Below are 112,173 nucleotides of genomic sequence, written 5' to 3'. Positions count from 1 at the left end.
CTCGGCGTGTGTGGTCGCCTTCGGATAGTATTCGCCGACGCGCTCGTTGGTCTCTTTCAGGAAGGCCATGGCCTCGAGGTTCTCGCGCCCGCCATAGATGTTGGGCTCCCACTCCCCGTGGTTGCGCGAGTAGTCGAGGTAGAGCATCGAGGCCACCGCATCAACGCGCAGGCCGTCGATGTGGAAGCGGTCGAGCCAGTAGAGGCCGTTGGCGACGAGGTAGTTGCGGATCTCCGTCCGACCGTAGTCGTAGATCAGCGTGTTCCAGTCTTTATGGAAGCCGCGCCGCGGATCCGGGTGCTCGTAGAGCGCCGTGCCATCGAACCAGCCGAGGCCGTGGATGTCGGTCGGAAAGTGTCCCGGCACCCAGTCGAGCAGGACGCCGATGCCGGCCTGGTGCAGCGCATCGACGAGCTCGGCAAAATCCTCCGGCGAGCCGTAGCGCGAGGTCGGCGCATAGAGCCCGATCGGCTGGTAGCCCCAGGAGCCGTAGAACGGATGCTCGGATACAGGCAGGAACTCTACATGGGTGAAGCCCATGTCCTTGACGTAAGGCACGAGCTCCCTGGCCAGCGCCTTGTAGTCGAGGAAGCTATTGCCCTCGCCACGGCGCCAAGAACCCAGATGCACCTCGTAGATCGAGATCGGCTTCTCGGCATCCTGCCAGTCCTGGCTGTGCTGCCGGAATGCCTCGTCCTTCCAGTCGTGCTCGACGAGGCCCTCGACGATCGAGGCCGTGGACGGCGCCTGCTCCTGCTTGAAGCCGACCGGATCGGCCTTCAGCGGCATGATGCTGCCATCCGGGCCGACGACCTCGTATTTGTAGACCTCGCCGCGGCCGATACCGGGGACGAACAGCTCCCAGATGCCGGCTTCGTGCCGCTTGCGCATCACGTGGCGGCGGCCGTCCCAGGCGTTGAAGTTGCCGACGACGGAGACGCGCCGCGCCGAGGGCGCCAGCACGGCGAAGGCCGTCCCATGGACGCCGTCCATCGTCGACGGATGGGCGCCGAGACGTTCATACAGCCGGTAGTGCGTGCCCTGCGCGAAGTAGTAGAGATCCTGGTCGCCGAGGATGAAGCCGAAGCGGTAAGGGTCCTCCTCTTCCCAAGTGATGCCGTCATGGGTGAAGCGGAAGCGGTAAGGCTGACCCTTCTGCAGCCCCGGCACGAAGCCGGAGTGGAAGCCGTCATGGCCGACGGGCTCCAGTTCGCCGAGGACGTTCCCGCTTCCATCGATCACAGCGGCCGTCTGTGCTCCGGGCCGGAAACAGCGCACGATGCTGCCACCATCCGCCGCAAAGATGCCGAGAATGGAGAACGGATCGCCATGGGCGCCGCGGCCGATCTCCTCGACCTCATGCGGGTTCGGACGATGCTCGACGGCGGCGGACGCGCCGCCGTTGGTCGTGGCCGTATCGCTCATTTCAGGACCTGTCGCTTTTCGAGGAGAGCCACGATTCCGCGCAAGGGGATCGGCAGCCAGCTCGGCCGCATCGCAGCTTCGTATTTGAGTTCGTAGAACGCCTTCTGCAGCACGAAGAGATCGAGCAGCCGCGCGGTTCCATCATCGGTGTGATCGATGCCGGAGGCCGAACTCCAGGCTGACAGGAAGGAGCGGCTCGTCTCGTCGCGCCACGCCTCCGCCATGTCCTTGAGACGGGCAGCGGTCGTCTCGTCCGCCGGACCGGCCCTGTCGCGCGCGGTATAGGCGGCGTAGTCGAACGAGCGCAACATGCCGGCGACGTCGCGCAGCGGCGAGGACTTGCGGCGACGGTCCTCCAGGGATGCCCCCGGCTCACCCTCGAAGTCGAGAATGATGACGTCGTATCGCGAGACCAGCAGCTGGCCGAGATGATAGTCGCCGTGGATGCGGGTGAGAGCGCCGCCGACGCCGGTCGTCAGGACGTCGCCGAACCAGGCGAGGATCGCGGAGCGAGCCGCCAGCAGCCGGCCGACATCCTCGGCAACGGCCTCGGGCAAAGAGGCGCCCAGCCGCTCCAGGAGGTCGAGCGCGCTTTCAGCCTCACGCCGGGCCGCCGCGGCAAAGTCCGCCAGCGCCTCGTCGTCCATCGGCTGAGGATCGAAGTCCGGATCGCCGGTGAGCGTCGCCAGCGCCCGGTGCATCTCACCCGTGCGCTTGCCGATCACCGGACCGGTGTCGAGGCGGGTCAGCATCATGGAGCCGGACTCCGGCTCGATCGTGTGCCCCATCTCCTCAACCGGCGGCTGGATGGCATAGGCGTTGTCGCGCAGGAAGCGGGCGAGTTCCTCCGTCACCACCGCCCAGGCGTCGCCCTGGTTGTCGACGCGCTCGAACAGAGCGGCGACGGCCGCCTCGCTGCCGTCCTCGCGCTTCAGCACCATCGATGACAGGAGCGCCGGGGCTGCGGCAAAGTCGGTCTTCTCGGTGAGGAAGCGGGTGACCTCCAGCTCCGGCTGGATGCCGTCGCGCAGGCGCCGGTAGAGCTTCAGGATCGCCGTGCGACCCACCGCGATCGAAGTGTTGGACTGCTCCCCGGAGAGCGGCGCGATGTCGGCCTGATCCACTTCGGCGGCGGCAGCGAGCTTCTCCGAGGCGGCCGCCGACGGCTCGACACGGAGCGTGCCGGTCTCGCTCAAAGCGTAGTCGCCGCCCTTCGCCATGAGGCCGACCATCATCGTGACCAGCAAGGGATCGCGTGACCCGTCGAGGATCACGCCGACCTTCGGGCCCTGGCGGATCTTCATCAGCGTATAGGGCAGCGTCGGCGCGTCGCGATGGAGGTAATTCTCGCCCCACTTGGCGCTCAGCGGCAGGAAGTAGCGATGCTCGCCTTCGGAGGTCGCAATGCTCACCTCGTTGAAGGCATGGCCGCGCGAGCCGCCGGCGGGCGTGCCGAGAACGTCGAGCTTGGCCTGCCGCGGCCGGTCCGCCTTGGCGGCGAACCAGCGCTGTCCGCCCATCCAGCTCGACATGATCGTCTCGACTTCGCGGCGGTTGCGCTCGTTCAGCGTCGCCTTGAGATCGCCGGTGACGACAATGGTGGTGAAGTCCGGCAGGGCCACCGGCTCCGAGCTCTGCGGTCCGCCGGCATTGGTGGAAAGGTCGAACCAGAAGAAGCCGTAGGCTGGGAGCGTCAGAGTGTAGGTGCCGAGGCCGATCGCCGGGAACCGCGACTGTCCGAGCATCTCGACCGGCTGCACGCCGGCATAGGTCGACAGATCCAGTTCCACCGCCTGCGCCGATGAGGACAGGTTTGCAACGCAGAGGATGCGCTCGCCGCCGTGCTCGCGCACATAGCAGAGCACCTTGCGGTTCGACGGATACAGGAACGAGATCGTGCCACGGCCGAAGGCTTCCTTGGTGCGTCGCACCTGGATCAGCCTACGGCTCCAGTTCAGCTGGCTCGACGGATTGTTGGACTGCGCTTCGACATTCGTCGCCTGGTAGCCGTAGATCGGGTCTTGGATCACCGGCAGATAGAGCCGCTGCGGATCGGCACGCGAGAAGCCGCCATTGCGGTCAGCTGACCACTGCATCGGTGTGCGAACGCCGTCGCGATCGCCGAGATAGTAGTTGTCGCCCATGCCGATCTCGTCGCCATAGTAGAGCACCGGCGTGCCTGGCATCGACAGGAGCAGGGCGTAGAGCAGCTCGATCTTGCGGCGATCATTGCCCATCAGCGGCGCAAGGCGCCGGCGGATGCCGAGATTGATGCGCGCGCGCGTGTCCACGGCGTAGGTGGACCACAGGTAATCGCGCTCCTCCGCCGTCACCATTTCGAGCGTCAGCTCGTCGTGGTTGCGCAGGAAGATCGCCCACTGGCAATTATCGGGGATTTCCGGCGTCTGCCGCATGATGTCGGTGATCGGGAGCCGATCTTCCTGCGCCAGCGCCATGTACATGCGGGGCATCAGCGGGAAGTGGAACGCCATGTGGCACTCGTCGCCGTCGCCGAAATACGGGCGGGTGTCCTCCGGCCACTGGTTGGCTTCGGCGAGCAGCATGCGGCCGGGATAGTGCTTATCGAGGTCGGCGCGGATCGCCTTCAGGACATCGTGCGTTTCCGGCAGGTTCTCGTTGTTGGTGCCCTCGCGCTCGACGAGATAGGGGATCGCGTCGAGCCGCAGCCCGTCGACCCCCTTATCGAGCCAGAAGTGCATGACCGACAGCACCTCCTCCATGACCTTCGGATTGTCGAAGTTGAGGTCGGGCTGGTGCGAATAGAAGCGGTGCCAGAAATACTGCTGTGCGACCGGGTCCCACGTCCAGTTCGACACTTCGGTATCGAGGAAGATGATGCGGGTGAGATCGTAGCCCTTGTCGTCGTCGCGCCAGACGTAATAGTCGCGCTCCGGACTGTCCTTCGGCGCGTTGCGCGCCGCCTGGAACCAGGGATGCTGGTCCGAGGTGTGGTTGATCACCAGCTCGATGATGACGCGCATGCCGCGCTTGTGCGCCTCGTCGACGAAGCGCTCGAAGTCTTCCATCGTGCCGTAGGTGGGATTGACCGACCAGTAGTCCGAGATGTCGTAGCCGTCGTCGCGCAGCGGCGACGGGAAGAAGGGTTGCAGCCAGATGGCTGTGACGCCGAGCTCCTGGATGTAGTCGAGGCGGCTCAGGAGGCCGGCAAAGTCGCCAACGCCGTCGCCGTTGGAGTCGGCGAAGGTCTTGACGTGCACCTGGTAGATGATCGCGTCCTTGTACCAGTCATGCGCAGCCGGGTTCGGTCCGGCGCTCGCCTCGTTCGGCGTCAGGATGACGTGCTCGTTCATGGAATTGGCCTGCTCGCGGTTCAGCGGGAGATCTTCAGGACGGCGTAGGGGCGCTCGGACGGGTTCAGGTACCAGTGCTGGATCTTGCCGTACCAGTTGAAGCTCTGGCCGGAGACGAGATCCGTCACCTCGACGCCCGCATCGTCGGAAAGGCCCAGCTCCCACAGCGGGACCTCGAAATTGCCGCCCTGCCCCCAGTGCGGATCAAGCGAGACGATGAAGAGCAGGATGGAGCCGTCCGGCGCCGTCTTGCCGTAGTATAGGACGCGCTCGTTCCAGAAATTATAGAAGGACAGGTTGCGGAACGACTGCAGCGCCGGCTCGGTGCGCCTCAGATTGTTGAAGAAGGCGATATCGTCGCGGATATTGCCCGGCGCCTTCCAGTCGAAGGCCCGGATCTCGTATTTCTCGGAGTTGAGATACTCCTCCTTGCCCGGCACGGGACGCGCGTCACACAGTTCGAAGCCGGAATAAACGCCGTAGTTACCCGCGAGCGTGGCCGCGAGCGCAAGGCGGATGCGGAAGCCGGGCCGGCCGCTGACCTGCAGGAAGCGCGGATTGATGTCCGGCGTGTTCACGAAGAAGTTCGGCCGCATATACTCGACGCATTTCGACTGCGTCAGCTCGGTCATGTACTCCGTCAGCTCCCACTTCACGTTTCGCCAGGTGAAGTAGGAATAGGACTGGTTGTAGCCGACCTTGGCGAGCCGCTTCATCACCTTTGGCCGGGTGAAGGCCTCGGCGAGGAAGACGACGCCCGGATCGACCTTGCGCACCTCGGCGATCATCCATTCCCAGAACGGGAACGGCTTGGTGTGCGGATTGTCGACGCGGAAGATCCGGACGCCCTTGTCCAGCCAGAACAGCACGATGTCGCGCAGCTCGAACCAGAGCGAGGGAATGGCGTCGCGGTAGAAGTGGACGTTGACGATGTCCTCGTACTTCTTCGGCGGGTTCTCGGCGAACTTGATGGTGCCGTTCGGCCGCCAGTCAAACCACTCCGGATGCTCCTTGATCCAGGGATGGTCAGGCGAGCACTGGATGGCGAAGTCGATGGCGATCTCCAGCCCATGGTCCTTCGCCGCGTCGATCAGCCGGGCGAAATCCTCGAAGGTGCCGAGCTCGGGATGCAGCGCGTCGTGGCCGCCCTCGGCTGAGCCGATGGCATAGGGGCTGCCGGGATCGCCCTCGCCCGGTGTCAGCGTGTTGTTGCGGCCCTTGCGGTTGGTCTTGCCGATCGGGTGGATGGGCGGGAAATAGAGGACGTCGAAGCCCATCTCCTGAATGTCGGGCAGACGCTTGATGACGTCGTCGAAGGTGCCGTGGCGGTTGACGTCGCCGGATTGCGAGCGCGGCATCAGCTCGTACCAGGCGCTGAACGCCGCCGCGGTGCGGTCGACCCAGACCGGCACGTCGATCGGATAGCGCGTCAGGTTGGTGCGCAGGCCGGCGGCGGCGAGCAGCGCCACCGCCTCGGCGGACTGCATCGCCTCGTACTGCCCGTCGGCATCCGCCCTGGACTGCAGATCCTTCAGCCTCTGGTCGAACGCCGCGAGCTGCTTTTGCTCGTCAGCCGAGCCGCGGCCGGAGGCGAGCGCCTTCTCGACGAGCTGACGGCCTTCGGTCAGCTCGAGATCGGTCAGGACGCCGGCGTCGCGCTTCTTCTTCGCCTCGTCACGCCAGGTCGCATAGACGTCGCGCCAGGCCAGGATGGAGTAGCGATAGGGACCGGGCTTGTCGAAGGTGACCTCGGCGCCCCAGCGGTCGTTCTCGATGAATTCGAACGGCACCTCGGACCAGCTGTCCGATCCCGCTTCGCCATAGATCAGCGCGGCTGCGATCTTGTCGTGCCCATCCGAGAAGATGTCGGCGGTCACGAGCATCGGCTCGCCTTCGGCACGCTTGACCGCGAAGCGGCCCCCATCGATCTCCGGCTCCACGCCCTCGATGGCCAGGCGGCTTTCGGCCAGATGGCGCAGCTCAGCCTCGGACTGAGGGTCGCGCGCCGGCCGGAAAGAGGCGGTGGCGGGCTTCGTCGTCATGCGAGGTGTCGTGGCTGCATCGGACATGCATCGACCTTCCGGGTCCGGTTGACGGGCGGACGGGACGCCGAACGGCCGGCCGGCGGATCAGAATCCGTCCGCCTCGTCCGTCCGAACGATGCACCCTCCGAAGCCTAGAACCGCGCAAGCGTGCCTCAGGTTGCGCTGCAAACAGCCTTTTCCGGAAAAGCTGCGCTGCCATACCGACGACCCGCTCCGCTGAAGAGCCCGGCGGCAGACCGCCGCCGCGCCTTTTTCGGGCGATCAGCCCTGCCAGGCGCGAACGACCTGCCGCTGCTCGCCGAGGCTCGAGCCGCCGAGGGTGACGATGTCGCCATCCTTCAGGAAGCGCGGCGGATTGCGCGCCGCGCCGACGCCCGGCGGCGTGCCCGTGGTGATGACGTCGCCCGGCATCAGCCGCATGAACTGCGAGAGATAGGAGACGACGAAGCGCATGCCGAAGATCATCGTTGCCGTCGATCCTGTCTGCATCCGCTCGCCATTGACGTCGAGCCAGAGGTCGATCGCCTGAACGTCCTCGATCGCGTCCGGCGTCACCAGCCAGGGGCCGAGCGGCCCGAAGGTCGGTGCGCTCTTGCCCTTGGTCCACTGACCGCCGCGGTCCTTCTGCCAGTCGCGCTCGGAGACGTCGTTGCACAGGCAGAAGCCGGCAACGTGGTCGAGCGCGGCTTCCTCGGAGACGTAAAGGGCCTCCTCGCCGATGACGATGGCGACCTCGACCTCCCAGTCCGTCGACTTCGAGCCCTTTGGCACGATGATGTCGTCGCGCGGCCCAATGATCGACGACGGCGCCTTGTTGAAGATGATCGGCTCGGTCGGGATGGGGGCGCCGGTCTCGCGCGCATGGTCCTCGTAGTTGAGGCCGACGGCTATGAAGTTGCCGACGCGGCCGACGCAGGGGCCGATTCGGTGGCTGGGATCGGCCTTGGGCAGGCTTTTGGGATCGAGCGCGCGGATCTTGTCGAGCATGCTGCGGCTGAGCGTGTGGCCAGCGATGTCGTCGACCTCGCCGGAGAGATCGCGGAGCACGTGCTCCGCATCGATCAGGCCGGGCTTCTCCGCCCCGCTGTCGCCATAGCGTACCAGTCGCATTCGCTCTGCCTCCTGCCTGCCGTGCCGCACCAACGCGGCCCGACGACAGATAGATGCCGAATGGCGTCTGTCTCTATGCGCGGGTGAGGTTTCTCAGGCGGGGCCGCCGGGACCGGCTCCCCAGGCCTATTGCTGCGCCGCCTCCGTGCCCTGTGGGCGGCCGGCCGAAGCCAGCTGATCGCCCCGCTCCGGCAACCGCGGGCCCGTGTTCAAGCGGTCATAAACGCACTTGCCGTTGGCATAGGTCGCAGCGACGCTGCGGTCGTCGCCGAGCATCATCAGCGCGAACAGCTCTTCGGCCAGCGTCTCCGCCCGCTGCATCCGGCGCCGCAGCGCGGCCGTGGCGCGGCTGTCGAGCACCACGAGGTCGGCCTCGTAGCCCGGCGCCAGCTGGCCGATCGTCCCCGCCAGCCCGATCGCCTCGGCATTGCCCGCTGTCATCATGTGAAAGGCCTCGAAGGCCGTCAGTTTCTCACCCCGCAGCGCCAGCACCTTGTAGGCCTCCGCCGCCGTCTGCAGCATGGAATAGCTGGTGCCGCCGCCGATATCGGTAGCGAGCCCGACCCTCAGGCCGGCCTCGCGCGCCGCCGCCAAGTCGAACAGGCCGGAGCCGAGGAAGAGGTTCGAGGTCGGGCAGAAGATCGCGGAAGCCTGATGATCCGCCAGCGCCGCACGCTCGCGCTCTGTCAGGTGGATACAGTGTCCGAACAGAGCCTTACGACGCACCAGCCCATAGCGCTCGTAGACCGCCGTATAGTCATCGGACCACGGGAACAGCTCGCGGACATAGGCGATCTCCGCCTCGTTTTCCGAGAGGTGCGTCTGGATGGGGAGATCGGGAAACGCCGCGGCGAGCGCGCCGGCCGCTTCCAGCTGCGCCTCCGTCGAGGTCGGAGCGAAGCGCGGCGTGATAGCGACGGACAGCCGGCCGCGGCCGTGCCAGCGCTCGATCGCCGCCTTCGTTTGGTCATAGCCGGTTTGCGGCGTATCGAGCAGCGCCGGTGGCGCGCCGCGATCCATCATCACCTTGCCGCCGATCATCCTGAGGCCGCGTCGTTCGGCCTCAGTGAAATAGGCATGGACGCTTTCCGGATGCGACGTGCAGAAGGCGCTCGCCGTCGTCGTGCCATTGCGCAGGAGCTCGTCGAACAGGAAGCGCGCCGCAGCGGCCGAAACCGCCGGATCGCCGTAACGCGACTCCTCCGGGAACGTGTATTTCTGCAGCCATTCCAGCAGCTCGGTGCCATAGGAGGCGATCACCTGCGTCTGCGGCATGTGCAGATGCGGGTCGATGAAGCCGGGCAGGACGAGGTGCGGCCGGTGATCGACGAGTGTCACCTCCCGCGTCAGTTGCGGCAGCAGCACGCGCGCCTCGTCGACGGCCTTGATGATGCCGGCCTCGATCAGGACGATGCCATCCTCGATGAAGCGCAGCGCAGCCTCGCCGGCAAACGCCGGATCGGCCTCGAACCACAGAAGCCGGCCGCGGATCGCGAGATGGCGCCTCATCGTCCCGTCACCCCGTCGCCGGACTGGATCCAGCTCGCCAGAAGCTGGCGCTCCTCCGGCTCGAGCCCGGTGACATTGCCGGGCGGCATGGCATGGCTGCGCACCGCCTGCCGCTCGATCAGCGGCGCGTAGTGAACGATGTCGGCGGCGGTCTCGAGGACGACGCCTTTCGGCGCATGCGAGATGCCCGGCCACAGCGGCTCGCGCGCATGGCACATGGAGCAGCGCGACATCACGATCGACTCCGCCGCCTCGAAATGGGGCGATGTCGCAAGAGCGAGTTGCGGGTCCTGCGTCCACGCGGCGGCAGCGGCGTCGGACGCCTCGCCCGCCCGCCAGCCGGGCGAGCCGGACAGCGTCACGATGATCGCGAAGAGGACGGCCGCGACGCCCCAGCACCACCAGAGCTTGGCGCCGGTCTTGTGCATGGTGTTGAAGAAGTGGCGGATGACGGCGCCAAGCAGCAGCACCACCCCGGCGATCGCCCAGTTCCACTCCGTCGCGAAGGCGAGCGGATAGTGGTTGGAGAGCATCAGGAAGATGACCGGCAGCGTCAGGTAGTTGTTGTGCAGCGAGCGCTGCTTGGCTTCCTGCCCCAGCCGCGCCTCGGGCGTCCGGCCGGCCTTCAGGTCGGCGACGACGATCGTCTGGTTCGGGATGATCGTGAAGAAGACGTTGGCGCTCATGATCGTCGCGATCATTGCGCCGGTGTGCAGCATGGCACCGCGGCCGGAAAAGACTTGGGCAAAGCCGAAGCTCGCGGCGACGACATAGACGAAGAGCACGGCGAGCAGCGCCGTGTCGTTACGCTTCAGCGGCGACTTGCAGAGGGCGTCATAAACGAGCCAGCCGAGCGCAAGGCCCGCAATGCCGATGAGGCTGGCACCCCAGGCCGGCAGATCCGCCTTCTCGGGGTCGATCAGGAAGAGGTCCGCGCCGAGATAGTAGACGAGGAAGAGGAGCGCGGCGCCCGACAGCCACGCCGAGTAGCTCTCCCATTTGAACCAGGTGAGGTCCTCGGGCATGTGAGGCGGCGCCACCATGTATTTCTGCACATGGTAGAAGCCGCCGCCATGCACCTGCCAAGCCTCGCCGCCGACGCCCGCCGGCGGGGTGCCGTGGGGCTTGCGCAGGCCGAGGTCGAGGGCGATGAAATAGAATGACGAGCCGATCCAGGCGATCGCCGTCACGACATGCAGCCAGCGGACGCCGAACTGCAGCCAGTCTGCCAGATAGGTTGCCATGCGATGCCTTGCCGTTCCTTCTGCAAAGGACGAGCGACAGGCGACCGCGCGAGGAGCAGCGGTCCGTTAGATCTCGCCGACCCGGGCCAGCGCCCGAGCTATGACACTGCCGACCGCCGAAGACCGGCGGGCGGAAGGCGGCAGCGGCCAGTCACCCGGCCGCCACCGCCAGGTTGATCAGGACTTCACGCCCTCGACATACCAGTTCATCTTGAGGAGGTCGGCGTCCGGGATGACCTGTCCGGCGGCGATCTTCTCGGTGCCCGACTGATCGTTGATCGGGCCGGTGAAGACGCTGTAGGTGCCGGCCTTCGTCTCGTCGACGATCTTCTGCGCCGCCGCCTTCACGTCCTCCGGCATCTTCGGGTTGAAGGGCGACATCTCGACGAAGTCCTCCTTCATGCCGCCCCAGACGTCGCCGGGTTTCCAGGTGCCGTCGAGGACCGCCTGGACCGACTGGACGTAATGCGGCCCCCAGTGGTCGACGATCGCGGTCATATGGGCGTTGGGCGCAAAGCTCTGCATGTCCCAAGCCTGGCCGAAGGCGATGGCGCCGCGCTGCTCGGCAGCCTGCAGAGGCGCCGGCGAGTCAGTGTGCTGGGTGATGACGTCCGCACCCTGATCGAGAAGCGCCTTGGCGGCATCGGCCTCCTTGGCGGGGTCGTACCAGGAGTTCACCCAGACGACCTGGGTCTCGAACTTCGGGTTGATCTTGCGGGCCGCGAGCGTGAAGGCGTTGATGCCCATCACCACCTCGGGGATCGGGAAGGAGGCGACATAGCCGCCCTTACCCGTCTTCGACATCATCGCGGCGATGGTGCCGAGCACGGCGCGGCCTTCATAGAAGCGCGAATTGTAGATGCCCATGTTCGGGGCGGTCTGATAGCCCGTCGCGTGCTCGAACTTCACGTTGGGGAACTGCTTGGCGACCTTCAGCGTCGGGTTCATGAAGCCGAAGGAGGTCGCGAAGATGATGTCGTTGCCGGCCTGGGCCAGCTGGCGCAGCACGCGCTCGGCATCCGGACCTTCCGCGACGCTTTCGACGAAGCTCGTCTCGACCTTGTCGCCGAGCTTCTCCTCCAGGAACTTGCGGCCCTGATCATGGGCGAAGGAATAGCCGTAGTCGCCGACCGGGCCGACATAGATGAAGGCGGCCTTCACCTTGTCCTTGCCCTGCGCGCGGGCGGCGACCCCGAGACCGGAGAGGGCTGCGAGCGAAGCGGTGCCGGTCAGGAGCCGGCGCCGGGTGATCTGGAACATGAAATCCTCCTGGCTTGGTGGGGATGGTGGCGATGATCGTCAGGCAGTCGCGCGGAACGGCCTGCCGAGGCAGGCGGGCGCTGCAAGTCTGGCATTGCGCCGTCCGGCCGAGATGAGCGCCAGGACGACGATGGTGGCGAGATATGGGAGGCTGGACAGGAACTCCGGCGCAAAGAAGGAGAAGCCGGCGGCCTTGGCCTGCAGTTCGAGCGTGATGACGGCGCCGAAGAGATAGGCGCCGAGAACGAGGCGCCCGGTGCGCCACGACGCGAAGACCACGAGCGCGATGGCGATCCAGCCGCGGCCGGCCGTCAGCCGCTCCGCCCACATCGGCGTCAGCACCAGCGAGTAATAGGAACCGGCCAGCCCCGCCATGGCACCGCCGAAGAGGACGGCGAGGTAGCGCACCGTCAGCACGGGATAGCCGATCGAATGCGCCGCCATGTCCGACTCGCCGATCGCGCGCAGGATCAGACCGGCGCGCGAGTGCTTCAGGAACCACCAGACGCCGAGCGTCAGGAGGAGGCCGATATAGACGAGCGGCGAATGGCCGAAGACCAGCCGCCAGATGGGATCGGTGGCAAGACTCGGCGGAAACAAGAGGCCGAGCGTCTGCGTGGTGATGCCGACGTAAGGAGCGCCCGCCAGGGCCGAGACGCCCGTTCCGAAGATGGTCAGCGCCAGGCCCGTCGCCACCTGATTGGCAGTGAGGCTGAGGGTGAGATAGCCGAAGATCAGCGACGAGGCGGCCGCCGCCGCCATTGCGGCAATGCAGCCGAGCACGGGCGAACCGGTGGTGACCGCGACGGCGAAAGCCGTCACGGCACCGATCAGCATCATGCCCTCGACGCCGAGGTTCAGAACGCCGGACTTCTCGGCGACGAGTTCGCCGAGCGCTGCGATGAGCAGCGGCGTCGCCGCACCGGCCACCGACATCAGGATCGAGATCAGAAGTGTCGTCGTCATGCTGCGACGCCTTCGGCACGGGCTTCCTGCGCAAGCGTGTCGGGTGACGCCTGCGGCGGCACTCCGGCGGCGGTCGGTGCCGGCGCACCGGTCGGCTGGCGTCGCCGCACCAGGCGGTAGCGCACGAGGATGTCGGCCGCGAGCAGGAAGAACAGCATCATCGCCTGGAAGACGCCGATCGCCGCCGCCGGCAGGCCGATCGTTGTCTGCGCCGTGTCGCCGCCGACATAGGTGAGCGCCAGCACCATGGCGGCGAGGAGGATGCCGACTGGGTGGAGCCGCCCGAGAAAGGCGACGATGATTGCAGTATAGCCGTAGCCGGTCGGAAAGGCCGGCACCATCTGCGCGAAGGGTCCGGCCGCCTCCAGAACGCCGGCAAGACCGGCAAAGGCGCCGCCGGCCATCAGCGCCAGCCACGTGGTGGACGGCGCGCTGAAGCCGCCGTAGCGCGCCGCCTGCGGCGCCAGCCCGACCACACGGATCTGGAAGCCTGTGATGCTGCGGGCGATCAGCAGCCAGACCGTCAAGGCCAGCGCCAGCGCGATCGGAACGCCGATATGGATCAGCGTGCCGGGCACTGCCATCGGCAGCGTTTCCCAGTCGGTGAAGAGGCGGGTCTGCGGGAAGTTGAACCCCATCGGGTCCTTCCACGGTCCGCGCATCAGGTAATAGAGCAGCTGGATGGCAACGTAGTTGAGCATCAGGCTCGACAGGATCTCGTTGACGTTGAGCCGCGTCTTCAGGATCGCCGGAATGCTCGCCCAGGCCATGCCACCGAGAATGCCGCAGACGATCATCAGCGGCAGGATCCAGCCGCCTTCCATGTCGTAGGCGGCAAGCGCGATGCCGGTGCCGGCGAGGCCGCCGAGGATATACTGCCCCTCGGCGCCGATGTTCCAGACATTGGCGCGAAAGCCGATCGACAGGCCCGTCGCGATCAGCGCCAGCGGCGCCGCCTTCACGAGAAGGTCCTGCCACCGATAGGCGCTCAGAAGCGGCGAGACGAAGATCTCGCGGATGGCGCCAAAGCCGTCATAACCGAGAAGGGTGAAGGCGATGGCGCCCGTTACCAGCGTCGCCACGACGGCGATCAGCGGCGCCGCCAGCACCATGGCGCGGCTCGGCTCGCGCCGCGGCTCGAGAATTAGCGCCATCAAGCAGCCTCGGCGGTGGCAGGCTCGCCATGGACGCCGCCCATCAGAAGACCGATCTCCTCGACGGACACAGACCCGACGGGGAGCGAGCGCGACAGCCGTCCCTCGTTGATGACGGCAATGCGATCGGAGAGTTCCAGCAACTCGTCGAGGTCCTGGCTGACCACGAGGATGGCGCCGCCGGCGGCCGCAAGATCGACCATGGCCTGGCGGATGAAGGCGGCGGCGCCCGCATCGACACCCCAGGTCGGCTGCGAGACGACGAGCACGGCCGGTGTCTGCATGATCTCGCGGCCCATGATGTATTTCTGCAGGTTGCCGCCGGACAGGCTGCCGGCGAAGGCTGCCGGCCCGGTCGCCTTGACGGAGAAGCCGGAGATGACGGAGCGGGCGAAATCCCGCGCCGCGCCAAGACGGATCAGGCCGCCGACCGTCAGCTTCTTACGCCGCCGGGCAGAGAGGACGGCATTGTCGGTCAGGGACATGCCGGGCACGGCGGCATGGCCATTGCGCTCCTCCGGCACGGCGGCAAGGCCGCGCGAGCGCCGTGCGGAGACGCCGAGCGCCAGTGATGGCACGCCGTCGATGGCAATCGAGCCGGTGACGCCATGATGGCGCTCGCCGGAGAGAACCGAGAGCAGCTCGTTCTGGCCGTTGCCCGCGACCCCGGCAATGCCGAGGATTTCGCCAGCCCGCACCTCGAAGGAGATCTCCTTCAGGCTGGTGCCGAAGGGCGGCTCGCCCGGCGCCGACAGTCCGTCGACGGCGAGGCGCACCGGGCCGAATTCGCCGCCGCTCTTGCGTTTGACGTCCTTCAGGCTGCCGCCGATCATCATCTCCGCCATGGCACGGGTGCTATGCTCGCGCGGGTCGCAGGTCTCAACCACCTTGCCGGCACGCAGGATGGTGGCGCTTTCGCAGAGCGCCTTGATCTCGTGCAGCTTGTGGGAAATGTAGAGGATCGAGCAGCCCTCGCGCGCCAGCTGGCGCAGCGTTTCGAACAGCTGCTCCACCTCCTGCGGCGTCAGCACCGAAGTCGGCTCGTCCATGATCAGGAGCTTCGGGCGCTGCAGGAGCGCGCGGACGATTTCGATGCGCTGGCGCTCGCCGACCGACAGCGTATGGACGTCGCGATGCGGATCGAGCGCGAGATGATAGGTGTCGAGCACCTGCCGCACCTTCGCCTCCAGTTCGCGGCGCGGCGGCGGATTGTCCATGCCGAGCGCGATGTTCTCCAGCACCGTCATCGCCTCGAACAGCGAGAAATGCTGGAACACCATGCCGATACCGAGAGCCCGCGCCTCGCGGGGCGAGCCGATGGAGACGGGCGCGCCATCCCACAGGATGGTGCCCTCATCCGCCCGCTGCACGCCGTAGATGATCTTGACCAGCGTCGACTTGCCGGCCCCGTTCTCGCCGAGCAGCGCATGGATCTCGCCGGGCGCGACGGAGAATGAGACGGATTCATTGGCGGTGACGCCCGGGAAGCGCTTGGTGATGCCCTGCAGTTCAAGACGCGGCGGCATGGAGTGGCGGCTGATCCCGTTGTTGGTCGGCTTCACTATTGCACCGCGGAAGGCCGGCTGCAAAGGTTCCATGCAGCTTTTCCCCCTGATTGGAAAGCAGGCAGACGGCGAGTTCCGCCGCCGTCATGGCGGCGATCACCTCCGGCCGCTTGTCGCGCAGCGCTGAACCACCGATCGGCAACACCAATCGTCCGATGAGGTCCCCGTCACCCTCCTCCTTCAGATAGCGGCGGAAGCGCTCGCGCTTGGTGGCCGAGCCGATCATCCCGACATAGGCGGCGTCGCCGCGGCGCAGCGCCCGGGCGGCGAGAAGAAAGTCCAGCGCGTGATCATGCGTCATCACCACGAAACCGGTGCGGGGCCGCGCCTGGTCGATTTCAGCTTCCGGCAGCGCGCTGGCGATGGTCGTCACGGCTTGGGGCGCGACATCCAGACGATCCCGGCGGCTGTCGATCAGGGTGATGGCGAAGGGCAGCGGCGCCAATGCCGCCGTAAGCGCCTGGCCCGTGGGTCCGGCGCCGAAGATCATCACTGCCGGGCGGCTGTCACGCTCCGCGCGCTCCTGCGCCTCCACACGCGACAACAGCGCGGCATCGGCCATCTCGAGCTGCAGGGACACGCTGCCGCCGCAGCACTGGCCGATGGCAGGCCCGAGCGGAACCTTCATCATCGCCACGCGCTCGCCATCGTGCAGCATTCGTCGGGCACGCTCGATCGCGTTGAACTCCAGGCGACCGCCGCCGATCGTGCCAGTGACATCATCGGGTGTGACGATCATCCGCACACCGGCCTCGCGCGGCGTGGAGCCGCGGGCTTCAGCCACAGTGACGAGAATGGCCGGCTGATCCGCTGCGACCATTTCGGCAAGCTGCCCGGCCGGCGTGGTCATCGGACGCCGCGCACGGCCTGCACCGCCGCCAGCACGCGCTCGGGCGTTGCCGGCGCGTCGAGATCGGGGAAGGCCTTGCCGTCGCCGGCAGCACACACGGCGTCAGTCAGCGCCGAGAAGACCGAAATCGCCAGCATGAAGGGCGGCTCGCCCACCGCCTTGGAGCGGTAGATCGTCGGGGCGCGGTTCTCGCCCTTCTCCCACAGACGGACGGTGAGGTTGTCCGGCCGGTCGTTGGCCGTCGGGATCTTGTAGGTGGAGGGCGCGTGGGTCCTCAGCCGCCCGGCCTTGTCCCACCAGAGCTCTTCCGTCGTCAGCCAGCCCATGCCCTGGATGAAGCCGCCCTCGATCTGCCCAAGGTCGAGCGCCGGGTTCAGCGACCGGCCGACATCGTGGAGGATATCGGCGCGCAGGAGCCGGTATTCGCCGGTCAGCGTGTCGATCGCGACCTCGGCGCAGGCCGCCCCATAGGCGAAATAGTAGAAGGGTGTCCCGGACGCACTCTCGCGATCGTAGTGGATGCCGGGCGTCGCGTAATAGCCGGTCGAGGACAGCGACTTGCGGGCCAGATAGGCCTCGCCGACGAGATCGGCGAAGCGCTTTTCCGCATTGCCGATGAGGACGCGGTTCGGCTGGAAGACCACCTGGTCACGTGCAACGTGATACTGCTCGCACGCATAGTCGATCAGCCGTTCCTTGATCGCGCGCGCCGCGGCCTGCGCCGCCATACCGTTGAGATCGGAGCCTGACGACGCGGCCGTCGCCGAGGTGTTCGGCACCTTGGCGGTGGTGGTCGAGGTGATCTTTACGTGGTCAATGTCGATCTGGAACTCCTCGGCGACGACCTGCGCCACCTTGGTGAACAGCCCCTGCCCCATCTCGGTGCCGCCGTGGTTCAGCTGCACCGAGCCGTCCTTGTAGACATGGACCAGCGCGCCGGCCTGATTGAGATGGCTGGTGGTGAAGGAGATGCCGAACTTCACCGGCGTCAGCGCCAGCCCCTTCTTCAGGACTGGGTTGTCCGCGTTGAAGCGGCGCACCGCCTCGCGCCGAACACGGTAGTCGCAGGACGCCTCCAGCTCGCCGACGATGTCCTCGATCACCGAGTCCGTGACGGCCATGTGGTAGGGCGTCAGCGCCCCACCCGCGGCGGGATAGAAGTTGCGCTTGCGCACATCGAGCGGATCCAGCCCCGTGGCAAAGGCGATCCGGTCCATCGCACGCTCGATCCCGACCATGCCTTGCGGGCCGCCGAAGCCGCGGAAGGCCGTGTTGGAAACGGTGTTGGTCTTCAGCCGCCGGGAATGGATGCGCGCAGCCGGCAGCGCATAGGCATTGTCGGCATGGAACATGGCGCGGTCGGCAATCGCGCCGGACAGATCGCGCGAATAGCCGCAGCGCACGACATGAGCGAAGTCCGCCGCCGCAATCCGCCCTTCCCGGTCGAAGCCGACGCGATAGTCCAGCCGCATCTCGTGACGCTTGCCGGTCATCACCATGTCGTCGTCGCGGTCTGGCCGACACTTCGCCGGGCGGCCGGTCACATGCGCCGCCAGCGCCGCGACGCTTGCAAACAGCGCCGGCTGCGATTCCTTGCCGCCGAAGCCGCCGCCCATGCGCCGCACCTCGACGGTCACAGAGTGGTCGGCAACGCCCAGCATCTTCGCGACATTGTGCTGGACCTCGGACGGGTGCTGCGTCGAGGAGCGCACGAGCATGTCGCCGTCCTCCTGCGGCACGGCCGTCGCGATCTGCCCTTCGAGATAGAAATGGTCCTGTCCGCCGACCTCGACCCGCCCCTCCAGCACCATCTCGGCGGATTGAAGCGCTGCATCGACATCGCCGAGGCGCATCGTGTGGGCGTCGAGCAGATCCTCGCCGGCAGCATCCGCCGAGACCAACGCCTCGTCGATGGTGATTGCCGCGGGCAGGTCCTCGAAGGTGAAGACCGCATGTTTGGCCGCCGCGCGCGCGGCTTCGATCGTCTCGGCCGCCACCGCGAAGAGCGGTTGGCCGACATATTCCACCGTCTGCGTCGGGAAGATCGGGTCATCGCCGAAGACCGGCGAATAGTCGTTCTTGCCCGGGATATCGGCGGCGGTCAGCACCGCATGGACACCCGGCGCCTGCCGGACGCCCGTGTAGTCGGCCGAGAGGATACGGGCATGCGCCCGCGGCGACAGGGCGATATAAACCTGCAGCGTTCCCGGCAGCTCAGGCTCGTCGTCGATGTAGCGCGCTGCGCCGGAGACGTGCTTGGCCGCACTGTCATGGGCGAGCGCCCGGGCGACGCCGCCGCGGATCTCCCCCTCATGCGTCGGCGGACGCTCGTGGAGTGCCGAAGGCGCGACGCCGCCGGCGCCGCTGCGATCCTGGATGCGCGTGACGTCCATCAGCCGGGCCTCGTCACGCGACGTCAGAGAGATCGAGAACGCGGGTCCGCGTGCCTGCCGCGCCTGTTTCCATCTGGAAGCGGCGCAGGAGATTGCCCGCAACGGTCAGCCGGTAGGCCGCGCTGGCCCGCATGTCGGTGAGCGGCGTGAAGTCGTCACGCAGCGCAGCCGCCGCCCGCTCGGCCGCCGCGGCATCGAACGGTTGACCGACAAGCGCCGCCTCGGCCGCCTTCGCCCGCTGCGGCGTTCCCGCCATGCCGCCGAAGGCGAGCCGCGCCTCGCGCACCAAGCCGTCATCGCCGAGCGTCAACCGGAACGCACCCATGACGGCCGAGATGTCGGAATCAAAGCGCTTGGAGATCTTGTAGCAGGCGAAAAGCTGGTCAGCCCTGAGCTTCGGAACGGTAACGGAGGCGACCAGCTCGCCTTTGGCGCGGTCCTGCCGCCCATATTCGATGAAGAAGTCCTCCAGCGGCAGCTCGCGGCCTACGGTTCCGTGGCGCAGTTGCAGCTGCGCGCCGAGCGCGATCAAGGCCGGCAGCAGGTCGCCGATCGGCGAGCCGTTGGCGATGTTGCCGCCGACGGTCCCCGCATTCCGGATCTGGTAGCCGGCGAAGCGGCGCATCAGCTCGCCGAGATCGGGATGGAGGTCTTCGAGGATGCGGCGCGCCTCGCGATGCGTCACCGTCGCGCCAAGTGTCACCGTGAGATCGTCATTAGACCAGCCGTGCAGCTCGGGCACGCGCGTCACGTCGATCAGCACGGGCAGTTCGCGATGCAGCTTCGTCACCCACAGCCCCACATCCGTCGCGCCGGCGACGAGCACAGCGTCCGGATGAGCGGCAGCCAGGTCGGCGAGCGCGTCGAGGCTGGCCGGCGCGAACCAGCGCGCGCCCTCGCCCTCATAGGCGAAGGTTTCGGCACCTCGTAGCGATCGAAGCCGCTCCGCCAACACCGCATCATCCGCTGCCGTGTCCGGCGGCTCGAGCCGGGCGAGATCGACGCCGGCGTCGATGATCGGCCCATAGCCTGTGCAGCGGCAAAGATTGCCGGCGATGACGTCCTTGACCGACTGGCGATCCGTGAGTGCGCCGGTCAGCCAGCCGGAATAGAGCTGCATGACGAAGCCGGGCGTGCAGAAGCCGCACTGGCTGGCATGATGATCGACCATCGCCTGCTGCAGCGGGTGGAGGCCGTTCCGCCCGAGTTGCTCGATCGTTTCGATGGCGCGGCCATGCAGCGACGGCACGAACTGGATGCAGGCGTTGACGGCGCGCCGCCGCAGACCGCCAGCCTCGTCCGGCTCGATCAGCATGACGGTGCAGGCGCCACAGTCGCCCTCGGCGCAGCCTTCCTTGGTGCCGGTCAGCCGTTCGGTGCGGCGCAGATGGTTAAGCATGGTCGTGGTCGGGCTGACGCCCTCGATCCGGCGCTCCTGCCCGTTGATGATGGTGCGGATCGCCTCGGCCATGGCTCTACGATCCCCGATAGGTGGAATAGCCGAACGGCGAGAGCAGCAGCGGCACGTGATAATGCGCCGCTTCCGCCATGCCGAAGCGGATCACGACGTCATCGAGGAACAGCGGCTCGGCGAGCCTGCCTTGCGTGCGCCGCAGGTAGTCGCCGGCGGCGAAAACGAGTTCGTAGCGTCCGGGCCGAAAGTCATCGCCCGACAGGAGCGGCTGATCGCAGCGTCCATCGGCATTGGTGAGCGCGTCGAGGATCGACTGCCGCGTCTCGCCATCGAGGCGGAACAGCGAAACACCAATGCCCGCTGCCGGTCGGCCGAGGCTCGTATCAAGGACATGGGTCGTCAGCCGACCCGTCTGATGTTCCGCCATGCGGCGTGATTCCGTCATCTGCACAACCGGTTATGGATGATGCCCGTCTCCCTCATGGCCGTCCAGCCTCCCTGCCGAGGGGCAATCGGCGGCGTTTCAGATGGCACCAGTAGGAATAGCGACCTTAAGCATCAGCCTCGTTCTCGGGTAATTTCACGAGCTGCCTTGTAATGACCATAGTCCACGCCTAGATATTCGCTATCGATCTTGCATGTTGAATTTCGTTTCGCGCTCAACGCTCCGACTGATTTCTCTTTCAAAATCGAATACCCGCCGCCGCTGGGCTTCGCGCTTGGCGACGAAATTCTATCGTCGATTTGAAAGGAAATCGTCATGACCGTTGGAACCGTGAAGTTCTTCAATGCCACCAAGGGCTTCGGCTTTATCCAGCCGGAAGATGGCTCGACCGATGTCTTCGTTCATATCTCGGCTGTCGAGCGCTCTGGCATGAGCACGATCGTCGAAGGCCAGAAGCTGAACTTCAACATCGTGCAGGACCGCCGCTCCGGCAAGTCCGCCGCCGACAACCTCAGCGCCGCCTGATCAGGCTGCGCGCCCTCGGGCATACAGATATCGCTTCCGCTCGCTGACCACGGATGTACTGGCAGCAAGCGTCGAGGCGATCGAGCGCCGGCTTTCGAGCCGGATGCTCTGGGAAGGTCGGGCAGCAGCCCGGCCTTTTTTTGTTTGTGAAGAGCGCCGCATTTCCCGTCCGCTTCCTGGCGGAAGGCTTGCTGCCTCGTCGCGCTCTGGCCTAGCGTCGCGTCCATCATGATGTGATGCAAGGCTCTCGCATGGCTGCCTACCCTCGCGATCTCCTCGGCTACGGCCGCACGCCGCCGGATCCGAACTGGCCGGGCGGGGCAAAGATCTGCGTGCAGTTCGTCGTCAACTACGAGGAGGGCGGCGAGAACGCCATCCTTCACGGCGATGCGGCCTCGGAAGGCTTCCTGTCGGAGATCGTCGGCGCCGCGCCGTGGCCCGGCATGCGCCACATGAACATGGAATCGATCTATGAATATGGCGCGCGCGCCGGCTTCTGGCGGCTCTGGCGCCTATTCACCGAGCGGGACATGCCGGTCACCGTCTACGGCGTCGCCACCGCGCTGGAGCGCAGCCCGGAGGCCGTCGCCGCGATGCAGGAAGCCGGCTGGGAGATTGCCTCGCACGGGCTGAAATGGATCGAGTACAAGGACTACGCCGCCGAGGATGAGCGCGCCCACATGCGTGAGGCGATCGCCCTTCATACGGCGATCACGGGCGAGCGTCCGCTCGGCTGGTATACCGGCCGCTCCTCTCGCCACACGCTGGACCTCGTCGCGGAGGAAGGCGGCTTCCTCTACGCCTCCGACGCCTATGCCGACGACCTGCCCTACTGGCAGGAGACACCGCACGGGCCGCTGCTGGTTCTGCCCTATACGCTCGATTCCAACGACATGCGCTTTGCGACGCCGCAGGGCTTCAACTCCGGCGACCAGTTCTTCGCCTATCTGAAGGACGCCTTTGACCTCCTTCATGCCGAAGGCGAAGCCGGCGCGCCGAAGATGCTGAATATCGGCCTCCATTGCCGCCTCGTCGGGCGCCCTGGGCGCGCCGCGGCGCTCGCCCGCTTCCTCGACTACATCAAGGCCAAGGAGGGCGTCTGGATTGCGCGGCGCATCGACATCGCCCGGCACTGGCGCGAGCACTTCCCCTACCGGCCGCGCTTTCGGCCGAGCAGCCTGTCCCGCGAGGCGTTCCTGTCCGTCTTCGGCGGCGTCTTCGAGCACTCGCCCTATCTGGCCGATCGCGCCTATGAGCGCGGGCTCGGCGCTGTCCACGACACGGCAGATGGCCTCACCGCCGCGCTGGTGACGCGTTTCCGCGCGGCGAGCGCCGAGGAACGGCTGGCTGTCCTCAAGGCGCATCCCGACCTTGCCGGCCGCCTGGCGCTGGTCGGCGGGCTGACCGACCAGTCGAAGGCCGAGCAGGCCGGCGCCGGGCTCGATCGGTTGACCGCCGACGAGCTCGCCCGCTTCACCGATCTCAATACCCGCTATGTCGAGCGCTTCGGCTTTCCCTTCATCATCGCCGTAAAGGGTCTGACCAAGGACGACATTCTCGCCGCCTTTGAGCAGCGGATCGGCAATGACCGCGAGGCCGAGCTTGCGACGGCAGCGCACGAAGTGGAAAAGATTGCCAGGCTGCGCATCGCCGGCATTTTCGCCGATGAGAACCGGCAGCAGGATCACGGCCCATCCTCCGGAGAGACAGCATGAGCAGCGAGCGTTTCGTCACCGCGCCCCCCGCGCCTGAGGCCGAGGGCCTGCTGAAGCGCTTCGTCGACCTCGCCCATCCGCGTCTCGGCACCGAGGTCACCTTCGCGACCGACGACTTCTTCGCTGACAAGAGCCGGCTGATCCAACCGGAGGCGCCGGTCTTCTATCCCGACCGCTTCGACGATCACGGCAAGTGGATGGACGGCTGGGAGTCACGTCGCAAGCGCGTCCCCGGCCACGACTGGTGCGTCATTCGCCTCGGCCAACGCGGAACTGTCCACGCCGTCGACGTCGACACCGCCTTCTTCACCGGCAACTTCCCGCCGGAGGCCATGATCGAGGCAGCCGATACCGTCGAAGAGCCGGGTGAGGCCGACTGGCGCGAGCTCGTGCCTCTGATGCCGCTGAAGGGCGACAGCCACAACGTCGTCACCGTCGCCGAGCCGCGCACCTGCCGCTGGCTGCGCCTCCACATCTATCCCGACGGCGGCGTGGCACGGCTGCGCGTCTACGGCCTCGTTGCCAAGGACTGGTCCGAGGTTCCGCATGGCGAGGTCGTCGATCTCGTGGCGGTCGAGAATGGCGGCACCGCAATCGCCTGGAACGATGCCCATTACGGATCGCCCGCCAACATGCTGGCGCCGGGCCGCGCGCCGGTGATGGCGGACGGCTGGGAAACGGCGCGCCGCCGCCGCCCGGGCAATGACTGGTGCGTCCTCAAGCTCGGCACGGCCGGGACGATCAACAGCGTGCTGATCGACACGCATCACTTCAAGGGCAACTTCCCCGACCGCTTCACGCTGCGAGCCGCGCGCCTGTCGACCGACCCCCTGCCGGAGGACATTGGCGATGACAGCGCGGAATGGCCGATCCTGGTACCGGAGACGAAGCTCGCCGCCGACGCGGTCCTCGAGATCGGTGAGGTGAAAGCGCTCGGCCCGGTCACCCATGTGCGGCTCGACATCTTTCCGGATGGCGGCGTCAGCCGGCTGCGCCTCTACGGCACCAAGGCGCCGTGAGCTTGCCCGTCGCGCTCCTGACGGCGGATGCCTTCAGACCCTTCGGCGAGGTGATCGAGCCGGACAATGCCGCCGAGATCCGCCTGATCAACGGCGGCACCACGACGCGCTTCCACGACATCGCGCCGGTGGACGTGTCGTCGCAGGGCGGTCGCCCGCTGATCTCGATCTTCCGCGGCAAGCCTTTCGCCCTGCCGATCGAGATCACCATGCTGGAGCGCCATCCGCTCGGCAGCCAGGCCTTCATGCCACTGTCGAACCGGCCTTACCTGGTTGTCGTCGCGCCGGATGAGAGCGGTCGGCCCGGCAGGCCGCAGGCCTTCCTTGCCACCGACCGTCAGGGCGTCTCCTACAGTCGCGGCACCTGGCATCATCCGCTGCTGGCCCTGGAGGACGTGAGTGACTTTCTGGTGATCGACCGCGGCGGCACGGGCAGCAATCTCCAGGAGTGGATGCTGACGCAGCCTGTCACGATCACGGCACTGTCCAACGCCTGATCCGCCGCATATGGCGCGGCGAAAGCTGCTTGTCCGGGCGAGAGAGCCAACGTGGCGCGGGTCGTTAGCCTCGCCCCGAAATGGCGGGGAACAAGCGTCCAATCCCCGCCTTCTTTCCCCATCGGCCGCTCCGTCGGCCTCGACAACGGGGAATCTCGATGAAATCCATTCTCATGGCAGCTGCCGGACTGGCCCTCTTCTCCACCACGGCTCTGGCCCAGACCTCGTCGGATCAGGAATTCGTGGCGAAAGCCGCCTCGTCCGGCATGTACGAGATCCAGTCCAGCCAGATGATCATGCAGGATCCGTCGGCCACTGCCGACGTGAAGACGTTCGCTCAGCAGATCATCAGCGATCATGAAAAGGCCGCAGCCGATTTGAAGCAGGCTGCCATGAAGTCGGACATCGCCGTTCCGATGGAGCTGACGGCCGAGGATCAGCAGATGCTCGAGCAGCTGACAGCCGCCGACAACAAGGTGCCGACCTACCTCAACCAGCAGGTGAAGGCTCACCAGAAGGCGCTTGCCCTGCATCAGGGCTACGGCTCGGCCGGCAAGGACGCCAACCTCAAGACCTATGCGGATGCGACGACGCCTGTCCTGGAGATGCACGCGATGCACGTCCAGAAGCTCCTCGACACAGATGCGACGGCGACGAGCTCGACCTCCGGCGGCACCACGGCTCCGGCGAACTGACCCGGCATCGGGTCTGATATAAGGACAGTCAGCGGGTGGTCGGCATCGTCGGCCACCCATTATCATGTGCGGCGGCCGCTCTGCCGGAAGCCGCTGATAGCGTTACCGAGCGCTTGATTTCAGCTCGGCAGCCGGGCTCGGCCGTCAGCCAGGAAGCTCAGGCTTAGCGCCAGCAGCACCAGGCCGACGGCAACAGGCGCGGCGGACGGCGCGAAGACCTCCATCGCCAGACCCGTGATGATCGACCCCGAGGCGCTGCCGCCGGCATAGGCCAGCGAGAACAGCGCTGTCCCCGCAACGAGGAGGCCGCCGGACGCACGCTCTCCCAGCAGCGTCAGCGCAGCCGTCATCACGGCAAAGCTGGCTGCGCCAATGACGGCAAAGACCAGAAGGATCGCCGCGTCGGACCGGACCAAGGGCAGCAGCAGGAAGCCGCCTGCGGCCATGACGCCGGCGCCGATCCCGACCTTCAGCCGCGGTAGCGTATCGAGAAGATAGCCCACGACAGGCTGGGCGAAGGCGGTCGGCAGCGCCAGCACGGTGACGCTCAGCGCCGCGAAGGACTCCGAATGGCCGATCCGCACGAAGTAGATCGGCATACCGGAAATCGCCGCGATGTCGGCAAAGCCGAAGGCGAGAACCATCACCGGCAGCACCGGCCAACGCCGCAGCACCTCGAACAGCGCACCTGCCGGCACGCTCTCCGGCCTGGTGCGGGCGCGGCGGGCGAGCAGGGCCGTCGTGAAAGCGACCACGGCGACGTAGATGGCGGTCATGGCGAAGGCAAAGCCATGCGCCGTGCCGACGAGCGGGATCGCGACGGGCCCGGCGGCAAAGCCAAGGCACATGCCGGCGCCGTAGATGCCCGACACGCGTCCGCGAATGTGGTCGGGACAGGCCGCATGCAGCCAGGCCTCGCTGAGGATGAACACCGTGCCAGCGCACAGGCCGAGCAGAAGGCGCGCTGCGAACCAGACCAGCAGGCTGTCAGCCAGGCTGAATGCGGCCAAGGCCAGCGAGCAGCCGCCGAGCGCCGCGACGATCAGGGCATCACCGCGGAGGCGCGTCGTGAGATGGCGGATGAGCAGCGTCGCGGCGGCGAGCCCGGCAGCGAACACGGCCGCGTTGAGCCCGATCAGCGACGCCGAGACACCGAGACGCTCGAGCGACAGGGAGATCAGCGGATAGGTCAGCCCCTGCGCGACGGCGAAGGCCGAAATGCCGAGGACGACGGCCACGATCGCGGCACGATCCAGCGTGGCCTCGCCGGCGAGACCCTCCGCACCGGCCGCGTCAGCCACAGCGTCGTGTCGCATCGCCACGCTCGCCCCGCCACCGCGCCTGGCCCGCGAGGCGGCCAAGGGCGTCTAAGCACTTTGTGATCATCACACCACCGCCGGTGCGCTCGACGAGCCTCGCCAGCAACTGGGCGATGATGAGCTCGTGCGGCGAAGGCTCGCAGGCCGCCTTCTTATCGAGCTCACGCGGCGGCTGCGATGGACGGCAGGCCCCCCGCCTCGGACAGGAAGGCGAGGATGTCGGCGAGACCGCGCTGGCGCGACAGGTCGGCGAAGACCGTCGGCAGCGTGCCGCGCCCGCGGGCCGCATCCGTCGCCATGCGGTCTAGGTTGGCGCCGACATGCGGCGCAAGATCGGTCTTGTTGACGATCAGGAGGTCGGAGCGGGTGATCGCCGGGCCGCCCTTTCGCGGGATGTCGTCGCCCTGGCACACCGAGATCACATAGATCGAAAGGTCGACGAGATCGGGCGAGAAGGTCGCGGCAAGATTGTCGCCGCCGGACTCCACCAGCACGAGATCGAGGTGAGCGTGGCGGGTGCGCAGCTCGCGGATGGCGGCGAGGTTGATCGAGGCATCCTCGCGGATCGCCGTATGCGGGCAGCCGCCCGTCTCGACGCCGATGATGCGGTCGGCCGGCAGCGCCTGCAGCCGCACCAGCGCCTCGGCATCCTCGCGGGTATAGATGTCGTTGGTCACAACGCCGATCGACCAGGTCTCGCGCGCCGCTTTGCAGAGCTTCTCGACGAGTGTCGTCTTGCCGGAACCGACGGGGCCGCCGATGCCGACGCGCAAGGGGCCATGGGGGGAGATCATGAGCGGAACAGCCTCGGCTGAAGGGTCTCGTGCCGCATCGCGGCGATGTCAGAGGTTAAGCCGGCACTGCCGAGATCGTCCAGCGTCGAGTGTGCCGCGCCTTCGGCTGCCGCGATCAGCACCGGCTCCAGCGCTTTGAGCGCCCGCACGCCGTCACTCTGGCCAAGTGGGACGAGGCGCACGGCAACGCTGACGAGGTTGGCGGCAAAGCCGTTCGCATAGGCAAGCAGCGCGTCACCGGGCGCTATGCCGTTGAGGGCGGAGAGCCGAGCAACCGCGACGGGATAGGCGATGGCGGGCGCCGGCAGCAGCGGATCGTCCGGTTCGGACGCACCTTCCGGCGAGTTCTCCGCGCCGTCCGTCAGCCACGGCGCCGAGGCCGCAGCGAAAGCCGCACCAAGCGCCAGCGTCTCGGCACGCCGCTCGGCCGTGCCGGCCAGCGCGACCGCAAGTTCAGCGACGGCTTCCAGGTGCTCACCGTCATTGCTGCGCGCCGCCGCATAGGCCTCGCGGAACAGGACGAGGTCGTTCCAGCCGCTGGCGCTGTCCACCAGCGTGGCGATCCAATTGACCAGCGTCGCGCGATCGCCGACCTGGCCCTCGCGGATGGCGGTTTCCAGGCCGTGCGACCAGGCAAAGCCACCGACGGGGAAGGCCGGCGAAAGCCAGGTGAGGAGATTGAGGAGTTGGGCCGGCGATTGCCCTTCCCCGCCGCCGCCGCCCCCGCTGGCGATGTCCATCTTCGGCGCTACCAGGTCAGCGATGGCCGTGCCCATGCGTATGCGAATGGCCATGGTCGTCGACCAGAGCGTCCGACTGCGTCGCGTCATCATGGCCGTGATGATGGCCAGCCGAGCCATGCGCCTCGTGTCCGCCATGGCTTCCGGCGTAGGCGCCGCCTTCAGGATGGAACGGCGCCTCGACCTCCTCCAGGCTCGCGCCGAGTCCGGCAAGCATCTCCGCGATCACCGGATCGCGCCGGATCAGGATTCGGTCGGCCGCAATCTCGGCGGCCAGATGCCGGTTGCCGATGTGCCAGGACAGGACAAGGAGATGCCGGGCATCGTGCCCTGCGACGGCAAGCAGCGGCTCGGGCTTGGCGAGGACTTCGACGAAACGGCCATCCTCCAGCGCCAGCCGGTCGCCTTGGCGCAGCAGCACGGCCTCAGGCAGATCGAGCATGAAGGCGATGCCGTTGTCGCTGACCATTGCCATGCGCCGGCGGTGCCGCGCCGTCTCGTCCAGCGTGATCGTGTCGTCGGCAGTCGCCTGCTGCGGACCGGACACAACTTCAGTCGCACGTATCATTCGTTATCCCAGGCTCCTGCGGACATTCCACAGATAGATCGTCTGCTATCTGCAGTCACGGTGCCCTGACAGGTCCTGGCATTGCGAGAGGAAAAGCCGGATCGGCTGATCGGGTCCGGCTTCAAGCGCCTACCACTCGACGGCGATGTACTTGGTCTCGCAGAATTCGAGGATGCCATGATGGGCGCCCTCGCGGCCGAGCCCGCTCTGCTTGACGCCACCGAACGGTGCGGCGGGATCGGAGGCGAGGCCGCGATTGAGGCCAATCATGCCGGCTTCGATCCGCTCGGAGACGCGCAGGCCGCGAGCGAGATCGCGCGTGTAGACATAGGCGATCAGCCCGTACTCCGTATCGTTTGCGGCGGTGACGACCTCGTCCTCGGTATCGAAGGCGGTGATCGCCGCAATCGGCCCGAAGATCTCCTCGTTGCGCATCCGGGCATCGGGACCGACATGGCTGATGACGGTCGGCGGGAAATAGAAGCCGTCGCGCTCGATCACCTGGCCGCCCGTCAGCACCGTCGCGCCGCGCGACACGGCGTCGGTGACCAGCGCCGCATTGCGATCGACGGCGCCGCGGTTGATCAGCGGCCCGCACTCGACGCCCTCCTCGTAGCCCGGCCCGACCTTCAGCGCGCCCATGCGCGCGGCAAGCCGCTCGGAGAAGGCATCGATGATGCCGCGCTGGACGTAGAAGCGGTTCGCCGCCGTACAGGCCTCACCGCCATTGCGCATCTTGGCGATCATGGCGCCCTCGATCGCCGCATCGAGATCGGCATCGTCAAAGACGATGAAGGGCGCGTTGCCACCGAGTTCCATGGAGCAGGAGACGATCGTATCGGCGGCTTCGCGCAGGAGCTTGCGGCCGACTTCGGTGGAGCCGGTGAAGGAGAGCTTGCGCACCCGTCGATCGTGCAGCATCGCCGAAACCAGCGGACCGGCCCGATCGGTCGTCAGCACGTTGACGACGCCGTCCGGCACGCCGGCCTCGGCATAGAGGGCGGCGAGCGCATAGGCCGTCAGCGGCGTCTCGGTCGCGGGCTTCAGGACGCAGGTGCAGCCGGCGGCGAGCGCCGGGGCGATCTTGCGCGTCGCCATGGCGGCCGGGAAGTTCCACGGCGTCACCAGTACCGCAACCCCGATCGGCTGGTGCTGGACGACGATCCGGTTGGCGCCGGAGGGGGCGCGGGAGATATCGCCGTTCAGCCGCACCGCCTCCTCGGAGAACCAGCGGAAGAACTCGGCGGCGTAGGTCACCTCGCCTCGGGCATCAGTAAGCGACTTGCCGTTCTCGAGGCTGATCAGAGCAGCCAGCTGCTCGCGCTGTTCGATCATCAGCTCGAAGCAGCGGCGCAGGATCTCCGAGCGCTTGCGCGGCGCCGTCGCGGCCCAGGCCGGGCCTGCCTCATAAGCCGCGGCCACAGCATCCAACGCGTCATCCTCGCCGGCATCGGCAACGCCGGCGATGACGGCCCCGGTGGATGGGTCGAGCACATCGATGCGCTTTCCCGTGGAGCCTTCCCGCCAGCGTCCGCCGATCAGGAGGTCGGTCGGTATGGAGGAAAGGTCGAGTGCCGCCGCAAAGCCGGTCGTGTGGAGTGTCATCGTCTCAGCCTCTCTTTTCGCCGGCATTCGCCAGAAGGCGGGCCCGGTCGCCATCGAACGCTGCCTGGACCAGCCTCGTCATGGAGGACAGGTCGAGCGGTCGAGGATTGTTCTTCACCAGCCGGGCGCTCGCCATCGCGCCCTCTGCGATGCCGCCGATCTGGTCCTGCGACACGCCGAGATCGGCGATGCTACGCGGGATGCCGATCGCGGCAAAGAGCTCGGCGACCGCGTCGGTCGCAGCGCTCGCGCGCTCGGCCACAGACCGCCTCGCACGCTCCAGTCCGAGAGCCTCGCCGATATCGGCGAGCTCGGCCTCGCAATGGCTTTGGTTGAACGCCATGACATAGGGCATCATCGCGGCGACGCCGGCACCGTGCGGCGTGTGCGTCAGCGCCCCGATCGGGTACTGCACCGCATGGGCCGCCGCTGTGCCCGCCGTGCCGAAGGCGAGCCCTGCGGCGGTGGAGCCCAGCATCATCGTCTCGCGGGCCTCTCGGTCGCTCCCGTCCTCGACCGCGCGCTTCAGACTGGAGCCGATCATCCTGATCGCCATCAACGCGTAGGCATCGCTCAGCTCGTTCTTGCCGAGGAAGACGTGCTCATGTGCGATCGTGCCGGTCGGCTCGCGGCGCAGCGTCGTGAAGGCTTCGATCGCATGGGTCAGCGCGTCGGCGCCGGAGATCGCCGTCAGACCGGGCGGGCAGGACCATGTCAGCTCCGGATCGCAGATCGCCGTGTGGCTGATGAGATGCGGGCTGGCGATGCCTATCTTCATCGCGCGGTCCGGATCGGCGATCACCGCGACCGGCGTCACCTCCGAGCCGGTGCCGGCCGTCGTCGGCAGCGCGATCAGCGGCAGCACCGGACCGGGCACCTTGAACTCGCCGTAGTAGTCCGAGGCCCGCCCGTCATGGGCAAGCAGCAGCGCCGCGACCTTCGCGGCATCAAGGCAGCTGCCGCCGCCGATGCCGATCACCAGATCGGCGCCGAAGGCCCGTCCCGCCTCGACGGCGGCGTCGATGCAGGCAAGCGGCAGCTCGGGAATCGTGCCGTCAAAGACCGTCGTCGCGACACCCGCGCCGCGCAGAGCATCGACCAGCTGCACGAAGTCGGCCTCGGCCGACAGACGCGCGTCGGTGACGATCAGCGCGTGCTGGCCAAGCGCCCTGGCGTAGCCCGGCAGGGCGCGGCGCTGGCCTGTGCCGAAGACGAGGTTGCGCGGCTGGCGCAGGAGTCCGAACAGGGACATGCGGCGTCCTCAAATAGCGGGCAGCTCCCGCAACGTGCAGGCGGTTATCGAAGAGCGGAGGGCGGCGCCTGCTTCAGGTGACGCCGCCGTCGGCGACGATGGTGCGCCCGGTGATCCAGCCGGCTTCGGCTGAAGCAAGGAAGGCGACGATCCCGGCGATGTCGTCCGGCTGACCGATGCGGCCGAGCGGCGTCATGCTGAGGATCTGCTCGCCGCGCTCCTGAAGGATCGTGCGCGTCATGTCGGTCTCGATGACGCCCGGCGCGACCGCATTGACGGTGATACCGCGGCCCCCGAGCTCCTTGGCAAAGCCGTGCGTCAGCGTCACCACGGCAGCCTTCGAGGCCGAGTACACCGTGCTCGACGGGATCGGCCGGAAAGCCAGCGCCGAGGCGACATTGATGATGCGCCCGCCCGGCGAGGGCAGATGCGGCAGCGCCGCCTGCGTGACCAGCACGGTGCCGAGAACATTGGCGTCGAAGATCGCGCGGACATAGGCCGTGTCCATCTCGCCGAGCTTGCGATAGGTGCCGACGCCGGCGCAATTGACGACGACGTCGAGCCCGCCGAACGTCTCGACCGTCGTTGCCACCAGCCTGTCGACCGCCGCGGCGTCGGCGATGTCGGCTTGCACCGCGATGCAGCGGCCGCTGCCATCCGACAGCTCGCCCGCCAGCCGCTCGGCCGCATCGCGATCCGACCGGTACACGACGACCACACGGTGGCCATCGGCCGCAAATCGCCTGACGATGCCCGCGCCGATGCCGCGCGAGCCGCCGGTGACGAGGACCACCTTGCCCTCTGACGTGCCTGCCGCGCTCATTGTGCCGAGCCCTCCTCGCCGGGCATCGGATAATCGTCGGCGTTAAGCACCCATCCCTGCTTCTGCGAGAAATCCAGCCGCGGCGGCGCGAAGATGTCGACGAGCTGGTTCAGGTGCTCGTCCATGCCGCGCGAGGTGTGGATCGCCGGCGGCGGGATGACGGTGATCGAGGGCGTTCCGCAGAGTTCGTGCTCGTCCGCCCGCCACGCGTTGAGATCGGCCGTCCATGGCCAGCGCAGGTGGTGCGTGAAGGCGCCGGCGAGCACCAGTGAGCACTGCTCGAAATCGTCGTGATAGTGCGGCGACAGCTTGGTGATGTCGCGCGGCTGCCGCTCGACGGGGAGCATGTTCACCATGAGCGTGGTGCAGCGGAAGATGCGGCCGAAGCGGCCCGGCTCGTCCGGCACATCCAGCGAGTAGAAGCGGATTCGGTGGCCGCCCCGTGGTTCTGGCCAAGGCTGAAAGGGCGGGATGTTCGGATGCGGGGTCGCATAGGCGTCGGCATTGGCCGACGCGGCTGTGAGATCCTCCGACTGGCTGGTGAACATCCGCACCAGCCGCCCGCCCTTCGGCAGCGTGACCGTGCTGTCGCCCGGCGGCACGAAGGCGATGGAGTGGCCGGGAACCTCCTGCGTCTGACCCTCCCAGGTAATCGTCGCCGGCGCGTCCCGATCGGGCAGCAGGACGACATATTCGTCGACCTGGCCGGACCGGCTGAACGTGCCACCGGCCTCCGCCTGCGTGTGAGCAATGACGAAAGCCTGCCCGCGCCCGATCCAGGTCTTGCCGTTCGCATCGTCGGCCTGCGGCGGCATGTCGTAGAAGCGGACGTAGTCGGCGGCGGCAAAGCTTGTGGCGGCGGGGGTGGGCGTCGGCCGGGCAGCGGTGGAAAGCGAGGATCGCGGATCGTCGGCTGAGTACATGATCGTCGTCCTTGAGGATGTCGTCGAGGCGCGCGACGTTGCGGTTTCAATGCGCCTTGGCGTTGGGACCGAAGCCGGCGAAGATGCCGTTCGGGAAGAGCAGCAGCACGAGCAGGAGGACGCTCAGCGCAGCGACGTTCTTGAAGCCGGCGCCGAGGACAACGATGGCGAGGGCCTGCAAGACGCCCAGCAGCAAGCCGCCGGCCAGCGCCCCGCCGGCGCGGCCGAAGCCGCCGATGATCGCGGCGATGAAGCCGTTGACGCCGAAGGGCGTGCCGACATTGTAGGCGGTGTACTGCGTCGGCGTGACGAGGATGCCGGCGATGGCGCCGAGCGCCGCACTGAGGCCGAAGGCCAGCAGCATCATCCGCGCCACCGGAATGCCGAGGAGCTGGGCGGCCTCGCGGTTCTGCGAGCAGGCCCGCAGCGCCCGCCCCGACCGGGTGCGGGTGAAGAAGAGCCAGAGCGCCAGCACCAGCAAGGCGCCGCAGCCGAGGATCCAGAACAGCTGGTAGCCGATCGCGACGTCGCCGAGCTTCAACGGCCCACCGCTGGTGAACTCCTCATAGGTGCGCGGGCGGTCGCCGAGGGTGAGCAGCGTAATGCGCTCCACCATGATCTGCGCGGCCAGCGTCGCAAGGATGATGGCAAAGAGCGTCGCGCCGCGGTTCATCATCGGGCGCACGATGGCGACCTCCATGAGGAGGCCTGACAGGGCGACCAGCGGGATCGTCAGGACGACCGCGAGGATCAGCGGGATGCCCAGCGATGTCAGGAGCGCCTGGCACACCATGCCGCCAAGCATCACGAAGACGCCCTGGGCGAAGTTCACGATGCCGCTGGCATTGTAGATGACGCAGAAGCCGATGCCGACGAGGCCGTAGATCAGGCCGACACTGATGCCATTGACGATGCTCTGGGTGAATTCGATCGCATTAGGCATCGAGCGTCTCCGTACCACCGAGATAGGCCGCGATGACGTCGGGATGCGCCTTGATTTCGTCGGGCGTTCCTTCCGCGATCTTGCGGCCGAAATCGAGCACGACGATCCGCTGTGCGATCTGCATGACGAGGCTCATGTCGTGCTCGATGAGAATGACGGTCGTCCCGCCGGCATGGATGCGCCGGATGACCTCGGCGAGTGCGGCAGTCTCCTGCATGTTGAGACCGGCGGCGGGCTCGTCGAGCAGCAGCAGGCGCGGCTTGGCGGCCAACGCCCGCGCGACCTCCAGCAGCCGCTGGCGGCCATAGGGCAGGCTGTCGGCCGGCATGTCGGCCTGCTTCTCCAGCCCGACGAAGCGCAGGAGTTCGCGGGCGGTGGCGCGCACCTCCTCCTCCTGGCGGCGCATCGACGGCGGACGCAGCAGGGCGGAAAAGACGCCGCCCTCCGTCACCCGGTGGCTGCCGATCTCGACATTCTCCAAGACGGTCAGCTGCTTGAAGAGCTGCACGAGCTGGTAGGTGCGGATCAGGCCGGAACTTGCGACTCGGTGCGGCGAGGCACCGGTGATGTCGCGCCCGTCGAAGTGGATCGAGCCGGTCGTCGGCGGGAAGAAGCCGGAGATGACGTTGAACAGCGTCGTCTTGCCGGCGCCATTCGGGCCGATGACGGCCAGGAGCTCGCCCTCCTTCACGTCGAAGGAGATGGCGTCGTTGGCCAGCAGGCCACCGAAGCGCTTGGTCTCGTTCTGGACAGACAGAAGCGCCACGGTCACGCCTCCTCGAGCTTGCGGCTCTTGCCGCGCGCAAAGAGACTGGAGAGGCCGGCAAGGCCACGCGGCGCGAAGATCAGGATGAAGATGAGAATCGCGGTGTAGGCGATGTCCTGCATCTCCTGCAGTCCGCGTAGCGCTTCGGGCAGGATGGACACGATGATCGCCCCGATCATCGGGCCCCATGTCGTGCCGATGCCGCCGAGATAGAGCATCGCGAAGCTCTGCACGACCATCGTCACCCCGAAGACCTCCGGGCTGATGAAGCCGACGAAATGGGCAAACAGCGAGCCGGCGGCGGAAGCGTAGAGCGCGGCGATGACGAAGGCGATCAGCTTGCAGCGGGCGATATCGATGCCGAGCGCCCGCGCGGCGGCCTCGCTGCCGGCGATCGCGGCCAGCGCCCGCCCGAAGCGCGACTGACGCAGGCGATTGCTGATGAAGATGCCGAAGAGTGCGAGGACCAAGAGCGCGACGAGCTGCTGCTCGACGGTGCCGAGCTCGTAGCCGAGGAGGCTCAGCGGCGGCACGCCGGAATAGCCCATGTAGCCCTGCGTCAGGCTCGTCCATTCGATGCTGATCTCGTAGACGATAAGGCCGAGCGCGAAGGTCGCCATGGCGAGGTAGTGGCCGCGCAGGCGCAGAGTCGGGTAGCCGACCAGCAGCGCCGCGATGCCCGAAATCACCATGGTGACGATGAGCGCCGGCAACGGCCCCCAGCCGTAATCCGCGCAGAGAATGGCGCTGCCATAGCCGCCGATGGCGGCGAACGCGCTCTGCCCGAACGAGGCCTGCCCCGTATAGCCCATGAAGAAGTTCAGGCCGGTGCAGAAGATCGTGTAGATGAAGGCAAAGCCGAGCACGGTCACGGCGTAGGAGCCGGACAGGAGACCTATACCTGTCAGCACGATCGCAGCGGCGATCGGCAGCAGCGTTCGCCACGGGATCATCCCGGCCGGCTCAGTGGAGATAGTAGCGTGCGAGGTCATGATAGGATGCGATCTCGTCTGTCTTGAGTTCAGCGACGATCCGGCCGAGCGAGATGACGTAGACGCGCTGCGCGAGCTTGAGCGCGAGCGGCGCCTTTTGTTCCACGAGGAGGATGCCGATGCCGCGCCGGTTGAGCTCGCCGAGCGTGCTGAGGATCTCCCCCGCAACCCGCGGAGCGAGCCCGAGCGAGGGCTCGTCGAGCATCAGGAGCTGGGGCTTGGCCATCAGCGCCCGGCCGATCGCCAGCATCTGCTGCTCGCCGCCGGAGAGCGAGCCGGCGGTCTGATCCAGCCGCTCGCGCAGGCGCGGGAACAGCTCGAACACCGCCTTCATCTGCGCGTCGACCTCGCCGGGCTGGAGATAACCGCCGATGACGAGGTTCTCGCGCACGCTCATCTGCGGGAACAGCCCCCGGCCTTCCTGCACCATGACGATGCCGCGGCGCGCCAGCTTGTGGGTTGGCAGGCCGCTGACATCCTCGCCGCGGAAGTAGATGCGGCCGCGACCCGCCACCAGCCGCGTCAGCGCCCGCAGCAGCGTGCTCTTGCCCGCACCATTGGGCCCGAGAACCGTGACGATCTCCCCCTCCGCGACGACGAGACTGGTCGGCTGCAGCGCCTGCACATGTCCGTAGCGGGCCGAGACGTCCTCGGCCCTGAGGAGGGGATCGGCCTCCGCAGCCGTGTTGCGACCCGTCATTGCGCCAGGACCAACTCACCGCCAGCGAACTTGCCGATCAGGAACGGGTTCTCGGTGATGCCGACATGGTGCTCCTTGGAGAAGTTGTAGGTGGCGTAAGCGCCCTGGTGCGAAGGCACCTTTTCGGTCGCGTCCCGCATTGCCTCGCCTTCCACGGAGTTGGCGACTTCGGCCGCCTTGGCCATCACCATCATGGAATCCCAGGCGCGTGCACCATTGGCAGCGTCGCGATCCGGATACTTGGCCGACCAGTATTTCAGGAAGGCATCGACAGCCTCCTTCCGGGGCCCCGGCTTCAGCTCCTTGGGAAGCTGCACGGGCGGCGAAACGAAGAGGAAGCGGTCACCGAGCACCTCACCGGCTTGGCGGAAGATCGAGCCGTCATCATTGCTCGACATCAGGATCATCTTGTCGAGGCCGAGCTGCCGGATGTTCTTGGCGGCGGTCACGGTCGAGCCGCCCTGGCCGATCTTGATGACGGCACCGGCGCCCGCCGCATTGATGCGGCCGATCTGGACGCTCATGTCGGCGTCGTCCGCCTTGTAGGATTCCTGCGCCACCACCTCGATGCCGAAATTGGCGGCCAGTTCCTCGGCCAGCCCCTTCATCAGGAGGGCGTAGGGCGTCGGATCATAGAGGAGGCCCACCTTGCGGACGTCGGTCTTGTCCTTGAGGTACTGGTAGCGTGGCTCGACCTCGAAGCGCGGCGGCGGCAGGAAGCTGAAGGCCCAGGCCTGTTCCTCCTCGCGCTTGGGCAGGATCGAGCAGAGATACATCGGCAGTTCCGCGCGCATCACGAAGGCGGCGGCGGCGAAGTTGCCGGCCGAGACGCAGCCGCTGTCGAAGATCTGCACCTCGTCGCTCGACAGCATCTTGCGGTAGCCGACCACGGCATCCTGCGGCTGCGAGCGGTTGTCCTCGGTGATGATCTCGATCTTGCGGCCGAGGATGCCGCCCTTCTCGTTCAGCGCTTCCGCCGCGACGGCCATGCCATCGCGCCAGGCGCGGTCGACCACGGCCGCATAGCCGGTGAGCCCGACGGACGATCCGATCTTGAAACTGTCCTCTGCCCTTACCGGGCCCGACAGCATGGATGCGGCCATGGCGGCAGCCAAAGCCAAGCGAAACTTGGGCATTCTCTCCTCCCTGATGAACAACGACCGCTCCCCCGGTGTCCTGTTGTTCAGAACGCTGTTTCGTTCATGACGATATTTAGCTGCTGGTTTTTGTCAAGCCGTTTGTGGCCGGACCTCGTTGGGCGTCAGAGCACGCCGTGGCCAAGGGCCTGCGATATCCGCTTTGCCGCGGCGATGACGCGCTCGCGCTGGTCCTCGGAGGGTGTTGCCGGGATGAACTGGACCATGTCGACGACGCCCACCGCGCCGCATACGGCACCGGCCGAATCGAAGATCGGCGCGGCCAGCGTATTCAGTCCGATGCCCGACTCGTTGGCGGCCGTCGCCCATCCGCGCTGGCGTACCTCCTCCAGCTCCGCCGCCAGAACCGTCGGACTGACGATCGTGTGCGGAGTCATGATCTCGAACTTGCCGCGGAGGACGCGAGCGCGAAATTCCGGCGAGGCGTTGGCGAGGACCACCTTCCCCTGCGCCGAGCAGTTGAAGGCCAGCACCGAGCCGGTCCGCACCCCGATCTCGATCGGCGACCGCCCGGGAACAGTCGCCAGAACCCTTATGCCGTCGGGCGTGATCTGCGAGACCACGGCGGAGTGGCCGAGCGCATCGCGCAGTTCCAGCAGCGCATCGGCCGCGACATGGGTGAGGTCGAGGCTGTCGCTGACGGCGCGGCCGAGTGCGATCAGCCGAGGCCCGCTCTCGTAGCGATCCGAATCCTTCGGCTGCACGATGTAGCCCTGGGCGACCAGCGTCTGCAGGTGCCGATGGATGCGGCTCTTGGTGGTGCCGAGCGCCTGGGCCAGGGCCGTCACGCCGACCGCCCGCCGCTCCCGCGCCAGGTGCTCGATGATGCCGAGCGTCAACTGTACGGCCTGGACGCCGTCGCCGCTTTTTCCTTCGATCCTGGGCACGCGCTCTCCTCGCCGTCCGCATCCTCCACAGGCCTGCACGGCTGGGGATCGGAACACGCCACGAGCTGCCGCTCAGGCCGCCGCCAACTGCGGCAGCCAAAACTTGGCCCTTGACAGACTTCCCGCCCGAAGGTGTAGAGGTTTTATATAACGAAAAACTGTTCTGAACAGCGATACAAAGGGAGGGGCGCGATGTCAATCGCTCCAGGGCGCGGTTTCCGCTCCCGCTTCACGGCACGCGATGTCCTCGTCGGCACGTTCATCAAGACGCCGGCAACGCATCCGATCGAGATCCTGGGCTCCGCCGGCTTCGACTTCGTCGTCATCGACGAGGAGCACGCCCCGTTCGATCGCGTCGCCATCGATGCCGGCCTCCTGGCAGCGCGCGCATCCGGAACGGCCGGCATCGTGCGCGTCGCCGAGCCGACCCCGTCCAAGCTCCTCTCCGCTCTCGACGATGGCGCAGCGGGCGTCCTCGTCCCGCACGTCGCCAGCGTCGAGAAGGCCCGCGCCGTCGTGTCGGCCTGCCGCTATCGCGGCGGATCGCGCGGCTTCTCCAACTCGCCGCGCGCCGGCGACTACGGCGCTGTCGGCATGTGGCCGCATGTCGAGGCGCAGGACAAGTCTGTCACCGTCATCGCGATGATCGAAGACCCCGAAGCACTCGACACGATAGACGCCATCGTCGCGGTGGACGGCCTCGACGGCGTCTTCGTCGGGCGGGGCGATCTGTCGGTCGCCATGGGCGCGACATCACCCGCCGACCCCAAGGTTCAAGCTGCGAGCGAACGCATCGCGGCTGCCGCGATCGCCGCCGGCAAGCCGGTCTGCGTCATGGTGGGCTCGCTCGCCGAGGCGCAAGGCTTCCGCGGGATCGGCGTCTCCGCCTTCATCGTCTCGAGCGACCAGGGGCTGATGCGGCAGGCCGCAACGGCCGTCCTCAACGACTTTGCCGCGATCAGAAGCGCGGCCTGACCAGGGGCGGTGACGGGCGCTGCAGCTCTCACCCGCCTTCCTACTCAAGCTCTGGGAGACACCGATGAGCACCTCGACGATGATGGCCACACCCGCCATCGACGACGACACGCGGGACGCGGAAGTCGCCGAACTCTTGCGCGGCGCGGTGGATCTCCACTGCCACAGCGGCCCGGCCGCCATGCCTCGCATTCTCGATCATCGCGAGGCGATGCAGGATGCCGAGGAAGCCGGCTTCCGCGCCCTCCTGTTCAAGGATCACTTCTATCTCGGCACGCCGCACGCCAAGCTGCTGCAGACCCTGTTTCCAGACGAAAAGGTCCAGCTCTTCTCCGGCATCGCGCTGAACAATGCCAGCGGCGGCATCAACCCCTTTGCCGTCGACCACGCCATCAAGATCGGCGCCAAGATCGTCTGGATGCCGACCCTGTCGGCCGCCAACCACATCCGCAAGGCGGAGACGGAGGCGAAGAACTTCCCGAAGACGGCGCAGCGGATGCTGGATCCGGTCCCGCTCGGCATCTTCGACGAAAACGGCCAGATGCTCGACGCCGTGAAGCAGGTGCTCGACCTCATCGCCGAAGGCGACATCATCCTCGCCGGCGGGCATCTGAACGCGACCGATCTCTTTCCGCTGTTTGAGGAGGCCAAAAGCCGCGGCGTGAAGAAGATGCTGGTCAATCACCCGACCTATGTCGTCGGCTGCTCCGACGAGGACATCCGCGGGCTCGTGGCGATGGGCGTCTACATGGAGCACTCCATCTGCATGTTCATCGAGGGCTCAGGCAAGAACTACGACGCGGAGTTCCTGCGCCACCTGATCGACGTCGCCGGTGTCGAGAACACCTGCCTCTGCTCCGATCTCGGCCTGCGCGGGGCTCCACGCCCGGTGGACGGCTACCGCCAGATCGTGCGCATGCTGCTCGACCTGCAGTTTTCGCATGCCGATATCCGTACGCTGATCGGCGACAACTCGGCCCGCCTGCTCAACCTCGCCGCCTGACCTGTCCAGATGCGAGTCCTGATCGTCTACGCTCATCCTGAGCCTACCTCCTTCTGCGCGGCCCTGAAGGACGAGGCGGTGCGGACGATCACGGAGGCCGGGCACGGTGTCACTGTGTCCGACCTCTATGCGGACGCGTTCGATCCGGTTGCCGGCCGGCACGACTTTACGACCGTCGCCGACGCGACCCGCTTCCACTACCAGAGCGAACAGCTCCATGCGGCGGAGCGCGACACCTTTGCGCCGGACATCCGGCGCGAGCAGCAGCGCCTCGCAGAAAGCGATGCGCTCGTCTTCCTCTTCCCGCTCTGGTGGGGCGGCCCGCCCGCCATCGTGAAGGGCTGGATTGACCGGGTCCTTGCCTATGGCGTTGCCTATGTCGACGGCGCGCGCTTCGACACCGGGCTCCTGCGCGAGAAGCGCGGCCTCCTCTGCGTTACCACCGGCGGCACGCCCGCCCGGTTCTCCCAGGGCGGCGCCTATGGTGACATCGCGCAGGTCCTATGGCCGCTGCAGCGCCTGACGCTCGACTATATGGGCCTCGCCTGCGAGGAGCCGTTCATCTGCTACGGCGCGCCCCGCGTCGGGCCACAGGGCCGCGCCGGCTACCTCGATGCCTGGCGCGAGCGTCTGCGTCAGCTCCTCGCCAAGCCGACGCTGGGCGCATCCACGCGCACATCGCCCGCCCCGCGCCCCGCGGCTCTGGACGACGCCGCGCCATGGGCGCTCGACGGCTGAAACCATTCCCCAGTTCCCGAGACGGAGAACCCATGTCCGCCCGCAAAGTCATCATCACCTGCGCCGTCACCGGTTCGATCCATACGCCGTCCATGTCGCCGCATCTGCCGATCACGGCGAGCGAGATCGCCGATGCGGCGATCGGCGCCGCCGAGGCGGGCGCGGCGATCGTCCATCTCCATGCGCGCAATCCTCAGGACGGCCGCCCGGATCAGAGCCTGGAGGCCTTCGCACCCATCCTGCAGCGCATCAAGCAGGGCTCGGACTGCGTCATCAACATCACCACGGGCGGCGCGCCGACCATGAGCGTCGAGGAGCGGCTGAACCCGGTCGCAACCTTCAAGCCCGAGGTCGCCTCGCTCAACATGGGCACGATGAACTTCGGCCTCTACCCGATGCTGGAGCGCTTCAAGACCTTCCAGCACGACTGGGAGCGCCCTTATATCGAGGAATCACGCAGTCGCATCTTCAAGAACACCTTTGCCGACATCGAGACGATCCTGACGACCTGCGCCGACAACGGCACGCGGTTCGAGATCGAGTGCTACGACATCGGCCATCTCTATACGCTGTCGCACTTCGTCGGCCGCGGGCTGGTGAAGCCGCCCTTCTTCATCCAGAGCGTCTTCGGGCTCCTCGGCGGCATCGGCTCTCACCCCGAAGACGTCATGATGATGAAGCGCACTGCCGACCGGCTGTTCGGCGACGACTTCAGCTGGTCGGTACTCGGCGCCGGCCGCAACCAGATGCCGATCGCGGCCATGTCCATCGCCATGGGCGGCAATGTCCGCGTCGGGCTGGAGGATTCGCTCTGGATCGGCCCCGGCAAGCTCGCGACGAGCAATGCCGAGCAGGTCGCCAAGGCGCGTATCCTGATCGAGGAGATGGGCCTGGAGATCGCGAGCCCGGCCGAGGCGCGGCACATGCTGCAGCTGAAGGGCGGCGACCGCGTCGCCTTCTAGACGGCGTCGCCTTCTAGGCCGCCCCACCTTCTCGAAATCGTCCATAACGAGGCGGCCGCAATGTTGGCCGCCTCGTCGGCCACTTAGGCCGCTGCCAGAGCAAGCGGCCGGTCGCAGCCTCTCGTTCAGAGGCCGGGCGCGACCGTGAACGCGGCCTGCGTGTTCGCCTTGATCTCGTCCACCGTCACGCCGTCGGCGAGCTCGATCAGCACCATGCCCCCATCGCCCTTCTTGTCGATCGAGAAGACGCCGAGATCGGTGACGACGAGGTCGACGACGCCGGCGCCGGTCAGCGGCAGGTCGCAGCGCGTCAGCAGCTTGGGCGAGATCGAGCCATCCTTGCCCTTGGCGACGTGCTCCATCACCACGACCACCTTCTTGACACCGGCGACGAGGTCCATCGCCCCGCCCATCCCCTTCACCATCTTGCCGGGGATCATCCAGTTGGCGAGGTCGCCATTCTCGGCCACCTGCATGGCGCCGAGGATCGACAGGTCGATATGGCCGCCGCGGATCATCGCGAAGGAGTCTGCCGACGAGAAGTAGCTCGTCGTCGGCAGCTCGGTAATCGTCTGCTTGCCGGCGTTGATGAGGTCGGCATCCTCCTCGCCCACATAGGGGAACGGCCCCATGCCGAGCATGCCATTCTCGCTCTGCAGCTGGACGCTCATGCCCTCCGGAATGAAGTTGGCGACGAGCGTCGGGATGCCGATGCCGAGATTGACGTAGAAGCCGTCCTGCAGCTCCCGCGCGGCGCGTGCCGCCATGTCCTCACGTGTCCAGGCCATGCTCAGATCTCCTCCCCGGCGGCGGCGGCGACCTCGCTCCGGTCGCGGCGCGGCCGCACCGTGCGCTGCTCGATATGCTTGGCCGTGGCCGTCACATGCACGATGCGCTTGATGAAGATGCCGGACGTGTGGATGTGATCGGGATCGATCTCGCCAGGGCTGACGAGATGCTCGACCTCGGCCACCGTCACGCGCGCCGCCGTCGCCATCATCGGATTGAAGTTGCGCGCCGTCTTCCGGTAGACGAGGTTGCCCTCCGTATCGCCCTTCCAGGCATGGACGATGGCGAGATCGGCAAAGAGGCCGCGCTCCATCACATAGGTCTCGCCGTCGAACTCGCGCGTTTCCTTGCCCTCGGCAACCAGCGTGCCGACGCCGGTCTTGGTGAAGAAGGCCGGAATGCCCGCGCCGCCGGCCCGGATACGCTCGGCGAGCGTCCCTTGCGGGTTGAATTCGAGCTGCAGCTCGCCCGACAGATACTGCTGCGCGAAGAGCTTGTTCTCGCCGACATAGGACGAGATCATCTTGGCGATCTGGCGTGTTTCGAGCAGCCGCCCGAGGCCGATGCCGTCGACGCCGGCATTGTTGGAGATCACCGTCAGGCCTTTGACGCCGGAGATCTGGATCGCCTCGATCAGCGCCTCCGGGATGCCGCAGAGGCCGAAGCCGCCCGACATCAGCACCATGTCGTCCTTCAGCAATCCAGCCAGCGCCTCTGCCGCACTTCCGTGGACTTTGCGCATCTCACCTCCCTCACGCTGCGGTCCCTCCCGAGGACCGTCGAAGCGTCAGGCTAGGACTTGCCGCGCCGGATCAGGTAGCCGTAATTCTACGGCATGGTGACGCAACGGCCATCCGATCCCGAACAGTCCGGCGAGAGTTTGCGCTTTGCGCTGCGCGAGATCCCGAAGCCGATGGTCTTCGCGGCCCACCGCATCATCCGCGACTGCAACGAGGAATTCGCCGGCCTCTTCGGCTATCGGCGCGAGGAGATCGTCGGCACCAGCTTCTCGAAGCTCTATCCGGGGGTCGCGGACTTCGTCCGCATCGGCCATCTCTGGCGCACGCATCTGACGGGCGGCGCGACCTTTCACGACGAGCGGGTGATGGCGGGCGCCGCCGGCCGGCGCTTCTGGTGCCGCGTCACCGGCCGCTCGGCGCAGGCGAGCGACCCGTTCGCCGCCGCGCTCTACTGCTTCGAGCCGATGAGCCGGCCTGTCGGTGACGCCGCGCTGACGCCGCGCCAGCGCCAGATCCTCTCGTTGCTGGCGCAGGGGCGGACCAGCGCCGCGATCGCTGCCGAGATGAGCCTGTCAACCCGCACGGTGGAGGCCCATCGCCTACGCCTGTCCCGGCGCCTCGGGCTTGCCAACACCGCGGCCCTGGTCGCCTGGTTCTGCGAGCAGGACGCGTGAGCGCAGGACCGTCGCCGCGCCTCGGTGGCGGTCAGAACAGGAAGTAGCGCTGCGCCATCGGCAGCACGGTGGCGGGCTCGCAGGTGAGTATCTCGCCGTCGGCCCGCACTTCGTAGGTCTCCGGATCGACCTCGACATGCGGGGTTGCCGAGTTGTGGATCATCGAGGCCTTGGAGATGCCGCCGCGGGTGTTCTCGACGGCAAGGAAGGTCTTCTCGCAGCCGAGCTTCTCGCGCAGCCCCTCTGCCATCGCTGCACCCGAGACGAAGGTCACGCCCGACGCGCCGACCGCCTTGCCGAACGCGCCGAACATCGGCCGATAATGCACCGGCTGCGGCGTCGGGATAGAGGCGTTCGGATCGCCCATGGGCGCTGCGACGATCGTGCCGCCCAGCAGCACCATCATCGGCTTCACCCCGAAGAAGGCGGGATCCCACAAAACGAGGTCGGCGCGCTTGCCGATTTCGATCGAGCCGATCTCCTTCGACATGCCGTGCGCGATGGCCGGGTTGATCGTGTATTTCGCGACATAGCGGCGGGCGCGCAGATTGTCGTTGTCGCCTCGCTCATCCTTCAGCCGGCCGCGCTGGCGCTTCATCTTGTCGGCGGTCTGCCAGGTGCGGATCACCACCTCGCCGACGCGGCCCATCGCCTGGCTGTCGGAGGCGATGATGGAGAAGGCGCCGAGGTCATGCAGGATGTCCTCGGCCGCGATCGTCTCCTTGCGGATGCGGCTTTCGGCAAAGGCGATGTCCTCGGGGATCGAGGCGTCGAGATGGTGGCACACCATGAGCATGTCGAGATGCTCCTCCAGCGTGTTCACCGTGTAGGGCCGGGTCGGATTGGTCGAGGACGGCAGGACGTTCGGCAGGCCGCAGACCTTGATGATGTCCGGCGCGTGGCCGCCGCCCGCGCCCTCGGTATGGAAGGCGTGGATGGTGCGTCCCTTGAACGCGTCCACCGTGTTCTCGACGAAGCCGGATTCGTTCAGCGTGTCGGTGTGGATCATCACCTGCACGTCATAGTCGTCGGCAACCGACAGGCAGCAGTCGATCGCAGCCGGCGTCGTGCCCCAGTCCTCGTGGAGCTTCAGCGCACAGGCGCCGCCCTTCACCATTTCCTCGAGCGCTGCAGGCAGCGAGGCATTGCCCTTGCCCGACAGACCGAAATTCATCGGGAAGGCATCGAGCGCCTGGATCATCCGCGCAAGGTGCCACGGCCCCGGCGTGCAGGTCGTCGCCAGCGTGCCATGTGCCGGACCGGTGCCCCCGCCCAGCATGGTGGTGACGCCGGAGAAGAGCGCCTCCTCGATCTGCTGCGGGGCGATGAAGTGGATGTGGCTGTCGAAGCCTCCGGCCGTCAGGATCTTGCCCTCGCCGGCGATCGCCTCGGTACCTGGACCGACGATGATGGTGACGCCCGGCTGCGTATCCGGATTGCCGGCCTTGCCAATGGCGGCGATGCGCCCGCCCTTCAGCCCGACATCGGCCTTGTAGATGCCGGTATGGTCGAGGATCAGCGCATTGGTGATCACCGTGTCGACGGCGCCGCCGGCGCGCGACACCTGGCTCTGGCCCATGCCGTCGCGGATCACCTTGCCGCCGCCGAATTTCACCTCTTCGCCATAGGTGGTGAGGTCCTTCTCCACCTCGATGAAGAGCTCCGTATCAGCCAAGCGCACCTTGTCGCCCGTCGTCGGTCCGAACATGGCGGCATAGGCGGAACGGGCGATCGAAGCGGGCATGGGCGATGGCTCCGGAGCAGGATGACGACGGGCGCGGTGCTTCGTTGCAGCGCACCCGGACGGGAACCATATGGCGGTCTTGGGGGCTTGTCTTCCCCAAAGCCGTGCATCAAGCCGTTCAGTACGATCGCTGCCGCCGGCGCTCGTGTCTCGGCGCTTCGGCGAGCCACCACGGAGGTCCAGCATGCCGCGATCGATGGTCCTTTCAGCCCTTCTTGCTGCGGTGACCGCCCTGTCGGCCGCCCCGTCGCAGGCACAGCCTTTCGATCCCGGCCCGGCGGGAACGCCCGTCGGCTCCTCCATGTCAGGCGCGCGGATCGCGCCGGTGCCGCATCGCCGGACCCGCGGCATTCCGAACGCCGACGTCTTTGGAGACACGGTCGAGGAACGCACCTACGGCCGCGACTACGACAACAGCTACCTGACGCCGCGCATCCCGAATGTCGGGCGCGACAGAGACGTGCCGTCGGAGCTGCGGGCGACGGAGGGTCGGTCGGATCTCAACGCCGTCAATGCCGGCGCTTTCGCACGCGGCGGGCCGACCGCCATCGGCCGCAGTTCGGTCACCCGCGGCAGCGCCTTCGGCGGTCCGCGCGCCGTCATCGTGCCGAACAAGCGCAAGAAGTAGCCTGCACGGAGCCACGGCGTGACTCCGGGCCGATAATCGGCCGGCATTCCCCCGCAGAAGGAACGTCATCGACAGCAGGTGGTTGATAGATGGTAAGGTCGGCAGACGAGGCCTCCGCCAGCGCTGGCCGAGATCAGGAGGATGCCCAGTGACCCCACTCAAGCTCATCGGCGGCGCCGCTTCTCTGGCGCTTCTCCTTGCCACATCGGCCCTCGCTCAGACGGGCGGAGGCGTTGGCGGTGGTAGTGGCGGATCCGGCGGCGCGGCAGGCGGTGTTAGCGCCGGCAGCAGCGGCGGCGTCTCGTCGCCCTCTGTCGGAGGCGGCAGCACCGGATCGACCGGTGCCGGACAGCAGGGCGGCATGATGACACCGCGTCCGATCAGCCCGGGCGAAGGCAGTGTCTCCGGCACGGCGAGCGGCGCCTCCGGCCTCTCAGGCACGGCGTCCGGCACCGGCGTTTCCGGCAGTTCGGCCGGCTCGCAGACGAGCGGCGCCGGCATCGACAGCAACGGCACGAGCGTCAACGGCACCGCAGGTTCATCCGGCTCATCCGGAACTGGCACCAGCAGCATCGAATCGACCGACGACCAGTTGAACGCCACGCAAGGCGCGACGTCGGTGAACTCGGTCAATGCCGATGCTGTGGCCAGGACGGGCGATGTCGGTGCGGCCACGACGCTGGGGGGCACGGGAGCCGGGAGCGCAAGCGGCACCTTGAGCTCACCCGGCCAGGCGACATCGGGCGCCGGCTCGGAAGCGGAGTACCGCATCCCCGAACCCCGCATAGGCGTTGATCTCGGCTCCATCCGCAATGCGCTGGAGGCCGACCCGAGCGCGACGCCGCGGATGAACGGCGACTGACGGCTTTCGAGCACCAACTCAGCACGATCCGGCGCGGCCAAAGCGAGCCGTGCCGCTGCACCTTAGTTCTCGATGAGTCTGCTTCTGGCAGCCTGTATCAGGTGTAGGCATTCCGCTTTTGCGGAACACTGCGGGCCGGACCCGCCCGTGCCGGCAAAGCGTTCGCCCGCCTAAAGCGCGCCCATCACCTTGGCGTTGAAGCCATAGATGGTGCGCCCGCCTTGCATCGGCACCAGCCGCACCTCGCGGCGCTGTCCCGGTTCGAAGCGCACCGCCGTACCCGCGGCGATGTCGAGTCTGAGGCCCCGCGCCGCCTCACGATCGAAGGTCAGCGCCGGGTTGGTTTCGGCGAAGTGATAGTGGCTGCCGACCTGCACCGGACGGTCGCCGGTATTGGCAACCTCCAGCACGATGACCGGCTGGCCCTCGTTGAGAACGATCTCGCCAGCCGCCGTGATCACCTCGCCGGGAATCATGGTCAGCCGACCATCAGGGCGAGACCGGCAACCGCCGTGCCGGCGCCGACGAGGCGCGACGCCGCCGTGCCGGCGCTCTTGCCGAAGCCGAGACCCGAAGCGAGCGCGAGGCCAAGCCCGATGCCGGCAAGGTGCAGGAGCGTCGTCGCCGCAGCGAAGCCGGCGCCGTAGGAAGCAGCGCCTGCCAGACCCAGCTCGGTGCCGTGGGCGTGGCCATGGAACAGCGCAAAGGCGCCGACGATGGCTGAGCAGGCCGGCACGGGCAGGCGTGCCGCGGTGGCGACCAACAGGCCGAGCGCGACGACGGAGGCGAGGATCACCGGCTCCACCAAAGGCAGCGGCATGCCGACCAAGGCGGCGCCGAAGCCAACCATCATCGTCGCCACGAAGGCGCTTGGCACGATCCAGACGGCGCGACCGCCGATCATCGCCGCCCAGAGACCCACGGTCACCATGGCAAGGATATGGTCCAGGCCGAACAGCGGATGCGACAGGCCGGCCATGAACGAGCCGTGCGCGGCCGGATCGAGATGGGCGAAGGCCGGAGCCGTTGCAGCGGCAAGGGCGATGGCGGTGAGCGAAAGACGTCGGATCATCAATGTTAAGTCCCTGAAGCGGTCGACCTGAGGCGCCCCGGATTGGGTCGCGCCGATGGGTGCGCAGACGACGCCGAAGCGCCGCTAAGCCTCACGATCATGGAAGAGCGGACGCAGCCTGTCAAAGCCATCCTGCGAAAGGACCGCGCTGGTTAAGCCGCTCCTACACGCCTCATGCGCCTCTAACGCACGGGTAACGCTGGTGAAACAAAGCGGCGTCTGGAGCATTTCTGGTAAGAGGTGCCGCCTTAGGGTGGCTCCAGACGACAGGGAAAGCGTCAAACGACGCGGAAACAGGACCGTAGGGACAGAGCCGAAACGGCCGCCATGCGAATCCATCCGCGGCACCAGCAGCCATCGGACTTGAGGACAATGACCGTTTCGCACATCGCGCTCGGCACTCTCGCCTGCGCCGCCGTCATCGCCACCGCCATTCCGGCCGGCGTCGCCGCACCCAACATCGTGCGCACGGTGACGCTCGCGGGCGTCCAGAGCCCGGCCTACTACTCGATCGTCGACAAGACCTACCGCTTCATCGGCACGCCGGTGCAGAGCGCCGGCAGCGCCTCGACGTCGAACGAGCGGATCGCCGGTCTCGACATGGAGCCGCAGGACTGAACCGCCGGGATCGTACAGAGCTCATCGCCGATCGAACCAGCGTCTCATCCTGAACTGCAGGCTCTCATCACTTAAGTGATGAGAGCACCTCCGCCGGGCGACAAGACCGCCGGCAGGCGCCTACCGGATCGGCTCGTGCACCGTCACGAGCTTGGTGCCGTCAGGAAATGTCGCCTCGACCTGGACGTCGGGGATCATCTCGGCGATGCCCTCCATCACCTGATCCCGTGAGATCACATGCGCGCCGGCCTCCATCAGGTCGGCAACGCTGCGCCCATCCCGCGCGCCTTCCACCACGAAGTCGGTGATCAGCGCGATCGCCTCGGGGTGATTGAGCTTGACGCCACGGCCAAGGCGCTTGCGCGCCACCTCGGCCGCCATGGCGATCAGAAGCTTGTCCTTTTCCCGCGGCGTCAGCTGCATGTCGAAATCCTCATTCTCTCTGTCAGAGCGACCATACAAGCGGCAGCGGCTCCACCGCCAGAGCGGTGAGCGCCGGGATCAGCCGCTTGCGCAGCGAGAATCCGTCCGGCGCGACGAGCCGTGCTATCAGAAGACCGTCGACCATCGTCGCGCCGCCTCTGTTACCGACAGTCGCCCGCAGCGGGTCCAGCCGCGCCTCGGCCTCGGGCGCTTGCACCAGGATCGTTGCGAAGGCGCGGTTACCGGAAAGACTGGCGCCGTGCCCGGCGAGAGCGCTGACGGCACCCTCCAACCGCAGATCGTCCGCAAAGACGAGCCGGCCGTCGCGGCGGATGCGCCAGCGATCGCGCAAGCTGCCGGTCAGGACCGTCTCTCCCATCGCCTCCCGGCCGAGGATGACGCTTTCGACGAGAAGCAGCCGCGACGTTGTCGCGCAATCGATCTCAAGGCTTCGCTGCAGGGCTCCGCCGTCGAAGAGGATGGTCTCCTGCGGCAGCCAGGCGAAGCCGGCGCCGGGCCCGACCCTCGCCTTCGTCGCGACCTCCGCCCTTCCCGAGCTTGCGCGGTAGACGCGCTCGCAGGCCTGTGTCGTCACGGTGAGCGCTGCGCCGCTCTCCACCTGAAAACGCTGCGCCAGTCGGTCGCCGCCGGTGAGCCCGCCGGAGGTGTTGATCAGCACCGCCTCGGCACCGCCATGCGGCAGCCGGGGAAAGCGCAGCTTCAGGCAACCGGCCTGGTGCAGCCGGGCGAGCCGCGTACGGCCGCCAACCGGCCGCACCTCTGCCCTCGCCTCGCCGCGGGCGCGCTGCAGAGGCACGGCCGCATCGGCCTCACTCCACGGTTCAGCCCGGGTGCTGGAGGCTCCACTCGCGAAAGGACCGGCCGGAACGACATTCGGATGCATGGTGAGGAAATCCGCTCCGGTCAGCATGGCAGGACGAGCCGGCGCGGCACGTCTCAGACCGTCAGATGCCGCCGCACCTCGGGCCGATCGAGATCGGCGGCCACGCCCTCGAACACGACCTCGCCGCGGTCCATGATGTAGACCTTGTCGGCGAGCTCGCGGCAGAAGTCGAGATACTGTTCGACGAGGAGGATTGCGAGGCCGGACTGCTCCTTGAGAAACCGGATGGCGCGGCCGATGTCCTTGATGATCGAAGGCTGGATGCCCTCGGTCGGCTCGTCGAGGACGAGGAGCTGCGGCCGCGTCACCAGCGCTCGGCCGATGGCGAGCTGCTGCTGCTGCCCGCCGGAGAGATCGCCGCCGCGCCGGCCGAGCATGTCCTTCAGCACCGGGAAGAGCTCGAACACATGGTCGGGTATGCTGCGCTCGGAGCCCTTCAGCGGCGCAAAGCCGGTCTGCAGGTTCTCCTTCACCGTCAGGAGGGGAAAGATCTCGCGGCCCTGCGGCACGAAGCCGATGCCGCGGCGGGCACGGGCGTAAGGCGCCTCGCGACCGAGCGTTTCGCCATCGAGTGCGATTTCGCCGCGGCGGATCGGCTGGTGCCCGACGACCGCCCGCAGAAGGCTGGTCTTGCCGACGCCGTTGCGCCCGAGGACGCAGGTGATCTCGCCCTTCGCGGCGGTTAGCGAGACGCCCCGCAGCGCCTGTGCCGCACCATAATAGAGATCGACATTCGAGACGCTCAGCATTGGCCGGCTTCCCTCCTGGTGGTGCGGCAAAACGAGGTCGCGATCATCGGCCGAGATAGACCTCGATGACGCGCGGATCGGCACTGACGGCGTCGAGCGAGCCTTCGGACAGCACACTGCCCTCGTGCAGGCAGGTGACCTTGACGCCGAGCTCACGCACGAAGTGCATATCGTGTTCCACGACGACGACCGAGCGCGTCTGGGCGATCTCGCGCAGGAGCCGTGCCGTCTCGGCCGTTTCGGCGTCGGTCATGCCGGCGACCGGCTCGTCGACGAGGAGCAGCTCGGGGTCCTGCGCCAGCAGCATGCCGATCTCCAGCCACTGTTTCTGCCCGTGGCTGAGGTCGGCAGCGAGCGTGCGGCGCTTTTCCGTGAGGCGGGTTGTGGCAAGGATGCGGCCGATCGCGTCGCGCTCGCTCTCATCCTTGCGATGGAACAGGGCGGCGAAGATCGACCGGCTGCCGGCGAGCGACAGGCGCAGATTGTCCTCCACCGTCTGGCTCTCGAAGACGGTCGGCTTCTGGAACTTGCGCCCGATCCCCATCGCGGCGATCGACGCCTCGTCATGGGCGGTCAGGTCGACGTCGCCGCGGTAGTAGACCTCGCCCGTGTCCGGCCGGGTCTTGCCGGTGATGATGTCCATCATCGTGGTTTTGCCGGCGCCGTTCGGGCCGATGATCGCGCGCATCTCGCCCTTGGCGACGACCAGCGAGAGGTTGTTGATCGCCTTGAAGCCGTCGAAGCTCTTGGTGACGCCGTTGAGGTAGAGCAGCGTGTCGCGGCGCGGGCTCACCGTCGCAGCCTTGGCGGCCAGTTCGGCAGCGCGCTGCGTCGCGTAAGGGTGCGGCGAGACGACGGCGCGGGCAAGCGACACATCACTGGCAGCGGAGGCCGGCACCGGGCCGGCGATCGTCTGAGCCGATTCCATCGTCATCGCGCTCACTCCGCCGGGCTCGGCAGCGCGCCGTCCGGCATGCTCGTGCGGTCGGCGGCCGGGCTCTGCGGCGGCAGCTGCGGCGGCGCCCCGGTGCCGTCCTCGGCGCTGAGCGAGCGCCTCCGGTCACGCAGGGCGTTCCAGCCGTGGTCGATCGTCCCAACGATGCCGCGCGGCAGAAACAGCGTCACCACCACGAAGAGGCCGCCGAGCACGAACAGCCAGAACTCGGGCGCGGCGACGGTGAAGTAGCTCTTGCCCGCATTGACGAGGAGCGCCCCGAGCACCGGGCCGAGGATGGTGCCGCGCCCGCCGACCGCGGCCCAGACGACCACCTCGATGGAGTTCACCGGCGCGAACTCGCCGGGATTGATGATGCCGACCTGCGGCACGTAGAGCGCGCCGGCAATGCCCGCCATGACAGCGGAGACGGTGAAGGCGAAGAGCTTCACATGCTCGGCCCGCCAGCCGAGGAATCGCGTGCGGCTCTCCGCGTCGCGCACGGCGATCATCAGCTTGCCGAGCTTGGAGCGCGTCACGCCGCCGACGAGGAGGACGCCGAGCGCCAGCGCGATGCAGGTGGCGGCGAAGAGCCCGGCCCGCGTGCCCTGGCTGGCGATCGAAAAACCGAGCAGCTCCTTGAAGTCGGTGAGGCCGTTATTGCCGCCAAAGCCCATGTCATTGCGGAAGAAGGCCAGCAGCAGCGCGTAGGTCATCGCCTGCGTGATGATGGAGAGATAGACGCCGGTGACGCGGGATCGGAAGGCGAAGTAGCCAAAGACGAAGGCGAGCAGGCCCGGCACCAGCACCACCATCAGGGCGGCAAACCAGAACTGGTCGAAGCCGTGCCAGAACCACGGCAGCCGGTCCCAGTTGAGGAAGACCATGAAGTCCGGCAGCACCGGATTGCCGTAGACGCCGCGCGAGCCGATCTGGCGCATCAGATACATGCCCATCGCATAGCCGCCGAGCGCGAAGAAGGCGCCGTGGCCGAGCGACAGGATGCCGACGAAGCCCCAGACGAGATCGAGCGCCAGCGCCAGCAGAGCGTAGCAGAGATATTTGCCAAACAGCGGCACCATATAGCTCGGCACATGGAGCGGGCTGTCCGCCGGCAGCCACAGATTGGCCATCGGCACCAGGATGGCCGCAGCGAGCAGCGCGGCGACGAGCAGCCAGACGCGGGGCCCAAGAAGTCTGCCGAGCATCATGCTTCCACGAACCTCCCCTTTTGGGCGAACAGGCCACGGGGGCGTTTCTGGATGAACAGGATGAGCAGGACCAGCACCACGATCTTGCCGAGCACCGCACCGGCAAAGGGCTCCAGAAACTTGTTGAGGATGCCGAGGCTCATTGCGCCGACCAGCGTGCCCCATAGATTGCCGACCCCGCCGAACACCACGACCATGAAGGAATCGATGATGTAGCCCTGCCCGAGATTGGGCGAGACATTGTCGATCTGGCTGAGTGCGACGCCGGCAACGCCTGCGATACCCGAGCCGAGCGCGAAGGTCATCGCGTCGATCCACGGCGTGCGGATGCCCATGGCCGACGCCATGCGCCGGTTCTGCGTCACCGCCCGCATCTGCAGGCCGAGCGACGTGCGCCCAAGCACCAGGAGAAGCGCGGCAAAGACGATCAGCGCGAAGACGATGATCCAGAGGCGGTTCCAGGTCACCGACATCAGCCCCACCTCGAAGGCGCCAGACATCCAGTCGGGGTTGCCGACCTGCCGGTTGGTGGGGCCGAAGATGGTGCGCACGCCCTGCTGCAGGATCAGCGACACGCCGAAGGTGGCAAGCAGCGTTTCCAGCGGGCGGCCGTAGAGGAAGCGGATGATACCGCGCTCGATGACGAGCCCGACAAAGGCCGAGACAAGGAAGGCCAGCGGCAGCGCGATGGCCAGCGACCAGGCGAAGAGGCTGGGCGCCTCGGCGCGGATCGTCTCCTGCACCGCGAAGGTCGTGTAGGCGCCGAGCATCACCATCTCGCCATGCGCCATGTTGATGACGCCCATGACGCCGAAGGTGATGGCAAGGCCGATGGCGGCGAGCAGCAGCACCGAGCCGAGCGACAGGCCGTACCAGACGTTCTGCGCATAGGCCCAGAAGGCGATGGTCTCTTCGATAGCGCCGGCAGCCTTGGCGGCAGCCGCTTTCACCGCCGCCTCGGCACTGCCGGCGGAGGCGGCCGTCAGCACGACCAGCGCCTCGCGGTCGCCGCGCGACCCGAGCAGCTCGATGGCAGCAAGCTTCTCGGCTTCGGGGCGATCGGACTTCAGCACCGCCGCGGCGCGCGCCTGCTCCAGCCGGGCGCGGATGTCGGGCAGTTGCTCGCCTGCGATGGCCGCGTCGAGCGTCTCGATCTGCTCAGGCGTCGCCCCGGCGAACAAGGTATTGGCGGCGGCAAGGCGCTTGGCCGGATCGGGCGAGGCCAGCGTCAGGGAGCCCAGGGCATCGCTGACCGTGCGGCGAATGGAGTTCTTGATCTTGACCTTGGCGAGATTGCCGCTCGGCTCCTCACCCGCGGGGTCCCCGCTCAGTGGATCGAGGAGGGTCAGCGGATCGCCGCCTCCGGAGGCGATGAAGACGCGGTTGTCGGATTTGCGATAGTAGAGCTGGCCCTCGGCGAGCGCATTCAGCGCCCTCGCGACGGCCGGATCGCCGGTCGCGGCGAGCTCCTTCACCGTGGCTTCCGTCGCCTCGAAGCTCGTCTTGCCGCCGAACTTCTGGACGATCTGCGCGGGGTCGCCGGCCTGCGCGAAGGCAGCAGCGCCGCTGCCCAAACAGGCAAGGAGGGCCAGGAACGCCAGCGTCAGGAGCCGGCAGGGCAGTGTCAGCATCGATGGAGCCGCCGCATCGGTTTCGCCGGGAGGGCGGGGCGGCACCGAAGCACCGCCCCGCGGGCGCGTCTTGGGAGGACGTCGCGCCATGAAGCGTTAGTTGGAGGCGCCGGCGCCTCCGCACTTGCCGGTTTCGGTGTTGAAATTGCCGCAGGACATCGGCGCCCGCCAATCAGCGATCAGCGGCTTCGACTCCGGGAGGTAGTCCGACCACTCGTCGCCAAGAACGAGGCCGGGAGTCTCGTAAACGACCTCGAACTGGCCGTCGTCCTGGATCTCGCCGATCAGCACCGGCTTGGTGATGTGGTGGTTCGCGCCCATCGAGGAGTAGCCGCCGGTGAGGTTCGGCACGGACACGCCGACCATTGCGTCGATTACCTTGTCAGGATCGGTCGTGCCGGCCGCCTCGACCGCCTTCACCCACATGTTGAAGCCGATATAGTGGGCTTCCATCGGATCGTTGGTGACGCGCTTGTCGTTCTTGGTGAAGGCCTTCCACTTGGCGATGAACTCGGCATTGGCCGGGTTGTCGACCGACTGGAAGTAGTTCCAGGCCGCGAGGTGCCCGACCAACGGCTTGGTGTCGATGCCGGCCAGTTCCTCCTCGCCAACGGAGAAGGCGACGACCGGCGTGTCTTCGGCCGAAATGCCCTGGTTGGCGAGTTCCTTGTAGAAGGGCACATTGGCATCGCCGTTGACGGTCGAGACGACCGCGGTCTTCTTGCCGCCGGCGCCGAATTCCTTAATCGCGGAGACCTCGGTCTGCCAGTCGGAGAAGCCGAACGGCGTGTAGTTGACCTTGATGTCCTCCGCAGCGACGCCCTTGGCCTTGAGATAGGCCTCGAGGATCTTGTTGGTGGTGCGCGGGTAGACGTAGTCGGTACCCTCGAGCACCCAGCGCTCGACGCCCTCGTTCATCAGGTAGTCGACGGCCGGGATCGCCTGCTGGTTCGGCGCGGCGCCCGTGTAGAAGACGTTGCGCTCTGATTCCTCGCCCTCGTACTGCACGGGGTAGAAGAGGATCGAGTTCAGCTCCTTGAACACCGGCAGCACGGACTTGCGCGACACCGAGGTCCAGCAACCGAAGGTCGCTGCGACCTTCTGCTGGCTGATCAGCTCGCGCGCCTTCTCCGCAAAGAGCGGCCAGTCGGAAGCCGGATCGACCACGACCGGCTCGAGCTTCTTGCCGAGGAGACCGCCCTTCTTGTTCTGCTCGTCGATGAGCATGAGCATGGCGTCCTTCAGGGTCGTCTCCGAGATCGCCATCGTGCCCGACAGGGAGTGGAGGATGCCGACCTTGATCGTATCGCCCGAGGCGTCCTGCGCGAGGGCGGCGCCCCCGGTGGACAGGGCGGCAACCAGCGCCGCAGCGCTGCAGAACCCGTGGAAGCCTGACCTCATGTGCTCTCTCCAGCTGAACCTGCCCGCTTCGATGACCGGCGGGCTTCGCTGAAGGCTTCGCAAGCCTCGTGCCAGTTTGGCTCCGGCCGGCGCCAACTGCGACTGAGCTCATGAGAGGGTTGGCCGGACAGGCGCTCGGATACTGCAGGGCGACGCGGCGCTCGACTGACGCAGCAGGTGATTGAAGCGGCAGGACTGAGACTGCACAATAAATATGCAGCGCAGCTTCGGCGTGTGCTGCAATTTGCGTCTTCGCAACCGCCCCTTCAAACGTCCGACGGCGCCGAGTGGTTCGCCTTGCAGGCGTGCAGGCGTGCAGGCGTGAAGCCGAGGAGCTCAGATCGCGTCCTTGCGCTTCTCCGGCCAGTCGCAGTGCCATTCCTTGACGTGCCAGAGGGGGTGCTCGCCCGCCCAGTTCGCGACATAGGGCATGGCCAGCATCATGCATTGGTTCAGCGAGCCGCGGCTTTCGAAAGTCAGCCGCTGCTCCTTACAGGTCTCCGGCTGCGACAGCATGCAGACTGTCAGGATCAGGTCGATCATCATGGGTCCGGCATCCATCCTCGTGACGTGCAGGGCCCGATGCCGCGCACTGAACGAATTACGGCCGGAGCGGGGATTTGGATGCGCAGCCGCTAGCCGGGTGGATGTTTTTCCAGCCCGACGAGTGTCTGAAAGCGCTCCGAGGCGGAGCGAAATCCATGCTCACGCGAGCGGGACGAAGACCTCGCCCTTGCCGAGCACGGCCGTATCGCCACCGTAGCGGCGCATCGGCGCGCCGGTGATGAGCGGCATGCCGATGGCCGAACCCGAAAACGCCTTGGCCATCAGCCCGAGGATCAGAAGGTCGGCCGGACCGTTGTCGAGGAAGGTCGGCGAAAGGCCATCCGCGCCTCCCGCGAGAACCAGCGTGCCGCGCTTCATCAGCCGGCCGGCGCCAGGTCCGGCGCGACCGCCGACGACGAGCGTGCCGGCGATCATCCGGCTGCCGGCATGCTCGCCGGCATCGCCCGCGACGAGGATGGTGCCGCGCCGCAGCTTGTCGCCGGCGCGCGGACCAGCGCTGCCGAGGACGCGGATGAGCCCGCCGCTCATGCCGGCCATCTCGCCGGCAAGCGGACCCCCGAGGCGTTCCCCGGCATCGCCGGCAATGGTGATCGTCCCGCCGCTCATGCCGGAGCCCGCATGCGGGCCGGCCGAGCCTGCGATCGTCAACGTGCCGCCGGTCATGGCGCGACCGGCCCGAAAGCCGACGTCGCCTTCGACATGGACGGCGCCTGCGGAAAGCCCCTCACCCACCCGGTCGAAGCGCTCGGATCCGCCCTCGAGCCGGATCGAGGCGGTGTCACCTAGCGCGATGTCGAAGAGATCGCCGACGACGAGTAGCTCCTTCGTGGTGCCGATCGGCAGCACTGCAATGGCCATCTCCGACAGGCCGTCGAGCCGCCCCGGCACCAGGCTCGAAAGGTCGAGCCGCTGGTTTGGCTCGGCCTTCAGGGTGAAGGTCAGGCCGCTCATGGCGCGAGGTCCTTCAAGTGGAAATGATGGGGCCCGAGCTTGCCGCCATAGTTGCCGGCGGTCACCCGCAGGGCCCCTTCCTGGGGCCCGAGATCAACGACCGCCTTCAGGCCGACGCGCATGGCGTCGGCGACCGCGGCATAGGTCAGCCCATCGATGACGATCTCCAGCACCGAGCCGATATCGGGGCCAAGCGCGGAGTTGGTGACGCCCTTCAGCGTCGGGCAGAAGGCGTCGTTGGTGGAGGCCATCATACCCTTGTACTTGCCTCCGACCTTGGAGCCGGAGCGCACGACGCCGCCGGGAAAGGGCAGGATCACGTCCGGCACCTTGCGGATCGCCCGCACCGCCGCTTCCGCTGCCGCCATGGCCTGGCTGGCGCTGCCCGCCAGGAACAGGAGATTGCCGCCGCCGACCGCCTCCTTGGTGACGCCCGTGCGCGCCTCGCAGAGGAATTCGCCCTCCATCACCGGCATGCGCCAGTAGTGCTTGCCGCCGAACTTCTTGGAGATCTGCCAGCCATCGGCGAAGTAGCGGATCGCCGAACCGAGATCGATCTTCGTGTCGCTGTCGAGATCGGCGTAGCAGGCCGAGGACGGGCTGGTCAGGATGCACTGGCCGAGCCGCGTCGCGAGCTGCTTGGCGAGTCCGTCCGTGCTCATCGCGAAGATCAGGATGCGCACGCCGGGCCGGCCGTCAGGCGTCTCGTTCGGCGACAGCACCCGTGCGATGGCGGCCTCGCAGCCGCAGGCGATCACCGAGGTCGCGAACCCGGTGAAGGAGCGCGCCGCTTCCATCGCCCAGTGCTCGTTGACCGCCGTCACGACGATCGCCGTGCCACGCATTGGGAACGCTTCGGCAAACGTGTCGTCGATGACGATGCCGTTTCGGGTCAGCTCCGGCATGGCATCACCTTGAACGGATCATCACGGCCGAGCGCCCCGTCCGGCACCTCGAACCAGCGGGCGGGCAGGCCATAGCGATCGTCGAACCAGCGATCGAGGCGCCGCCCCATGGCGGGATCGGCATCGGGCTGCACCGTCAGCGCCCGGCCGTAGCGGCGCTTCACCACATGGCCGTCCTTCACCACGAGGTCCCCGTCCTTGAAGACGTAAGCGGCGCGCGCGAACATCTCGGCCTTGTCGTCATCCGGCCGGTAGACCGCGATGTCGGCAATGCCCCCGGCGCCGAGATGGCCGCGGTCGGCGGTGCCGAGCAGGCGGGCCGGCGCCGCACGCGTCATCACCGCAATCTCGTTCAGCGTATATTCGCGGTCGATCGCCTCCAGCGTCGTCATCGCCAGCGCCGCCTTCGGCAGCGTCTCGATCCAGGCCTGCCGCACGTCGCGGCTCATCAGCAGCGCGAAGATGTCGGGATAGGCGGTGAAGGGCGCGCCGTTCGGATGGTCGGTGGTGAAGAAGACCCGCGCCGGGTCCTCGATCAGGAGGAACAGCTCCAGCCCCACCGCCCATTGCAGCGCATGATAGTAGCTGGAGCGCTTGAAGTTCATCGGCACGACGCCGCCGCCATTCGCCTCGCCGTCGATGATCACCGACTTCTTCGGGCTGCCGGCCGGGCGGATGGTGAACTGGTTGAGCTCGTCGGAGGAGATCGTCACCGTCTGCCCGAACATCACCTGGCCGATATCGACGGTGACCTCCGGCGTGCGGTTGACGAGTTCGGCGAGCTGCGCCCCTTGCGAGGAGAAGGCGCGCTCCCCTTCCCGCCCGTAGCCGTAGAACTGCAGATGGGCGAGATGCAGCGGCACGCCTTCGGCAGCCTGGATCGTTGCGGTCGCCGCGTCCGCGCATTTGCCGGGCAGGCCGAGGTCGTTGCAGTGGACATGCAGGGGATGCGGCACGCCAAGCGCCGTCACCGCGCCCTGCAGCGTCTTCACGATCGCGCGCGAGGTCACACCATAGGACGGCACGACGTCGTCGAAGGAGAAGGAGCGGACATTTTCCTTGAATGCCGCCGAGCCACCGCCATTGATGCACTTGATGCCGAGCGAACGGGAGGCGCCCAGCGTCCAGGCGACATAGTCCTGGACCATCTGCGGCGACTCGCCGTCGCGGATCATCGACAGGAGGAAGTCGTCATTGCCGAGCACGACGAGCGTTGCCTTGTCGATGATCGGAATATCCGCGAGTTCTAGATGCGCATGCAGCGCCGAAGCCGGATTGGTTGCCGGCTCCACCACGGTGGTGAAGCCCATCGCCGCGTAGCGCAGGCCTGTCTCCTCCGTCGTCCAGCCGACCTGGTCGAGAGGCGTCTTCTTCGGCCGGGCCTGGAAGGCTTTGTGGAACTCAGGCAAGAGCAGGCGGGCCGTGTTCACGTTGCCGCCGGCGATGTGGGAGTGGATGTCGATCGCACCCGCCATGACGACAAGGCCTGTGCAGTCCACCGTCTCGTCCGCCGGGCGGCCGTCGGCGGGCGCCGCGACGATGACGCCGTCCTCGACAAAGACATCCTGAATCCCGTCGACGCCATTGGCGGGATCGACGACATGGCCGCCGCGCAAGACCGTCAGCATCAGGCCGCCTCCTCCGCCGCTGCGGGAGCACCGAGAGCCTCGGCGATCGCCGTCAGCACGCGCGCCGCCGAGGGCAGCTCCATGCCAGTGCGGGCGCCGGCCTCCGCAGTGAAAGGCGCAAAGCTCGCCATCCGCTCCTCAAAGAGCACGCCGTCATGATCGCGTCCGGCGGTCGCCACGGCGAAGGCGACGCGCGGTGTCGGGCTGCATGCTGACGGGTCCGGCACGAGCGCAATCACCGGCACCTCGCCCGTCCAGTCCGGTATTTCCGTCTCGAAATCGGCGAGCGCCGAGAGATAGACGACGAGATCGGTCTCGCCCGCCTGGACGAGGCGACGGGCGTCGTTGACCAGCGGATCATGCTCGGCAAAGCCCCGGCCGAAGCCGGTGCGCAGCGGCAGGCCCGTCGCGGCCGCGGCGATCTGCGCCGCGCCATAGGCCTGGCCGGGCCCCGTGCGCGACAGGCTGGTGAAGCGCGTCGTCCGGTTGAGGTCCACGACCAGCCCCGCCAGCGTCTCGACGTCGAGCGCGTCCAGCTCCTCGCAGGACCAGATGGCGCAGCCGAACTCTGCCCCGCCGAGCCACTCCGCGATCTCCCGCACCTTGGCGGTGCCGATCGCAGTCTCGCCGAAACGGCGATCGCCGAGCGCCGCACGGATGGCGGCGGCAATCGCCGGCAGCGCCTCATCCGGGCAGCGGACGGCCTCCACCGAAACCTCGTTCGGGAAGGCCGGCAGCACGTCGGGCGCGCCGAGCCAGAGAACGCGCCGCCCGGCTGCCTCGTCGCGGGCAGCGCGGCCGAGATCCGGCTGATGCGAGAACAGGAAGGACGGCAGCTCCGGCGCGCCGTCAAACGCGCCGCGGCCGATCACCAGCACCCGATCGGCACGGCGGCGCACCTCCGCTGGAGCCCCGAGGATCATCCCGTGCTCGGTCAAGGCCGACATATGCGCCTGAAGGGCCTGCGACGCGCCATGGTCGAGCACGGCCCCCGCCCCTTGCGCCAGACGGATTGCCGCCTTGATGCCGGCGACATCGCTCGCAAGGCCGGTGACGACCGGCAGACGGCTGGAACGGATGGCATCGGACGCTGCGGCGACGGCCTCCTCGAAGGAGGCGGACCTCCCCTCGATCCACGCTGTGCTCAAGAATCGCTTCTTTCTGATGCCCGGTGTCAGTCTAACCGACGCTGCGACGAGCGCAAATGCATCGTGTTACAAGGCTATGGAAGCCCTTCAGCGATCGTATTTGATGTAGGCGAAGCGGGGATCGTCCGGTGTCCCCGGCAGCGGACCGCCTTCCAGACCCGGCTGCCAGCCGACCACCTCCTCGATCTTGGCGGCAAGGGCGAAGTCGCTGTCGGTGATGCCCTTGGCCGAGTGAGTCGTCAGCCGCACTTCGACCCAGGCATAGGACGCGGTGATGTCCGGATGGTGGAAGGCGGCCTCGGCGAGGTGGCCAACCGTGTTGATCACCATCAGCGTGCCTTTCCATCCATGCGTCTTGTAGGTACGGCGGATCCAGCCGCCTTCGAAGCGCCATCGCGGCAGTTCCGCCGCCAGCCGCGCCTCGATCTCCACATCGCTATAGGTCTTCGCAGCCATCATCTTCTCCCTTGCCCGCCCCCGCCGATCCGAAATAAGAGGGTTCGGGCGCCCGACAATCAGGAAGATCGACTCTGGACGACGTCAGCGTCTCCGCGCCCGCCCGCCTTCATCTCGGTTTTCTCGATCCGGGCGGCCGCTCCGGCCGCCGTTTCGGCGGCATCGGCCTTGCGCTGGAGGCCCCGGCGACGCGGCTGGTGCTCTCGCGCGCCACCGAAGGCTCGGTCGAGGGACCCGAAAGCCCCCGCGCCCGTGCCTATCTGCAGCTGATGGAAGCGGCGCTCGACCTCGGGTCGCGGCACCGCATGGCGATCGAGGCAACCATTCCCGCCCATGCCGGTCTCGGCTCCGGCACGCAGCTGGCGCTGGCCGTGGCTACGGCGCTGCGCACCCTTCATGGCCTGCCAGCCGACCCTGATGGTGATGCAGCCCGGCTCGGCCGCGGCGCACGCTCCGGCGTCGGCTCCGGCTTCTTTTCCACCGGCGGACTCGTCGTCGACGGCGGCAAGGCCGACAGCTCGCTGGATTCGCGGGATCGCCCGCCACCGGTCGTCGCGCGTCTTGCCTTTCCGCCGGAGTGGCGCGTCATTCTCGTGCTGCACCACGGCACGGCCGGCCTGCATGGCGAGGCGGAGCTCGCCGCCTTCGCGGCGCTGCCGCCGTTTCCGCAGGAGGCGAGCGCCGAGATCTGCCGCCTCGTGCTGATGCAGGCCTTGCCGGGCATCGCCGAGCGCGATCTTGCGGCCTTCGGCGGCGCCATCACCACGATCCAGTCGATGGTGGGCGGCCATTTCGCGCCCGCACAGGGCGGCGTCTTCACCAGTCCGGCGGTCGCCCAGGCGATGCGCCACCTCGCCGAACGTGGCGCCACTGGCATCGGCCAGAGCTCGTGGGGCCCGACCGGCTTTGCCTTCGCGGAGAGCGTCGAGGCCGCCGAGGCGATGGTGGCCGGCGTCAGCGAGGCGATCGGCGACCCGGCGCTGGAGATCCGGATCGTGGCGGGACGCAACAGCGGCGCAGTGGTCGAGCGGCTGACCCGCCTCGCCGACGCTCACTGACATCAAGGCACAGGCCGGAGCGACCTGCACGGCGCTCGGCAAGGGATAACAACGGGGAAACACGATGAGCCAGAAGAACATCCTCCACATGCTGACGCCGCTGAAGCATGTCAGCCCCTTCGACGTGAACATGGGGCTCGATGCCGGCTACGACGCCGTCGTCCCCTATGAGGAGGTCGAGCTTTCCGAGGTCGGTGACCTCGTGCAGGATGCGATCTTCTCGCGGCCGCCGAAATGGGGCGTCTCGACCGGCATCTTCATCGGCGGCGACGACGCCGTGCTCGCGCTCGAGATGATCGACAAGGCCAAGGCCGCCCTCGTGCCGCCCTTCGGCGCCAACATCTTCGCCGACCCGGCCGGCTCCTTCACCACCGCCGCGGCGATGGTCGCCTGCGTGGAAAAGGTGCTGAAGGACAAGAAGGGGCGCTCGCTCGACGGCCTGCAGATCGCGGTCTTCGGCGCCACCGGCGTGGTCGGCTACTGCGCGGCGGTGATCGCGGCGCTGGAAGGCGCCAAGGTGACGATGGTCGGCTATAGCGGCCTTGCCCGTGTCGAGGAGCGCGCCCGGCAGATCAACGAGCGCTTCGGCGTCATGGTCGACATCGCCGACGGCTCGACGCGCGACAAGAACACCGCCGCCGTGCATGAGGCCGAGGTTGTCTTCGCCGCCGCCAAGGCCGGCGTTCGCGTTCTGGACGCCAGCCAGCTGGCCGAGGCGCCGAAGCTGTTGGCAGCCGCTGACGTCAATGCCGTGCCGCCCTCCGGCATCGAGGGGATCGACGTCTTCGACAATGGCAAGCTGATCGGCGCGACGCAGGCGCTCGGCGTCGGCGCGCTCGCCATCGGCAACGTCAAGTATCAGACCGAGTCAGGCCTGTTCCGCCGCATGATCGAAGCTGACAAGCCGCAGGTGCTCGACTTCCGCGACGCCTTCGAGCTGGCGCGCACGCTGGTGCCTGCCTCGTCCTGACGCCATGCCCGACATCCTGATCGCGACCTTCTCCGGCCGACCGCTCGCCGCCTCCGCACGGCGCGCCGGTTATCGCCCGTTCGTCGCCGACATCTTTGCCGACAACGACCTTCGTGATCTCGCGGCGGGCTTCCGCACGGTCGCGGGGGACTTCGTCGACGGCATCGACGGCGGCTCGCTCATGCGCGCGCTGGAGGAGCTTGCCGCGATCAGCGATCCCGTCGGGCTCGTGCTCGGGCCCGGCTTCGAGGATCGCCCCGAGCTCATCGAGGCTGTCGCAGCGCGATGGCGCCTTCTCGGCAACGATGCCGCGGCACACCGCAGCCTCAAGGATCCGGAGCGCTTCGCCGCCATTTGCGCCGCCAACGGCATCCGCCACCCGGAGATCCGACGGACGCCCCCGGTGAAGGAAAACGGTGGCGAGGAGTGGCTCAGCAAGCGCGCCGGCGCGGCCGGCGGCCTCCACATCGGCATGCCCGGCAGCCGCGATCCGGCGCCGGACCGCTACTATCAGCGCCGCATGCCGGGCGCCTCCGTGTCCGCGCTGTTCGTTGCGGCCAAGGGCGAGGCACGCCTGCTCGGCTTTTCGCGCCAATGGGCGGCGCCGACGCCGGACCAGCCCTTCCGCTTCGGCGGCGCCTGCGGACCGGTGACGCTGCCGCCGGAGACAGCCGCAGCCATGGCACGAGCTGTCGGCGTCATGGCGCGGGAGGCGGGACTTGTCGGGCTCGGCAGCGCCGACTTCCTGCTGGAGGACGGCGCCGAACCGATCCTCCTCGAGATCAATCCGCGCCCTGGCGCATCGCTCGACGTCTTCGACCACGGCGAGCCGCCGCTCTTTGCCATGCATCTCTCCGCCTGCGACGGCCTGCTGCCTTCGTCCGGCATAGGTGGGCTCGATGGGCAGGTGCGCGCCTGCGGCTATGTCTATCTCGAAGAGGACGTGGCAAGGATCGGCGCCGCCGGATGGCCGGACTGGGTGGCGGACCGGCCGGTGCCGGGTACCCTCATCCGCCTCGGCGAGCCGGTCTGCACCCTCAGTGCCACAGCAAGTTCGCCCGAGGCGGCGATGGCGCTGCTCGCGGCCCGCACAGATGAAATCCACTCTCAGATGGGGACGATCCGCGATGAGTGATCCGCAGAAACCCTCCCAGAAGCCATCGGTCAACCGCGGCGTTAAGCACCTCGTGGAGCGGCTGATCGCCTGCCAGGCCGAGCTGCGGGTCGCCTGTTCCAAAGGCGCCGCCGGCGAGACGGTGATCGATGCCGGCGCCGGCGTGCGCGGCAGCCTGGAGGCCGGCCGGCTGCTCGGGGAGATCTGCCTCGGCGGACTCGGCCGCGTCACCCTGGGCGCCTCCGAAACGCTGGCGCGCTGGCCTTGGAGCCTCACCGTCACGACCTCGCAGCCGGTGATCGCCTGCCTCGGGAGCCAGTATGCCGGCTGGCAGCTGACCAGTGGCGAGGGCAAGGGCGCCTACTTCTCGATGGGCTCCGGCCCGGCCCGCGCGCTCGCCGGCAAGGAGGAGATCTTCCGCGACATCGCCTATGCCGATGTCAGCGACGCAGCCGTCCTGGTTCTGGAGACAGGCGCCGCGCCGCCGGAAGAGCTGGTGCGCCGCATCGCCCGCGACTGTGACGTCGCGCCGGAGGCCCTCACCATCCTCTACGCGCCGACCCAGAGTCTCGCCGGCACGGTGCAGATCGTCGCCCGCATCGTCGAGGTGGCGCTGCACAAGGCGCATGCGCTGAAATTCGACATGAGCCGCATCCTGGAAGGCGCCGGCACCGCGCCCTTGCCGCCGCCGCATCCGGACTTCGTCACCGCCATGGGCCGCACCAATGATGCGGTGATCTATGGCGGGCGCGTGCAACTCCACGTCTCCGGCCCGGCCGACGACGCCCGCGAGCTCGCCCGCATGCTGCCGAGCAGCAACGCCGCCGATTTCGGCCAGCCCTTCGGCGACATCTTCCGCGCCTACAAGGGCGACTTCTACAAGATCGACCCGATGCTGTTCTCGCCGGCCGAAGTGTCGGTCGTCGCCGTCGATAGCGGCGAGACCTTCCGCGGCGGCGCGGTCGAGCCGACGCTGATCGATGCCTGCTTCGGCTGAGACTGTGGCGCTGCGCCGCGCATCTCTGCCCGCGCCGCGCATCGCCCTTGTCACCGCCGACATGGACCGCCATGCGCGGGAAATGCTGAAGGCATTCCGCGCCGCCGGCGCCGAGGTCTTTCCGGTCGAGCTGGCCGAGATCGCCTTCGATACGCAGGCGCCAAGCGGTCTGATCCTGCCGCATTTCGGCGCGACGCTGCCGGACGCAGTCTGTGTGAGGACGCTCGATGCCGGCAGCTTCGAGCAGGTGACGCGCCGCCTCGGCATCCTGCATGCGCTGCAGGCGCTCGGGATCTTCGTGTCGAACGACGCGCGGGCGATCGAGCGCTGCGTCGACAAGTCGATGACGAGCTTCCTCCTGGCCCGTGCCGGCCTGCCGAGCCCGCGCAGCTGGGCGGTGGAAACGGCGGCGGAAGCCGCGGCAATCCTCTCTGCCGAGCCGGGACCGCTCGTGTTGAAGCCGCTCTTCGGAGCGCAGGGCAAGGGGTTGAAGCTGATCCGCAGCAGCGACGAGCTGCCGGCTCCGGACGACATCGGCGGCGTCTACTATCTCCAGCGTTTTGCCGGCCGCCAAGGCGAGGACGGCCGCTGGAGCGACTATCGAATCCTCGTCTCGGAGGGGCGCGTCGCAGCGCGCATGGTCCGTCGCGCCGGCGGCTGGATCACCAACATCAAGCAGGGCGCCGAAGGCTTTGCCATGGCGCCGGATGCGACGCTGGACGAGCTCGCCATTGCCGCCGCCGCTGCGGTCGGCGCCGATTTCTGCGGCGTCGACCTCCTGCACGACGCCGAGGGACACCCGCAGGTGATCGAGGTCAACTCCATGCCGGCCTGGTCGGGGCTGAAGCGGGCAAGCGGCGTCGACGTCGCGGCGGTTCGCGCCCGCGATCTGCTCGCTCGATTGCACGAGCGGCGCCCTCCATCCGCCGCGGACAGGCTGGCGTGCGCCGGATGAGCCTGTCGCAGGTTCTGGTGGCCGAAGCCTTCGAGGCGGCCTGCCTCGCCGAACTCGAGGCGCTCAAGCCCGGCAATGTCCACCGCCACGCATCGGGCCATGGCATGGATGCGGCCCATTTCGAAGCAGCAGCAGCAGCAGCAGCCCCGTTCATCGCCGCGAAGAGCACACGCATCGGCACGCGCATTCTCGGCGCCGTGCGTGCAAGTTGGGCCGCGACCGGCCTCAACACCAATCTCGGCATCCTCCTCCTCTGCGCGCCGCTTGCCGCGGCAGCCGAGCAGGTGGCACCGTCCGGCGACCCTGGTGCAGACGCCGATGCGCTTCGCGCCGCCGTCCGTGCCGTTCTGGGCGCTCTCGGCGAGCAGGATGCCGCCGATGTGTTTGCGGCGATTGCGCTGGCCTCGCCCGGCGGGCTCGGCACCGCGCCGGAGCACGACGTGCATGCACCGCCCGCGATCGGCCTGGTCAAGGCCATGCAAGTCGCCGAATCACGCGACCTCGTCGCGCGGCAATATGCCGGTGGCTATGCGGAAATCTGGCGCGTCGGCCTGCCCTGTCTCCTGAACGAGGAGGGGCGGCCGGCGACGGACAGCTGGGCAACGATCCGCTGCTTCCTCGCCTTCGCCGGCGCCTTTCCGGACAGCCACATCGCCCGCAAGTACGGTGCTGAGGTCGCTGCGGACGTGCAGCGACGCATGCAGACTATGGGTAAACACCTGAAAGCGCATGACCATTCGCAGCACGCTCTGGCTTTGCTTGCGAGTCTGGACGCCGAGTTGAAGGCCGAGCGCCTCAATCCCGGCACCTCGGCCGATCTCACCGTCGCCACGCTCTTCATCGCGAAGCTGCTGGAGAGCCTTGCACAACCGGGGCGCTGATGGTTGACTGGCGCGCAACGGAGGGCCATCACCCTCCGCAGCTATCTGGCCAACCGATCCTCTCCAGGATGCTGCCAACAAGGATAGCCGAAAAAGCTTGGCTGCTCAGCCGGGCTGCTGGGGGACGTGTGCGCGCCTCCACAAGGAGGGGCTCGTCGCGCGACTTTCGGTATCGGACCATCTCGGACCGTCTCGGCCACCCCGGCCGGGAGGATGTCGGGGTAACGAAACGCGATTGAAGGAGGAAGGCCATATGGCGGTAATCAATAAGGTCATGGTCGGTGAATCGCTGGTTGGCGAGGGCAACGAAGTCGCCCACATCGATCTCATCATCGGACCCCGCGGCAGCGCGGTCGAAGCAGCGTTCTGCAACTCGCTGACGAACAACAAGGACGGCTTCACCACCCTTCTCGCGGTGGTCGCGCCGAACCTACCGTGCAAGCCGAACACGGTTATGTTCAACAAGGTCACCATCAAGGGCGCCAAGCAGGCCGTCCAGATGTTCGGCCCGGCCCAGACCGCCGTCGCGCGCGCCGTCGCCGACAGCGTCGAGAAGGGCATCATCCCGGCTTCGGAAGCCGACGACGTGTTCATCTGCGTCGGCGTCTTCATCCACTGGGAAGCCGCGGACGACGCCAAGATCCGCGACTACAACTATCAGGCGACGATGGAGTCGATCGAGCGCGCCGTGAAGGGCACGCCGACGGCGGCCGAGGTCGTCAGCAGGAAGGGCTCCGCAGCCCACCCGTTCGCCGGCGCCTAGACACGAAACCATCCCGGGGAAGAACAGCCGGCGATGAAAGCCGGCCTTCTCCGGCGATTGGCCGCCAAGTTCGGGTTCCAGTAGAGATGCGTCGCGAAAAGGGGCTCCGGCCCCTTTTCCATTCCGGCGGCGGGATCGCTCCCGCCGCTCACCGCATGACAGTCCGACAGCGCGGCCTGCGCCGCATGGGCCGGGAGCGTTCCGCGCATCCCGGCCGATCGGCGGCCGTCCCTGAGACGGGCCGCCGCGCGCCGGCCTCAGGCCGAGCCGACGCCCGGCTTTGCCGGCATGAATCGCTGCAGCGCCGCACCATCCAGCCGCCCGTCGTGCAGGGCCGAGGCGACCAGCACGCCGGCAATTCCGAGATCAGCCAGCGCCTTCAGGTCTTGCGGCCCACGCACGCCGCCGGCGGCATAGACACGCCGGCCGCCAGCCCGTTTTTGGATCGCCGCCAGCGTCTCCAGCTCCGGCCCGGCACCGCTGCCGACTTTAGCGAGCGTCATGACGATCACCGCCTGCGGCCACAGATCGGCATTTTCCAGAACCTCCGGTGCTCCGAGGAACGCGGCACCGCGGAAATCCAGCGACAGCACGACCCGCGGCTCACCGCGAAGGCGTTGCAGCGTATCGGCCGAGCCCAGCGTCTCACTGCCGATGACAGCGACCGTGCGCTCGAACGACAGCACGTTCAGCACGTCCGCCTCGTCGCGGAGGCCGGCATCGATCCAGAGCCGACAGCCCGGCAGGCAGGCTGCGACGGCGTCGATGGCCGCTTGATCGGGCGCGCCGCCGGCAATGGCGTCCAGATCGGCGAGATAAAAGGCGCCGAACGGAGCCAGTCGCTTGAGCCCGCGCGCGACCTCCGCCGGGGCGGCGCTTGCCGCCAGCGGCGTGACGATCGGGCGATAGTGCTCGCGGTGGCCCATCTTCCCGCGTACGACCACTCCGCCCTTGAGGTCGAGAACAGGTATGATCTCCAGCGTCGCGCCGTCGGTCGGCGCAGGGAACGCATCAACAGGATCTGACGGCATGGCGAGAACGCTTGGGTTTGATGTCGGCGGCGCGCATCTGAAGGCAGCGCTCGCGGAAGGCAAGCGCATCCTGCGGGTCTGGCAGCTCCCGACGCCGATCTGGACCGGCCTCGAGCATCTCGACAGGGCGCTCGAAACGATCCTGTCGGAGGCAACCGCTTCCGGTCCGATCGCACGTCACGCGGTGACCATGACAGGCGAACTCTCCGACATCTTCGCCGACCGCGCCGAGGGCGTCGAGCGGCTGACGGGGATCCTTGCCGGTCGCCTCGGCGAGGAGCTTGCGATCTATGCGGGACCCGACGGCTTCGTCGCGCCGGATGCCGCCACCCGGCACGTGCGCAGCATCGGTTCGGCCAACTGGCATGCGAGCGCCGCGCTTGCTGCGGCATCCCTCGACGAGGCGCTGTTCGTCGACATGGGCTCAACGACGACGGACATCATCCCGGTGAGCGGCGGCAAGGTCTGCGCCGCTGGCTATACCGACGCCGAGCGGCTGCTCACCGGCGAGCTGATCTATCAGGGCTATACGCGCACCGCTTTGATGGCCGTTGCCGCGCATGTTCCCGTCGATGGTCGGGCCACGGCGGTGATGAACGAGTATTTCGCCACGATGGCGGACGTGCAGCGCCTGACGGACACGCTGGACGAGGCCGACGACCTGCATCCGGCGGCCGATGGCAAGGCCAAGACGGTGGCGGGATCGCAGGCCCGCCTCGCCCGCATGGTCGGCCGCGATGCTGCGGAGAGCGCGGACGAGGCGTGGGAGCGGCTCGCCTGGGTATTTGCCGAAGCGCAGCTGCGCCATCTGCATGACGGCGTCCTGCAGGTGCTGTCGCGCCTCATTCTCAGCGACGAGGCGCCGGTGGTGATCGCCGGCACCGGCCGGCCGGTGCTGCGGCGGCTGGCGGCGCGGCTGAACCGCGGCGTCGTCGACTATTCCGACCTGTTCGACTGCGCGCGCGATGCCCGCGAAGCGCTGAGCCGCGCCGGTCCGGCTGCAGCAGTAGCGGTGCTTGCAACGAGCGTTGGCTGAACACGGCCTTTGCAAGTCCTGCCGCTGGCGGCATCCATCCGCCGGGCGCCGGCGTCATGCACCGTCTGCGGCATCCTCAAGGATGGCGAGGTGCTCGATCACCTTCTCGAGCAGCCAGTAGAAGGCCTGCTGCTCGTCCGGACCCGCCGTCTTGTCGACGGCGATCTTCAGATAGGCGATCTCGTCCTCGATCTTTGCCGCCGGCAGCATGTGAAGGCGGCTGACGAGGATCGCCGCCTCCAGCACCGCCGCCTTGGCGCGATTCATCCCCTGGAACGGCCGATGCTGCCCGGACGCGGCGACGCGGCAATGGAAGCGCGGCCGCGTCGTGTCCTCCTCCACGCGCACCACTGCCAGCACGTCATGGGCGAGCGCCGCCTCCAGCCGTGGCACGGCGCAGCCCTCCACCGCCACCAGCGGCCAGTCGCGCCGTCCCGTCAGGCAGCCCGCGAAGATCTTTGCCTCGTCCGTGTAGTTGGCGACGGCGACGCCGGTTTCGCGAAGGTTCTCCAGCGTCCGCGACGGGTGGAACGGCGCGATGATCCAGCCCTCGCCGTCCTCGATGATGCCGAGCGGCGCGATGTGCACAGTGCCGTCCGACCCGGCCGTCGTCAGGATGGTCTCGCGTATGAAGGGCATGGCGGCTACTCCATTTCTCCCGCGGGCTCTCCCGCCGGCTCGACGCCTGGCGCGTCATCCCCGGCATCCGGCTCCCTCAGGTCCGCGCGCGGCGCAGCCGGCTCCGCATCGGTGCCGACCGGCTTCTTTCCCGCCTTCAGCGTATGGCCGGCGGCCTCGAGGCGGGTGCGGTCCTCCTCGCGCTTGTCGAGCGCCACGCCGAAGTCGATCGGCTCGTCCTGGGCGTAGCGCTTGCCGAGGCGCCAGGCGATCTCGGCCTTCTGCAGCTCCGCACCGAGATAGAAGGCGTGGGCGGGATCACCTTCGACTCCCAGTTCGGGGAAGAACTCGAAGGCGTCCGTCTGCACCACATGGACGTCCTTGTTGTAGAGGTGGATGCCGTCCACCGCCGTCTCGATCCGGTAGTTTCGGTCCCGCACCTCGGCCGCCTGCGCGGCGAGTTCGTCCGGACTTGCGGCGAAGGGCTTGACGTCGTGGATCTGCAGCAGTCCCGCGGAATAGCCGCGCGGCAAGGCGCCATCCTCACGCGCGGCGAAGAACAGCCGCCGGGCGGCATCGTGCTCCTCGATGGTGCGGCGCGTGTGCGGGCTGACATGCACGACGAGGAGGTTGCGGATGGTGAGCTCGGAGCAGATGCCGAGCAGCATCGCCGTGATGCCGGACGTATCGGCATCGGTCAGCTCCGTCAGGTTACCGGTTCCCATCAGCATCTCGATCGAGGGATGCGCGCGGCGGACCTGATGATAGCGCATGAGGGAGTCGGCAAAGCCGAAATGGATCGGGTCGAGGATCGGATCGGCCATGAAGGCGATGCCCATCGCGCTCGCCTTTTCGATGGCGCGATCAAGCGAGGCCATGTCATGCAGGCGTGCCGGGATCAAGATCGGCACCGCGGCGCCCTCGTGCGCGATATCGAGCGTCTCCTCGGTGAGGCTGAGCAGGAAGTCGGCGCCGGCGCGCGTGGCGCGGGAGAGTTCCGACGGATTGGCGGAATCGACACTGACGGAGAGGCCAGCGTCCTTCAGCGCGGCGATCGCTTCCTCCAGATGCGGGAAGGGCGTATCGGGCAGGCAGCCCAGATCGATCACATCGGCGCCGGCGGCGGCCATCCGAAGCCCGCGGGCAAAGATCGCCTCGACATCCAGTGCCGAGGCATCGACGATTTCGGCGAAAATGCGGGTGTCGTGGCGGGACAGATCCGGCGGCGCGCCCTTGCGGCCGAGAAAGCCGGGCAGGTCCACCAATTCGTCCGGCCCGCGCGTGAACGGAACGCCAAAGCTCGCAGACAGCCGATCAAGATCGGCGCGGCAGCGACCGGGCACAATGATCCTGTCGGCGTCCACCGGCCTCGGCAGCCGGCGTTCGATGATCTCGCCGGTCGCGAGCGCCGCCACTTTCACCCCGATATCCGCGATCGACCACGAAAATGCGGTTTCGCCGAGGCTCTGCAGCACCCGTTCCAGGCGCGGCCGGGCGAGATGCCCGGTGAGAAAGAGCAGCCGCTCGCGCTCCATCAGCAGCGCCGGCTTGGCAGGCGATCCGGTGGCGGGATGGTCACGGCGTCGCCTCCGCGGAGGCCGTGCTGGTCCGGCGCGCGACGCTGCCGGGCACCATGCCTTCGGCGAGCCGCCGTCCGGCCGAGCCGAGCGCCGCCGGGCCGGCCAGGCTCAACGCCACCGTCTCGGGAAGCATCTGCACGAAGGCTTCGTCCACCATACGTGCCCGCGACAGGCTCTCGATCGTTGCATCCTTCGGCAGGTCGATCTGCTTGACCAGCAGCAGCCGCGGCGCCTTCAGCCGCCGCGCCAGCCAGGCAGCGAGGCTGTCGGATGTGACGCTCCAGTCCTGCGGCAGGTCCGGATCGTCGAAGAGCATCGCACTCGGCATCCACACCGGAATGCGGTCCGCGGCCAAGGCTTGGGCGATCGCCTCCTCCGAAGCGGCGGCAACCAGCCGCCGTCCCCGACTGACCAGCGCATAGCCGAACTGCTCCATCGCCAGGATCGCCATGCGATGCGCGGCGGCATCGTCATAGCCGATCGGCGACTGATTGTTGCGCACGGCATCCGCAAAGGGGCCGCCGCCCGGCACGATCACCAGCGGCGTCCGGCTTTCTTCCAAAGCCTGTATCCAGCGCGGCAGGTCGCCCGAACGCGCGAGGCTGCCGCCGATTTTGACTACCAGTACATCCATGTCGTGCCGTCCCGCGGCCTTTCCCTCAACGTCCCGTCGACGCACAAGACGGCAGAAGCCGCAGGCCGACGCACCCTCCCCTCGGGCCTGCGGACATTAGCGAAGCTGTCCGGTCCTGTCTTGCCCCTCGGCATGACGCTCGCGCGTGATCTCGATTCCGACGGCGCCGGGTCCCAGCTCGAGCTTTTCCACCCGCACCGTGACGCGTCGCACCCGTTGGTCCGACAGGACATCGGCCGCCAGCTTGACCGCCAACGTCTCCACGAGGTCCGTATGCGGCCGCTCGGCCAGGAGCCGGATGGCATCGATGATGAGATCGTAGGAGTAGATATCCCCCATCGACTGCGGGTCATCGCGGAGCCGGTCGATGTCGGCCTCCACCGAAAAGCGCACGTCCTGACGCCGGCCGCGCTCGTGGCCATAGGCGCCGATCTCCATCGGCAGCACAAAGTCGCGCACGAAGATCCGGTCGCCTGGGCCGCGCGGAGCCTCTCTGGGCGCGCCACCGTCACGCGGCAGCAAGGCGCGGACGCGCGCCACCGCCGCGGCATCGATGGCATCGTCGCGGCTGCCTGCCGTCAGCGCCCCTCGGAAGCCGAGATAGTCCGGCTTCAGCACCACGAGGCGGGGGATGTCCGGCTCTTCGAGGGAACCGGCAAGGCCGCTCATCAGCGACAGGTCGCGGCAGCGGTTAACGAAGCTGTGCAGGCGCGACAGGCTCAGGTGAGCGAGCAGCCGGCCGCTCTCCTTGCCCAGCGTGTCGATCATCGCACCCTGGAAGCCGGCATCGCGCAGGAGCGGCAGGAGCGAGAAATCCGGATCGCCATCGGCGAAGAACACCGCAATGAGACCCGTCTCACCGGCAAGATCCGCCAGCGCCTCGATCACGGCGCGCCGCGCCGCGCCGGGTGCCGGAAACAGGCCGATCTTGACGAAGTCGGCATCGCTGCGCTCTGCGACGGCGGCACGTACGATCGCCGGCTCCATCGGCAGATCGCCGGCAACCGCGGACACCGGGCGGCGCCCCGCCACCACGGCAATGGTTTCGGCGAGTACAGACACCGCCACGGCGCCGAGCGCGCCGCGGGCCGGATCCTTCAGGTCGATGAAGTCGGCGCCGCCCTCCAGCGCCACCAGCGCCTCAGTCGGGCCGGTGACGCTGGCCAGAAGCCGCGTCACCGCACCGCCTCGATCTGCTTCTTCAGCGTGTTGTGCCAGAGGTAATGGAGGCCGCGATTCCAGCTCTCTTCGGTGTTGGAACGGATGTCGGCACTGCCCCGAGCCAGCGCCTTGCCGCTCTTCACGTCGAAGGCATAGGCGTTGATGTTGAGGATGAGATTCGAGACCTTCTGCACCGTGCCGGTGACCGCGATGTCGGCGCCGATTTCGCGGGCCAGGGTCACAGCACAGTTGCCGCAGGACTGCAGGTTCTGCGACTGCGCCTTCGAGCGCACCGGCGCGATGTCGACGAGCGCCAGATTCGCCTCGTCCTTCATGTCCTCACCGAGCATCGGCGCCATCCGGGCGAGCCGCGCCTGCTCGCCGGGATTCTGGCCCATCATCTGCCCTTCGAGGCTGGAATCGATCAGTTCGAAATCGAAGATGGCGACCTTGCGCTCGGCTGCGCTGGCAGGCGCGGCAAGGAGCACGCCCCACAGGGCAGCAGCCAGAACGGGAAAAAGTCTCGCTTGCTTTCGCAGCACCGGATCGTACCTCATAGCCTCGATCTTAGGCGCCGGGACCGCGCCGAACAACGACCAATCCGTGTGGCTTGTGGAGGCGGGCAACGGATCGAGGAGGTGACAGATGCTTCGCAGGGCTTTCGATCGAATGCCGCGCCGCCTGGCCGCAGCGGCTCTCGTGGGCTGCATCCTCACGGCGCCCGCTGCCGCCTTCGCGCAGCAGCCGCCGGCATCGCCAGGCTCTGCCGCGCCAGCCCCTGTCCCGCCGGCCGCCGGGGCGAAGGGCGGCACGATCCAGATCGGTTACCTCCGGACCTATGAGCGCACGCTCGCCCTCTCGGCGCTGGATATTCCGCCCGAGAACATCGGCATCGCGGGCGCCGAGCTCGCGATTGCCGATAATGACACGACCGGCCGCTTCATGGGCCAGGCCTTCAAGCTGGATGCCAAGACGCTGGCGCCGGGGGAGGATGCCGTCGCGGCCGCACAGGCCCTGTTGCAGGATGGCGTCCGCTTCATCGTCACCGATCTGACGGCGGAAGACACGCTGAAAGTGGCGGACGCGGTGCGCGATCAGGGTGCCACGGTCCTGAACGCCGGGGCAACCGACGACAGCCTGCGCGAGGAGAACTGCCGCGCCAATGTCATGCACACGGCGCCGACGCGCTCGATGCTCACCGATGCGCTCGCCCAGTACCTGATCTGGAAGCAGTGGCGGAACTGGGTGCTGATTTCGGGCGAGCACCCGAACGACGTCCTCTTCGCCGAAGCGCTGAAGCGCTCCGCCACCAAATTCGGCGGCAGCATCGTCGAGGAGCGCATCTTCAAGGACACCGGCGGGGCAAGAGCCACCGATTCCGGCCAGGCGCAGGTGCAGCGGCAGATTCCCGTCTTCATGCAAGGGCTGCCCGACCACGACGTCGTGCTCGTCGCCGACGAAAGCGAGGTCTTCGGCACCTATATCCCCTGGCATACCTGGATCCCCCGGCCCGTAGCCGGCACGGCGGGCCTGCGCGCTTCCAGCTGGCACCCGGCCAGCGAGCAGTGGGGCGGCGCGCAGATGCAGAGCCGTTTCGAGAAGGCGGCGGGCCGGCGCATGGATGCCAAGGATATGCAGGCCTGGACGGCGGTGCGCACCGTCGGCGAGGCGGCGACGCGCACCAACTCGGTCGATCCGCAGAAGATCAACGATTATCTGCGCAGCCCGGAGTTCTCCATCGCCGCCTTCAAGGGGCAGAAGCTGACCTTCCGCGACTGGAACTGGCAGTTGCGCCAGCCGATCCTGCTTGGAGAGGCGCGTTCGGTGGTGAGCGACTCGCCGCAGGAAGGGTTTCTCCACCAGGTTTCGGAGCTCGATACGCTCGGCATCGACCGGCCGGAGACGAAGTGCGTCCTGGCGAAGTAGCGGCGTTTCGGCGGCGCGTTTGCATCAAGCCCGCCGGCTGCCGATAATCGCGCATCGAAAAACCGGAACCCGCGCGTGTCGATCCGCAGCCGCCTCCTCGCAGCGATCATTGTGGCTCTTGCCGCCATTGTGATGATCGGCGGCGTCCTCATCCATGGCCATATCCAGCGCAAGGTGGCGACGGAGATCGGCGCTGCACGCCATGTCGCATCCAACCGTGTGACGCAGTTGATCGGCCAGCTTCCGGCCGCGGCCGATCCGACGGCGCTGCTGACCGCCTTCGTGCAGGCGTTCAACGGCGACCGTCACATCCAGATCATGATGATCGATGCCGGCGGTGCGGTGCGGATGACCTCGCATCCCGCGAAGGCCGCTCAGGCCATGCCGGAGTGGTTCTACGCAGCCTTCGCGCCGCATGCAGGCGCGACGGTCATGCCGCTGTCGGGCAGTGCTGCGCCGATCGTCGCGGCCGTCGTCGCCGTGGATCCGCGCAATGAGCTGGCCGAGGCCTGGGACGAGATCTGGCTGCTGCTCGCGCTGCTCGGCCTCTTCGTCGCTGCCTGCTTCGTGCTGATCTATCTCGTCGTCGGTCAGGCCCTAAGGCCGCTTGGGGAGCTCTCCACCGCCTTTCAGCGGATCGGCGGCGGTGACTATGCCACCGCGCTCGCCGTCAGGGGCGCGCCGGAACTGGCGAACCTCGCGGCGAGCTGCAACGCCATGGCCGTGCGGCTGGCCGAATTCGACCGCAACAACCGCCGGCTCGCCGAGCAGCTGCTGCGGCTGCAGGACGAGGAGCGCGCCGAGCTCGCCCGCGACCTTCATGACGAGGTCGGCCCCTTCGTCTTCGCCATCGACGTCGATGCCGGCGAGATCGCGCGGCTGGCGAGATCGGCCGGCAGTTCCCCCGGCGCCGTCGAGGAGCGCGCCATTGCCATCCGGCAGGCGGCCCGCCATGTCGGCCTGCATGTGCGCCGCATCCTTGGCACACTGCGCCCGGGAACCCTGCCCGCCCTCGGTCTGAAGGCTGCCTTGGAGGGTCTTGTTGCCGAACTCGGCCTGCGCCACCGCGATGTCACCTTCCGCCTTGATGTCGCCGATGCGGACCGGGGGCCGGAAGCGGAGACCCTGCTCCATCGGGTGATCCGGGAGGCCGTCAGCAACGCGCTCCGCCATGCCCGGCCGACGCTGATCCGCATCGTCGTCAGCGACGAGGCCGACGGCTCAACGCGCTTTGCCGTCACGGACGATGGCGGCGGCTTCGGAGCGGCCACCAATCACGGTTCCGGCTATGGGCTCATCGGCATGCGCGAGCGCGTCGAAGCTGCCGGTGGAACCCTGCTTGTTCGTCCGGTCGCCCTGCCGCCCGGCGTGTCGATCGAAGGACGCCTGCCAGCACCGGCGGCAGAGCACCTCGAGCTGGCGCCGGCTCTCCAAGGGCGTGCAGCGTGAAGATCCTCATCGTCGACGATCATATGGTGGTGCGCGAAGGCGTGCGGCGCCTCGTCGCCACGGTGGCAACCGCGATCACCGAGGCGGAGACGCCGTCGGAGGCGTTGGCCGCCTTCCGGCGGCAGCGCCCGGACGTCGTCATTCTCGACATCAACCTGAAGGGCGGCAGCGGACTGGAAGTGCTGCGTCGGCTGCGCGCCGACGATCCGGACGCGCGCATCGTCGTCTTCAGCATGTATTCCGACATCGCCTATGCCGCCTCGGCGCGGCGGGAAGGTGCCCTCGGCTATGTCGCCAAGAGCGCGCCATCGGACGACCTTCTCACCGCCATCCGGAAGGCGGGACGCGGCGAGCCTTTCGTCGATGGCGAGACGGCGCTGGCGATGGAGACCCTCGGCCAGGGTGACAGCGATCCCACGGCATCGCTCTCGCCGCGCGAGGTGCAGATCCTCCACATGCTCGGCGAGGGCCACAGCCTCACGGAGATCGCGGAGGGACTTGGTGTCGCCTACAAGACGATCGCCAACACCTCCACCCGGATCAAGGAGAAGCTCGGCGTCGAGCGCACCTCCGACCTCATCCGCATCGCCATCGAGACCGGGGGCGGGCGGATGCTGCGCCGCGAGCCGCGCGAGAGCTGAGCCGGCCGCCGCGACGGACCCGCCTGACGGGAATATATCCCATTGGCGGCGACGCGAGCTGGCGTCTAGCCTCCTGTCCAGAGGGATGGGACGGGTCGCTGGCGCCGTATGTCCGGCATGGACATTGCGCGGCAGCTGCCTCTGGGATGGAGGATGTCTTGATGAGGACGATGCTTCGCGCCGCGGCCCTCGCCGCGCTGCTGATCTCCGGCACGGCCTTTGCCGCCGACGATGACGACGAGGAGATGGCCTCCGCCGAGGAGACGCAAAAGGTCGCCGCTGCCATCGCCAAGATCGGCTGCAAGTCGGAGACGGTGGAGAAGGAGAGCGCCAGCCTCTACGAGGTCGACGATGCGATCTGCGAGATCGGTCAGTACGACATCAAGCTGAACGGCGCGTTCAAGATCACCTCCATCACGCTGGACGAATGACGGGGCGGGCGGCGCTGCCAGCCGCCGATGCCATCTGGCGCGTGGCCGGGACAGCGTCGTAGGCTCGTTCTCCGGCCGGGAGACCGGCAGCCGCATCAGAGCTCTGAAGAGCCATCGGGAGGATTCATGCAGAGATTGATCGCAGCCGCGCTGCTTTCGAGCGTCGTTTTCAGTGCTCAGCCGGCTTCGGCCTACAAGCTCTTCGTCACCAACGAGAAGGGCAACGACATCACCGTCATCGATTCCGACGGCTTCCAGGTGGTCCACACCTTCCGTGCGGGCCAGCGGCCGCGCGGCATTGCCGCCAGCCCTGACGGCAAGAGCATCTATGTCTGCACCTCCGACGACGACATCATCAAGGAATTCGACACCGCGACCTACGCCTTCAAGCGGACGCTCCCGTCGGGTCCCGATCCCGAGCTCCTGGTCGTATCACCGGATGGAACCCGCCTCTATGCGGCCAACGAAGACGATAATCTCGTCACCGTCATCGATCTGAAGACCGGCGAGCGTCTCGCTGAAATCCCGGTCGGCGTCGAGCCTGAAGGCATGGGGATTTCCCCGGACGGGCAGACGATCGTCAATACGTCAGAAACGACGAACATGGCGCATTTCATCGATCGCGACAGCCAGCAGATCACCGCCAATGTCCTCGTCGATTCGCGGCCGCGTTTCGCGCAGTACAAGTCTGACGGCTCCGAGGTCTGGGTGTCGGCCGAGATCGGCGGCACCGTGTCGGTGATCGACGCGGCGACGAAGGAGATCAAGAAGAAGATCAGCTTCGAGATCGCCGGCATCCGCGCCGAGGCGATCCAGCCGGTCGGCATCAGGATCACCCCGGACGACACCAAGGCCTATATCGCGCTTGGACCTGCCAATCGCGTCGCCGTGGTCGATGCCAAGACCTTCGAAGTGACGGACTACCTCCTTGTCGGCCAGCGGGTCTGGCAGATGGCCTTCTCGCCGGATGCCAAATACCTGTTCACGACCAACGGCATCTCCAACGACATCTCGATCATCGACGTGGCCAATGACGAGGTCACGCAGTCCGTCCAGGTGGGCGAGCAGCCATGGGGCGTCGCCGTCGCCGACGTCAAATAGCCGGCCGTCGTGGCGGCGGCAGGGCCAGGATTTCTGAGGAGGAACCATGTTGAACAAAGCCGTATGGATCGCCCTGATGGCGGGGACCTTCATCCTCGCTCCGCTCGCCACCGCCTCGGCGCAGGGCACCGGGAAGACCGTGGAGATGCCTGGCAACGACCAGGACAACGACAACGATGAGGCCGCCAAGACGACCACCGGCGCTGCCGCAGGACAGCCGGGCGCTGCGGCAGCGGACGATGATGACGACGACGATGACGCCCCGGCGAGCGGCGGCGCGGCCGCGGCGGGCGACGACGATGATGACGATGACGGCGCGGCATCGATGATCCCGCCGGCGAGCGGCCTCAAGATGATGCCGAACTCGGAGCTGATGCCGGCCAGCGCGCTGAACGGCGACCAGATCGGCCTGCCGAAGGTTTCACTGTCCTCGCAGATCATCACCCCGCTGGTCATCGGCAAGGGCGGCGATCCATACGCCGTCAGCGCCAAGGACTTCGTGCTGCGCGCTGGCCAGCCTTATCGCTGGGACATCGTCTCGGAGGGCGACGTCGAATACAAATGGCATGCGCCGGACTTCTTCCGGAACGTCTGGAACAACCAGATCGTCATCGCCGACCGCGAGATCCACATGGACGGCTCGCCGGCTTGGCTGGAATACGACGCCAAGGGGCCGATCACGATCCAGTTCCAGACCATCCGCCCGGGCCGTTACGACTGGTATGTCGAAGGCCTCGATAAGGACCACGACATGAGGGGAACGATCACCGTCGTTCCGTGATCCGCTGGGTTCTTCGATCAACGGCCTGCCGCGACCGCGGCAGGCATGACTGCATTGGGTGGAACGGCGAACTGCGCTACATCAGCTCCATGAACGTTGCAGCCGGCACCAGAGAACAAGCATGCTGACAGCGGCGCCTCCGCCGGCACTCGAGATCGAGGGTGTGAGCCATTCCTATGGCTCGCGAAAGGCTCTCGACGATGTCTCCTTCGAGGTCCCGAGCGGCAGTTTCACGGCCTTGCTCGGACCAAACGGTGCCGGCAAATCGACGCTGTTCTCGCTGATCACCCGGCTCTTCGTCACCCGCCACGGCGCGATCCGCATTCTCGGCCGCGACCTTGCCGCCGAACCTGGCGAGGCGCTGCGCCGGCTCGGCGTCGTCTTCCAGGCGCGCACACTCGACCTCGATCTCTCCATTCGCCAGAACCTCGTCTACCATGCCGCGCTGCACGGCGTTCCGCGGCGGCCGGCGCTCGCCCGCATCGATGAGATCCTTGCCGGCTCCGACCTGCTCGAGCGGCTCGGCGACAAGGCCCGGCACCTGTCCGGCGGACAGCTGCGGCGTGTCGAGATCGTGCGTGCCTTCATGCATCGCCCGCAGCTCATCCTTCTGGACGAGCCGACCGTCGGCCTCGATATCCGCTCGCGCGCCGAGATCGTCGCGGAGGTGCGCCGGCTGGTGCGCGAGGAGCAGGCCAGCGTCCTCTGGGCGACGCATCTGATCGACGAGATCGACGAAAGCGACAGCGTGGTCGTGCTGGATCGCGGCCGGGTGCTGGCAAAAGGCCCTGTGTCGGAGGTCGTCGAAGACGAGCATGCCGGCTCAATCCGCGAGGCGTTCTCGCGCCTCACCGGCATGGCAGTGCCGGCCAGCGACCGGGAGGCCGCCGCATGAGCAGCGCCCATCTGCCTCTCCCCGCCGCGAGCCCAGCACGCGGCTTCTCGGCGAGCCACTATCTCGTCTGCTTCAAAGGCATCGTCTGGCGCGAGGCACTGCGCTTCCTGCACCAGCGCGAGCGTTTCATCTCGGCGCTGGTGCGCCCCCTGCTCTGGCTGTTCATCTTCGCCGCCGGCTTTCGGCAGGTGCTCGGCGTATCGATCGTCGCGCCCTACAAGACCTACATCCTCTATGAGGTCTATATCGCGCCGGGCCTTGCCGGCATGATCCTCCTGTTCAACGGCATGCAGACCTCGCTGTCGATGGTCTACGATCGCGAGACAGGCTCGATGAAGACGCTGCTGGTCAGTCCGCTTCCGCGCTGGTTCCTGCTCGTCTCCAAGCTCGTCGCGGGCGTGGCCGTTGGCGTGGTGCAGGTCTACGTGTTTTTCGCGATCGCTTGGTTCTGGGAGGTGCGGCCCGCACCGATGGGCTACATCACGGTGCTCCCGGCACTGATCCTTGCCGGGCTGATGCTCGGTGCGCTCGGTATGCTGCTCTCCTCCCTGGTCAGCCAGTTGGAGAACTTCGCCGGCGTGATGAACTTCGTGATCTTCCCGATGTATTTCGCGTCTTCGGCGCTCTACCCGCTGTGGCGGGTGCGGGAATCGAGCCCCCTCCTCTATGACATTTGCCTCGCCAACCCGTTCACCCATGCGGTGGAGCTGATCCGCTTTGCCCTTTACGGGCAGCTGGATCCAACGTCTCTCTGGGTGACGCTCGGTTGCACCGTGGTCTTTCTCGGCGGGGCCGTGATCGCCTATGATCCGGCACGCGGCGTCATCGGACGCAAGCGCGGCTGACACGGCCGGGCGCGACTGCGAGCGGCGAGCTCGCTTCGCTCCGACGGCGATGTTGCGCAGGGGCCTCGGCACGGGAGAGCCGAGGCAGAACGGAATGACGGGGAGGAACAGCCATGCCGAGACAGACCATCGCCCGCAGCGGCTTTGCCCTTCTATCACTGGTGCTTGCCAGCGCAGCTTTGGCGCAGACCGAGCCACGGCAGATTCCCGAAGGGTTCGTGCTGCCCGGCCCGGCTCCAACGGGTGGCGGGGCTGCAGCGCCCGCGTCCCCGCCTCCGGCACCTGCGGCAGGAGCGACCGCGCCGGCCGGGACGAAGGCAACGGCTGAACCGGTCGGTGTTGCCACAGCCGAGGCGAAGGCCAAGGGGCCGAGCTGGCCCTGCGTCCAGCGGCGCGTCGATGTCGTTGCGGCCGCGCAGGTTTGGCGCGGACCGGACCTGGAAAGCGCGGGAGCAACGGCACGCACGCCGGAGATGCAGCGGCTGGTCGACGAAGTCGCCGCACGGCGCCTGCCGCTGCCGGAGGCACAGAAGCGCGTCACCAACTTTGTAAAATCGCTCCCCGAAGCCGATCGGGCAGCGGCCGCGACGGCTTTGTTCGCCGATCTTCTGGTCAAGATGAATGGCGAGCGTGCCGAGATCATCGGCGGGATCGAGCGTTATGCCGAGCGCCAGAAAGCCTTGGCGACGAAACTCCGCGACGAGAACGCAGCACTCGACAAGCTTCGAGCCGACACGAAGACGACCCCGGAGGAACTCGATGCCGCCCAGCAGGAAATGCTGTGGAACGACCGCATCTTCGAGGAGCGCCGGCAGTCGCTGACCTATGTCTGCGAGGTGCCGCAGCTTATCGAGCAGCGGCTCTTCGCACTCGGTCGATCACTGGCCGACGCGCTGTAGCGCCGCTCCGGAAGACGTCGTCGAGAGGCAGAGTATTGAAATGGCGGAGGTTCCTCCGCCGCACCCCTACCCGTGATGACCCGGCGGCAGCCTACATCACCGGCCCCGCGGACGCGCCATTGTCGCGGTAAAAGGCCATGGCATAGGCAGCGGTGCGCTCATAGGGCGCGAAGATCCTGTCATTGGGATCTCGACCGAGCGTGATGTCGATCCGCATCCGCGGCTGAACGTCGTTGTCGGCCGTGCGATTGATCCGGTCTTCCTCGAACTCGCGGATGCGATGCAGAATCTCATTGACGATCTCCTCGTCATTGACCTGGAAAGAGCGCCGGAATTCCAGGCTCTGCACCGGCAGCTCGGTCAGCGGCTCGGCGATCAGATGATCGGTTCGCTCATGGGACTGCTCGAAGGTGGAGCCGGCATGGACGCCGGCATAGACCGGGATATCCGGTACGATCGTCGTGATCATCCGCGGCCGTTCGGGCTCGACATGCAGATATGGATCGATCACGCGGCCGAGCGTGCTCGCAGGACCGTTCGTGCCGGCCAGAACGCTGGCGGCCGTCGGGATTGCGATCGTGGCGGCCTCATCGACGAAGCTCGATTCGGCAGGCCCTCGGGTCTGGAACACGGGCGGAGCAGCGGCGAAGGCTGCCGCAGGCACAGCCGTGCCGTCGATTCCGTCCGGCGCGTCGTCCATCGCCGCCGTATCATGCGTCTCAAGACCCCACTGCCCCATGCCGATGGAGCCGAACGGGTCGTCCAGGGGTGAGAGCGTGTTCGGCTCACCCACCGGCTCAGCGGCCCCGAGGGTCGGCAGCTCGACATAGGTTGATGCCGCGAGCGCGGGCGCCAGCACGTTCAGCGACTGCGGAACATCGGTGATCTCTTGATCGAAAGCGCCGCCTCCGTCGAAGAAGGCCGAGTAAGGAAGCAGCACAGGCGCTGCCGCGGCTCCAGGCTCCTCGGCGCTGAGAAGGCCGCCGGCAGCGTGATCCACGCTCGGATGCCCGGCATCATGACCGTGGTCTCCGGCCTCCGCATGACGGGCGCTGCCGGCACTGAAGCTCGGCATCGTCGCGGAGCCTGACGCGGCGGATCGGGCATAGGCATGCAGGACGTCATTCGTTGAGAGCGCCGATCGGGGCGTGCGTTCCGACAGGGCGCCGAGCGAGGCCGCGACACCTGCCACAGGGGCAGCCGCCGCGCTCGGCACCGTCGGCGGCCCGAGAACCGCCGTGCCGCCGCCGGCAGCGGTACCCTTGCTGATGAGGTTCGGCGATGCGGCCCACGAACGGGCGACACCGGTTATGCCTGCAACACCGCTCATGGTGTCTCCGAGATCCAATCATTGGACGGGAGCACTGTGCCTGAGGATGCTGAGAAAGCTCTCTGCGCAATCATTCGCATTTTAGGGATAGCGTCATTTGACGCGCTGCCGGCAAGCAACGCGGCAGCGTGCTTGCCAAAACCGGAATCGTCCAGTGTCTGAAGCTAGCTGTATGCCGGCCTTATAGTTGTGCGCGGGCGCGGACTGCTGATCGTGGGCAGCACGATGCCTGCGACACCGGCTCGCAATGTCTCCGCGTCTCAGAGCACCCGGAATCCATAGCGCGCGGACATCCGCAGCACGGTGATGCGGTGATTATCAGGCCGCGGCCATGTCGATGCCCCTACTCGTCGGGGCGCGGCGCCGGTTCGCGTGGCTCCAGCGGCAGCCCGGCCTCGGCCCAGCCGTCAGTCCCGTCGGGATACCAGATGACCGAGCTGTAGCCGGCAGCAACGGCGCGCTTGGCTGCGTTCCAGCTCATCCAGCAATCGCGCTGGCAATAGAAGACGACGGGCTTGGCCGGATTGCCCATGGTCGCGGCTCGCAGCCCGTCCATGAGATAGGTCTCCATCACCGGCGCAAGGGCGCCGTAGCCGGTATCGACCAGCCAGACCGAACCGGGGATGTCGCTGCGCGGCTTCGGCCGCCAAACCGTGCCCTCCGGCAGGCCCTTCGGCTTCGGCGCCCGCGGCAGCACATCGATGAAAGGCACTTTGGCTCGCCACAGCCGCTCGGCCTCCGGCGTCGTGACGACACGAGCGCCAGCCAGCGTCGCGGGCGTTGGCGCGCGGTATTCGTCGGTGCGATAGCCGCTCGGCTCCGGCACGGGCTGAGCTGTATCGGTGCGAGCTGCGGCGCCTACAGCGGGCTCAGCGGTACCGCCAGGCGCTGCCGACTCCGCGAGGAGAGGCGGCGTGCCGGCACCAGACGGGCCCGCCCCCGGTCGAGAATCGCTCCGGCCGTCAGGTCCGCCGCGGTCCTTCTCACCGAGCTCACCGAGGCGGACCTGTGCGGACCCCGCATCCTGCCCGGACGAAACGGCCGCCACCGCGGCCACGCTGGTCCGGCCAGCGCCGTGATAGGACGCCGGCGTCGCAGCGCCCGCGACAGCACCTCCGTCAGCGGCAATGAGGCAGAGGTTAAGCAGCAACGCCCCCCGGCTTCCCAACGGCCACAGCCGCCTGTGCCGGAGGTGCAACACCGTCAGGGCGTCCCGCTGGCGGGCGCCGGACTGGCCGGCGCCTGGCTCGTCTGCGATCCGCCTTCGGCCGCCGGCACCGCTGACTTGCTCGCGATCGGGCGATCCTGCTCGTCCAGCAACGGCACGCCGAAGGACAGCAGGATGTCGTTGATCGCGTCCTGGTTCTCACGGATCACGCGGTTCAGGGTGCGCTTCCACTCCTGGTCCTGCGGCCGTACGCCCATCGTGATGCGGAAGACAGTTGCCGGCCCCTTCGGCTCATGCACCAGCGGTATGACGCGATAGGGCTTCTGCGCATGCTGCGCGTAGTAGCCGGCCATCGGCCCCCACAGGATCGCTGCATCGATCGTGCCGGCGTCGAGATCGTGGATCATCGCCGCCGCCGAATTGTCGAAGCGCGTATCGATCATCAGTTGATAGGGGCGCGCCTTGCCGATCAGTCCGGCCCTGGCGAGGTAGGTGGCAGGCGGCGTTCCCGCCACGATGCCGATCCGCTTGTCCTTCAGCTGCGGATCTTCGATACGCTCCACCCCGTCAAACGCCGCGCCTTCCGGCACAACCAGGGAATAGGCCGTGCGATAATAGGCATTGGTGTTCTGAACCTGCTCGTCACCCTGCGGATAGCTCATGATGATGTCGCAGCGATTGGATCGCAGCGTCATCCGCACGAAACCGGTTACCTGTGGGAAGTAGGTATAGGCGACGGACGAGCGGCCGAGCTTGCCGGCAAGGAAACGGGCCAGCGCCTGCTCGAATCCCTCCTCCTTGTCGTTGGAGAAGGGCATATTGTTGGGGTCGGCGCAGACCCGCAGCACGTTCGGGTCCACGAGTTCGATGGCGCCGCCGAACTCCCGATCCTGCGCGTGGCCGGCCGACACGCCGGCCAGCCACAGGACGCCCGCCAGGGCGGACAGGATCGATGATCGGCGGCTACGCATTGTCATCAGAATCCCAGGCAATCGTACTCGGCCTTCTGCCCGGCCTCGTTCTTGGGGGGCCGCTTCGGCTCGCCGCGGCCGAGAACGCCGTCGGCGCGGCCGCGCAGATAGATATAGATCGCATCGAGCGAGCACATCACGTTCGGATCCTCGCCCCAGGCCGGCATGACCGAGTTGCCGGACGGGTTCCACTTGTTCTGCTGGCCGTTGACGACGATGCCGGCGAAGGTGAAGTAGTCGATATTCTGCAGCTCTTCCGTGAGGTTCGGCGCGAAAGACGAGCCGAGGCCGTCCGGCCCGTGGCACTGCAGGCAGTTGGCGCCGTACTTCTTGAAGCCGCGCCAGGCATACCAGTCGGCTGTGCCGTCGGCGGAGAGATTGTAGACCGGATTGCCGGCGGGATCGACGAACTTGCCTTCGTCGCCTTCGGTCGCCTTGTTGCCCTCCTTCTTGGTGTCGGCAGAAGGCGAAGCGTCGATCTTGGCGCCCGGTCCCTCGGCCATGGCGACCTCGCCGGAGGCCGCGGCGTCCGCAGGCGCGGCAGCGCCGTCTACGGCCGGCGCCTCGGCGGCGACCGGAGCGCCGGCCTGACCTGCAGGGGCGGCGCTATCGGCGGCAGGTGCCGCAGTTCCGGCGGCGGGCGCAGCCGGCGCGGCGGCGCCTTGCGGCACGATGGTTGTTCCGGCAGCGGCCGGGGCATTGTCCTGCGCCACTGTCAGGCAGGTGGAGGTCAGCAGGAAGGCGCCCGCAAGGCCCAGCAGTCGAGACGTCATGTCAGCCTCTTGATTTCCGTTCGCACAGCCGGCCGCCGGAGACCGGCATGCGCATGTCACGCAAACTTGGACAGGGAAAGAAAAGGCCCGGCGTGCAGCGGACAGCCGTACGTCGGGCCTCGTGAACGGGGGATCCCGATGCGATCACCGAGATCCCATGCATGCGACGCTTACTTGCTCGCCGTCTGGTCCGGCACGGTGAAGACCGTCAGCTGACCGCCGAGCGCCGTGTACTTGGACAGGGCAGCGTAACCGCCGACCGCGCCGAGACCGGCATTTGGGTCCGTCAGGCCGGCTGCGAGACCGATGCCGGCCCAGCCGCCGACGCCCGACAGGATGCCGACATACTGCTTGCCTTCATGCTCATAGGTCATGACGTTGCCGATGATGCCGGACGGCGTCTTGAACTTGTACAGCTCGTCGCCCGTCTTGGCGTCGACTGCCTTCAGGTAGCCTTCGAGCGTACCGTAGAAGACGATGCCGCCCTTGGTGGCGAGAGCACCCGACCACACTGAGAACTGCTCGGGCAGCGACCAGACGATCTCGCCCTTGCCGGCATCCCAGGCGATGAAATTGCCCATGCCGCCATGGCTGTTCGGTGCCGGATACATGGAGAGCGTCGCGCCGACATAGGGCTGTCCGGCCGTATAGGCGACGCGGAACGGCTCATAGTCCATGCAGACGTGGTTGGTCGGCACGTAGAAGAGCTTGGTGTCCGGCGAGTAGGAAGCCGGCTGCTGGTCCTTGGTACCGAGGGCCGCAGGGCAGATGCCGGTGGAGTTGACGTCCTCGCCGTTCTGCTCGGTCGAGTACTGCGCCACCACCTGCGGACGGCCGTACTGGTCCGAGTTCTTGTCCATGACGACCTCGGTCGCCCAGTTCACGGCCGGGTCGTACTTCTTGGCGACCAGGAGTTCGCCCGTCTCGCGGTTCATCGTGTAGGCGAAGCCGTTACGATCGAAGTGCACGAGCGCCTTGGTCGGCGTGCCATTCACGTCGATGTCCGCGAGGATCATCTCGTTGACGCCGTCGAAGTCCCACTCGTCATGCGGGGTCATCTGGTAGACCCACTTGGCCACGCCCGTGTCGGCATCGCGGGCGAAGATGGTCATCGACCACTTGTTGTCGCCCGGACGCTGCGAGGGGTTCCAGGTCGAGGGGTTACCGGAGCCGTAATAGATGAGGTTCAGCTCGGGGTCATAGGAGAACCATCCCCAGGTGGTGCCGCCGCCGATCTGCCACTGATCGCCTTCCCAGGTCTTCAGCGAGGAGTCCTTGCCGACCGGCTTGCCGAGCGACATGGTCTTCTCCGGATCCATCAGCATCTCGGCATCAGGACCGGTCGAGTAGGCCCGCCAGGCCTTCTTGCCGTCGGAGAGATTGTAGGCGGTCACCGAACCGCGCACGCCGAACTCGCCGCCGGAGATGCCAACAAGGACCTTATCCTTGAAGACCATCGGAGCGTCGGTGCCGGTCTCACCCTTGGACGGGTCGCCATTCTTCACCGACCAGAGCTGCTCGCCCGTGTCGGCATTCAGCGCCACGAGCGTCGTGTCGGCCTGATGGAGGATGATCGTGCCCGGCTTGCCGTCGGCGCCGGGAGCGTAGGCGACGCCGCGGTTGACGGTGTCGCAGCACATCACCGGAATGACGCTCGGATCCTGCTTGGGCTCGTAGCGCCACTTGATGGCACCGTCCTCTTTCAGATCAAGCGCATAGACGATGTTCGGGAACGGCGTATGGACATACATCGTGTCGCCGACCACCAGCGGATTGCCTTCGTGGCCACGCAGCACGCCGGTCGAGAAGGTCCACGCCGGGACCATGCTCTTGACGTTGTCCTTGTTGATCTTGTCGAGCGTGGAGTAGCGCGTCGCAGCATAGTCGCCGGTCGGCATCACCCACTGCTTGGCGTCCTGAGCCAGCGTTCGGAGTGCGTCGTTCGCCGAGGCGGACGCGCAGAAGCCGACGATCATCGTCGCTGCGAGGGCCGCTCTGGTCATTGATTTCAGCATCGATCTTTCCCTCCCAAAGGAACAAATCTCAGAGCGCACGCATCGACGGGCACGTCGACGTAGAAACGCCTATGACTGTCATGGGGAAGGTTTCCGGCAGCGTGTCACGACCCCGACAGGGGTCTTGGTGGGCACCGTTGAAAGTCGCCCCACCGAGGCCTTCGAGATTCGCGGATGCTCCCAACATCCGCGACCTTGAAGCCGGAAACCATGGGAAAATGCTAGAACGGCAGATAATGAAGCGCAAGCTGTGAGGCGCAGAAATATTTCCCGCACCGCATCATGACTGCATGTTGCATCGCAGCAATATAAGCTGCGCGCCAATCTATACTGCGCGCCGCGGCGGTGTATTGCGGCATCGGCATCAAGCGGCTAAAATCAGTGTCGACAATCAACAGCAACGCTGAAGGCGTTTTCCGCATCGGGTGTCCGATCGAAGCGCCGAAATCATATGCAAGACTTCCCAACTGAAACCTGAAGTGGCAGATCGGACTTTCTGGAAACCCCGCGCAACTGCGGGAGCAGCCATTTGGATTGGAGAGCCAGAGGATGCCGCTGGCGCCGAACGTCGGCGGAATCCTGTCTAATTTGCGTCACGTCTCCCTCGGCTCGACGCCGCTGACGTTCGAGCGAGCGGTCTGGACGCCGCTGCCGGCTCATGCATCTGATTGGGCGGGCACTATCTTTGGTCGCAATGATCAAGCCGCAGCCGCTATGATTCGACTGCAGGCATCACGATGCGATTGAACCCTGCTTCGGAGGAATGCCCATGCAACCTCACCGTCGACAGCCGATCATGCTCCGGAATTGCCGTAGACGCTGGCTGGCCATCGCTGCCGCACTTCTCTCTGCCGCCCTTCTGCCGGCGACGGCGGACCGTTCAGCCGCAGCTTCGCCTGAGGAAGTCGCCGCTGCCGACTCGGCCTGGCCGGGTCTCGTCACCGATGTTTTCGACGGCCGGCCGATGCAGGATGGCGCCGGCATCATCACGCTCGAGGCACCCGCGCGGGCAGCCGACCCGGCGCTCGTTCCCGTGACGTTGACGCTCGACCCGGCAAAGGCGATCCGCAAGGTCACGCTGGTGATCGATGAAAACCCCTCGCCGGTCGCCGCCACCTTCACCATCGGCGAGAAGGCCGGCCTGACGCAGCTGTCCACGCGCGTTCGCGTGAACGCCTATACCGATATCCACGCGGTCGCAGAAGCAGCCGACGGCACGCTCTACATGGTCAAGCGCTTCGTGAAGGCGGCGGGCGGCTGCGCGGCACCGGCCGGCAAGGATCCCGAACTCGCGGCGCGCGAGATGGGACAGATGAAGCTGCGGCGCTTCCCACCGGATGCCGCCAATGGCGGACGCAGCGAGGCGCAGCTGATGATCCGCCACCCCAACAATTCGGGCCTGCAGAAGGATCAGGTGACGCTTCTCTATATTCCAGCGCACTTCATCACCGACCTCACCGTCTCACGGGACGGGCAGCCGGTCTTCACCATGAGCGGCGGCATCTCCATCTCTGAGGATCCGAGCTTCCGCTTCGACTACGCAGCGGACGGAGGCCCCGGCACCTTCGCCGCGATGGCGAGGGACACCGAGGGCAAGGTCTGGGAGAAGACGTTCACACAGGGTGACTCCTGACGTAGGCGCAGCGCCGCGGTGCGGGGTGTGCGCCGGAACGTCCCGAACGACCGACGGACTCGCGCATCGAGCCGATGCGAGGCTGCAGCCTGCCTGTGGCGGCGGCGCGAGGCTGCCGCCACAGGCAGGCAGCTTATCGCCGGCGCCAGCTATTCGAAGCAGCGTATCTCGGCTTCGGCCTGCGCGCGTCGGAGGTCACCGATGGCGGCCTTCGATTCCTCGGAGGTCTTGAACAGGGCGCCCTTCTCCCCGACCACCTGTCCCATCGACAGGAAGGTCGAGGCCTCCACATAGCGGTCGTACGAGATCAGCGAAGCCACGACATCGAAGGAGCAGGAACAGCGCTCCAGCGCCTGGCGCGTGTTGCCGTTGGTCTGCATGCAGCCGAACACGTAGTCGGCCGTGGCGTCGGTGGGGAAATCGTCGGCCGCCTCGGCAGGCAACGACTGTGCCAGCATGATCGCGGCCGCAGCCGCCAGTGATGATAAGGTCGTCATCTCGTTCCTCCCGCTGAGCCGCGGCGCGCTCCTCGCCTCAGCGCGCGTGCCGGATGAAGGTGCCGAAGGCGCGCGGCCCGTCTCCGACCTCGGCCTCGCCGACTTTGGTCAGGCTGTCCGTGTCGATCTTGATCAAGAGATTGTCGAACCAGCAGGCGACATAAACGAAGCGCTCGTCCGAACCAACGCCGATACCTTCCGGATATTCACCAACCTCGATCGACTTCAATATCTTGCCGCTCGCCTGGTCGAAGACGCCGACCGTGCCGGCATACTGATTGGTGACGAACACCTTGCCGGCCGCAGCGACGGTATCATACGGCCTCAGTTCAACCGGAACGGTGCTGGTCACGCTGCGCGCTGCGACATCGACCACGCTGACGCTGTTCGAGCCGACATTGGCGGCATAGACGGTGCGGTTGTCGGCCGAGAAACTGACGCCGAAGGGTCGCTCGCCCACTTTGACCGAGCCGACCACCTCCAGCGTCTTGGCATCGATGAAGGACAGCTGGTTGGAGTCGCGATCGGCAGTGACGATCAGCGCGCCGTCGCTGGAGACCGCAACGCCCGAGGGCGAGTTGCCGGTCTGGATGGTGCGCGTCACCTTGCCGGCGTCCGGATCCACGACCAGCAGCGAGTGAGAAAACCAGTCGGCGACATAGACCGGCGCGCCGGACGGATGCACCGCGACTCCGAGCGGGCCGCCGCTGAGCTTGATCTGCTTGATCACCATGTCCGCCATGGCGTCGATCACGGTCAGCATCTTGCCTTCCGGGCTCGTCACATAGACGCGGGCGCCGTTCGGCGTGATGGCGATACCCGCCGGCTTGCCGCCGATCGGCAGCGTCTTCGTCACCGTCATCGTGTCGAGATCGACGATGGAGAGATCGTCGCTCGACTGGTTGGTCACAAAGGCGGTATCGCCCGCGCGGACCGCGGGCGCTGTTGCAAACAGGGTGGCGAGCGCCAGAAGCCCGGCGCCCGCGATGGTGGGAAGGCTGCGCATAGGATCAGGAGCCGGATTCCACCGCCTGCTTCAGTCCTTCCAGCGCCGCGTGCGAAAAGGCCTGCACCGCCTTGATGGCAGCCTCTTCGTTCAGCTCCGGCGGCGGATCGTTGTTGGGGTAGCCGCGGTAGAAGGCGCTACGCCATTCCACCTGCGCGCGCTTGCCGCCCTCAAGAGGCTTCACCGTCAGATAGGACGAGTAGTTGGTGACGGGCAGCACCTTGACGTCGACCTGCGGCAGCAGCGTCGCATACATCATCTTGGCCGCGTCATACTTATAGAGCGACTCCGTCAGCGTTCCGCCACTCTTCAGCGTCGCCGTCCGTGTCTGGTCGACCTTGTTGCCGGCCTCACCTTCGGTCTTGGCGACGAGCGGATTCCAGGACAGGTCGTTGAAGTTCTCGATGCGCTTCCAGACTTCGGCCGGTGTCGCGTTGATCTCGATGGTTTCGGTGTGCTTCTGCCGTGTCGGCCCATGCGCGAGGGCAAGCCCCGGCATGATCATGAGAGCCAGAAGCGCAGCGATGATGCGTGCTGCCACGATGTCGTCCTCCTCGACTGCGGCCGTTGCGCCGAACGCACCCAGCCTGCGGAAACACTAGAGCAGTTCCCGGCCCGAGGGAAAGACGCTTTCGCCGCCCGAGCCTCTCTGGTTGCCGTCACGCACAACGGAAGGCTCCATTCGTCGGCAGGACCAGCCCGCCTCGTGAGCCACCCTGTTTGACACGGGACGACGCACTCGTAAGCTCGACCACTTTCGTGAAAGGATGCGCCGCATGAGCCGCTTCCCGAGCATCCTTCTTGCTCTCGTCATCACAGCCACCAGCCTTGCTGGCGAGCGCGCTGCATGGGCGCAACAGCGCAGCGACAGCGTCGCGCCCGAGGCGGCCAGCACCGCAGCGGCCCCTCGCGCGGCTGTTGCCGCCTCGACGCAGATGGTGGTGGCCGCAAACCCGCTGGCGGCCGAAGCCGGCCTCGCGGTGCTGCGCGACGGCGGCAATGCCATCGACGCGATGGTCACGGTGCAGCTGGTGCTCGGCCTCGTGGAGCCGCAATCCTCCGGCCTCGGCGGTGGCTCCTTCCTCGTTTACTTCGACGCGGCGGCGAACCGCCTGACCACCTTCGACGGCCGCGAGACGGCACCGCGGGCGGCGACGCCGCAGCTCTTCCTTGACGCGGGCGGCAAACCGCTGGCCTTCTTCGATGCCGTAGTCGGCGGGCGCTCCGTCGGCACGCCCGGAACGGTCAAGCTGCTCTACGAGACGCAAGCGCGCCACGGCCGCCTTGCCTGGCGTCGGCTGATCGAGCCAGCCGTGACCCTCGCCGAGGCTGGCTTCACGGTTTCGCCGCGGCTGGCCTCGCTGATCGCCGAAGAGGGCGACCGCCTGAAGACCGATCCCGATGTCAGCGCCTATTTCTTCGATGCCGCCGGCGCCCCGCTGAGGGCCGGCATGCGCCTAACCAACCCCGCTTATGCGCAGACCCTGCGAACCATCGCGGCTGAGGGTGCCGCGGGCTTCTACACCGGCCGGATCGCGGCCGACATCGTTGCCGAGGTCGCCGGCCATACCGCCAATCCCGGCAAGCTGTCACTGGAGGATCTGGCGAGCTACCGCATCGTCGAACGGGAGCCGGTCTGTGCACCCTATCGCGGCCTTGATGTCTGCGGCATGGGGCCGCCCTCCTCCGGCGCCCTGACGGTTGGCCAGATCCTTGGTCTGATCGAGCCCTATGACATCGCCGCACTCGGGCCCACGAGTGCGAAAGCCTGGCGGCTGATCGGCGATGCCTCGCGCCTCGCTTTTGCGGATCGCGGCCGCTACATGGCTGATATCGACTTCGTCCCGATGCCGCTGAAGGGCCTTCTCGACACGGCCTATCTCGCCGACCGCGCCAAGCTGTTGTCCTCCGATCGGGCACTCCCCAGCGAGACCGCAACTGCCGGCGAACCGCCCTGGGATCATGCCGAGCTGCGCGGGGACGGCGCTCCGATCGAACTGCCGTCCACGAGCCACTTCGTCATCGTCGACCGCGACCGCAACGTCGTCTCCATGACGACGACGATCGAGAACGGCTTTGGCTCGCGCCTGATGGTGGACGGCTTCCTCCTCAACAACGAGCTGACCGACTTCTCCTTCGAGACGCAGGAGGGTGGACGGCCGATCGCCAACCGGGTCGAGCCGGGCAAGCGCCCGCGCTCCTCAATGGCGCCGACGATCGTGATGAAGGACGGCAAGCCGTTCATCGCCATCGGCTCCCCGGGCGGCAGCCAGATCATCGGCTACGTCGCCCAGGCGATCATCGCCCTTGTCGATTGGAAGATGGACGTGCAGGCGGCGGTCGCGATGCCGCACCTCCTCAACCGCTTCGGGCCGTTCGAAGTCGAAAAGGGAACGTCGGCGGAGCAGCTGACGCCGCAGCTCCAGGCGCTCGGCTTCACCGTCAAGCCGGTCGATCTCAACTCCGGCCTGCATGCCGTGGTGCTGGCACCGGACGGCCTGCGGGGCGGTGCCGACCCGCGCCGCGAGGGCGTGGCTGTCGGCGACTAAGACCCGCATCCCAGAAGCGGGTCACGAAAGCCGTGCGCATCGGGCGCTGACGCGATAAGGACGGTGCCGATGCGCCATTCGTCGGCGCCGTGTGAAGGATGATGCGATGAAGGCGATCTTCGTCCAGTTCAAGTGCCGCCCGGGCCGCGCCTATGCCGTGGCCGATGCGCTGGTCAGCAGCGTCGAGGAGATCTCCGAGGTCTATTCCACCTCCGGCCAGTACGACCTCCTGGCCAAGTTCTACCTCGACGACGATCGCGATCTCGGCCACTTCGTCACCGAGCAGCTGCAGACGCTGGACGGCGTCACCGACACCTTCACCACGGTTGCCTTCAAGGCATTCGGTGGCGCCGCACGCTGAGAGTGGCCATGGCCTTGGGCTGAAACAGCGTCAGGGCCGCGGTGCTGGCCCGACCGCCAGCCAGTCGGCGTCCTGGTGCTCGCCGAGCCGCGGAGCCGGACGATCGAGCGACAGACCAGCCTCCCCGAAGGTCAACGGCGTGCGCAGACCCGGCACGCCGCCGGGCGCGATCTGCAGCCCACGATGCACGATCTGCGGGTCGGCAAAGACGTCGGCGACGGTGTTGATCGGCCCCGCTGGGACCCCGGCGGCCTCGAGTTTTCCCAGGAGATCATCGCGCCGCCAGCCGGCGATGAGGTCGGCAAGGATCGGCACCAGCCTGTCACGATGGGCAACACGCCCCTCATTGCGGGCGAAATCGGGGTCAGTGCCAAGCTCCGGCGCCCCGAGGATCGCCGCCAGCCGGCCAAACTGGCCGTCATTGCCACAGGCTATGATGAGGTGGCCGTCTGAGACGGCGAAGGTCTGATAGGGCACGATATTCGGATGGGCGTTGCCGAGACGCGTCGGCGCAACGCCGCTGGCAAAGTAGTTCAGTGCCTGGTTGGCAAGGACGCCGGCCATGCAGTCGAAAAGCGCCATGTCGATATGCTCGCCGCGCCCGGTGCGCTCCCGCCGCGCCAAAGCGGCCTCGATGGCGACGACGCCGTAAAGGCCAGTGAAGATGTCTGCGAAGGCCACTCCGATCTTCTGCGGCTCGCCGGCGGGGTCGCCGGTCAGATCCATGATGCCGCCCATGCCCTGGATCATGAAGTCGTAGCCGGCCCGCGCGGCATACGGCCCGTCCTGCCCGAAGCCGGTGACCGAGCAGGTGATCAGCCGCGGATTGTCGAGGCTGAGGCTCGCATGGTCGAGGCCGTAGCGCTTCAGACCGCCGACCTTGAAGTTCTCGATGACGACATCGGCATGCCGTGCGAGATCGCGGATGCGCGCCCGCCCCTCCGGTGTCGAAAAGTCGGCGACCACCGAGCGCTTGCCGCGATTGCAGGCGTGGAAATAGGCGGCGGAGCGGTCCGGCGCACCGCCGGCCGGGTCGAGTCGCTCGATGAAGGGCGGTCCCCATTGGCGCGTATCATCGCCGGACGGGCTCTCGACCTTGATGACGTCGGCGCCAAGATCGGCGAGAGTCTGCCCGATCCAAGGACCGGCGAGGATGCGCGCCAGCTCCAGGACGCGCAGGCCACGCAGCGGCGGCTCGCGGCCGGGGTCCGTCAGGACAGTGGCGCTGTCGTTGCCGGCGCCCGCGGTCGGCTCTCCCGCCATCAGACGCTCTGCTCGCGCGCGGGAAAGCGCGCCTCGCCGAAGATGCGGCGATAGCGGGCGATGTCCTCAGGACGGCCAATCGCCTTGGCGGGGTTGTCCGACAGCTTCACCGCCGGCCGGCCGTCCACCTCCACCACCTTGCACACAAGCGAGACCGGATCGAGCGCCGCGTCGTGCTCCGGCGACAGGCCGCGGAAATCGTTGGTAAGATTGGTGCCCCAGCCGAAGCTCATCCGCACCCGCCCGTCGAAATGCCGGTACGCCGCCTCGATCGAATCGACGTCGAGCGCATCGGAGAAGACCAGCAGCTTGTCGCGTGGATCGACGCCGTGGCGCCGCCACCAGGCGATGATCTCCTCGCCGCCTTCGATCGGCGGCGCCGAATCCGGCCGCACGCCGGTCCACTGTGCGAACCGGTCCGGCGCGCCGGCGAGGAAGCCGGTGGTGCCGAAGGTATCGGGCAGAACGACCAGGAGGTTACCGCCATAGTAGCGCTCCCATTCGTCGAGCACGCGATAGGGCGCCTCGGCCAGCGCCTCGTCGCTGGTCGCGAGCGCCGCCATCACCATCGGCAGCTCATGGGCGTTGGTGCCGATCGCCTCGAGATCGGTGTCCATCGCCAGCAGCACATTGCTGGAGCCGATGAAGGCGTCACCCAGCCCTTCCTTCAGCGCCTCCACGCACCAGCGCTGCCAGAGGAAGGAGTGCCGCCGCCGCGTGCCGAAGTCGGAGATCCTCAGGTCGGGGAGCCGACGCAGCCGCTCGACCTTCTCCCAGATCCGCGCCTTGGCTCTGGCATAGAGAACGTCGAGTTCGAAGCGTCCTGCCGATTTCAGCGCGGCCCGCGAACGCAGCTCGTTGACAATCGCAAGCGCGGGGATCTCCCACATCGTCGTATGCGTCCACGGGCCTTCGAAGCGCAGCTCGAACTGCCCGTCGACATGCGAGAGCTCGTAGTCCGGCAGCGCGAAGCCGCTCAGCCAGTCCAGGAATTCCGGCCGGAAGATACGCGCGGTGCCGTAGAAGCTGTTGCCGGCGAGCCAGATCATCTCGCGCTTGGAGAAGCGCAGCGTGCGGGCATGGTCGAGCTGGGCGCGCAGCTCGCCTTCGTCGATGGTTTCGGCGAGCCTGATCCTGGTCGTGCGGTTGATCAGCTGGAACGTCGCCGCGACCTCGGGATGGATCCCGTGGATCATCTGCAGCATCAACAGCTTGTAGAAGTCCGTGTCGAGCAGGCTGCGGATGATCGGGTCGAGCTTGAACGTGTGGTTCCAGACCCGCGTGGCGATGTCGGTGGTCACCATCCCCGTGGCTCCTCCTTCTGATCGCCCAGTCGCTCGATAGCTTGATAGTCACCGATACGGGCCGCCGGAGGCGGTGGACGCCGCGGGCGGGCAATGGGGGCGCGGTCGAAGGGCCGCACACCCCACATGGGCGGGCAGGCCGTCACGCCGCCAGTGACGAACCTGATGCTGAGGCCCTAGCTCTTATTCTCTTCCAGACGATTGACGACGCGCTTCAGGCTCATCATCGACTGCGAGACGTTCGAGCAGTCGTGCATGGCTTCATGCAGAGCCTTCTCGTCGATCGGCTTGCCGGGTTCGAGATCGTGCAGGAATTCGCAGATGTTCGTGACGCGCTCGCCGATGCTGTCGATCGCGCCGTCCAATTTTTTGGTCACGGTGAACCCCTCGTCACGACCATTGTCCCCCACCTTGAACCGCTAGCCGATTATCGCACCGCCGCAAAGCAGATTCGGCACAGCCGGTTGCGGCCGCCGTCGCATGTGCGCGTCGCGATAACAGTGGGACGAGCCGGCGCATGCTGGAACCGCGTGCGCCGTCCAAGGAGCGCTCAGGAGGAACTTCGGCCGCGCTTGCTCTCCGCGGGGCGGCAAGACGATGCGCCGCGCGCCCGATCGTTGAGGGAGCCGCAGAGCCAACGCTGACCTGCCACACGGATCGACCGGCGTCGCGATGGTGACCAAAGGACCGATTAGGGGATGGCTGGTGCTGCGAGAGAGGATTGAACTCTCGACCTCTCCCTTACCAAGGGAGTGCTCTACCACTGAGCTACCGCAGCGACGGGGGCTGTTTCCCTGATTTGCGGCGCTTCGTCAACTGGCGTCGGCGCTCTTCAGTCACCCTCGCGCCAGCTTCGGGCCCGAGAGCCGTCGTCCAGTTCAAGGTCGAAATGCCCAAACCGGTGGCAGGGAGCTGATAGATAGTGCTGTGAGAGGGTGCGACGGCCTGGACGCTCAAGGCTCCGATGGGGCGGATGACGATGCCTCCGGCCGGTCCGGCCCTGGGTCGGTCGCCCGCTCGTTGGCGGTCAGGCCGAACCAATCGCTCCACGCGCCATACAGCAGCACGATGACGACGATCGCAGCGAGGATGATGACCCATTTGACGGTGCGGTCACGGCCGTGCTGATCCATGGCAGGTTCTCCAATCCACCGAAGCTAACGGCGGATCAGGCGGATGCGTTCAGGTGCCGGCCCGCAATGCCGCGGAAAACCATGCGAGCCGGCTACCGGTCCTATTCGCACGACCACCTCCATGACTTTTTCGGCATGGGAGCGGGCGAGGTGCTGGACAGGCCGGATGGCGTTTCATATAAGGCGCCGTCCCGAGCGAGCCGGCCTTGTGCCTCAGCCCTGCTCCCGGCGCCCAGGTAGCTCAGTTGGTAGAGCATGCGACTGAAAATCGCAGTGTCGGTGGTTCGATTCCGCCCCTGGGCACCATCCCCTGTCTCAGCCGCTCATCCATCTGCTGGTCTCTGCGCTGAAGCGCTGATGGCGCGGTTCTGTTGACCGTGGAGCCTTGATCGCTCCGGCGAGGGTGTGGCGCTGGACGATCGAAACGGACGAGAAACCAGTAGCGCGAGCCTCCGCAAGACGTCCAGCCAAACTGAAGCACGACCTTCGGCTGCTAACCCTGAATGAGCAGCAGCTGTCCGCCATGCGACTATCGACAGGATGATCTTGCATAGCTACTTAGATCGGCCCAGTGAGCGGAAAGCTAATGTCGGCTTACAGAAACGCGACGAGTGAATCGAGCGTTCCGGTTTACCGGGGACCATCTGACCATCACCAGCCCTGCAACTTTGACGCGGGCGATGCTTCTTTTTACACGCTGCAAAAATCGATAAACGATGCTCTGCGATTTCTTCGCAGATCGCAGCTTGGTAGCGGCGAATTCAACACCCTCATCGCAACGAAACAGGACATGTCGGATGGCATCACCGACAGTTCGCCATTCACCACGACATTCGTTCTTTATGCTCTGCAGTATCTTCCGGATATTGAAGTCAGAGACCTAAAGGAACAGGCGCTAACGTTTCTCCGGCATGAGAAATCATTCGGCGACGTCTGGCGATATTATTCCACCAGCAACTACAAGCATGTCAGAGTTCCGCCAGATCTGGATGACACGGCATGCGCCAGCTTCGCCCTCCGGCAGGGCGGCTTCACCGTCAGCAATGAGTGGGCCTTCAGGTCTTTACGAGATGAGCAGGGACGTTTCCTGACGTGGCTTGTGCCGCAGAAGGCGTCCCGGACGGGCTGCCGCGCCGTGTTGCTCCGGAGCCTGAATGAGATACAGGCGCGGTTCTTTCGCCAACTCGCAGCCCAGCCGGCATCGGCGCCAGATTCAAGACTGCTGGTGACGGAGTATGATCCCGTCCCAGTCGATGATGTAGACCCTGCCGTGAACGCGAACGTCATCTTGTTCCTGGGAGAGTCGGACTTCACGCGGCAGGCGATCGATTATCTCATAAGCTGCATCAAAGCAGGCAGCGATACGGGCTTTAGCCTGTATTATCGAGACGACGTTACGCTGCTGTACCTCACGGCCAGAGCGCATCTTCACTCGGCGCCTTCGCTCCGCGAAGTCAAAGGCGAGATGCTGTCGCGCATAGAGGCGCACGCTCAATCGCAGACGCTGTATGGATCCGCCCGCTCCGCTGCGATGGCCGCATCGATACTCCTCACGCTCGAGTATGAGGGACCTCTTCTCGACGACTTCATAAATGCTGTGCTGGCTCTCCAGCAGGACGACGGCGCCTGGAAGGAGGACTTGTTCTACTCAGGGCCAAACGAATTCTGGGGGTCGCGCGAACTCACCACAGCCTTCTGTCTTGAGGCCCTGGCCCGTTACCTCCAGCGATCTCAAGGCCATGAGGGCGGGGAAGCGCAGGTCGGTTCGGAAGGCCTGCAGACCCTCGACAGCGTCCTGAGCGGGCCGGACGGAGTCGATGCGGATTGGTACTTGGCGCAATATCCTGACGCCGCGGGATATGCGTCAGCGGCAGCTCACTACGCTCGCTACGGTTGGCGCGAACGCAAGGATCCCAATCCGAACTTCTCCACGCAGTGGTATCTCACGGAGTATCCGGACGTAGCCGATGCCAAGATCAACCCTCTGGTTCACTATCTGAGGCACGGCCGCGCAGAAGGTCGCGCGCCGGTGGAGCCGGAGGCACGCTGGAACCCGGATGGCGTCCTCACCGGACCGGATGGGGTCGATGCAGCTTGGTATCTTAGCCGCTATCCCGACGTTGTCGGCTACGCGTCGCCGGCGGCTCACTATGCCCAGTTGGGCTGGCGTCAGGGCAAGGACCCGAATCCAAATTTCTCTACGGAATGGTACCTCACGGCCTATCCAGACATTGAGGCCGCCGGCGCCAACCCCCTCGTTCATTATCTGAGGCATGGCCGCGCAGAAGGCCGCCTTCCGGTCGAGCCGGAGGCCCGCTGGAACCCGGATGGGGTGCTTACAGGAAACGAGGGCGTCGATGCCGGATGGTACCTGGCCCGCTATCCCGAGGCATCCGGCTCGCTATCGGCAGCGGCTCATTATGCTCACTTCGGCTGGCGCGAGGGCAAGGATCCCAATCCGAACTTCTCCACCCAGTGGTACCTCAAGACCTATCCGGACATAGCCGCCGCAGGAGTCAACCCGCTCGTTCACTACCTCAGGCACGGTCGCGCAGAAGGGCGGGCCTCTCGCTCCTCCGTCAAGGACCTGGTGAGAGCTCGCGATTGGTGGCCGAGCAAGATCCAGCTTGTCATGGCAGTAGCCTTTGCGACCGCCTTGCAGGCCGGACTGCCGATTGCGTCGTCGCTCGCCGAAATTGCCATCCTCGTCGCGGCTATCGTGGTCTGCGCCATCTACGTGTCGATCATCAATGACCTGACGGATGCTGCGCAGGACAAGATCAGCGGGAAACGGAACATAACAGACAAGCTGCCCAGGTCTGCCGTGATCGCCATCATGTTCTTGTGCATCGCGGCTGGAGGCGCGCTCTGTATCTGGCTCAGTCCGAGTTCCTTGGCGACTGGCCTCTATCTAGGATCCTGGGTCGCGTTCTCCCTCTACTCGTTCCGGCCGTTCCGATTAAAGGAGCGCACCTATCTCGGCGTGCTCGCCGATGCATCAGGGGCTCACGTCTTCCCTGCCCTTCTATCCGTGGTGGCCGTCTATCAATCAGAGCAGTTGCCCGTCGATATCGGATGGGCGCTCTTTGTGCTGGTCTGGTCGCTCAGCTTCGGTTTGAGGTCGATCATCCTTCACCAGATGACGGACGAGTCGAACGACGCGCGGGCTAAGGTCAGCACCTATGTGCGCCATGTCGGGCGTGCACGAGCTCTCTTTGTCTCCGAAAGAATGTTGCTGCCGCTCGAAGTGTTGGCCTTCGCGATGATGGCCACTTACATCGGGAGCATCATCGTCGTCACGGGCGCAATCGCGTACTTCACGTTGATCATCGCGAGCGGCGGGCTCACAGTTGCACCCGGTTACGACGGATCGGTTCAGAAGATCACGCCGTATTACTCGGTGCTCTTGCCGCTGACGCTTCTGGTCGCAGCCGCCGCCCATGACAGGGTCGATCTTCTGGTACTGCTGCTGTTCTCAATCATATTCGGGACAAGCATCTTGGCGTTCGTCAGATACATCCTTGGAGTAATCAATGAGTCCTATCTTCCGGAGAGACCTGTTTTCCGGATGAACGGGGCGCTCTGACGTTGCCCACCCACCTGTCGCGATCGATGCTCGGCCGTTTGCCGGAGTCCGATCGCCTGATCCGTCAATCGGACCTGAAGGACCAACCGCCCTGTTCTGCGATCAGGGGCTATGCTGCCGGACTTGGAGAGCTGACGAAGACCGGGGCGCCAGCGGGTCTGGCGTTCTCAAGGTGTAGCCGTACGGGGCCGCTATATAGTCTGTCCCTTCCGGTTCCGGACCCCGTCCACGGACGAAGTCATGTCAACCGACGGGCCGACTGCAAGCTGACGCCCGACGCCGCGACGAGCCCCGTTTAAGCCAGCATCCTCGCGGTCACCGTCCCGACGCCGTCGATGCGCCCTTCCATCTGCTGGCCGCGCGACACCGCGCCGACCCCTTCCGGCGTGCCGGTGAAGATCAGATCGCCCGGCTCCAGCCGGACTGAGGCGGAGAGATGGGCGATCGTCTCGGCGACGCTCCAGATCATGTGGGTCAGATCGGAGGACTGGCGCATCGTGCCGTCGACGCTGAGCTCGATGGCGCCGGAGCTCGGATGGCCGATCCGGCTCGCGGGTACGAGCGTGCCGATCGGCGCGGAGTGGTCGAAGCCCTTGGACAGGTCCCACGGCCGCCGCATCTGCTTAGCGACGTCCTGCAGGTCGCGCCGGGTCATGTCGATGCCGGCGGCATAGCCCCAGACATGATCCAGGGCATTCTCGACGGCGATGCCCGCACCGCCGGCTCCGATGGCCGCGACGAGTTCCACCTCGAAGTGGAGCGATTCCGTCTGCGGCGGATACGGCAAGTCGCGCCCGCCAGTCAGAATCGCATCGGCCGGCTTGGCGAAGAAGAAGGGCGGCTCGCGATCGGGATCGGCGCCCATCTCGCGGGCATGGGCGGCATAGTTGCGCCCGACGCAGAAGATACGCCGCACGGGGAAGAGGCCGCCGCCTTCGACGGGAACAGCGGCGATCGGCGGCGGGGCAACGACATAGTCGGTCATGGGATGCTTTCGGCTGGATGGGGGCGGAAGCCATGCGCGGCTCCCGCTGCCTCGGATGACTCAAATGCCGCGGATCATGCCGCCGTCGACGCGCAACGTCGTGCCGGTGATATAGGAGGCGCGGGCGCTGGCCAAGAACGCCACCGCATCGGCGAACTCGCGGGGATCCCCGTAACGCCCCATCGGGATCGTCGCGCGCGAGGCTTCCGCGACCGCCTCCGGCGTCTTGCCGGCGCGCTGCGCCGCCGCCGCGTCGAGCTCGTCGACACGACTGGTGTGGATGCGCCCCGGCACCACGGCATTCACGGTCACGCCCTCGCCCGCCACTTCGCCGGCCAGCGTCTTCGCCCAGCCGATGATGGAGGAGCGCAGCGTGTTCGAAATGCCGAGATTGGGGATCGGCTGCTGCACCCCGGAGGAGACGATCGCGACGATCCGTCCGAAGCCGCGCTGCCGCATGCCGGGCAGAACGGCGGATGCGATGGCGAGCGGCCCGGTCACCATGGCGGCAAACTGCTTGTTCCACACGTCGGAGCCAACGCTCGCCACCGGGCCGGGAGGCGGTCCGCCGCCGTTCAGCACGAGGATGTCGATCTGCTCCTTGGAGATGCGGGCGATCAGGTCGGCGACCGAAGCCGGATCGGCGAGATCGAGCACTTCCGACCGCGCCGGTCGCGCTGTTGCGCCGAGGTCAGCGGCGGCCTTGGTCAGCTTTTCGGCGGAGCGGCCGGTGAGGATCACCTCGGCGCCTTCCGCCGCCAGCACCGTCGCCACGGCATGGCCGAGCCCTTGGCTCGATCCGAGCACCAGCGCGGTGCGGCCGTTCAGTTCAAGATCCATGCGTCCTGTCCTTCGATTCGGAATATGCCTTCGCCGCCTGCAGAAAGGCGCCGAAGACAAGCGATTGCGGTCCGCCGGGCACGCCAAGCTCGGGATGCCCCTGCAGGCCCATGAAGAAGGGGTGCTCAGGCCACTCCACCGCATCGACGATCCGGTCGCCGAAGCTGGAGGCGGAGATAACGAGGCCGCCATTCGCGAGAGCCGGCCGCAGCGTCGGTGAGACACAATAGCGATGATTGCAGCGGATCGGCAGTTCGTCGCACCCGAGCGCGGCGGCAAGCCTCGTGCCCGGAGCGATCCGGATCGGCTGCTCGCCGGTACGGTGCGCCGGCAGCGTGTCGCCGTCCGTGATGTCGGCCATCGCGACGAAGCTCTTGGTGGGCGCTTGCGGATCGGCCTCCGCCAGATTGACCGCCTCGGAGCCGAGTAGCCGTTGCGCAAACGCCGTCGTCATCGTCTGCATGCCGAGGCAGAGGCCGAGTACGGGAAGCTGCGCCTCGATCGCATGGCGCGCGGCAAGGGTCTGCCCCGGAACATTCGCCATGTCCGAACCGCCCGGCAGGAGGATGCCAGCGATCCCCGCGAAGATCGAGGCGCCGGCGGCGATCGTCGTCGGGTCGACGAAGCGGATGTCGAGCGCCATTCCGGCGGACGCGGCAGCGGCCTCCAGTGAAGCCAGTGCCGCGGGATAGACGGCGCGATGATCGCGCTCGCGTCCGATGAAGAGGATCGGGACGGGCGCATCATCCGGTGCCGATGCCAGTGCCTGACCTGAGCGAGGCACGGCCGCCTCGCTCTCGGCGTCGATGGCGACGACCTGACACTCGACACCGGCAGCGGATGCCGCATCCACTAGACCGTCGGCGCTCTGGCCGAAGCCTTCATGCACGGGAACCACGACCTCGCCATTGGCTGCAGCCCGGATGAGTTCGGCATCGCTGCTCGGCGCCGCCGGCGGCTCGCCGAGAATGGCCTCGACGAAATAGAGGCCGCTCGCGCCAAGACCGCCGTCGCGAAAGACATACTGAGCCGCATCCGCGTCGCGCGCGAGATCAAAGAGCGGCGCACCGTGCATGAAGCGCGCACCGACGCGACGCGCATGGAGAGCGGCCGCAACGCCGAAGAGGGCTGGCTGATCGGCCGGATCGACGACGAGGGTGAGGGTCATCGCGCTACTGTGCCTCGCTCATTCCTGCGACTTCAATACAACATCCGGTGCCGGAGCCGCACGGGACAGCCAGCAAGGGCCGGCACGTCGGCGATGCATAGATTGATCATATTGATCCAATCGATACAATAACGGCAGCGCAGTTCCAGAGGACTTTTCCATGACCCGCCTCGCATCCCGCATGAGCGCCGTCGGTGCATCGCCAACGGCTGAAATCTCCAACAAGGTGCGGGCGCTGAGGGCCGCCGGTCATGCCGTCACCAATCTTGGCGAGGGCGAACTGGATTTTGCAACGCCCGGCGCGATCGCCGAGGCCGGCATCGCCGCCATTCGCGCCGGCGACACGAAATACACCGCTGTCTCCGGCACGGCGCAGCTGAAGGCCGCCATCGCCACCAAGTTCCGGACCGAGAACGGCCTTGCCTACGAGCCGTCGCAGATCATCGCCGGTGCCGGGGCCAAACAGCTGATCTTCAACGCCTTCCTCGCAACGCTCGATGCCGGCGACGAGGTCATCGTGCCCGCGCCCTACTGGGTGTCCTATCCCGACATGATCCGCCTTGCCGGCGGCGTGCCGGTGATCGTTTCGACGCGGGCGGCCGATCGCTGGGTGCTGCAGCCGCAGGATCTGGCAGCCGCAATCACGCCGAAGACGCGCTGGGTGGTGCTGAATTCGCCCAACAACCCAACCGGTTCGGTCTATTCGCCCGCCGAGATGAAGGCTCTGACCGACGTCCTGGAACGCCATCCGGACATTCTGGTGATGGCGGACGACATCTACGAGCATGTCCGCTTCGCCGGCCCCTTCGCAACGCCGGCTGCGACGGCTCCGGCTCTCCTCGCGCGGACGCTGACCGTCAATGGCGTGTCGAAGGGCTACTCCATGACCGGCTGGCGGATCGGCTATGCCGGCGGTCCGGCCTGGCTCGTCAGTGCCATGGAGATCCTGCAGTCGCAGAGCACGTCGAATCCCTCGACGATCAGCCAGGCAGCGGCGATCGCAGCGCTGGAAGGCGGCACCGGATTCATGACGGTCTGGCTGGAGACGCTGCGCGAGCGCTGTGCCATCGTCATGGCGGCGATCGAGGCGACGGAGGGCCTGGAAGCCGCGCAGCCGGACGGCGCCTTCTACGTCTTTGCCGACTGTCGCGGACTGATCGGGCGCATCACGCCGGGCGGGCAGAGCCTGGCGAACGATCTGGATGTCGCGAGTTTCCTTCTCGAAGACGCCCATGTCGGCCTCGTCCACGGCTCTGCCTTCGGTATGCCCGGCTATCTGCGCATCGCCTATGCCGTGGACACTGAGATGCTGCGCGATGCCTGCCGCCGTATCAGCGCCTCCTGTGCCAAGCTGGAGCGCCGCAAGGCGGCGTAAGGGGCAGACGAAAAAGGCGGCTGTGGGCCGCCTTTTCTTTGAGGCTCATGCAGGGCGGACGGTCCGCTCTGTGTTTATGTCCGAATGCCTGCCGTCAGGCTGCGAGCTTCAGCTTCGCCTCGGGCAGCCCCGCCAACGTCTTCAGCACCGCGGCGATCTCCGCCTTGGCCTCGGCCGGGACGTCGCGCAGCGGCAGCCGCACCGAGCCGCCATCGAAGCCGCGCAGGTTCATGGCCGCCTTGGTCGTCTGCGGCTGACCATGCCGCCGGGCGAGCGCCCGGAAGTCGTACCAGAGCTTGTGCAGGTCGCGCGCCGTCGCCGCGTCGCCCCGCTCGAGCGCCCGGTAGGTGTCGAGGATCAGCTCCGGCAGGGCGCAGCTGTTGGTTGACGAAATGCCGTCGAAGCCCGCCATCATCGGTCCGAGGAAGGCGAGGTCCGAGGCGCAGAAGAGGCGCAGGCGCCCGCCGAGCCGGTTGGCGATCCGGTCGATCGCAGCGACCGACAGGTCGCCCTGCTTGATGCCGACGGCACCGGGCGTATCGGCAAGGCGCTCCAAGACATCCGGCGACAGGGTGATGCCAATGCCGGGCGCGTTGTAAACGAGGATGCCCGTCTTCGACAGCGGCGCCATGTCCTTGAAGAAGGCGACGATCTGCTCGTCGGTGATCTCCGACACGTAGGGGGCGGTCACCATCGGCAGGCCGCCGAGATCGCCGGCGAGCACGGTCAGGTCCCGCACCACGCGCGGATCGGAATCCGCCGAGCAGAGCATCACGGGCACGCGGTCGGCAACGACATCCATGACGTGCCGGAAGAGGTCGGCGCGCTCGGCCGCGTCCATCACCGGAAACTCGCCGTAGGTGCCGCCAATCAGGAGGCCGTCATAGCCAAGGCCGATGACGCGCTCGACCGAGCGGGCGATGCCCGCCTTGTCGATGGCGCCGTCCGCGGTGAAGGGCGTGACCGTGATGTTGAAGATGCCCTTCAGCCGGGCGTGCGATTCCTCGATGTCCTTCATGGGAAGGCTCCTTTTGTCATTGTCTGGATCGGTGGCTCAGCCAACCTGGATGAGGTCGCGGCCGATGGTGCCGAGCACGTCGTGACCGGTCTCGGTGACGACGATCGTTTCGCTGACGCCGACCGTGAAACGGCCATAGATGCGCAGGGCGGGCGGCAGGTGGAACGCCATGCCCGGCTGAAGCTGCGTCGTGATACCCTTGTTGAGGCCGAGAATGGCGCCCTCGCCCCAGTCCGGCGCGAAGGAGATGCCGACGCTGTAGCCGAGGCGCTTGCGGAAAGCGTCGGTATAGCCGGCCTTGTCGATCACCGCCTGCGCGGCCAGATGCGGCACTTCGCAGGTAACGCCCGGCTTGATGGTGTCGAGCGAGACGGCGAGCGCCTCCTGGCAGACCTTCATCATCTCCACGGCTTCGGTCGGCGGGGTGCCGAGCCAGGCCGAGCGCATCAGCGCGGCGTGGTAGCGGTCGTGGCACGCGGCCATCTCCAGGAAGGCCGGATCGCCGGCCTCGATGCGCCGACGCTTCCAGGTGCCATGCGGCACGCCGCAGCGGGGGCCCGAGGAGACGAGCGGCTCCATGCCCATATATTCCGAGCCGGCGCCGATGGCCGCGCCCATCATCGCCGCGACGAGATCATTTTCGGTGGCGCCGACCTTCACGGCCGCAATGCCCGCGCGCATGCCGGCATCGACATAGGCCGCGGCGATGCGCAGCTTCTCGATCTCGGCCGGCGACTTCACCGCCCTCAACCGCTCGACGATGCCGGCAGCGTCGCCAATGGCGCCAAGCGCCTCCTGCAGCGCCTCGTAGGTCGCGATCGGCAGGAACCAGCCGCGCTTGTCGATGGCGACGCGCTTGCCCACCAGCCCGCGGTCGCGGATGACCTTGGTCAGGAAGGACACCGGGTCCTCGCTGTCCTGATAGATCGCCGCGTCGGAGATGAAGGTGTTGGCGATGAAGTTGAAATATTCGAGCTGGCGGATCACGAAGATCGGATCGCCTTCCGCCGGCAGTACGAGCGCCTGGAAGGTGTAGTAGCCGGGCGTCTGCTGCCCCGTGAGGTAGAAGATGTTCTCCGGGCCGGTGACGACCATGACGTCGAGGCCGGCTGCGGCCAAGCCCTCACGCGCCTCAGCGACGCGCCGGTCGTATTCGGCCTTCGGGAAGGCCGATTCCGACCCCTGAACGACGGTTCCGATGTCCATTCTCAATTCTCCCAGATTGAGGCCGTCCGTTCAGGCCTGAAGGTGAGGCCGAGGCCGGGCGCTTGCGGCGCAGCCACCGTGCCATTGCGATAATCGAGACCCTCGGCAGGATCGTTCTCGATGCCGTCGGCGCCGTAGAGCTCGGCGAAGCGCGGCCTCAACGCCGCGCAGAGATGCAGCGCCGCGGCCGTCGCAAGACCGCCCTCGTTCATCTGCCCGATCATGAAGGGCACGCCGGCGGCCCTTAGGCTGCGGGCGGCGCGAAGGGCCGGTCCGAGGCCGCCGAGCTTGACGAGCTTCAGATGCGCCATCAGGCGGTGACCGCCATTCGCGATCGCGGCAACCTCCGCTTCGCCCGTGACGCTCTCGTCCAGCATGATCGGCACCGGGCTCGTCTCGGCGAAGCGCGCGAGATCGGCGAGCGGCGCCGGGGCGACCGGCTGCTCGACATAAGCGAGATCGAAGCTTGCGAGCCTGTCGAGATGCCCCCGCGCCGTCTCGGCGTCCCAGGCGCCGTTCGCATCCGCCGCCAGCTTGAGCGAGGCGCCAAAGCGCTCGCGCAGAAGCTTGATCCGGGTGACATCCGCCTCGAAGTCGCCGGCGCCGATGCGCACCTTCAGGTCGCGGAAGCCGCGCTCCACATAGGCGCTTGCCTGCGCCAAGAAGGTCGTGTCGTCGGTGATGAACAGCGTCTGATTGGTCGGGTGCTCGACCGGTGCCCCGGCGGCGAGCCCGAGGAACTCTGCCAGCGGCAGGCCGGCGCGCTTCGCCGCAAGGTCGTGCAGCGCCATGTCGAGGAGCATCCGGACCGGTGCGCTGGCCGTCTGGAGCAGCGCCGGCGGCTCGGCCAGAAGCGCAACCGGATCGCCGGATAGATCGAGCCGCGGCAACAGGGCGACGGCCTCCGCCAGCACCGTCTCGGCTGCAAGGCCGTTGAGATAGGCGATGTTGATGCGCACCTCGCCGACCGCCTCGACGCCGTCCCCGTCGACGAGGCGCAGATACAGCGCATCGAGCCCGGCCACCTTGCCCGACGATGCGGTGTGAAGGGTCAGCCCGCCTCCGTAGGTGAGGAGGGCCCGGTGCAGCGACAGGCGCATGGTTCAGGCCTTCATCATCGCGATGGCAGTGTCGCGATAGATGAGGCTCGATGTCACGAACTCGTCCTCGGGCACGAACTCGTCCGACTTGTGCGCGACCGACAGTGACCCCGGTCCGATGACGACGCCTTCGGCGCCGGTCGAGCGGAAATGGACGAGGTCGCAGCCGCCCTGGAAGCCGAAGGGCCCGGGCTCCGCGACACCATGCGCACGGGCCGCGGCAAGGCTCTTCTGCACGATCGGCCGATCGGCGGCCGTTTCGGTGGCGCCGCCGGTGGTCGGCTTCCAGTCGAGGATCTCGGCGCGCAGGCCGAAGCGAGCATGGGCGCGCCCGAGGAGATCGGCGATCTCCGCCTTGACGGCCTCCTCGCTCTCGCCCGGCACCATGCGGCGGTCGAGCAGCATCTCGCAGGCGCCGGGCAGCACGTTGTCGGCGTGGCCGCCATGGATGCGCGTGACGGTCAGGCTCGCCTCCCCGACCAGCGGATGGCTGCGCAAGCGCACTGACGTCTCGTGCTCCTCGGCGACCATGGCGAGGAGCTGACCGGCCCGCAGCACGGCGTTCTCGCCGAGATGCGGCGTCCCGGAATGAGCGGGCACGCCGAGAACGCGCACCAGCGGCCGCAGGCTGCCCTTATGGGCGCTGTAGATTGTGTTGGAGGTCGGCTCGCCGACGACCGCGAAGTCGATCGCCGGGCGCTTGGCGGCATAATGCTTGGCGCCTTCGCTGGCGATCTCCTCGTCGGCGACGAAGATGGCGAGCAGCGTGCCGGACCAGGCC

Annotated in this window: 106 protein-coding genes and 2 tRNA genes (2 of these 108 running past the window's edge); 36 read left to right on the top strand and 72 right to left on the bottom strand. The window is 67.0% G+C overall.

Annotated features, from left to right (window positions below):
- From glgB to uraH, 14 genes are all read right to left on the bottom strand, one after another.
- A protein-coding gene (glgB, locus tag C0R46_RS13595; protein WP_102960181.1) for a 1,4-alpha-glucan branching protein GlgB crosses the window boundary here: on the bottom strand, window positions 1–1,425 show its 5' portion. The gene continues 804 nt to the left of window position 1, outside the view; only the first 1,425 of its 2,229 coding nucleotides appear in the window; it begins with the start codon at window positions 1,423–1,425; its stop codon lies beyond the left edge, outside the window.
- Window positions 1,422–4,757 carry a maltose alpha-D-glucosyltransferase gene (gene treS, locus C0R46_RS13590; protein ID WP_102960180.1) on the bottom strand — a complete coding sequence of 1,112 codons (3,336 nt, stop codon included), beginning with the start codon at window positions 4,755–4,757 and terminating at the stop codon, window positions 1,422–1,424. The genes glgB and treS overlap by 4 nt, the downstream gene beginning before the upstream one ends.
- A gap of 20 nt (window positions 4,758–4,777) precedes the next feature.
- Window positions 4,778–6,799: an alpha-1,4-glucan--maltose-1-phosphate maltosyltransferase gene (locus C0R46_RS13585; RefSeq protein WP_102960179.1), complete on the bottom strand. Its 2,022-nt coding sequence runs from the start codon at window positions 6,797–6,799 to the stop codon at window positions 4,778–4,780.
- Window positions 6,800–7,063: 264 nt separating this feature from the next.
- On the bottom strand, window positions 7,064–7,912 hold the full coding sequence (locus C0R46_RS13580) for a fumarylacetoacetate hydrolase family protein (RefSeq protein WP_102960178.1): 849 nt from the start codon (window positions 7,910–7,912) through the stop codon (window positions 7,064–7,066).
- Between the two features lie 126 nt (window positions 7,913–8,038).
- On the bottom strand, window positions 8,039–9,421 hold the full coding sequence (gene guaD / locus C0R46_RS13575; protein ID WP_102960177.1) for a guanine deaminase: 1,383 nt from the start codon (window positions 9,419–9,421) through the stop codon (window positions 8,039–8,041).
- Window positions 9,418–10,665, bottom strand: a complete 1,248-nt coding sequence (locus C0R46_RS13570; RefSeq protein WP_102960176.1) for a urate hydroxylase PuuD — start codon at window positions 10,663–10,665, stop codon at window positions 9,418–9,420. The genes guaD and C0R46_RS13570 overlap by 4 nt, the downstream gene beginning before the upstream one ends.
- A 177-nt stretch (window positions 10,666–10,842) precedes the next feature.
- Window positions 10,843–11,925 (bottom strand): BMP family ABC transporter substrate-binding protein, encoded by a 1,083-nt coding sequence (locus tag C0R46_RS13565; RefSeq protein ID WP_102960175.1) that lies wholly within the window; start codon window positions 11,923–11,925, stop codon window positions 10,843–10,845.
- Window positions 11,926–11,964: 39 nt separating this feature from the next.
- The gene (locus C0R46_RS13560; protein ID WP_102960174.1) at window positions 11,965–12,891 is read right to left on the bottom strand and encodes an ABC transporter permease; all 927 of its coding nucleotides are present in this window, start codon (window positions 12,889–12,891) and stop codon (window positions 11,965–11,967) included.
- Complete coding sequence (locus C0R46_RS13555) at window positions 12,888–14,045, bottom strand: ABC transporter permease (RefSeq protein ID WP_102960173.1); 1,158 nt, start codon at window positions 14,043–14,045, stop codon at window positions 12,888–12,890. Before C0R46_RS13555 ends, C0R46_RS13560 begins: the two co-directional genes overlap by 4 nt.
- Window positions 14,045–15,571, bottom strand: a complete 1,527-nt coding sequence (locus tag C0R46_RS13550) for an ABC transporter ATP-binding protein (RefSeq protein WP_102960270.1) — start codon at window positions 15,569–15,571, stop codon at window positions 14,045–14,047. The genes C0R46_RS13555 and C0R46_RS13550 overlap by 1 nt, the downstream gene beginning before the upstream one ends.
- A complete protein-coding gene (gene xdhC / locus C0R46_RS13545) occupies window positions 15,555–16,460 on the bottom strand; it encodes a xanthine dehydrogenase accessory protein XdhC (protein ID WP_102960172.1) in 906 nt (301 codons plus the stop codon). Before xdhC ends, C0R46_RS13550 begins: the two co-directional genes overlap by 17 nt.
- Window positions 16,457–18,853, bottom strand: coding sequence for a xanthine dehydrogenase molybdopterin binding subunit (gene xdhB / locus C0R46_RS13540; protein ID WP_102960171.1), 2,397 nt, complete (start codon window positions 18,851–18,853; stop codon window positions 16,457–16,459). Before xdhB ends, xdhC begins: the two co-directional genes overlap by 4 nt.
- Window positions 18,854–18,866: 13 nt before the next feature.
- Window positions 18,867–20,324, bottom strand: a complete 1,458-nt coding sequence (xdhA, locus tag C0R46_RS13535) for a xanthine dehydrogenase small subunit (RefSeq protein WP_102960170.1) — start codon at window positions 20,322–20,324, stop codon at window positions 18,867–18,869.
- Between the two features lie 4 nt (window positions 20,325–20,328).
- Window positions 20,329–20,694 carry a hydroxyisourate hydrolase gene (gene uraH, locus C0R46_RS13530; protein ID WP_102960169.1) on the bottom strand — a complete coding sequence of 122 codons (366 nt, stop codon included), beginning with the start codon at window positions 20,692–20,694 and terminating at the stop codon, window positions 20,329–20,331.
- A gap of 333 nt (window positions 20,695–21,027) precedes the next feature.
- On the opposite strand from uraH, the gene C0R46_RS13525 reads away from it, so the two are divergent.
- The 5 genes from C0R46_RS13525 to C0R46_RS13505 all read left to right on the top strand — a co-directional run bounded on the left by C0R46_RS13525 (window position 21,028) and on the right by C0R46_RS13505 (window position 25,163).
- Window positions 21,028–21,237 carry a cold-shock protein gene (locus C0R46_RS13525; protein ID WP_102960168.1) on the top strand — a complete coding sequence of 70 codons (210 nt, stop codon included), beginning with the start codon at window positions 21,028–21,030 and terminating at the stop codon, window positions 21,235–21,237.
- Between the two features lie 251 nt (window positions 21,238–21,488).
- Window positions 21,489–22,952 (top strand): allantoinase PuuE, encoded by a 1,464-nt coding sequence (gene puuE / locus C0R46_RS13520; protein WP_245413577.1) that lies wholly within the window; start codon window positions 21,489–21,491, stop codon window positions 22,950–22,952.
- Complete coding sequence (gene alc, locus C0R46_RS13515) at window positions 22,949–23,971, top strand: allantoicase (RefSeq protein WP_102960166.1); 1,023 nt, start codon at window positions 22,949–22,951, stop codon at window positions 23,969–23,971. Before puuE ends, alc begins: the two co-directional genes overlap by 4 nt.
- Window positions 23,968–24,468: an ureidoglycolate lyase gene (locus C0R46_RS13510; protein WP_102960165.1), complete on the top strand. Its 501-nt coding sequence runs from the start codon at window positions 23,968–23,970 to the stop codon at window positions 24,466–24,468. The genes alc and C0R46_RS13510 overlap by 4 nt, the downstream gene beginning before the upstream one ends.
- 158 nt (window positions 24,469–24,626) lie before the next feature.
- The gene (locus C0R46_RS13505; RefSeq protein ID WP_157944645.1) at window positions 24,627–25,163 is read left to right on the top strand and encodes a DUF4142 domain-containing protein; all 537 of its coding nucleotides are present in this window, start codon (window positions 24,627–24,629) and stop codon (window positions 25,161–25,163) included.
- A 119-nt stretch (window positions 25,164–25,282) separates the two neighbouring features.
- On the opposite strand, the gene C0R46_RS13500 is transcribed toward C0R46_RS13505, so the two are convergent.
- The 14 genes from C0R46_RS13500 to C0R46_RS13435 all read right to left on the bottom strand — a co-directional run bounded on the left by C0R46_RS13500 (window position 25,283) and on the right by C0R46_RS13435 (window position 38,632).
- Window positions 25,283–26,479: an MFS transporter gene (locus C0R46_RS13500; protein WP_102960163.1), complete on the bottom strand. Its 1,197-nt coding sequence runs from the start codon at window positions 26,477–26,479 to the stop codon at window positions 25,283–25,285.
- Between the two features lie 164 nt (window positions 26,480–26,643).
- Window positions 26,644–27,276, bottom strand: coding sequence for an urease accessory protein UreG (gene ureG, locus C0R46_RS13495; RefSeq protein ID WP_102960162.1), 633 nt, complete (start codon window positions 27,274–27,276; stop codon window positions 26,644–26,646).
- The gene (locus C0R46_RS13490; protein WP_245413576.1) at window positions 27,273–28,070 is read right to left on the bottom strand and encodes an urease accessory protein UreF; all 798 of its coding nucleotides are present in this window, start codon (window positions 28,068–28,070) and stop codon (window positions 27,273–27,275) included. Before C0R46_RS13490 ends, ureG begins: the two co-directional genes overlap by 4 nt.
- Window positions 28,033–28,584 (bottom strand): urease accessory protein UreE, encoded by a 552-nt coding sequence (locus C0R46_RS13485; RefSeq protein WP_102960161.1) that lies wholly within the window; start codon window positions 28,582–28,584, stop codon window positions 28,033–28,035. The genes C0R46_RS13490 and C0R46_RS13485 overlap by 38 nt, the downstream gene beginning before the upstream one ends.
- 129 nt (window positions 28,585–28,713) lie before the next feature.
- A complete protein-coding gene (locus C0R46_RS13480) occupies window positions 28,714–30,189 on the bottom strand; it encodes an NAD-dependent succinate-semialdehyde dehydrogenase (protein WP_102960268.1) in 1,476 nt (491 codons plus the stop codon).
- A 4-nt stretch (window positions 30,190–30,193) separates the two neighbouring features.
- The gene (locus C0R46_RS13475; protein WP_102960160.1) at window positions 30,194–31,441 is read right to left on the bottom strand and encodes an iron-containing alcohol dehydrogenase; all 1,248 of its coding nucleotides are present in this window, start codon (window positions 31,439–31,441) and stop codon (window positions 30,194–30,196) included.
- A gap of 73 nt (window positions 31,442–31,514) precedes the next feature.
- Window positions 31,515–32,264 carry an SDR family NAD(P)-dependent oxidoreductase gene (locus C0R46_RS13470; protein ID WP_102960159.1) on the bottom strand — a complete coding sequence of 250 codons (750 nt, stop codon included), beginning with the start codon at window positions 32,262–32,264 and terminating at the stop codon, window positions 31,515–31,517.
- Window positions 32,261–33,187: a cupin domain-containing protein gene (locus C0R46_RS13465; RefSeq protein WP_102960158.1), complete on the bottom strand. Its 927-nt coding sequence runs from the start codon at window positions 33,185–33,187 to the stop codon at window positions 32,261–32,263. Before C0R46_RS13465 ends, C0R46_RS13470 begins: the two co-directional genes overlap by 4 nt.
- Before the next feature lie 46 nt (window positions 33,188–33,233).
- A complete protein-coding gene (locus C0R46_RS13460; protein WP_102960157.1) occupies window positions 33,234–34,130 on the bottom strand; it encodes a branched-chain amino acid ABC transporter permease in 897 nt (298 codons plus the stop codon).
- Complete coding sequence (locus C0R46_RS13455; protein ID WP_102960156.1) at window positions 34,123–34,896, bottom strand: ABC transporter ATP-binding protein; 774 nt, start codon at window positions 34,894–34,896, stop codon at window positions 34,123–34,125. Before C0R46_RS13455 ends, C0R46_RS13460 begins: the two co-directional genes overlap by 8 nt.
- 2 nt (window positions 34,897–34,898) lie before the next feature.
- Window positions 34,899–35,849 (bottom strand): branched-chain amino acid ABC transporter permease, encoded by a 951-nt coding sequence (locus C0R46_RS13450; RefSeq protein WP_157944644.1) that lies wholly within the window; start codon window positions 35,847–35,849, stop codon window positions 34,899–34,901.
- 10 nt (window positions 35,850–35,859) lie between these two features.
- Window positions 35,860–36,588: an ABC transporter ATP-binding protein gene (locus tag C0R46_RS13445; RefSeq protein ID WP_102960154.1), complete on the bottom strand. Its 729-nt coding sequence runs from the start codon at window positions 36,586–36,588 to the stop codon at window positions 35,860–35,862.
- Window positions 36,585–37,724, bottom strand: a complete 1,140-nt coding sequence (locus C0R46_RS13440; RefSeq protein ID WP_102960153.1) for an ABC transporter substrate-binding protein — start codon at window positions 37,722–37,724, stop codon at window positions 36,585–36,587. Before C0R46_RS13440 ends, C0R46_RS13445 begins: the two co-directional genes overlap by 4 nt.
- Window positions 37,725–37,849: 125 nt before the next feature.
- Window positions 37,850–38,632 carry an IclR family transcriptional regulator gene (locus tag C0R46_RS13435; RefSeq protein WP_198598329.1) on the bottom strand — a complete coding sequence of 261 codons (783 nt, stop codon included), beginning with the start codon at window positions 38,630–38,632 and terminating at the stop codon, window positions 37,850–37,852.
- Window positions 38,633–38,824: 192 nt separating this feature from the next.
- On the opposite strand from C0R46_RS13435, the gene C0R46_RS13430 reads away from it, so the two are divergent.
- From C0R46_RS13430 to kce, 4 genes are all read left to right on the top strand, one after another.
- Entirely contained in the window at window positions 38,825–39,607 is a 783-nt protein-coding gene (locus tag C0R46_RS13430; protein WP_102960151.1) for an HpcH/HpaI aldolase family protein, read from the top strand.
- Window positions 39,608–39,671: 64 nt separating this feature from the next.
- The gene (locus tag C0R46_RS13425; RefSeq protein WP_245413575.1) at window positions 39,672–40,610 is read left to right on the top strand and encodes a DUF6282 family protein; all 939 of its coding nucleotides are present in this window, start codon (window positions 39,672–39,674) and stop codon (window positions 40,608–40,610) included.
- A 9-nt stretch (window positions 40,611–40,619) separates the two neighbouring features.
- Entirely contained in the window at window positions 40,620–41,348 is a 729-nt protein-coding gene (locus C0R46_RS13420; protein ID WP_102960150.1) for an NAD(P)H-dependent oxidoreductase, read from the top strand.
- 32 nt (window positions 41,349–41,380) lie between these two features.
- A complete protein-coding gene (gene kce / locus C0R46_RS13415) occupies window positions 41,381–42,310 on the top strand; it encodes a 3,5-dioxohexanoate:acetyl-CoA acetone transferase (protein ID WP_102960149.1) in 930 nt (309 codons plus the stop codon).
- Window positions 42,311–42,435: 125 nt separating this feature from the next.
- On the opposite strand, the gene C0R46_RS13410 is transcribed toward kce, so the two are convergent.
- A complete protein-coding gene (locus tag C0R46_RS13410) occupies window positions 42,436–43,098 on the bottom strand; it encodes a 3-oxoacid CoA-transferase subunit B (RefSeq protein WP_102960148.1) in 663 nt (220 codons plus the stop codon).
- 2 nt (window positions 43,099–43,100) lie between these two features.
- Window positions 43,101–43,841, bottom strand: coding sequence for a CoA transferase subunit A (locus C0R46_RS13405; protein ID WP_102960147.1), 741 nt, complete (start codon window positions 43,839–43,841; stop codon window positions 43,101–43,103).
- A gap of 93 nt (window positions 43,842–43,934) precedes the next feature.
- Here C0R46_RS13405 and C0R46_RS13400 point away from each other — a divergent pair, with 93 nt between their 5' ends.
- On the top strand, window positions 43,935–44,513 hold the full coding sequence (locus C0R46_RS13400) for a PAS and helix-turn-helix domain-containing protein (RefSeq protein ID WP_102960146.1): 579 nt from the start codon (window positions 43,935–43,937) through the stop codon (window positions 44,511–44,513).
- Between the two features lie 31 nt (window positions 44,514–44,544).
- Here the strand turns inward: C0R46_RS13400 and ureC are convergent, their stop codons facing one another.
- Window positions 44,545–46,257, bottom strand: coding sequence for an urease subunit alpha (gene ureC / locus C0R46_RS13395; RefSeq protein ID WP_102960145.1), 1,713 nt, complete (start codon window positions 46,255–46,257; stop codon window positions 44,545–44,547).
- A gap of 184 nt (window positions 46,258–46,441) precedes the next feature.
- Between ureC and C0R46_RS13390 the strand changes: the two genes are divergently transcribed.
- Both C0R46_RS13390 and C0R46_RS13385 read left to right on the top strand, forming a co-directional pair.
- Window positions 46,442–46,885, top strand: coding sequence for a hypothetical protein (locus tag C0R46_RS13390; protein WP_102960144.1), 444 nt, complete (start codon window positions 46,442–46,444; stop codon window positions 46,883–46,885).
- A gap of 148 nt (window positions 46,886–47,033) precedes the next feature.
- Entirely contained in the window at window positions 47,034–47,747 is a 714-nt protein-coding gene (locus C0R46_RS13385) for a hypothetical protein (protein ID WP_102960143.1), read from the top strand.
- 170 nt (window positions 47,748–47,917) lie between these two features.
- On the opposite strand, the gene C0R46_RS13380 is transcribed toward C0R46_RS13385, so the two are convergent.
- Window positions 47,918–48,223, bottom strand: a complete 306-nt coding sequence (locus tag C0R46_RS13380) for an urease subunit beta (protein WP_102960142.1) — start codon at window positions 48,221–48,223, stop codon at window positions 47,918–47,920.
- Window positions 48,224–48,225: 2 nt separating this feature from the next.
- Window positions 48,226–48,819 (bottom strand): HupE/UreJ family protein, encoded by a 594-nt coding sequence (locus C0R46_RS13375; protein WP_102960141.1) that lies wholly within the window; start codon window positions 48,817–48,819, stop codon window positions 48,226–48,228.
- A 372-nt stretch (window positions 48,820–49,191) separates the two neighbouring features.
- Between C0R46_RS13375 and C0R46_RS13370 the strand changes: the two genes are divergently transcribed.
- On the top strand, window positions 49,192–49,437 hold the full coding sequence (locus tag C0R46_RS13370; protein WP_102960140.1) for a hypothetical protein: 246 nt from the start codon (window positions 49,192–49,194) through the stop codon (window positions 49,435–49,437).
- Between the two features lie 120 nt (window positions 49,438–49,557).
- Here the strand turns inward: C0R46_RS13370 and C0R46_RS13365 are convergent, their stop codons facing one another.
- From C0R46_RS13365 to C0R46_RS13305, 13 genes are all read right to left on the bottom strand, one after another.
- Entirely contained in the window at window positions 49,558–49,860 is a 303-nt protein-coding gene (locus tag C0R46_RS13365) for an urease subunit gamma (protein WP_102960139.1), read from the bottom strand.
- A gap of 22 nt (window positions 49,861–49,882) precedes the next feature.
- Window positions 49,883–50,677, bottom strand: a complete 795-nt coding sequence (locus tag C0R46_RS13360; RefSeq protein WP_245413574.1) for an urease accessory protein UreD — start codon at window positions 50,675–50,677, stop codon at window positions 49,883–49,885.
- Between the two features lie 140 nt (window positions 50,678–50,817).
- Entirely contained in the window at window positions 50,818–51,513 is a 696-nt protein-coding gene (gene urtE / locus C0R46_RS13355) for an urea ABC transporter ATP-binding subunit UrtE (RefSeq protein WP_102960138.1), read from the bottom strand.
- A 43-nt stretch (window positions 51,514–51,556) separates the two neighbouring features.
- Window positions 51,557–52,441: an urea ABC transporter ATP-binding protein UrtD gene (gene urtD, locus C0R46_RS13350; protein ID WP_102960265.1), complete on the bottom strand. Its 885-nt coding sequence runs from the start codon at window positions 52,439–52,441 to the stop codon at window positions 51,557–51,559.
- An 11-nt stretch (window positions 52,442–52,452) separates the two neighbouring features.
- Window positions 52,453–53,658 (bottom strand): urea ABC transporter permease subunit UrtC, encoded by a 1,206-nt coding sequence (urtC, locus tag C0R46_RS13345; RefSeq protein WP_102960137.1) that lies wholly within the window; start codon window positions 53,656–53,658, stop codon window positions 52,453–52,455.
- A complete protein-coding gene (gene urtB, locus C0R46_RS13340) occupies window positions 53,655–55,289 on the bottom strand; it encodes an urea ABC transporter permease subunit UrtB (protein ID WP_102960136.1) in 1,635 nt (544 codons plus the stop codon). The genes urtC and urtB overlap by 4 nt, the downstream gene beginning before the upstream one ends.
- Before the next feature lie 96 nt (window positions 55,290–55,385).
- Window positions 55,386–56,690 carry an urea ABC transporter substrate-binding protein gene (gene urtA, locus C0R46_RS13335; protein ID WP_102960135.1) on the bottom strand — a complete coding sequence of 435 codons (1,305 nt, stop codon included), beginning with the start codon at window positions 56,688–56,690 and terminating at the stop codon, window positions 55,386–55,388.
- Between the two features lie 336 nt (window positions 56,691–57,026).
- Window positions 57,027–57,236, bottom strand: coding sequence for a hypothetical protein (locus C0R46_RS13330; RefSeq protein WP_102960134.1), 210 nt, complete (start codon window positions 57,234–57,236; stop codon window positions 57,027–57,029).
- A gap of 159 nt (window positions 57,237–57,395) precedes the next feature.
- Window positions 57,396–58,208, bottom strand: a complete 813-nt coding sequence (locus C0R46_RS13325) for a formylmethanofuran dehydrogenase subunit C (RefSeq protein ID WP_102960133.1) — start codon at window positions 58,206–58,208, stop codon at window positions 57,396–57,398.
- On the bottom strand, window positions 58,205–59,113 hold the full coding sequence (gene fhcD, locus C0R46_RS13320; protein ID WP_102960132.1) for a formylmethanofuran--tetrahydromethanopterin N-formyltransferase: 909 nt from the start codon (window positions 59,111–59,113) through the stop codon (window positions 58,205–58,207). The genes C0R46_RS13325 and fhcD overlap by 4 nt, the downstream gene beginning before the upstream one ends.
- On the bottom strand, window positions 59,101–60,741 hold the full coding sequence (locus C0R46_RS13315) for a formylmethanofuran dehydrogenase subunit A (RefSeq protein ID WP_102960131.1): 1,641 nt from the start codon (window positions 60,739–60,741) through the stop codon (window positions 59,101–59,103). The genes fhcD and C0R46_RS13315 overlap by 13 nt, the downstream gene beginning before the upstream one ends.
- Window positions 60,741–61,889, bottom strand: a complete 1,149-nt coding sequence (locus C0R46_RS13310; protein ID WP_102960130.1) for a molybdopterin-binding domain-containing protein — start codon at window positions 61,887–61,889, stop codon at window positions 60,741–60,743. The genes C0R46_RS13315 and C0R46_RS13310 overlap by 1 nt, the downstream gene beginning before the upstream one ends.
- 87 nt (window positions 61,890–61,976) lie before the next feature.
- Window positions 61,977–62,345, bottom strand: a complete 369-nt coding sequence (locus C0R46_RS13305; protein ID WP_102960129.1) for a 4a-hydroxytetrahydrobiopterin dehydratase — start codon at window positions 62,343–62,345, stop codon at window positions 61,977–61,979.
- Window positions 62,346–62,419: 74 nt separating this feature from the next.
- On the opposite strand from C0R46_RS13305, the gene C0R46_RS13300 reads away from it, so the two are divergent.
- The 7 genes from C0R46_RS13300 (at window position 62,420) to fae (ending at window position 69,083) form a co-directional block, all read left to right on the top strand.
- A complete protein-coding gene (locus C0R46_RS13300) occupies window positions 62,420–63,403 on the top strand; it encodes a beta-ribofuranosylaminobenzene 5'-phosphate synthase family protein (protein WP_102960128.1) in 984 nt (327 codons plus the stop codon).
- 64 nt (window positions 63,404–63,467) lie between these two features.
- Window positions 63,468–64,373 (top strand): NAD(P)-dependent methylenetetrahydromethanopterin dehydrogenase, encoded by a 906-nt coding sequence (locus C0R46_RS13295; protein WP_102960127.1) that lies wholly within the window; start codon window positions 63,468–63,470, stop codon window positions 64,371–64,373.
- A 4-nt stretch (window positions 64,374–64,377) separates the two neighbouring features.
- Window positions 64,378–65,508, top strand: coding sequence for an ATP-grasp domain-containing protein (locus C0R46_RS13290; RefSeq protein WP_102960126.1), 1,131 nt, complete (start codon window positions 64,378–64,380; stop codon window positions 65,506–65,508).
- Window positions 65,501–66,484, top strand: a complete 984-nt coding sequence (gene mch / locus C0R46_RS13285) for a methenyltetrahydromethanopterin cyclohydrolase (RefSeq protein ID WP_102960125.1) — start codon at window positions 65,501–65,503, stop codon at window positions 66,482–66,484. Before C0R46_RS13290 ends, mch begins: the two co-directional genes overlap by 8 nt.
- Window positions 66,468–67,439, top strand: a complete 972-nt coding sequence (locus tag C0R46_RS13280; protein WP_102960124.1) for an ATP-grasp domain-containing protein — start codon at window positions 66,468–66,470, stop codon at window positions 67,437–67,439. The genes mch and C0R46_RS13280 overlap by 17 nt, the downstream gene beginning before the upstream one ends.
- Window positions 67,436–68,320, top strand: a complete 885-nt coding sequence (locus C0R46_RS13275; RefSeq protein WP_198598328.1) for a triphosphoribosyl-dephospho-CoA synthase — start codon at window positions 67,436–67,438, stop codon at window positions 68,318–68,320. The genes C0R46_RS13280 and C0R46_RS13275 overlap by 4 nt, the downstream gene beginning before the upstream one ends.
- Before the next feature lie 253 nt (window positions 68,321–68,573).
- Window positions 68,574–69,083: a formaldehyde-activating enzyme gene (gene fae, locus C0R46_RS13270; RefSeq protein WP_102960123.1), complete on the top strand. Its 510-nt coding sequence runs from the start codon at window positions 68,574–68,576 to the stop codon at window positions 69,081–69,083.
- A 257-nt stretch (window positions 69,084–69,340) separates the two neighbouring features.
- On the opposite strand, the gene C0R46_RS13265 is transcribed toward fae, so the two are convergent.
- Window positions 69,341–70,114, bottom strand: a complete 774-nt coding sequence (locus C0R46_RS13265; RefSeq protein WP_102960263.1) for a HisA/HisF-related TIM barrel protein — start codon at window positions 70,112–70,114, stop codon at window positions 69,341–69,343.
- On the opposite strand from C0R46_RS13265, the gene C0R46_RS13260 reads away from it, so the two are divergent.
- On the top strand, window positions 70,113–71,150 hold the full coding sequence (locus C0R46_RS13260; protein WP_245413573.1) for a hydantoinase/oxoprolinase family protein: 1,038 nt from the start codon (window positions 70,113–70,115) through the stop codon (window positions 71,148–71,150). The two genes, C0R46_RS13265 and C0R46_RS13260, sit on opposite strands and share 2 nt — an antisense overlap.
- A gap of 54 nt (window positions 71,151–71,204) precedes the next feature.
- Here C0R46_RS13260 and C0R46_RS13255 read toward each other — a convergent pair whose 3' ends face one another.
- From C0R46_RS13255 to C0R46_RS13235, 5 genes are all read right to left on the bottom strand, one after another.
- Window positions 71,205–71,789, bottom strand: a complete 585-nt coding sequence (locus tag C0R46_RS13255) for a DUF447 domain-containing protein (RefSeq protein ID WP_102960121.1) — start codon at window positions 71,787–71,789, stop codon at window positions 71,205–71,207.
- A 5-nt stretch (window positions 71,790–71,794) separates the two neighbouring features.
- Entirely contained in the window at window positions 71,795–73,303 is a 1,509-nt protein-coding gene (locus C0R46_RS13250; protein ID WP_425349886.1) for a DUF6513 domain-containing protein, read from the bottom strand.
- Between the two features lie 40 nt (window positions 73,304–73,343).
- Window positions 73,344–73,982 carry an amino acid kinase family protein gene (locus C0R46_RS13245; RefSeq protein WP_102960120.1) on the bottom strand — a complete coding sequence of 213 codons (639 nt, stop codon included), beginning with the start codon at window positions 73,980–73,982 and terminating at the stop codon, window positions 73,344–73,346.
- Window positions 73,983–74,078: 96 nt separating this feature from the next.
- Window positions 74,079–75,161 carry a (5-formylfuran-3-yl)methyl phosphate synthase gene (locus tag C0R46_RS13240; protein ID WP_102960119.1) on the bottom strand — a complete coding sequence of 361 codons (1,083 nt, stop codon included), beginning with the start codon at window positions 75,159–75,161 and terminating at the stop codon, window positions 74,079–74,081.
- Window positions 75,158–75,700 carry a DUF3280 domain-containing protein gene (locus C0R46_RS13235; RefSeq protein WP_102960262.1) on the bottom strand — a complete coding sequence of 181 codons (543 nt, stop codon included), beginning with the start codon at window positions 75,698–75,700 and terminating at the stop codon, window positions 75,158–75,160. The genes C0R46_RS13240 and C0R46_RS13235 overlap by 4 nt, the downstream gene beginning before the upstream one ends.
- Window positions 75,701–75,788: 88 nt before the next feature.
- Between C0R46_RS13235 and C0R46_RS13230 the strand changes: the two genes are divergently transcribed.
- From C0R46_RS13230 to C0R46_RS13190, 9 genes are all read left to right on the top strand, one after another.
- A complete protein-coding gene (locus tag C0R46_RS13230) occupies window positions 75,789–77,069 on the top strand; it encodes an ABC transporter substrate-binding protein (RefSeq protein ID WP_245413572.1) in 1,281 nt (426 codons plus the stop codon).
- 75 nt (window positions 77,070–77,144) lie between these two features.
- Entirely contained in the window at window positions 77,145–78,518 is a 1,374-nt protein-coding gene (locus C0R46_RS13225) for a HAMP domain-containing sensor histidine kinase (protein WP_102960117.1), read from the top strand.
- Window positions 78,515–79,159 carry a response regulator transcription factor gene (locus C0R46_RS13220; protein ID WP_102960116.1) on the top strand — a complete coding sequence of 215 codons (645 nt, stop codon included), beginning with the start codon at window positions 78,515–78,517 and terminating at the stop codon, window positions 79,157–79,159. Before C0R46_RS13225 ends, C0R46_RS13220 begins: the two co-directional genes overlap by 4 nt.
- Before the next feature lie 161 nt (window positions 79,160–79,320).
- Window positions 79,321–79,590: a PepSY domain-containing protein gene (locus tag C0R46_RS13215; RefSeq protein ID WP_102960115.1), complete on the top strand. Its 270-nt coding sequence runs from the start codon at window positions 79,321–79,323 to the stop codon at window positions 79,588–79,590.
- A gap of 126 nt (window positions 79,591–79,716) precedes the next feature.
- Window positions 79,717–80,691 (top strand): PQQ-dependent catabolism-associated beta-propeller protein, encoded by a 975-nt coding sequence (locus C0R46_RS13210; protein ID WP_102960114.1) that lies wholly within the window; start codon window positions 79,717–79,719, stop codon window positions 80,689–80,691.
- Window positions 80,692–80,737: 46 nt separating this feature from the next.
- Entirely contained in the window at window positions 80,738–81,472 is a 735-nt protein-coding gene (locus C0R46_RS13205) for a hypothetical protein (protein WP_102960113.1), read from the top strand.
- Between the two features lie 121 nt (window positions 81,473–81,593).
- The gene (locus tag C0R46_RS13200; RefSeq protein ID WP_102960112.1) at window positions 81,594–82,367 is read left to right on the top strand and encodes an ABC transporter ATP-binding protein; all 774 of its coding nucleotides are present in this window, start codon (window positions 81,594–81,596) and stop codon (window positions 82,365–82,367) included.
- Window positions 82,364–83,212, top strand: coding sequence for an ABC transporter permease (locus C0R46_RS13195; RefSeq protein ID WP_102960111.1), 849 nt, complete (start codon window positions 82,364–82,366; stop codon window positions 83,210–83,212). The genes C0R46_RS13200 and C0R46_RS13195 overlap by 4 nt, the downstream gene beginning before the upstream one ends.
- A gap of 113 nt (window positions 83,213–83,325) precedes the next feature.
- Entirely contained in the window at window positions 83,326–84,111 is a 786-nt protein-coding gene (locus C0R46_RS13190) for a hypothetical protein (RefSeq protein WP_102960110.1), read from the top strand.
- Window positions 84,112–84,202: 91 nt separating this feature from the next.
- Here the strand turns inward: C0R46_RS13190 and C0R46_RS13185 are convergent, their stop codons facing one another.
- From C0R46_RS13185 to C0R46_RS13165, 5 genes are all read right to left on the bottom strand, one after another.
- Window positions 84,203–85,441, bottom strand: a complete 1,239-nt coding sequence (locus C0R46_RS13185; RefSeq protein WP_102960109.1) for a hypothetical protein — start codon at window positions 85,439–85,441, stop codon at window positions 84,203–84,205.
- 343 nt (window positions 85,442–85,784) lie between these two features.
- A complete protein-coding gene (locus C0R46_RS13180) occupies window positions 85,785–86,267 on the bottom strand; it encodes a PQQ-dependent catabolism-associated CXXCW motif protein (RefSeq protein ID WP_245413571.1) in 483 nt (160 codons plus the stop codon).
- Window positions 86,268–86,644: 377 nt separating this feature from the next.
- Window positions 86,645–87,586 (bottom strand): substrate-binding domain-containing protein, encoded by a 942-nt coding sequence (locus C0R46_RS13175; RefSeq protein WP_102960108.1) that lies wholly within the window; start codon window positions 87,584–87,586, stop codon window positions 86,645–86,647.
- Window positions 87,586–88,353 carry a c-type cytochrome gene (locus C0R46_RS21135; protein ID WP_245413570.1) on the bottom strand — a complete coding sequence of 256 codons (768 nt, stop codon included), beginning with the start codon at window positions 88,351–88,353 and terminating at the stop codon, window positions 87,586–87,588. Before C0R46_RS21135 ends, C0R46_RS13175 begins: the two co-directional genes overlap by 1 nt.
- A 170-nt stretch (window positions 88,354–88,523) precedes the next feature.
- Window positions 88,524–90,356 carry a methanol/ethanol family PQQ-dependent dehydrogenase gene (locus C0R46_RS13165; protein WP_102960259.1) on the bottom strand — a complete coding sequence of 611 codons (1,833 nt, stop codon included), beginning with the start codon at window positions 90,354–90,356 and terminating at the stop codon, window positions 88,524–88,526.
- 808 nt (window positions 90,357–91,164) lie between these two features.
- Here C0R46_RS13165 and C0R46_RS13160 point away from each other — a divergent pair.
- The gene (locus C0R46_RS13160; RefSeq protein ID WP_102960107.1) at window positions 91,165–92,001 is read left to right on the top strand and encodes a quinoprotein dehydrogenase-associated SoxYZ-like carrier; all 837 of its coding nucleotides are present in this window, start codon (window positions 91,165–91,167) and stop codon (window positions 91,999–92,001) included.
- A 149-nt stretch (window positions 92,002–92,150) separates the two neighbouring features.
- Here C0R46_RS13160 and C0R46_RS13155 read toward each other — a convergent pair whose 3' ends face one another.
- From C0R46_RS13155 to C0R46_RS13145, 3 genes are read right to left on the bottom strand one after another with little or no spacing between them, the layout of a single operon-like run.
- On the bottom strand, window positions 92,151–92,498 hold the full coding sequence (locus C0R46_RS13155; RefSeq protein ID WP_102960106.1) for a hypothetical protein: 348 nt from the start codon (window positions 92,496–92,498) through the stop codon (window positions 92,151–92,153).
- 37 nt (window positions 92,499–92,535) lie between these two features.
- Window positions 92,536–93,504 carry a YVTN family beta-propeller repeat protein gene (locus C0R46_RS13150; RefSeq protein WP_102960105.1) on the bottom strand — a complete coding sequence of 323 codons (969 nt, stop codon included), beginning with the start codon at window positions 93,502–93,504 and terminating at the stop codon, window positions 92,536–92,538.
- A gap of 4 nt (window positions 93,505–93,508) precedes the next feature.
- The gene (locus tag C0R46_RS13145) at window positions 93,509–94,009 is read right to left on the bottom strand and encodes an SRPBCC family protein (RefSeq protein WP_102960258.1); all 501 of its coding nucleotides are present in this window, start codon (window positions 94,007–94,009) and stop codon (window positions 93,509–93,511) included.
- 262 nt (window positions 94,010–94,271) lie between these two features.
- Between C0R46_RS13145 and ggt the strand changes: the two genes are divergently transcribed.
- Together ggt and C0R46_RS13135 are read left to right on the top strand one after the other, a co-directional pair.
- On the top strand, window positions 94,272–96,053 hold the full coding sequence (gene ggt, locus C0R46_RS13140) for a gamma-glutamyltransferase (RefSeq protein ID WP_102960104.1): 1,782 nt from the start codon (window positions 94,272–94,274) through the stop codon (window positions 96,051–96,053).
- A gap of 106 nt (window positions 96,054–96,159) precedes the next feature.
- Entirely contained in the window at window positions 96,160–96,414 is a 255-nt protein-coding gene (locus C0R46_RS13135; protein ID WP_102960103.1) for an Lrp/AsnC family transcriptional regulator, read from the top strand.
- Window positions 96,415–96,444: 30 nt separating this feature from the next.
- Here C0R46_RS13135 and C0R46_RS13130 read toward each other — a convergent pair whose 3' ends face one another.
- From C0R46_RS13130 to C0R46_RS13110, 5 genes are all read right to left on the bottom strand, one after another.
- A complete protein-coding gene (locus C0R46_RS13130) occupies window positions 96,445–97,677 on the bottom strand; it encodes a CaiB/BaiF CoA transferase family protein (protein ID WP_102960102.1) in 1,233 nt (410 codons plus the stop codon).
- Window positions 97,677–98,981: a nicotinate phosphoribosyltransferase gene (pncB, locus tag C0R46_RS13125; RefSeq protein ID WP_102960101.1), complete on the bottom strand. Its 1,305-nt coding sequence runs from the start codon at window positions 98,979–98,981 to the stop codon at window positions 97,677–97,679. Before pncB ends, C0R46_RS13130 begins: the two co-directional genes overlap by 1 nt.
- 176 nt (window positions 98,982–99,157) lie before the next feature.
- Window positions 99,158–99,358, bottom strand: a complete 201-nt coding sequence (locus C0R46_RS13120; protein WP_157944643.1) for a hypothetical protein — start codon at window positions 99,356–99,358, stop codon at window positions 99,158–99,160.
- A 326-nt stretch (window positions 99,359–99,684) separates the two neighbouring features.
- A tRNA-Thr gene (locus tag C0R46_RS13115) sits at window positions 99,685–99,759 on the bottom strand.
- 175 nt (window positions 99,760–99,934) lie between these two features.
- Window positions 99,935–100,114: a hypothetical protein gene (locus C0R46_RS13110; RefSeq protein ID WP_102960099.1), complete on the bottom strand. Its 180-nt coding sequence runs from the start codon at window positions 100,112–100,114 to the stop codon at window positions 99,935–99,937.
- Between the two features lie 230 nt (window positions 100,115–100,344).
- Between C0R46_RS13110 and C0R46_RS13105 the strand changes: the two genes are divergently transcribed.
- Both C0R46_RS13105 and C0R46_RS13100 read left to right on the top strand, forming a co-directional pair.
- Window positions 100,345–100,420 (top strand) — tRNA-Phe (locus C0R46_RS13105).
- 280 nt (window positions 100,421–100,700) lie between these two features.
- Entirely contained in the window at window positions 100,701–103,700 is a 3,000-nt protein-coding gene (locus C0R46_RS13100) for a UbiA family prenyltransferase (RefSeq protein ID WP_102960098.1), read from the top strand.
- A 295-nt stretch (window positions 103,701–103,995) separates the two neighbouring features.
- Here the strand turns inward: C0R46_RS13100 and C0R46_RS13095 are convergent, their stop codons facing one another.
- Genes C0R46_RS13095 through C0R46_RS13085 form a run of 3 tightly spaced genes read right to left on the bottom strand, consistent with a single transcriptional unit; the run spans window position 103,996 to window position 106,693 of the window.
- A complete protein-coding gene (locus C0R46_RS13095; protein WP_102960097.1) occupies window positions 103,996–104,685 on the bottom strand; it encodes a fumarylacetoacetate hydrolase family protein in 690 nt (229 codons plus the stop codon).
- A 60-nt stretch (window positions 104,686–104,745) separates the two neighbouring features.
- A complete protein-coding gene (locus tag C0R46_RS13090) occupies window positions 104,746–105,525 on the bottom strand; it encodes an SDR family oxidoreductase (RefSeq protein ID WP_102960096.1) in 780 nt (259 codons plus the stop codon).
- The gene (locus C0R46_RS13085) at window positions 105,515–106,693 is read right to left on the bottom strand and encodes a glutamine amidotransferase-related protein (RefSeq protein WP_102960095.1); all 1,179 of its coding nucleotides are present in this window, start codon (window positions 106,691–106,693) and stop codon (window positions 105,515–105,517) included. The genes C0R46_RS13090 and C0R46_RS13085 overlap by 11 nt, the downstream gene beginning before the upstream one ends.
- Window positions 106,694–106,853: 160 nt before the next feature.
- Between C0R46_RS13085 and C0R46_RS13080 the strand changes: the two genes are divergently transcribed.
- Complete coding sequence (locus tag C0R46_RS13080) at window positions 106,854–108,068, top strand: pyridoxal phosphate-dependent aminotransferase (RefSeq protein WP_102960094.1); 1,215 nt, start codon at window positions 106,854–106,856, stop codon at window positions 108,066–108,068.
- 94 nt (window positions 108,069–108,162) lie between these two features.
- Here C0R46_RS13080 and C0R46_RS13075 read toward each other — a convergent pair whose 3' ends face one another.
- The 4 genes in view from C0R46_RS13075 to C0R46_RS13060 are tightly spaced (at most 36 nt apart) and all read right to left on the bottom strand, a layout consistent with a single transcriptional unit that may run on beyond the window.
- Window positions 108,163–109,086 carry a dihydrodipicolinate synthase family protein gene (locus C0R46_RS13075; protein WP_102960093.1) on the bottom strand — a complete coding sequence of 308 codons (924 nt, stop codon included), beginning with the start codon at window positions 109,084–109,086 and terminating at the stop codon, window positions 108,163–108,165.
- A gap of 36 nt (window positions 109,087–109,122) precedes the next feature.
- Window positions 109,123–110,292: a M24 family metallopeptidase gene (locus tag C0R46_RS13070; protein WP_102960092.1), complete on the bottom strand. Its 1,170-nt coding sequence runs from the start codon at window positions 110,290–110,292 to the stop codon at window positions 109,123–109,125.
- A 2-nt stretch (window positions 110,293–110,294) separates the two neighbouring features.
- A complete protein-coding gene (locus tag C0R46_RS13065) occupies window positions 110,295–111,392 on the bottom strand; it encodes a mandelate racemase/muconate lactonizing enzyme family protein (RefSeq protein ID WP_102960091.1) in 1,098 nt (365 codons plus the stop codon).
- Window positions 111,393–111,395: 3 nt separating this feature from the next.
- Window positions 111,396–112,173: the 3' portion of a M20 family metallopeptidase gene (locus C0R46_RS13060; RefSeq protein WP_102960257.1), read on the bottom strand. Its footprint extends 380 nt past the window's final position; 778 of the gene's 1,158 nt are visible here — the last part of the coding sequence; its start codon lies beyond the right edge, outside the window; it ends in the stop codon at window positions 111,396–111,398.

Source organism: Mangrovicella endophytica (assembly GCF_002893625.1).
Classification (GTDB): Bacteria; Pseudomonadota; Alphaproteobacteria; order Rhizobiales; family Rhizobiaceae; genus Mangrovicella; species Mangrovicella endophytica.
Note: the sequence above shows the minus strand (reverse complement) of the source record. Positions and strands in the feature narration are given on the sequence as shown.

What these genes read in the sequence shown, in the direction of transcription:
- fhcD (WP_102960132.1), bottom strand. Translation starts at nt 59,113, where the DNA reads ATGCCGGAGCTGACCCGAAACGGCATCGTCATCGACGACACGTTTGCC.
- C0R46_RS13290 (WP_102960126.1), top strand. Translation starts at nt 64,378, where the DNA reads ATGCCCGACATCCTGATCGCGACCTTCTCCGGCCGACCGCTCGCCGCC.
- C0R46_RS13295 (WP_102960127.1), top strand. Translation starts at nt 63,468, where the DNA reads ATGAGCCAGAAGAACATCCTCCACATGCTGACGCCGCTGAAGCATGTC.
- C0R46_RS13480 (WP_102960268.1), bottom strand. Translation starts at nt 30,189, where the DNA reads ATGACACTCCACACGACCGGCTTTGCGGCGGCACTCGACCTTTCCTCC.
- C0R46_RS13075 (WP_102960093.1), bottom strand. Translation starts at nt 109,086, where the DNA reads ATGAAGGACATCGAGGAATCGCACGCCCGGCTGAAGGGCATCTTCAAC.
- C0R46_RS21135 (WP_245413570.1), bottom strand. Translation starts at nt 88,353, where the DNA reads ATGACGTCTCGACTGCTGGGCCTTGCGGGCGCCTTCCTGCTGACCTCC.
- xdhC (WP_102960172.1), bottom strand. Translation starts at nt 16,460, where the DNA reads ATGACCACGCCGGCCGGGCAGCTTGCCGAAATGGTCGCAGCGGATCAG.
- C0R46_RS13330 (WP_102960134.1), bottom strand. Translation starts at nt 57,236, where the DNA reads ATGATGATCGACCTGATCCTGACAGTCTGCATGCTGTCGCAGCCGGAG.
- C0R46_RS13145 (WP_102960258.1), bottom strand. Translation starts at nt 94,009, where the DNA reads ATGATCATGCCGGGGCTTGCCCTCGCGCATGGGCCGACACGGCAGAAG.
- mch (WP_102960125.1), top strand. Translation starts at nt 65,501, where the DNA reads ATGAGTGATCCGCAGAAACCCTCCCAGAAGCCATCGGTCAACCGCGGC.
- C0R46_RS13380 (WP_102960142.1), bottom strand. Translation starts at nt 48,223, where the DNA reads ATGATTCCCGGCGAGGTGATCACGGCGGCTGGCGAGATCGTTCTCAAC.
- C0R46_RS13560 (WP_102960174.1), bottom strand. Translation starts at nt 12,891, where the DNA reads ATGACGACGACACTTCTGATCTCGATCCTGATGTCGGTGGCCGGTGCG.
- C0R46_RS13090 (WP_102960096.1), bottom strand. Translation starts at nt 105,525, where the DNA reads ATGGATCTTGAACTGAACGGCCGCACCGCGCTGGTGCTCGGATCGAGC.
- C0R46_RS13325 (WP_102960133.1), bottom strand. Translation starts at nt 58,208, where the DNA reads ATGAGCGGCCTGACCTTCACCCTGAAGGCCGAGCCAAACCAGCGGCTC.
- C0R46_RS13390 (WP_102960144.1), top strand. Translation starts at nt 46,442, where the DNA reads ATGCCGCGATCGATGGTCCTTTCAGCCCTTCTTGCTGCGGTGACCGCC.
- C0R46_RS13070 (WP_102960092.1), bottom strand. Translation starts at nt 110,292, where the DNA reads ATGGACATCGGAACCGTCGTTCAGGGGTCGGAATCGGCCTTCCCGAAG.
- C0R46_RS13430 (WP_102960151.1), top strand. Translation starts at nt 38,825, where the DNA reads ATGTCAATCGCTCCAGGGCGCGGTTTCCGCTCCCGCTTCACGGCACGC.
- C0R46_RS13195 (WP_102960111.1), top strand. Translation starts at nt 82,364, where the DNA reads ATGAGCAGCGCCCATCTGCCTCTCCCCGCCGCGAGCCCAGCACGCGGC.
- C0R46_RS13160 (WP_102960107.1), top strand. Translation starts at nt 91,165, where the DNA reads ATGCTCCGGAATTGCCGTAGACGCTGGCTGGCCATCGCTGCCGCACTT.
- C0R46_RS13450 (WP_157944644.1), bottom strand. Translation starts at nt 35,849, where the DNA reads ATGATCCCGTGGCGAACGCTGCTGCCGATCGCCGCTGCGATCGTGCTG.
- C0R46_RS13580 (WP_102960178.1), bottom strand. Translation starts at nt 7,912, where the DNA reads ATGCGACTGGTACGCTATGGCGACAGCGGGGCGGAGAAGCCCGGCCTG.
- pncB (WP_102960101.1), bottom strand. Translation starts at nt 98,981, where the DNA reads ATGGTGACCACCGACATCGCCACGCGGGTCTGGAACCACACGTTCAAG.
- C0R46_RS13370 (WP_102960140.1), top strand. Translation starts at nt 49,192, where the DNA reads ATGACCGTTTCGCACATCGCGCTCGGCACTCTCGCCTGCGCCGCCGTC.
- urtD (WP_102960265.1), bottom strand. Translation starts at nt 52,441, where the DNA reads ATGGAATCGGCTCAGACGATCGCCGGCCCGGTGCCGGCCTCCGCTGCC.
- C0R46_RS13095 (WP_102960097.1), bottom strand. Translation starts at nt 104,685, where the DNA reads ATGACCGACTATGTCGTTGCCCCGCCGCCGATCGCCGCTGTTCCCGTC.
- ureC (WP_102960145.1), bottom strand. Translation starts at nt 46,257, where the DNA reads ATGCCCGCTTCGATCGCCCGTTCCGCCTATGCCGCCATGTTCGGACCG.
- urtC (WP_102960137.1), bottom strand. Translation starts at nt 53,658, where the DNA reads ATGATGCTCGGCAGACTTCTTGGGCCCCGCGTCTGGCTGCTCGTCGCC.
- puuE (WP_245413577.1), top strand. Translation starts at nt 21,489, where the DNA reads ATGGCTGCCTACCCTCGCGATCTCCTCGGCTACGGCCGCACGCCGCCG.
- ureG (WP_102960162.1), bottom strand. Translation starts at nt 27,276, where the DNA reads ATGATCTCCCCCCATGGCCCCTTGCGCGTCGGCATCGGCGGCCCCGTC.
- C0R46_RS13235 (WP_102960262.1), bottom strand. Translation starts at nt 75,700, where the DNA reads ATGAGGTACGATCCGGTGCTGCGAAAGCAAGCGAGACTTTTTCCCGTT.
- C0R46_RS13245 (WP_102960120.1), bottom strand. Translation starts at nt 73,982, where the DNA reads ATGGATGTACTGGTAGTCAAAATCGGCGGCAGCCTCGCGCGTTCGGGC.
- C0R46_RS13410 (WP_102960148.1), bottom strand. Translation starts at nt 43,098, where the DNA reads ATGGCCTGGACACGTGAGGACATGGCGGCACGCGCCGCGCGGGAGCTG.
- C0R46_RS13130 (WP_102960102.1), bottom strand. Translation starts at nt 97,677, where the DNA reads ATGGCGGGAGAGCCGACCGCGGGCGCCGGCAACGACAGCGCCACTGTC.
- C0R46_RS13465 (WP_102960158.1), bottom strand. Translation starts at nt 33,187, where the DNA reads ATGTACTCAGCCGACGATCCGCGATCCTCGCTTTCCACCGCTGCCCGG.
- C0R46_RS13150 (WP_102960105.1), bottom strand. Translation starts at nt 93,504, where the DNA reads ATGCGCAGCCTTCCCACCATCGCGGGCGCCGGGCTTCTGGCGCTCGCC.
- C0R46_RS13155 (WP_102960106.1), bottom strand. Translation starts at nt 92,498, where the DNA reads ATGACGACCTTATCATCACTGGCGGCTGCGGCCGCGATCATGCTGGCA.
- C0R46_RS13400 (WP_102960146.1), top strand. Translation starts at nt 43,935, where the DNA reads ATGGTGACGCAACGGCCATCCGATCCCGAACAGTCCGGCGAGAGTTTG.
- guaD (WP_102960177.1), bottom strand. Translation starts at nt 9,421, where the DNA reads ATGAGGCGCCATCTCGCGATCCGCGGCCGGCTTCTGTGGTTCGAGGCC.
- C0R46_RS13210 (WP_102960114.1), top strand. Translation starts at nt 79,717, where the DNA reads ATGCAGAGATTGATCGCAGCCGCGCTGCTTTCGAGCGTCGTTTTCAGT.
- C0R46_RS13555 (WP_102960173.1), bottom strand. Translation starts at nt 14,045, where the DNA reads ATGGCGCTAATTCTCGAGCCGCGGCGCGAGCCGAGCCGCGCCATGGTG.
- C0R46_RS13470 (WP_102960159.1), bottom strand. Translation starts at nt 32,264, where the DNA reads ATGAGCGCGGCAGGCACGTCAGAGGGCAAGGTGGTCCTCGTCACCGGC.
- C0R46_RS13525 (WP_102960168.1), top strand. Translation starts at nt 21,028, where the DNA reads ATGACCGTTGGAACCGTGAAGTTCTTCAATGCCACCAAGGGCTTCGGC.
- C0R46_RS13260 (WP_245413573.1), top strand. Translation starts at nt 70,113, where the DNA reads ATGGCGAGAACGCTTGGGTTTGATGTCGGCGGCGCGCATCTGAAGGCA.
- C0R46_RS13175 (WP_102960108.1), bottom strand. Translation starts at nt 87,586, where the DNA reads ATGACAATGCGTAGCCGCCGATCATCGATCCTGTCCGCCCTGGCGGGC.
- C0R46_RS13255 (WP_102960121.1), bottom strand. Translation starts at nt 71,789, where the DNA reads ATGCCCTTCATACGCGAGACCATCCTGACGACGGCCGGGTCGGACGGC.
- C0R46_RS13200 (WP_102960112.1), top strand. Translation starts at nt 81,594, where the DNA reads ATGCTGACAGCGGCGCCTCCGCCGGCACTCGAGATCGAGGGTGTGAGC.
- urtA (WP_102960135.1), bottom strand. Translation starts at nt 56,690, where the DNA reads ATGAGGTCAGGCTTCCACGGGTTCTGCAGCGCTGCGGCGCTGGTTGCC.
- C0R46_RS13475 (WP_102960160.1), bottom strand. Translation starts at nt 31,441, where the DNA reads ATGTCCCTGTTCGGACTCCTGCGCCAGCCGCGCAACCTCGTCTTCGGC.
- C0R46_RS13165 (WP_102960259.1), bottom strand. Translation starts at nt 90,356, where the DNA reads ATGACCAGAGCGGCCCTCGCAGCGACGATGATCGTCGGCTTCTGCGCG.
- ggt (WP_102960104.1), top strand. Translation starts at nt 94,272, where the DNA reads ATGCGCCGCATGAGCCGCTTCCCGAGCATCCTTCTTGCTCTCGTCATC.
- C0R46_RS13275 (WP_198598328.1), top strand. Translation starts at nt 67,436, where the DNA reads ATGAGCCTGTCGCAGGTTCTGGTGGCCGAAGCCTTCGAGGCGGCCTGC.
- C0R46_RS13135 (WP_102960103.1), top strand. Translation starts at nt 96,160, where the DNA reads ATGAAGGCGATCTTCGTCCAGTTCAAGTGCCGCCCGGGCCGCGCCTAT.
- urtB (WP_102960136.1), bottom strand. Translation starts at nt 55,289, where the DNA reads ATGCTGACACTGCCCTGCCGGCTCCTGACGCTGGCGTTCCTGGCCCTC.
- C0R46_RS13250 (WP_425349886.1), bottom strand. Translation starts at nt 73,303, where the DNA reads ATGGAGCGCGAGCGGCTGCTCTTTCTCACCGGGCATCTCGCCCGGCCG.
- C0R46_RS13100 (WP_102960098.1), top strand. Translation starts at nt 100,701, where the DNA reads ATGTCGGCTTACAGAAACGCGACGAGTGAATCGAGCGTTCCGGTTTAC.
- C0R46_RS13365 (WP_102960139.1), bottom strand. Translation starts at nt 49,860, where the DNA reads ATGCAGCTGACGCCGCGGGAAAAGGACAAGCTTCTGATCGCCATGGCG.
- C0R46_RS13420 (WP_102960150.1), top strand. Translation starts at nt 40,620, where the DNA reads ATGCGAGTCCTGATCGTCTACGCTCATCCTGAGCCTACCTCCTTCTGC.
- urtE (WP_102960138.1), bottom strand. Translation starts at nt 51,513, where the DNA reads ATGCTGAGCGTCTCGAATGTCGATCTCTATTATGGTGCGGCACAGGCG.
- kce (WP_102960149.1), top strand. Translation starts at nt 41,381, where the DNA reads ATGTCCGCCCGCAAAGTCATCATCACCTGCGCCGTCACCGGTTCGATC.
- C0R46_RS13085 (WP_102960095.1), bottom strand. Translation starts at nt 106,693, where the DNA reads ATGACCCTCACCCTCGTCGTCGATCCGGCCGATCAGCCAGCCCTCTTC.
- C0R46_RS13565 (WP_102960175.1), bottom strand. Translation starts at nt 11,925, where the DNA reads ATGTTCCAGATCACCCGGCGCCGGCTCCTGACCGGCACCGCTTCGCTC.
- xdhA (WP_102960170.1), bottom strand. Translation starts at nt 20,324, where the DNA reads ATGGCCGAGGCGATCCGCACCATCATCAACGGGCAGGAGCGCCGGATC.
- C0R46_RS13550 (WP_102960270.1), bottom strand. Translation starts at nt 15,571, where the DNA reads ATGCCGCCGCGTCTTGAACTGCAGGGCATCACCAAGCGCTTCCCGGGC.
- C0R46_RS13440 (WP_102960153.1), bottom strand. Translation starts at nt 37,724, where the DNA reads ATGCCCAAGTTTCGCTTGGCTTTGGCTGCCGCCATGGCCGCATCCATG.
- C0R46_RS13505 (WP_157944645.1), top strand. Translation starts at nt 24,627, where the DNA reads ATGAAATCCATTCTCATGGCAGCTGCCGGACTGGCCCTCTTCTCCACC.
- C0R46_RS13460 (WP_102960157.1), bottom strand. Translation starts at nt 34,130, where the DNA reads ATGCCTAATGCGATCGAATTCACCCAGAGCATCGTCAATGGCATCAGT.
- C0R46_RS13375 (WP_102960141.1), bottom strand. Translation starts at nt 48,819, where the DNA reads ATGATCCGACGTCTTTCGCTCACCGCCATCGCCCTTGCCGCTGCAACG.
- C0R46_RS13405 (WP_102960147.1), bottom strand. Translation starts at nt 43,841, where the DNA reads ATGCGCAAAGTCCACGGAAGTGCGGCAGAGGCGCTGGCTGGATTGCTG.
- C0R46_RS13570 (WP_102960176.1), bottom strand. Translation starts at nt 10,665, where the DNA reads ATGGCAACCTATCTGGCAGACTGGCTGCAGTTCGGCGTCCGCTGGCTG.
- C0R46_RS13215 (WP_102960115.1), top strand. Translation starts at nt 79,321, where the DNA reads ATGAGGACGATGCTTCGCGCCGCGGCCCTCGCCGCGCTGCTGATCTCC.
- C0R46_RS13185 (WP_102960109.1), bottom strand. Translation starts at nt 85,441, where the DNA reads ATGAGCGGTGTTGCAGGCATAACCGGTGTCGCCCGTTCGTGGGCCGCA.
- C0R46_RS13585 (WP_102960179.1), bottom strand. Translation starts at nt 6,799, where the DNA reads ATGACGACGAAGCCCGCCACCGCCTCTTTCCGGCCGGCGCGCGACCCT.
- C0R46_RS13315 (WP_102960131.1), bottom strand. Translation starts at nt 60,741, where the DNA reads ATGCTGACGGTCTTGCGCGGCGGCCATGTCGTCGATCCCGCCAATGGC.
- C0R46_RS13490 (WP_245413576.1), bottom strand. Translation starts at nt 28,070, where the DNA reads ATGGCCATTCGCATACGCATGGGCACGGCCATCGCTGACCTGGTAGCG.
- C0R46_RS13425 (WP_245413575.1), top strand. Translation starts at nt 39,672, where the DNA reads ATGAGCACCTCGACGATGATGGCCACACCCGCCATCGACGACGACACG.
- C0R46_RS13110 (WP_102960099.1), bottom strand. Translation starts at nt 100,114, where the DNA reads ATGGATCAGCACGGCCGTGACCGCACCGTCAAATGGGTCATCATCCTC.
- C0R46_RS13080 (WP_102960094.1), top strand. Translation starts at nt 106,854, where the DNA reads ATGACCCGCCTCGCATCCCGCATGAGCGCCGTCGGTGCATCGCCAACG.
- C0R46_RS13190 (WP_102960110.1), top strand. Translation starts at nt 83,326, where the DNA reads ATGCCGAGACAGACCATCGCCCGCAGCGGCTTTGCCCTTCTATCACTG.
- C0R46_RS13265 (WP_102960263.1), bottom strand. Translation starts at nt 70,114, where the DNA reads ATGCCGTCAGATCCTGTTGATGCGTTCCCTGCGCCGACCGACGGCGCG.
- C0R46_RS13305 (WP_102960129.1), bottom strand. Translation starts at nt 62,345, where the DNA reads ATGGCTGCGAAGACCTATAGCGATGTGGAGATCGAGGCGCGGCTGGCG.
- C0R46_RS13065 (WP_102960091.1), bottom strand. Translation starts at nt 111,392, where the DNA reads ATGCGCCTGTCGCTGCACCGGGCCCTCCTCACCTACGGAGGCGGGCTG.
- C0R46_RS13230 (WP_245413572.1), top strand. Translation starts at nt 75,789, where the DNA reads ATGCTTCGCAGGGCTTTCGATCGAATGCCGCGCCGCCTGGCCGCAGCG.
- treS (WP_102960180.1), bottom strand. Translation starts at nt 4,757, where the DNA reads ATGAACGAGCACGTCATCCTGACGCCGAACGAGGCGAGCGCCGGACCG.
- C0R46_RS13485 (WP_102960161.1), bottom strand. Translation starts at nt 28,584, where the DNA reads ATGATACGTGCGACTGAAGTTGTGTCCGGTCCGCAGCAGGCGACTGCC.
- alc (WP_102960166.1), top strand. Translation starts at nt 22,949, where the DNA reads ATGAGCAGCGAGCGTTTCGTCACCGCGCCCCCCGCGCCTGAGGCCGAG.
- xdhB (WP_102960171.1), bottom strand. Translation starts at nt 18,853, where the DNA reads ATGGACGTCACGCGCATCCAGGATCGCAGCGGCGCCGGCGGCGTCGCG.
- fae (WP_102960123.1), top strand. Translation starts at nt 68,574, where the DNA reads ATGGCGGTAATCAATAAGGTCATGGTCGGTGAATCGCTGGTTGGCGAG.
- C0R46_RS13205 (WP_102960113.1), top strand. Translation starts at nt 80,738, where the DNA reads ATGTTGAACAAAGCCGTATGGATCGCCCTGATGGCGGGGACCTTCATC.
- C0R46_RS13445 (WP_102960154.1), bottom strand. Translation starts at nt 36,588, where the DNA reads ATGACGGGTCGCAACACGGCTGCGGAGGCCGATCCCCTCCTCAGGGCC.
- C0R46_RS13280 (WP_102960124.1), top strand. Translation starts at nt 66,468, where the DNA reads ATGCCTGCTTCGGCTGAGACTGTGGCGCTGCGCCGCGCATCTCTGCCC.
- C0R46_RS13500 (WP_102960163.1), bottom strand. Translation starts at nt 26,479, where the DNA reads ATGCGACACGACGCTGTGGCTGACGCGGCCGGTGCGGAGGGTCTCGCC.
- uraH (WP_102960169.1), bottom strand. Translation starts at nt 20,694, where the DNA reads ATGGCGGAACATCAGACGGGTCGGCTGACGACCCATGTCCTTGATACG.